Raw genomic sequence first — 114616 nt, 5'->3', positions numbered from 1 at the left:
ACCATCCGAGGAGAGGTTGCGGAGGCAAGTGAAGAGTGTTGTCCCCTCTGTGGGCGGGGATCAGGGCTTAGCAGACGAAGCCCCCCGACATGCGTCCCGTAGGCCACAGGCGTCGATGCCGGGCAATTCGGAATCCGGCAAGCGAAAGACGGGGGCTCGCTTCTCCCTGCGCAACTGGCGAGTGCGCTCGAAGCTGGTGATCCTGGTGATCATCCCGACCATCGCCGCGCTCGCGCTCGGTGGTCTGCGTGTCACCACCTCGATCGCCACCGCCAACGAGTACGCACAGGTCAACGAGGTCGCCGTACTGGCGCGCCAGTTGACCGAGCTCGCGCACGAGCTGGAGATGGAGCGCGACCTCAGCGCCAAACACGTCGCTCAGGGACGCAGGGGCAGCAATGCTGACGTGAGCGCCCAGTACGACCGCGTAGACAAGCTCGTCACTCAGGTCAGGGGCGGCGTCGAGGCGCTCGTGACCAGCGGTGGCCAGCACGCGGCCGAGGCCCTGCCCATCAAGAACCGCCTCGACGAGCTCCCCACCTCGCGTAAGAACGCGATCGACTCGCAGCTTGACGTCAACTCCGTCATCACGCTGTACGACCGGTCCATCTCGGACCTGCTCTCCCTGAACGACAAGATCGACCGAGGCGCGGTCGACGAGGAGCTGTCGGCGGGCGTCGCCGGCTTCGCCGCCCTGTCCCGCGCCAAGCAGTACGTCTCCACCCAGCGCGCCCTGCTCGTCTCGGCCCTGTCCACCAGGTCCTTCGGCAAGGACGACCTCGACGCCTTCATCGCCGCCCGCGCGCAGAAGAACAGTGAGCTCGCGACCTTCAGATCGCAGGTCTCCCTCTCACTGCGCCAGCTCTACGACGACACCGTCAGCGGCAAGGCCGTCGACCGCGCCGAGATCCTCGCCGCCCGAGCACTGGTCCTGCAGGACGCCGGCCTTCCGCTGGTGGACCGTCAGCTCCAGCTCACGCGCGACGGCGACGCCTGGTACGACGCCATCTCCGAGACCATCGACGGCATGCGCAAGGTGGAGAACCAGGCCGCCGAGGCGATCGTGCTGCGCAGCCGCACCCTGGAGGGCGCGGAGCAGCAGAGCGCCGTCATCGTGGCGGGCGCCATCGTGCTCCTGCTCATCCTGGTGCTGCTGGTCACCGTGATCATGGCCCGTTCGCTGAGCGGCCCGCTGCGCAGGCTGCGCAGGGAGGCCCTGTTCATCGCCGGCCGCCGTCTGCCGGACACCGTCCGCCAGTTGCGCGAGTCGGAGGCGTCCAGCGAAGGCGTCGAGGTCGAGCCCATCGGAGTCGCGTCCAACGACGAGATCGGTGAAGTGGCGCGGGCGTTCGACGAGGTGCACCGCGAAGCGGTCCGCCTGGCCGGCGAGGAAGCCCGCCTGCGCAGCAACGTCAACGCGATGTTCGTGAACCTGTCACGGCGCAGCCAGACGCTGGTCGAGCGGCAGATCACCCTGATCGACGGCCTGGAGCAGGGCGAGCAGGACGAGCAGCGGCTCGGCAACCTGTTCAAGCTGGACCACCTGGCCACCCGCATGCGGCGCAACAGCGAGAACCTCCTGGTCCTCGCCGGTCAGGAACCGCCGCGCCGCTGGAGCAAGCCGGTCAAGCTGGTCGACGTCGCCCGCGCCTCGCTGTCCGAGGTCGAGAACTACGAGCGCGTCGTGCTCCAGGTGCCCGACGGCGTCGCCGTGGCCGGACAGGCCGTCAACGACGTCATCCACCTGATCGCCGAGCTGGTCGAGAACGCGCTGTCGTTCTCGCCCCGCGACACCCGGGTCACGGTCTCCGGCAGCCGGATCGACGGCGGCGGTGTGATGCTGTCCATCAGCGACTCCGGCATCGGCATGACCGCCGACGAACTGATCCAGGCCAACGAACGCCTCATCGACGCGCCCAGCGTGGACGTGTCGGTGTCGCGCCGCATGGGCCTGTTCGTGGTCGCCAGGCTGGCGCACCGCCACGGCATCCGGGTGCAACTGCGCCCGCACGGCACCGGCGGTCTGACCGCCATGGTCCTGATGCCGGAATCCCTCCTGGGAGCGCAGGCCCCGGCCTACGCCATGCCGGGCAACGGCATGCCCGGCAACGGCATGAACCCCATGAACCCCATGGACATGATGCGGCACGACGACGGCTTCGCCAGTCAGCCGTCCATGCCGCCGCCGCCCATGCCCCAGTGGGGCGGAACAGGCGGGGAGTACCGTCCGGGGCCCGGGCATCCGTCCTTCCCCTCGGGGCCGAGCATGGACACGGGCTGGCCGTCCGACCCGCGCAGCAACAGCGGCGTCGGGGGTGGCGGCTACGACACCTCCGACGTCTGGGTCCCCTCGCGCAACCCGTCGGGCGCACCGTCCAACACCTGGACTGCCAACAACCCCCTGCCCCAGCGCCCCACCGGCGGCGACCGCCCCGACATGGGCTGGGCAGAGACGGACATGAGGCGGTCGCGATTCGACCTGCCCGAGACGGAGTCGGCGGCGACGGGCCCGATCCCCGTGGTCAAGCCGGCTTCCGCCGGAGACGAGTATCTGCCGATCTTCGCCTCCGTCGAATCCGCCTGGTTCGAGCACGGCAACGAGGGCGAGGCCACGTGGGGCTCGTCGAAGGCCGACGCCGGCTGGAGTGCGGCGCAGGCCGTGGTGGAGCCGGTGCGCGACGGTTCGACGGCGGCCGGGCTGCCCAAGCGGGTGCCCAAGGCCAACCTGGTGCCCGGATCGGCGGACACCGTCTCGGCACCGAAGGGAGTCGCACCCATGCCGGCGGTCTCGCCGGATCGGGTACGCAGTCGTCTCTCGAGCTTCCAGCAGGGATTCCGGGCAGCACGAGACGACATCAGTGAGGGAAGAACGTATCCCTCCGGTCCGAGAAGTGTTGAGAGCAGGGATGAGCGCGCATGAACGACCTGAGCCAATCGGCACGTGGGGTGGATTGGTTAATCACCGACTTCGTCAGCACGGTCCCAGGTGTGGCGCACGCGGTCGTGGTCTCGTCCGACGGGCTGCCGCTGGCGGCTTCGTCGGGCTTCCCGGCGGACCGGGCTGACCAGCTCGCCGCGATCGCGTCGGGCCTGGTGAGCCTGACGCAGGGCGCGGCCAGGGTGTTCGAGGGCGGCGCGGTCAACCAGACCATCGTGGAGATGCAGCGCGGGCTGATGCTGATCATGTCGATCAGCGACGGCTCGTGCCTCGCGGTGCTGGCGGCCCCCGACTGCGACATGGGTCTGGTGGCCTACCAGATGACCTTGATGGTCGATCGCGCCGGTCAGGTGCTGACTCCGGCTGTGCGCGCGGAACTACGCGCCAGCCAGACCAGGTGATATAGGTGACAGACCCCAGATGGAACAGCGGCGGGTGGAATAGTGGTGGCTGGGAGCCGCCGCCACCCCCGCCCTCCAGCTCTGACCCCGCCTCGCCGGTGCGGCCCTACGCCGTGACCGGCGGGCGGACCGCGCCCAAGGTCAAGCTGGCGATGGAGGCCCTGGTGTCCTCGGCGACGGCCGAGCACCGGGAGTTCTCCCACATCACACCCGAGTACAAGGCGATCAGCCAGCTCTGCCTGCAGGTCAGGTCGGTGGCCGAGGTGTCGGCCCTGCTGCGGATCCCGCTCGGTGTGGTGCGTGTTCTGATCGCGGACATGGCGGCCGAGGGCCTGGTTCGGGTACATCAGCCGCAGTTGGATGCGGGTAGACCGGACGTCAACCTGCTGGAAAGGGTGCTCAGTGGACTTCGCAGGCTCTAGCCCCGGTTTGACCTCGACGAAGATCGTGGTCGCCGGTGGGTTCGGGGTGGGCAAGACGACGTTCGTCGGCGCGGTGTCGGAGATCATGCCGTTGACCACGGAGGCCGTCATGACCGACGCCTCCGCCGGCATCGACGATCTGGGCATGACGCCGCTGAAGTCGACCACGACCGTCGCCATGGACTTCGGCCGCGTGTCCCTCGACCGCGACCTGATCCTCTACCTGTTCGGCACCCCCGGGCAGCACCGGTTCTGGTTCATGTGGGACGACCTGGTGCGCGGCGCCATCGGCGCGGTCGTCCTCGTGGACACCCGCCGCCTGGCCGACAGCTTCCCCGCCATCGACTACTTCGAAGAGGCCCAGCTCCCGTTCATCGTGGGGGTGAACGGGTGGGACGGTTCGTACGCCCACAGCGATGCCGAAGTACGCGACGCGCTCACTCTCGCGCCGCACATCCCGATGGTGCGCCTGGACGCCAGGTCGAAGGACTCGGTCAAGAGCGCGCTGATCAACCTCGTCGAGCACGCGCTCACGGTCCGGATGGCCGTGCCAGGCTGGAGCGGCTAGCGGAGCGGATAGGCTGGAGTCTTAGACGACGACGTACATTCGCTTCGAGGACTGGCCAACCACGTGTTCGAGACGCTATCCGACCGGTTGACATCGGTCTTCTCCTCCCTCCGTTCCAAAGGGCGGCTGTCCGATGCCGACATCGACGCCACCACCCGTGAGATCCGCATCGCCCTGCTCGAGGCCGATGTCGCGCTGCCGGTGGTCAAGGCCTTCGTCGCCCAGGTCAAGGAGCGCGCCCGCGGCGCCGAGGTCTCCCAGGCGCTGAACCCGGCGCAGCAGGTCGTCAAGATCGTCAATGACGAGCTGATCGGCATCCTCGGCGGCGAGACCCGCAGGCTCCGCCTCGCCAAGACGCCGCCGACCGTCATCATGCTCGCGGGCCTCCAGGGCGCCGGCAAGACGACGCTGGCGGGCAAGCTGGCCAGGTGGCTGCGCGAGCAGGGCCACGCGCCCGTGCTGGTCGCCGCCGACCTGCAGCGGCCCAACGCCGTCCAGCAGCTCCAGGTCGTGGGCGAGCGCGCCCAGGTCGCGGTCTACGCGCCCGAGCCGGGCAACGGCGTCGGCGACCCGGTCGAGGTCGCCCGCCGCTCGATCGACGAGGCCAAGCGCCTGCAGCACGACATCGTCATCATCGACACCGCCGGCCGCCTGGGCATCGACCAGGAGATGATGAAGCAGGCCGCCGACATCCGCGACGCGGTCTCGCCCGACGAGGTCCTGTTCGTGGTCGACGCCATGATCGGCCAGGACGCCGTCACGACGGCGCAGGCGTTCATGGAGGGCGTCGGCTTCGACGGCGTCGTGCTGACCAAGCTCGACGGCGACGCCCGGGGCGGCGCGGCCCTGTCGGTCAGGCACATCACCGGCCGGCCGATCATGTTCGCCTCCACGGGCGAGAAGCTGGAAGACTTCGACGCCTTCCACCCCGACCGGATGGCCTCCCGCATCCTCGACATGGGTGACATCCTCACCCTGATCGAGCAGGCCCAGAAGACGTTCGACGAAGACCAGGCCGCCAAGATGGCCGGCAAGCTCACGTCGGGCGAGAACTTCACGCTCGAGGACTTCCTCGAGCAGATGATGATGGTCCAGAAGATGGGCCCCATCAAGAACCTGCTCGGCATGATGCCCGGCATGGGCCAGATGCGCGACCAGCTCAACGCCATCGACGACCGCGACCTCGACCGCATCGCGGCCATCATCCGCTCGATGACCCCGGGCGAGCGCCAGGACCCGAAGATCATCAATGGCTCCCGCCGCGCCCGCATCGCCGCGGGTTCCGGCGTCACGGTCAGCGCCGTGAGCAACCTGGTGACCCGGTTCTACGAGGCCCAGAAGATGATGAAGCGGGTCGCGGGCGGCATGGGCATCCCCGGCATGCCGGGGGGCCGGGGCAAGGCCGGCAAGGCCCAGAAGAAGGCGAAGAAGGGGCGGCGCGTCAGCGGCGACCCGCGCAAGGCGGCCCTGGGCAAGCCGCCCGCCGAGACCCCGGAGGAGCCGAAGCAGCAGGGTGGTGTGCTGGGCAACCTCGGTGGCAAGCTGCCGCCCGGCCTTGAGCTGCCGCCCGGCTTCGACCCGTCCAAGCTGCGGCTTCCCGGTCAGAAGTGACCTCACGCCGCCGGGCGCTCCCCGGCGGCGTTCGCCGTTTTCGGCCCTTGTGTCAAGAGCGTTTGTGGCATCCGTAAAATACGTGGCTTAAACGTACGGATGTGACATGAGGTGCTTGACGTGACAACGGTGCTCTCCCGCAGGAGCCTGCTCAAAGCCGGCGCGATCGCGGTGCCGGCCGCCACTCTGGCCGGAACGCGTCCCGCGCAGGCGATCGCGCCCGCGCCGGTGGTGCAGACCTCGGGCACCGCACCCGCCTCGCTGGCCGGGTTCGACAACGTGGTGAAGAACTTCGTGAAGGCCCGCAAGATCACCGCCGCGCAGCTCGCCATCATGAAGAACGGCAAGATCGTGCTCGCCCGCGGCTACCGCTACTACGACTACTCCCGGGCGCTGCCGACGGTCTCGCCGACCTCGCTGTTCCGGATCGCCAGCCTCAGCAAGAACATCACCTCGGCCGCGATCATGCGCCTGGTGCAGGACGGCAAGCTCAGCCTGTCGGCCAAGGTCACCCAGCTCCTGGGGCTCACCCCTGCCGACACCCGCATGGAGCAGGTGACGGTGCTCAGGCTCATGCAGCACCTGGGCGGCTGGGACCGCGACGCCTCCAAGGACCAGCTCTGGCTGGACCACACGATCTCGGCCGCGCTCGACGTGCCGCTGCCGATCAGCCACGCCGACATCATCCGGTACGCCACCGCCCGCCCGCTCGACTTCGCCCCGGGCACGAAGATGGTCTACAGCAACTACGGCTACATGCTGCTCGGCCGGATCATCGAACGGGTCTCCGGCATGTCGTACGAGTCCTACATCCAGACCAAGCTGTTCAAGCCGCTCGGCATCACCCGGATGCGGCTCGGCGAGAGCCTCAAGAGCCAGGCGGCCCCCGGCGAGATCGGCTACGACTCGCAGTACACGAACAAGTCGGTGGTGGACACCTCAGGCACCACGGTCCCGTACCCGTACGGCGGCTTCAACATGCCCAACCAGGACGCCAACGGCGGCTGGCTCGCCTCCGCCGTGGACCTGGTCCGCTGGACCCTCGCCTTCGACCGGCCGGGCACGGTGCTGAGCACGGCCTCGATCGCCAAGCTGGTCGCCAAGCCGGAGATCGGCGTCAACGAGTTCGGCTCCTGGTACGGCGGCGGCTGGTGGGTCCGCCAGGTCACCGGCCACCTCAACACCTGGCACAACGGCTCCATGCCGGGCACGTTCTCCTACCTGGCCCGGCTGCAGAACGGCTTCAGCTACGCCCTGGTGTTCAACCAGCGCGAGGAGGCGGGTTCGCTCGACTACGACGCCATCGACGACGACATGAACAAGGTCTCCGTGTCCTCCTGGCCGACCACGGACCTGACCTCGAAATACTTCTGACGGGCGGGCCGCTCGACGCTTCCGGGACAGAGCCTTTACACGGCACTGCCGCGACCGGTCGTGGGCAGTGCCGTCCATCTGGCACAATGACATGTTGGAACACCGTGACCAGGTGGGTGCCCTCTCATCTCCCGCCGGACGCGCCTGTCCCTGGAGCGTCGTCCCGTCGTGCCCCACTCGGCGAGATGCCGTTCACCCACGCTCGAATGCAGGAGAGACCACACCCGTGGCAGTCAAGATCAAGCTCAAGCGGCTCGGCATGATCCGCAACGCGCAGTACCGCATCGTCGTCGCCGACAGCCGCACCAAGCGTGACGGCCGGGCGATCGAAGAGATCGGCCTGTACCACCCGAAGAACGACCCTTCGCGCATCGAGATCGACGCCGAGCGCGCGGCCTACTGGCTCGGTGTCGGCGCGCAGCCGACCGAGCCGGTGCTCAAGCTGCTCAAGCTCACCGGTGACTGGCAGAAGTTCAAGGGCGAGCCCGCCCCTGCGCCTCTGAAGGTCGCCGAGCCCGCGCCCGACCGTCACGCCCTCTACGAGGCCGCGGCCAAGGAGACGCTGTCCGGTGGCGACACCGGCACGGCGGCCACCACGCCGAAGAAGGCCAAGAAGAAGGAAGAGACCGAGGCCGCCGCCCCCGCCGAGACCCAGTCCGAGGGCGAGGCCTGACGTGCTCGAGGAGGCTCTCGAGCACCTCGTTAGAGGCATCGTCGAACATCCCGACGATGTCCGGGTCCGCGCACGCCGCATTCGCAGCGGGCGCGTCCTGGAGGTCCGGGTGCACCCCGAGGACCTGGGCAAGGTCATCGGACGCGGCGGGCGCACCGCCAAGGCGCTGCGCACGGTCGTGAACGCCCTGGCCGACGGGAAGTACGTGCGAGTCGACCTGCTCGACCTGCACGAAGCGGTCCGTTAGCGTCAGGTTTTTTGCGCGCCCTCATCGGTTCTTCCGATGGGGGCGCTCCGCGTTGAGAAAGGGCAGGTTCAGGTGCAGCTGGTCGTCGGCCGGATAGGCCGTCCGCACGGGGTACGCGGCGACGTGACCGTGGAGGTGCGCACCGACTATCCCGACCTGCGCTTCCCCCCCGGCGCGACGATCGCGACCGACCCCGCGAACAAGGGGCCGCTCGTCATCGCGGGCCGCCGCTGGCACAAGGGCATGCTGCTGGTGACCTTCGAGGGGGTCCACGACCGCGACGCGGCCGAGGAACTGCGCGGCACCATGCTGGTCATCGACTCGTCCGAGGTGACGCCGTCCGACGACCCCGACGAGTTCCACGACCACCAGCTCATCGGCCTGGCCGTGGAGACCGTGTCAGGCGAGCCGGTCGGCGAGGTGCAGGACGTCCTCCACCACGGCCAGGACCTGCTCGTGGTGCGCCGCAAGGGACAGGACGACGCGCTCATCCCGTTCGTGAAGGTCCTGGTGCCCGAGGTGGACCTGGAGGCGGGCAGGCTGGTCGTCGACCCGCCGGAGGGGCTGCTCTGATGCGGCTCGACATCGTCTCGATCTTTCCCGAGTACTTCGCGCCGCTCGACGTCTCGCTGATCGGCAAGGCGCGGGAGCGCGGCACGCTCGACGTACGCGTGCACCAGTTGCGCGACTGGGCCCACGACGTGCACAGGACCGTGGACGACACCCCCTACGGCGGGGGGCCGGGCATGGTCATGAAGCCCGAGGTGTGGGGCGAGGCCATCGACACGGTCTGCGGCACGGCTGTTGGCGCTGTTGCCGGCACGGCTGCCGGAGGTGGGTCGCCGCGGATGATCGTGCCGACGCCGAGTGGGCGGCCGTTCTCGCAGGAGCTCGCGCAGGAGTTGGCCGAGGAGCCGTGGCTGCTGTTCGCGTGCGGGCGTTACGAGGGCATCGACTCGCGGGTCATGGAGGAATACTCCTCCCGGCTGCGCGTCGACGAGGTCAGCATCGGCGACTACGTGCTGGCCGGCGGCGAGGTGGCGGTGCTGGTCATGGTGGAGGCCATCGGCCGGCTGCTGCCCGGCGTGCTGGGCAACGCCCAGTCGGCCGTCGACGACTCGTTCGCGCCCGGGTCCATGCGGAACCTGGTGGAGGGCCCGGTGTACACCAAGCCGCCCGTATGGCGGGGTCACGAGGTGCCCGCCGTGCTGCTGTCCGGACATCACGGAAATGTGGCCAGATGGCGGCGGGACGAGGCGATCCGGCGTACCGTACGGAATCGGCCGGAATTGGCGGCGGAGCTCGATCCTGAGACGCTCGACAAGCGCGACAGGAAGCTGCTCGAAGAGCTGTCGTTTCGCGTCGGTCAGAAAGATGTGGCAAACTGAATCGCTACCGACCATCAAGCGGTCGGTGTTGCGTGCCCGGGGCCAAGTGACCCGGGGGCCCAAGAGACAGCAGGCGTGTCCACTTCTGCTGCCGTGCTCGCCTTTGAGCGCGGCCGGGTGGACCTCCGCGTGCCCGCGAAGACTTTGAGGAAAAGACTCTCATGCACACGAAGATCCAGGAGCTCGAGAAAGCGACCCTGCGCAGCGACGTGCCGGACTTCCGTCCCGGTGACACGCTCGAGGTTCACGTCCGAGTCGTCGAAGGCAGCCGCTCCCGCATCCAGGTCTTCAAGGGCTTCGTGCTGCGCAGGCAGGGCAGCGGGGCCCGCGAGACCTTCACGGTCCGCAAGGTCAGCTACGGCGTGGGCGTGGAGCGTACGTTCCCGGTGCACAGCCCGGTCATCGAGAAGATCGTGCTCGTGACCCGCGGCGACGTGCGTCGCGCCAAGCTCTACTACATGCGCGACCTGCGCGGCAAGGCCGCCCGTATCCGTGAGAAGCGCGAGACCACGGTCGCCAAGTAACCGTGTTTTCGAATGGCCCGCGCCCTGCGCGGGCCATTCGGCTTTACAGGGCCGTTTCCTTTATGTGGAGCGACTCGTGCACGGTGTAACGTCGGTCGAGGCTTGTCGAGCCGTTCCATCATCTAGGCTCGTCAGCGATGACTAGCGAGAGCCAGGAGCACGGCGCGGCGCGCCGCCCTGTCGAGGACGAGGTGGAAGTGGTCGCCGAAGAGACTCAGAAGCCGGCCAAGGGCGAAAAACAGGAGAAGAAGGGGTCGTTCTGGAAAGAACTTCCCGTTCTTGTCGTCGTAGCCTTGGTGCTGGCCCTGATCATCAAGACGTTCGTTGTCCAGGCCTTCTACATTCCGTCGGAGTCGATGGAGAACACCCTGCTGAAAAACGACAGGGTCCTGGTCAACAAGCTCGTCTACCACACCCGTGACATCGAGCGCGGCGACGTGGTGGTGTTCTCGGGCGTCGACTCCTGGGACGGCGGCGAGTTCCAGTTGGAGGAGCCGTCCAACCCGGTGGCGGGGTTCTTCCGGTGGGTCGGCACGGCGTTCGGGATCGTGCCCGGTGAGAAGGACTACATCAAGCGGGTCATCGGCGTCGGCGGCGACCACGTGAAGTGCTGCGACTCCAAGAACCGCATCACCGTCAACGGCACGCCCATCGACGAGGAGAGTTACCTCTATCCGGGCAACGTGCCGTCCGACAAGTTCTTCGACATCACGGTGCCGCCCGGGCGGCTGTGGGTGATGGGCGACCATCGCTCGGTCTCGCTGGACTCCCGTTCCCACACCGGCGACGCGGGCGGCGGCTCCATTCCCGAAGGTCAGGTCATCGGGCGGGCCTTCGTGATCGTGTGGCCGTTCAACCGATTCTCATCCATAGACATCCCCGACACGTTCGCGCAGCCCGCGCTCCAGGCGCTGGGTGGGTCGGTGCCGCTGGTCGCCGGCTTCGCGTTCGCCGTACCCTTGGTGCTGGTCCGTCGACGCTGGCTGCTGCGTAGGAGGCGTTGATGGCCGTCACCAAGAAGGCGGAGGGCGTGGGGAAAGAGAAGAAGAAGGGCGGGTTCCGCGAAACCGTCCTGCTGCTCGTCATGGGCGTCGGCATCGCACTGCTGCTGCAGGCGTTCGTGGTCGGCTCGTTCTACATCCCGTCCGTGTCGATGGAGAACACGCTGCTGGTCAACGACCGCGTGTTCGTCAACAAGCTCGCGGGCAAGCCGGAGCGCGGCGACATCATCGTGTTCAAGGGCTGGAACGGCGAGGACACCATCAAGCGGGTCATCGGCGTCGGCGGCGACAAGGTGGTGTGCTGCGACTCCAAGAAGCGCATCACGGTCAACGGCACGCCGCTGGAGGAGAAGTCCTACCTCTACCCCGGCGATTTCCCCTCCGGTGACAAGTTCGACGTCACGGTGCCCGCCGGGAAGTTGTGGCTGATGGGCGACCATCGCAGCGCCTCGGCCGACTCCAGGGCCCACCAGGAGGAGCCGGGCGCCGGCTTCATCGCCGAGGACGCGGTGGTCGGCAAGGCCGTGGTCCGCTACTGGCCGCTGTCGCGGGGCTATCTTTTCTCGCGTCCCGACACTTTCGACAAGGTCAAGTAGAGGGGGCTTTCGGTCGCGGTTTGCGGCGAATGGGGCGTACGCTGCCTGTGTCATGACAGTTGCGTTCCGCCCTCGACCGAGCGTAGTCCGGCGTGATTCCGGGCTCTATGCCTATGAGCGGGCGCTGGCCCGCCGCGGCCTCACCCCCATCGCGGGCGTCGACGAGGCCGGACGTGGCGCGTGCGCCGGGCCGCTGGTGGTCGCGGCCGTCATCCTGCGCAAGCAGATCGACGGCCTGGGCGACTCGAAGCTCCTGTCCCCGCTGGTGCGCGAACGCCTCTACGACCAGATCATGAACATCTCCCATGTGGGCATAGTGATCATCCCACCTGGGGAGATCGACGCCAAAGGTCTTCACAAGTGCAATGTTTCAGGAATGCGGCGAGCTGTCGCACAGTTGCCCTGTGACCCGGAGTACATCCTGACGGACGGTTTCCCGGTGCCGGGCCTGCCGGCGCCGTCGCTGGCGGTATGGAAGGGGGACCAGGTGGCCGCATGCGTGGCGGCCGCGTCGATCGTGGCCAAGGTGACCAGGGACCGCCTGATGGTCGCGCTGGACGCACGCTTCCCGCAGTACGGCTTCGCCGAACACAAGGGGTATGTCACACCAGGACACCGGCTGGCGCTGGAAACGCACGGGCCGTGTCCTGATCACCGTTTCTCGTTCGTCACGGTGGCGAGGGAGATGGGTGAAAATGAAATGGGGGCCGGGGTTGCCTGACCAGGCGAACCGGGGGACCGGTACGACAGGAGGACCGCGATGAGCGCAGAGGATCTCGAAAAGTACGAAACCGAGATGGAGCTGCAGCTTTACCGCGAATACCGTGATGTCGTCGGGTTGTTCACGTACGTGGTGGAGACTGAGCGGCGCTTCTATCTGACCAACTCGGTGGATCTCGACGTCCGTACCGCGGAGAACGGTGACGTCTTCTTCGATGTGAAGATGCAGGACGCCTGGGTGTGGGACATGTATCGGCCGGCGCGGTTCGTGAAGAACGTGCGGGTCGTGACGTTCAAAGACGTGAACGTGGAAGAACTGGCCAAGGCGGACCTGGAGATGCCGAAGGAAGGGTTCTCGGGGTAGGGGCTGGGGCGCCTTGGGGGCTTGGGCTGGGGTGGGTTGTCTGGGCTCTGGGGCGTCGGTTTCTGCGGGTGACATGGGGTCTGCGTGCGTCGTGGGGCCGGGGTGGGTGGCTGCCTGGTGAGCCGTACTTCGTCGCTGTATGCAAGTAACCGGCGGCACCGACGTTCGGGTGCGGATGACTTCACCAGCCAATTCAGACGCCTGTGCAGCCATCCCACCCCACCTGCCTGCCTAACCGCCCACCTCCATGCCTCTCACCCACACCACTTTTGCTCCAGGCCGCTCACGCGGACCATCCCGCCGCCATGCTGGCCGCCCATGCCCGCCTCCATGTCCGCGCGCCCTCACCGCGCGGCCACCCACAGCGCGACGCATAGCCGCGTATCACCCTCCCGGACCGTCTCCCGCGCCACGATCCCGCGCCACGATCCCGCGCCACGATCCCGCGCCACGATCCCGCGCCACGATCCCGCGCCACGATCCCGCCACAGCCGCCAGTTCCCGAGCGCATAGGCATCGGGAGTCGCATGCGCCGCATGAGGCACGTAAACCACGTGAGCCACCCCGCGGCGTGACCACACCGCTCGCCCTCGCACAAGTCACACCTCACACAAGTCACGTCGGTCGCGCCTCCACAGGCCAGCACCCACACATCCACCAAGGCGTGTCAGCCAGCGGTCACCGGCCGACGAGCACATAACCTCAAACCCGCCCCGTCGGCGCCATGTGCTTTATCCACAACCTCCGACCACCCGCCACCCGTCATCCCCAGAATCACGTTCGGCCGCCCCCGTCCCATCCCGCATCCGCGAAGGTCAGGCACAACCCGACCGGACGGAGATGGCACATGGCCACAAAGAGCAAGAACAGGCTCGAACTAGGTAAACAAGGCGAGCAGATAGCCGTGACCTACCTAGAGGCCGAGGGCATGCGGGTGATCGACCGCAACTGGCGCTGTCGTCACGGCGAGATCGACGTCATCGCCGAAGACGGCCCCACCCTGGTCGTCGTCGAGGTCAAGACCCGCTCGGGCAGATCCCACGGCACAGCACTGGAGTCCGTACGCCCCGCCAAGCTGGCCAGGCTCCGAATGCTCGCCGCCAAATGGCTGTCCACCCAGCCCCGTACGTTCGAGGCCGTAAGAGTCGACGTGATCGCTCTGGAACGCTTCGCCGGCGACTTCGCGCTGAGCCACGTACGGGGGGCGATCTAGATGGCCGTGGCCCGCACCCGCAGCGTGGCCCTCGTCGGGGTGACAGGCCGCACTGTCGAGGTCGAGGCCGACGTGGGCAACGGCCTGGCGGGAATCCACCTGATCGGCCTCCCCGACACAGCACTCAGCGAGGCCCGCGACCGCGTCCGGTCCGCGACGGTCAACAGCAGCTACCCCTGGCCCGACGCCCGCATCATCGTCAGCCTCTTCCCCGCAAGCCTCCCCAAAAGGGGCTCGCAATTTGACCTCGCCATCGCCGTGGCGATTCTGGGCGCGGCCGGGGTGGTTCCCGCCGAACGCATCGCGGAGCTCTTCTTCCTGGGAGAACTCGGGCTCGACGGCCGCATCAGACCCGTACGCGGCATCCTCCCCTCCGTCCTGGGCGCGGCCAAGACCGGCGACGTCACAGTGGTCGTCCCGGCGGGAAACTCGGCCGAGGCAATCCTCGTACCCGATGTGAAAGTCGTCCCGATGGCGCACCTACGCCAGCTCGTCGAGTGGCTGCGCAAGGGAGACGACCCGCCTGAGCCGGAGATCGAGGAGGTCGTGGAACCCCCCAAATCCACCGCCACCCCAGACGTCGACCTGGCGGACGTCGTAGGCCAGCCGGTAGCCCGCCGAGCCTTGGAAGTGTGCGCGGCAGGCGGCCACAACCTCTGGATGCTCGGCCCACCAGGCACCGGCAAGACTTTGCTTGCCGAACGCCTCCCCACTCTCCTGCCAGCCCTGGACCTCGACCATGCTCTGGAGGTCACGGCCATCCACTCGGTCGCCGGCGTCCTTCCGCCCAGCGCCCCCATGATGAGCAGACCTCCGTTCGTCAGCCCACACCACACGGCGACGTCCGCCGCGATCATCGGTGGCGGCAGCACGATCGTCCGGCCCGGAGCCGTCTCCCTGGCGCACAGAGGCGTCCTGTTCATGGACGAGGCCCCAGAGTTCCCCCGCCATGTCCTGGACGCGCTGCGACAGCCACTGGAGTCGGGCCGCGTGACCGTATCCAGATCAGCGGGCTCGGTCACCTTCCCCGCCAGGTTCATGCTCATCCTGGCCGCCAACCCCTGCCCCTGCGCCCAGCCGGAGGAACTGAACGACACCTGCAAATGCTCTCCCACCGTCAGGCGCCGCTACCTGGGAAGACTCTCGGGCCCGCTCCTCGACCGTGTGGACATGAAGGTCACCGTGGTCCGCTCGACCAGGCGTGAGCTCCTGGCCGACCGCCAGTTCGTGGAGACCAGCAAGACGGTGGCCGAACGCGTCCTCATAGCCCGCGAACGGGCCGCCAAGCGCCTGGCAGGCACTCCCTGGCGTACGAACGCCGAAATCCCCGCCTCCGTCCTCAACACCGACTACCGCCCCTCGTCCGCCGCCATGCAACCCATGACGTCCTGCCTGGACTCAGGCACCCTCACAGCCCGCGGCCTCGACCGCGTCGTCCGAGTCGCCTGGACCCTCGCCGACCTGGCCAACAAGGACAGCCCAGAACAAGACGAAACCAACGCGGCCCTCAGCTTCTGGCTAGGAGTGAAGTCGTAATGCCCAGAAGCCAAACAAGCCACGCAACCCCCCTCGCCTCCCGCCGCCTGCATCACCCCCGGGACCCCACCCCGCACATGCGTCCTACGCCGCCCCCAGCCCGGGGATCCCACACACAGCGCTCTACGGGCACATGCGCGGCCACCAACAGCTCCCATGCTCCAGTACGCCGCCCGCACCGCCGACGGGCTCTCCGCACGTGTCGTGCGCTCTAGGGGAGTAGTTGTGCCCAATCCGCCCATCCGAGCCCCCAAGCATGGAGGACACCACCGTGTCCCACCCGTGCCCGAACATCCGTCACACCGCACTCGTACCTGAGAGGTCACCGTGAGCAGCACAACCTCACAACCAGCCGCACCCCATGCCGGCAGGACCCCCGCAGACCCTCACGCCATCAGCCGTGCCCCAACGGAGCCAGAACCCGCGCCTTGGACCACAGCTGTTACTGGTAGGGGAGCCACAATCGGAGCAGGAACCGCAACAGGCGGCGAACCTGCACCCACAACCGGTCCCGCTACCGGCCCCAGTCCCAGCCCAAGCCTTGCTCCCAACCCTGCTCCCGGCTCCAACCCCAACCCCGGCCTCGGCCCCGCTACCGGTGCCGGCCCTTGCCCCGAACTCGGTCCCACCACCGGTCCCCGACCCGGTCCCACCACCGGGCCCGGACCCGGCCCCAACATCGGCCCCGGACCCGGCCCCACGACCGGCCCCACCACCCGTCCCGGTCCCGGCGGAACAACTGGGTTGACTGAGGTTGAGGCCAGAGCCGCCCTCATGCGAGCCACAGACGTAGGCGACCCGATCATGGGCCGCCTCGTCACGCAGTACGGCGTGTTGAACGCAGTGCAAGCAATCCGAACCCGCACCCTGCCACCAGAGTTCATAACCACGGAGACCACCCAGCGAGATCGCCCACCGGACCTGACCGCCCGCCTGAACGCCTGGTACGCCCGCCTGGCAGCGGCCAACCCAGCAGCCGACCTGGAAGCAGGCGAAAGATCCGGAGCAAGGCTGATCACCCCCGGCACCCCAGAATGGCCCACCCAACTGGACCAACTAGGCTCCAGCCGCCCCCTGGCACTGTGGGTACACGGCACCGCGGACCTCCGCTTCTCCTGCCTCAAGTCCGTGGCGGTGGTAGGTGCTCGAGCCGCCACCTCATACGGCACGCACATCGCGGCAGAGTTCGGCGTGGGGCTCAGCGAGGCAGGCTGGACCGTCGTGTCAGGCGGCGCTTTCGGCATCGATGGGGCAGCTCACAGGGGAGCCCTGTCCGCCGATTCGCCAACAGTGGTGGTGCTGGCCTGCGGCGTGGACATCTGCTACCCGAGCAACCACGACACCTTGTTCGCCGCCGTCAGAAGGCAGGGGGTCGTGATCAGTGAGTGCCCGCCCGGCGTACATCCCACCCGGGCACGCTTCCTCATCAGGAATCGCCTGATCGCCGCCCTGTCGAGAGGCACGGTCGTGGTGGAGGCAGCCGTACGCAGCGGCGCACTCAACACAGCCACCCACGCCATGTCCCTCAACAGGCACCTTGGAGCAGTACCAGGCCCGATCACCTCAAGCATGTCGGCCGGCTGCCACCGACTCCTCCGAGAACGCAAAGCCGTCTGCATCACCTCTCCCGAGGAGATGATCGACCTCGTAGGCGTCATAGGCGACGACCTGGCCTCGCAATCCCGAGCCCCCGCCGTTCCCCGAGACAGGCTCAACGAGCCCACCAAGAGAGTCCTGGACGCGATCCCCACCCGAGGCGGCGCAGGCCCGGCATCCATAGCGGTGGCGGCGGGAATGAGCCTCGACGCGACCTTGAGCGCTCTGGGCGGCCTGGCAGCCGCAGGCTACATAGAGCGAACCGCCAGCGGCTGGCGGCTCCGCAAGCAGACGACCTCCTACCGCAAAGCACCAGATTCCGCCGCCCTAGAACCTCCACCCACCCCACAACATGCCCCAACGGACCATCCACCGTTCCCAGATCCAGAACAGGACTCCCCAGAGGCCACGTAACTGACTCACCGCGAAACAGCGTGACGGCACCCGCCTGAATACGGTAAGCAGCTCCCTAACGCCTTCGGCCCCCTATCCATGCTCAACAAGCTTGTCGTAGATCGCCCCGTACAGCGCGGCACCAGTTCTCACACGGACCACCACCCCATTCGCGTTCTCCAACTTGGACCGCCACAAAGTAGGGGTCACCGGTGGCGGATCCACTTCGCCAGCGATCGCTCAGACGCCAGACTGTGTCTGCGGCCATCGTTCTGCTCTCCTTCGGTCTCAACGAGACCCTCCAAGGATCAAGCGGTGGCCGTCACCATGCCCCCAGCCCCGCGCTCGCCGTCGGTGCCGGAACCCGAGTATGTCCAGGTAAGGGCGTCTCTCGATCGCGATCGATCTTCGAGGGCCGTCGATCGGGCTGTTCGCCTGCGAGAAGGTCGGCGAGGCCGTGCGGCCGTCGAAAGCGCTGGCGGAGACGTTGAGTGCAACCTTCCTCGGGCACTCCCGCGTCAGCGGCTCCTCGCACCAGTCGGACTATGTCCCGTGACGAGATGTGGCTCCAGCACGGGCTCGTTGCGTCCCGTGGAGCGGCATGGCTAAGCATTCGTCTGCTAGCTGCTCGCGTGGTCGTGGCGTTTGGACCGTCCCTGCCCGCCGATCGGGCGGTGTTACAGGCTGCTGAACAGAGCAACAAGCGCCGTCGCTAGGCGTACGGTGCGGGTAACCGGTTGGGCAGTGAGCCATCGAACTGAGGCCGATAAGGACTGGGCGTCAGTGTGGGCCCTGACGGTGGTAGAGGTACCTGACGGCGCTAGAGGTAGATGTGTGCGTGCGGCCGCGTGTGGCGGTAGAGGCGGTGTCTGCGTGTGACTGAGTGCGCCGATGGAAGAGGAGGTAAGTGTGAGGCCGCGTTTGGAGGCGGAGGTGAGCGTATGTGCGTGACTGAGTTCGCAGGTGGAAGTGGGCGTGAGCATGAGGCTGTGTGGCGGTGGACGTGGACATGAGCGCGAGGTCGCGTACGGCGGTAGGAGTTGGGTGTGAGCGGAAGTTCGGGAGATGCCGGCGGGAGCGTGGGTGTGAGTAGGGAGGAGGTCGTTGCCGAGTTCGGGCGGTATCTGCGGTTCGAGCGCGATCTTTCTCCGCATACCGTTCGGGCTTATCTGGGCGACGTCAACTCTCTGCTTGACCACTTGGGCGGGCGGATCGAGGTGCTTGATATCGCGACGCTCAGGGAGTGGCTGGCTGAGCAGCATGGCGAGGGCAAGGCGAGGGCCACGCTGGCGCGTCGGACCGCCTGTGCTCGTACCTTCACCGCGTACTGCCATCGGCGGGGGTGGTTGGCGGTTGATCCCGGATTGCTCCTGGGGAGTGCCAAGGCGCCGCGGCCGTTGCCGGCCGTACTCGACCATCGGCAGGCAGAGGCGGTTCTTGAGGCGGGGGCGACCGTGGAGCCGAAGGAGCTGCGGGATCAGGCGCTTCTGGAGTTGCTGTACGCCACCGGTGTGCGGGTGAGCGAGCTTTGCGGGCTGGATGTCGATGATGTGGACCGCGAGCGGCACATCATCAGGGTGCTGGGCAAAGGGCGCAAGGAGCGGTCTGTGCCGTTCGGGCTGCCCGCTCTTCGAGCTTTGGACCGATGGTGCATTCATGGGCGGTCATTGTGGGTGAGGGCGGGGTCGGGGCCGGCGCTCTTTCTCGGGGTACGCGGAGGGCGCATCGACGCCGGGACCGTACGACGAGTGGTGCATGCGCGGCTGGCGCAGGTGGAAGGGGCGCCGGATATGGGGCCGCATGGATTGCGGCACACTGCGGCGACTCATCTGCTTGAGGGTGGGGCGGATCTACGGAGCGTTCAGGAACTGCTGGGCCATGCGTCGTTGAACACCACACAGATCTATACGCATGTCTCGATTGAGCGTTTGCGGGCGGCATATCGGCAGGCGCATCCGAGGGCATGAGGGCGCATTCGTGGGGCGGTGCGCGCTCTCCGCTGGGCGATAGTGGGTGTTTCCGCTGAATATCTGCGTGCGCGGAGATGAGTATGGCAGAAGTCGGTGCGTTCACGACTGCTGGTGAGGGGATGATCCGCTGAACGCGGGCGACGTGATTCAGGCTAATGGGATGTGACGTCGAGGGTTTCGGGCTTGGCGTCGGTCTGAGCATCTGTCGTCGCTAAGTTTTTTGGCCTCTGCTTGGCTTCGTCGTTCAGCGAGGTTCGTCTTCCGCCAAGAGCTTTGTCTTGTCCCCACCTCTGTGTTCGCCTTCTTGTGAGCTCTGGCGTGTGTTAGTTTCCGCCTTCGCGTCTGTGTCTGACTGGGCCTCGGCGTCTGCCCTTGCCTCTGCCTTTGCGGTGTTGGCCTCTGGGTGGGTTGTATCGGGTCGTCGTTCGGGGATGGTCGCTTCGGCGCCTGCGGCGTAGGGCGATCAGCAGGAGAATCGCGCCCAGAAGTGTCCCCAGGCCGATGATGGCGGTGGTGGTGGTTGAGGTCGACGCTGAGCGTGTCAGGAGCCGGATCGCCTGGGTGGGGCTTGAGGGTTGCTCTGGTGATGCGGTTGTGGTGGTGAGGATTTCCGTTTCTGCGGACATTGCTGGGGGTGCGGCTTCGCGTCCCGTTTCTGACAGCGCGTTGGTTGTGGGGGTGGCGGCCCATTCTGGTGGGGTCGTGGTGTGGGGTGTGAATTCGGGCTGTGTCGGACCGAAGCCTGGGGTTGGAAAGTGGAACGCATGGGTTGCTGAATCGGGTGCTTCTGGTGGGCCTGCTTGAGCCGGTGTGTTGGGTCGTGCTGGGGTGATGCTCTTGGGGGTGAGGGCGGTTGTGGGTGAGGGCCAGAAGGGGAGTAGGCGGGTGGGGGCTTGGCCTAGGAGTAGGAGTGGGTTCAGGTAGCGGGTGTCGCGAATGAGGCCCCAATGTAGGCAGGACTCTTGGCAATGGGGTTTCGTCGCTTCTATGACGCCTAGTTTGGCTCCCAGCGTGACGGATTCGCCTCGGCGGACCGAGGGCGTCACCGGGAGGTATGTCGTGCGCAGGCCGTTCGCGTGATCGATGGTGATCACGCCCTTTCCTGCCACGGGGCCGGCGAAGCGGACTGTGCCTGGGCCTGCTGCTCTGACTGGGGTGGCCTTTGGAGCGGCCAGGTCTATGCCGCGGTGACCGGCGAGCCAGGGTTCGGGGGGTGGGGTGAAACGGCGCAGGATCCGGGGAGTGCCGTCCAAGGGCCAGCGCCAGGTAGGGGGAGAGGTGGCCCGAGCTGGGAGGGCGGGGATTGAGAGGGCTATGGCTGCGGAGAGAATCGCTGTCAGGACGGCTGTTCTGAGGGGCGTGGCTCTTGGAGCCGTTCTCTGGGGTGAGATGTTGCGGAGGTGGCGCTCGGGTGGGGGTGGGGTTGGGCTTGAGGCGTAGAGGTGGTGCTTCTGCGGGGTTGGTGTGCCGCCGGATGTGCATAGGCGGGAGTGTTTCGCTGGGGCTGGGGCTGGGCTCGGCGCGCGTGGGTGGCATGGGGGTGGGGGTGGGACTCGGCCTTGTGTGCATGAGTGGTCAGGCGCTGGGCGTGGTGCTTGAAATGTGGAGTGAGGAGTGGGTGGCAATGCAGCGCTTGGTCGGATTTTCGGGACGGAGGGGTGGAACTGGTGGGTAGCTGGAGTGTGGGTTACGTCGTGCGTGGGTGTGGTGGGTGTGGTCTGGTTGCTGGAGGTGCTGGAGGTGCTGGAGGTGCTGGAGGTGCTGGAGGTGCTGGAGGTGCTGGAGGTGCTGGAGGTGCTGGAGGTGCTGGAGGTGCTGGAAACGGTGGAGTCGACGTTCATGGGCGGAGTTTGGCGGTGGGTGCCTTGGTAGGGGGAAGCGAACGTCGTTCTGTGGATAGTGAGAGCTGGGTGTGGGTGGGGTGTGGATGAAGCGGCGGAGTGGTGGTGGGGAAGCGGGATGATGGGAGCGGCTTCGGCGTACTGCGAGGGGTGGCTTCGGGCGTAGCGCAAATGGTCGGTTGTTGGTGGTGGTTGGGAACCGGCCAGGTTGAGTGTCTGGCGGTGGGTTCTGTGCTTCTTGGCGGGTCTTGTGGGGTGGTGCCGCTGCGCTTTGGTGCGGTCGTGGGTGTGTGTGGGGCTGGTCAGGAGTGGCGTTTGGTGGGGATCAAGGTGTCCAGGGATTCTGGGATTCGCGGAAGCTGGGGTGGCGTTCTCGGGGTGCGGGGCTTGGGGCGGTGGGGGCGTAGAGGTGACGTCCAGATCCAGATGGAGCTCAGGGCCATTCCTGCGGCGCAGATGAGGATGACCGGGCGCAGGCCCAGGAATTCGGCCAGGATGCCTCCGGCCAGGCCACCCAGGGCCAGGACGCCCTGTACGGCGAAGGTCATGGTGGCGTTCACGCGGCCCCGGAGTTCGGGGGAGGTTTCGCGGAGGGTGATGGCGCCCATGCAGGTGGCGAAGGCTACGACTGTGCCGCCGATGAGCGTGCCGGTGAGTGAGAGGAGCGCGAGTTTCCACCACAGAGGGCCCTCGAGCAGGCCTACCGCGAGGATGTCAATGGGGAAGAAGAGCACTGCGATGAGCAGGATGCGGTTTTCGCCGTAGCGCTTGGACAGGCGGGCTGTCAGCCAGGCGCCGAGGAGGCCGCCGGCGCCGCTCAGGGCGATGAGTACGCCGATCAGGGCTTTGGGGATGTGCAGGGTGTTCAGCATGTAGAGCATGTAGACGGCTGTGTACGCCATGGCGAAGAAGTTGATCGTGACGCCTGCGCCCAGGAGCGCGCGAAGTACTGGGTGGGTGACGCTGGCTTTCAGGCCTTCTACGACGTCGCGCCACATGCCTCGGGATTTCGCGGGGGTGGTGTTCTCCGGCGTGCGGATCGAGCGGAGTAGCAGGGCTGAGGCCAAGAACGACAGCGCTTCGGCGAGTACGGCGAGGGGTGCTGTGAGGAGTTGTACCAAGAGGCCGGCGAGGCCGGGGCCGCTCACCGAGGCGACCGAGTAGGAGGCGTGGAAGCCGGCCATTGCCTCGGTTCGCTGCTCCGGGGAGACAACCGCTGCGACGTGGGGGAAGTTCGCGGCTCGGAAGAGCACTCCGGCCGAGCCGATCACGAGGGCTACGACGATCAGCCAGGTGACGTTCATGATGCCGAGGAGCCAGGCGATGGGGATCGTGGCGGCGGCCGCGCAGGAGACGAGTTCGCAGGCAATCATCAGGGGGCGGTGGCGGGTGAGCCGGTCGGCTATGGCGCCTGATTGGAGGCCGAACAGGAGCGCGGGTATGGAGGCTGCGGCGGTCAGTATGCCCATTTGGGCGGGGGAAGCGGTTAGCAAGGTGATCGCGGTCAGGGGGATGGCCAGCTTGGAGACCTCTGAGCCGGTGACCGAGATGGTTCGGGCTGTCCAGAGCAGGCGGTAGTCGCGCTGCTTTCGGAGGGGGACGGGGGGAGGGGATGGCTCTGCGTCATTGATTGCTGTGGTCGATGTCGATGTCGATGTCGATGTCGTGGTGCCGGTGCCCGTCGTCTGAGCTTTCGTGGCGTTGGTGTGAGTGGTCTCTGTGCTCACGATGCCAGTGCTACCGGTGTCGTCTGTGGTGCCGCTGTCGTCTGTGGTGCCGGTGGTGCCTGTAGTGCGGGGAGTGCCTGTGGTGCGGGGAGTGCCTGTGGTGCTCATGATGTTCGTGCCGGAGGCGGCCACGGCCCTCGTATCGGTGGTGCCCGCGTTCGTGCCGATGGCGCCCATGATGTTCTTGCTAGTGGTGCCCACAGCGCTCGTGCCGGTGGTGCCAGCGCTCGTGTTGGTGGCACCAGCGCCGGTGGCTCCTGTGCCTGTGCTGGGGGCGCAAGCGTCGGTGGCGCCTACGCCTGTGCCGGTGGTGTCTATGCCGGGGGTGCCCGTGCCCGTGATGTTCGTGCCCGTCGCGGTGCCGGTGTGGGCGGTTGGGTCGTGGGTGTCGGTGTTTGCGGGCTTTGGGGTGTTGGGCTGTGTGGGCTGGATGGAGTGGGTCGTGTGGAGGTTCGGTGGTGGTTGGCGGGAGGTTTGGCAAGAGTGAGGGGGTTCGAAGGTGGTGGTCGGCGTGAAGGCTTGCGGGGTGACGTTGGTGGGTGAGGAGGCTGGGTGGTTGTGAAGGGAATGCTTCATAGTAGATATGAAGATAATCCTTCATAGATGTGAAAGCAACACTTCAGATCTGAAGATGGGTACCTTTGGCGCATGACGCGGGACAGTGAAGGGCTCAGCGATCCCAAGGCGATGCGGGCGCTGGCTCATCCGGCCAGATTGTTGATCTTGAACAGGCTTGGCGTTGAGGGCAGTGCGACTGCTACCGAAGTGGCGGAGATCGCGGGGATCACGCCCAGTGCCGCCAGCTATCACCTGCGGATGTTGGCCAAGTACGGGTTCGTGGAGGATGCGCCGCCTCGAGGGGATGGCAGGGAGCGGCTTTGGAAGGCGGTGGGCGGGCGGCTCAGCGTCGGAGTTCTGCCTGAGGATCAGCCGGAGGTTCGGGCGGCCAAGGTCACGTTGATGACTGCGTTTCGGCGGGAGGCCAACGAAGAGGCGGACCGGGCCTTGTCCAGGGTCGATCAGGAGTCTGAGGAGTGGCGGGATGCGACCGTCTTCAGCCGCACTCGGCTCAGGGTGAGCGCTCAAGAGTTGGTTCGGGTGTATGAGGAGATCGAGAAGCTGATCGAGCCGTATGAGGCTCAGCGTCGGAGTGAGCAGGATGCGCCGGAGGGGGCGCGGGTCGCGGAAGTGCAGGTCAATTTGTTCCCGGTCGCGAAGAGGGTTGTGCCGGGGCTGCCCACGGAGGATCACGACGCGGTCTGAGCTTGGTAGTGGTCTGGGTCGGTGGAGAGTGCTCAAGGCTGAAGGGCGCCCGGGCTGAAGGGCGCTCAGGGCGAAGGATGCTCAGGGGGCGCGTGGTAAGGGATGCTCAGGGGGTGCGTGGTGAGGGTGCGCATGGTGGGGGGTGTGGGCTGCGCGCGGTGAGGGGTGGATGTGGGGGTAGGGCGTCGTGGTTGGACGATGTTGGGTGCGGGGTGCGGGCGGGTGCTGCAGGTTCCGGGGTTGGTGTGGGAAACGGTGGTGAGGGATTTCTTTGCGGGGGAGGGCTTCGTTGTAGGAGGGGCTCGTTGTGGAGGACGTGGCGGGGGCATGGTTGGGGCTGCGTTGTTGGCGGGTTCGTGGGGGTTCGTCCGCAAGATCTCATTGCTCGCGGAGTGCAGCGTGGGGCGGATCCGCTGTTAGACGGCCCCCTGTGGGACGGGTTCGCTGCTTGACGACTCGCTGCTGGGCATCCCGCTAGCTGGTTCTCCTCGGGCAAATCCTTGCCAAGTGGAATCGCTGGCGTGCTGTGGAGATCGTTGGTCTAAAGGTCGGACGCATCGGTAGTGGGTGGGGTCGTGGTTCGAGGGGCTTGTTGTTGGGATGGTGCGTTGTTGGGTGGGTTTGCGGGTGGTTGGTGTGGCGGGTTGGGCGGGTTTTTTGTTGGGCGGAGTTGCTGTCGCTGGGCTTCTCGTCGAAGGGGTTGGGGCTGGGTGGGTTTGCTTTGGGGGGTGGTGTGGAGGTGGTTGGTGGTGAGGGGCTCGGCGTTGAGGCTGGGGTTGGGTGGGCAGGGTGGGTTTGGGGAGGTCATCGGGGGTTTGTGTGGTTTGGGTGGGGTTTGGTGGGGCGGAGGGGTGGGATGTCCCTTTGACCGCAGACGGTCAGGCTGGGGCGGTGTGGGAGGTAGACTTTTCGGTGGCCTGTGACCACAGGCCGACTTCGCATGCCCCATTGCGGACCGCGCCATCGGTCCGGGCCAAGTGCCCGGCGGGAGCGGGTTCGGGGCATCAGGGCGGCAGACACCGTGCTGTCGCGGCACAACCGAGAACCGCGCCCATCCGCAGGGCGCCAAGACCTGGAGGACCAGCACATGGCCCCCGTCGTCACCATGCGACAGCTGCTCGAGAGCGGCGTTCACTTCGGTCACCAGACCCGGCGCTGGAACCCGAAGATGAAGCGCTTCATCTTCACCGAGCGCAATGGCATTTACATCATCGACCTTCAGAAGTCTCTGTCGTACATCGACCGTGCCTACGACTTCGTGAAGGAGACCGTCGCCCACGGCGGCACGATCCTGTTCATCGGCACCAAGAAGCAGGCTCAGGAGGCCATCTCCGAGCAGGCCGCTCGGGTCGGCATGCCGTACGTCAACCAGCGTTGGCTGGGTGGCATGCTCACCAACTTCTCCACCGTGCACAAGAGGCTTCAGCGTCTGAAGGAGCTCGAGGAGCTCGACTTCGACAACGTCGCCGGCTCGGGGCTCACCAAGAAGGAGCTCCTCATGCGCCGTCGTGAGAAGGACAAGCTCGAGCGTACGCTCGGCGGCATCCGTGACATGGGCCGCGTGCCCAGCGCGGTGTGGGTCGTCGACACCAAGAAGGAGCACATCGCGATCAGCGAGGCCAAGAAGCTTGGCATCCCGGTCGTCGCGATCCTCGACACCAACTGCGACCCCGACGAGGTCGACTACCCGATTCCGGGCAACGACGACGCCATCCGCGCCGTCGGCCTGCTGACCCGGGTCGTCGCCGACGGTGTCGCGGCCGGTCTGATGGCTCGCTCCGGCGCCGCTCGCGGTGACGAGAAGCCGGCCGCCGCCGAGCCGCTGGCCGAGTGGGAGCGCGAGCTCATCGAGCAGGGCACCGGTGAGCGTGCGGCCGACGAGGCTCCGGCTGCTCCCGAGGCCGCTGCCGAGGAGAGCGCCGCCGCTGAGGTCGCCGCTCCGGCTGAGGCTCCGGCCGAGGCCCCCGCTGAGGTCGAGGCTGAGGTTGAGGCTCCGGCCGAGGCGCCGGCCGCCGCTGCCGAGGTCGAGGTCGAGGCCGAGGTCGAGACCGAGAAGCAGGCCTAGGCTTCTAGATCTGCCGCCTGGCGCCTCGCTCTGGTGCTGCTCTGCTGGTATGTCTCCTCGCCGTGGTCATCGTCACGTCAACGTGTTGATGGTGGCCGCGGTGAGGGGCACACGGTAGAGGGCCGGGTGTCTCTGGTGAGGGAGTTGCGTCGCTCCAGAAGTTGGGGTGAGCGACTGCTGGGACAGGGGTGCCGGCGAGGCAAGGGCCGGTTACGGCGGGCTCAGGCGAACAAGGCATGGGCTTGCCAGGCGAAGCAGGGCAATGCGAGGCGCGCTGTTAGCGGAGCGGAGCGGTGTGGAGTTACACCGGCAACGGTGGAAGCTCCGCACGGCAGTGAAGCGGCGGAGCGTCGTGAGGCCGGGCTGAGACTAGGCAAGCGCTCAGGGACTACTGCGCAGAACAGCAGCGCGGCAACGTTACAGCTGAATAGGGCAAGCCACCGGTGGCCGAAGGGTCCGGGTGGTCGGTCAGGCAAGGTGTGTGTTCTGGCTCGGCAAATGGCTGAGCTGGTACGGCATGCCGGGTCGGGTCGATCCGGGCTCAGACGGTAAGCCAGGCCAAGGCGTGACGAGGGCGGCGGCCGTGAGTGCACAAAGGCGTGCAGTGCATGGGCGTGGCCGCTTCTCGGGCGACTTCGCTTGAGTGTTCGGGCCATGGTTCGAACACCGGGTGAGGGAGTGACCTGGCCCGCGACGGCATCGGCGCACTGGTCGCGGCCGGCGGTCGCTTAGCCGGCTGATGCCGAGTGAGGCTGATGTCGAGTGAGGCGGGTGCCGGGCTGAGAGACGCCGGACTGAGGGTGATGCCTCGGGTTCCGGGCGCTGATGTGGTCGGATCTGGCTGCGGAGGTGGTCGGGTGCCGGGCGCTGATGTGGTCGGTGCGCGGCAAAGCCGGTGCTGCGGCGGGTGACGGCCTCGAAGGTCTGTGCACGCTGTAGCGAGCGGCGGTCCTGAAGGTCGGCGCAAGCTGTAGCGTGCGGTGGCCCTGAAAGGTCGGCGCAAGCTGTGGCGGGTGGCGGTCCTGAGGGTCGGCGCAGGCTGCGGCGGGCGGTGGCCCTGAGGGTCGGCGGGAGCTGAGCCGGGTGGTGGTGTCTGCGGTTGGCGGAAGCTGAGCCGGGGCCTGTGGCTTCGCGGTGAGGTGGATGTCTGGCCGATGGTGGTAGCCCTCCGGTGCGGCGGATGCTGAGCTGGGGTTGCCGGGCTGAGACGAGCTGGTGGCAGGTCCTGGGTTGTGCGTGGCAGGGCCGGTGGCGTGAGCTGACGTTAGGCGGTGCTGAGCTGAGGTGATAGGCCGAAGCGAGGCTGGGCAGTATGCCGAGCGAGGCAGCAGCAAAGCCGGGCTGAGCCGGGCCCGAGTACGACAACGCTTCTCGTACGGCGCGAGCCGCCGTACGAACAAAGGGTGGACGGCCGGATATCGGCGGCCACCCCATCCACGATGACGACGACGAAATCCCACAAGGAATAAGAGCAATGGCTTCCGTGAACATGGCCGACGTCAAGCGGCTTCGCGAGATCACCGCTGCCGGCATGATGGACTGCAAGAAGGCGCTTGAGGAGTCCGACGGCGACTTCGACCGCGCCATCGAGCTGCTGCGCCTCAAGGGCGCCAAGGACGTGGGCAAGCGCGAGACCCGCACCGCCTCCAACGGCCTCGTCGCGCTCAAGCAGGACGGCGACTCCTCTGCCGCGCTGCTCGAGATCAACTGCGAGACCGACTTCGTGGCCAAGGGCGAGCGCTTCCAGGAGCTGGCCGCCCAGGTCGTCGCGCACATCCTCGAGAGCAAGCCGGCCGACGTGGCGGCGCTGCTCGAGTCCTCCATCGACGGCAAGAGCGTCAAGGAGCACCTCGACACCGCCAACGCCGCGCTCGGCGAGAAGATCGAGATCCGTCGGTTCGCGGTGCTGGAGGGCGGCTACATCGGCGCCTACATGCACAAGACCGACCCCGCGCTGCCGCCCGCGGTCGGCGTGCTGGTGCAGCTCGACAAGCCGAACGCCGATGTCGCCAAGGACATCGCGCAGCACGCTGCCGCGATGGCCCCGCAGTACCTCAAGCCGGACTCCGTGCCCGCCGAGGTCGTCGAGAAGGAGCGCAAGCTCTTCGAGGAGATGACCCGCGAGGAGGGCAAGCCCGAGGCCGCCATCGGCAAGATCGTCGAGGGTCGCGTGAACGGCTGGTACAAGGACTTCACGCTGGTGCAGCAGGCTTTCGTGAAGGACAACAAGAAGAGCGTGGGCAAGTACGCCGACGAGAACGGCGTCGAGGTCCTTGGCTTTGTCCGCTTCAAGGTTGGTCAGGCTTAGGCTTAGGCAAGCTGCCAGCTCAACGATCCGCCGAATGAAGGAGGCCGCCGCCGTGCAGGACCACCGGGAGTCAGCCCACGAATCCACACGGACGGCGGCTTCCTCATCGCAAAATCCGCAAAACCCGCAAGGGCCACTCCGGTGGAAGCGGGTGATGCTGAAGCTGTCAGGGGAGGCGTTCGCCGGCGGCGAGCCGCTGGGCATCGATCCGGTGATCGTCGATCACCTGGCCGATTCGATCGCTGAGGCGGTCAAGGAGGGCGTGCAGGTCGCGGTCGTGGTCGGCGGCGGCAACATGTTCCGCGGCGCCACCCTGTCGCAAGGAGGCATCGACCGGGCCAGGGCCGACTACATGGGCATGCTCGGCACGGTCATCAACTGCCTGGCGCTGCAGGACTTCCTCGAGCGGCGGGGCGTGGAGACGCGCGTACAGACCGCCATCACCATGCAGCAGGTGGCCGAGCCGTTCCTGCCGCGACGCGCGATCAGGCACCTGGAGAAGGGGCGCGTGGTGATCTTCGGCGCCGGGCTCGGTTCGCCGTACTTCTCCACCGACACCGCGGCGTCCCAGCGCGCTCTGGAGATCGGCGCGGAAGCGCTGCTCAAGGGCACGCAGGTGGACGGGATCTACGACTCCGATCCCCGGAAGAATCCGGATGCGGTCAGGTTCGACCACCTGGACTACGGCGAGGTGCTGCTCCGCGACCTCGCGGTCATGGACGCTACCGCGATCAGCCTGTGCAAGGACAACGATCTGCCGATTGTGGTCTTCGACCTGATGGGCGAGGGCAACATCCTGCGAGCGGTACGCGGTGAGAAAATCGGCACGCTGGTGAGTCCCGCAGGCAAATGAGCGAGCGAGCCCGACACCGCCAGCTAGAAGACGACAGGGAGCCGCTGTGATCGACGAAACCCTCCTCGAAGCAGAGGAAAAGATGGACAAGGCCGTCTCGGTCGCGAAGGAGGACTTCGCGAGCATCCGTACGGGTCGTGTCACACCCTCGATGTTCAACAAGATCAACGCCGAGTACTACGGCACGCCGACGCCGATCCAGCAACTGGCGTCGTTCCACGTGCCCGAGGCGCGCATGATCCTCATCCAGCCCTACGACAAGAGCTCGATGGCCGCGATCGAGAAGGCCATCCGCGACTCCGACCTCGGCGTGAACCCGACCGATGACGGCCAGGTGATCCGCGTGACGTTCCCGGAGCTGTCCGAGGAGCGCCGCAAGGAGTACATCAAGGTCGCCAAGAACAAGGGCGAGCAGGCCAAGGTGTCGGTGCGGAACATCCGCCGCACGGCCAAGGAGACGCTCGACAAGATGATCAAGGACGGCGACGCGGGCGAGGACGAGGTCAGGCGGGCTGAGAAGGAGCTCGACGACCTCACTCAGAAGCACGTCGCGAAGATCGACGAGCTGCTCAAGCACAAGGAGAACGAGCTGCTCGAGGTCTGAGTGGCGGCCGTCGGCCTGACGGCCGAGCCGCTCGAGGAGGCTCGGGTGGCTCGGACAGCTCGGGTGGCTTGGGTGGCTTGAACGGCTCAGGTTGCTTGGGTGGTTTGAACGGCTCGGGCGGCTTGGACGGTTCGGATGGCTGAGGTGCTCCGGTTCTGAGTGGTTCGGTGACTCCTCAGGCGCGCGAGGCTTTTGCGCACGATATGTGCGCAGGTCAGGGCGCGAGTCCAGAGCACGGGTCCTGGGTGGTTCAGCCCGCCGGGAGGTCTCTGAGAGGCCCGGGTCGTGAGCGGTTCGGGCCTGGTAAAGGTTTGGGCGGTGCGCCGCGTGTGGGCGCGCCGTCAGGCGGCTCGTTTTAGGCGGGTCGCCGCAGGTAGTGGGTTTGGACCTGGCGGCCCTCGTCCCGGTGGCGGGGGCCGTGGTTCTCAGGTTCCGACCCGATGGTGGTGGCCGTGGCCGGCCGATCCGAGGGGCGCGGTGGCCGGGGTTGTGGCACGATCGCGATGGTCGCGCCGCGGCTCGTGGTTCCCGTGCCGGAGGTCGTGGCCCGTGGCCTCTGTGAGATGGGGGCGTGGCTCGTGGCCCCGTGAGAGGGGCCGTGGTTCCTGGCCTTGATGGCCGGGGGTCGTGGCTCTTGGAGAAATCTGTGGAAGAACGTACGGCTGGCACCAGCTCGAGCGGCGGCAGCCGTACCGGAAGGAACCTGCCGGCCGCGATCGCGGTCGGCGTGGTGCTGGGCGCGCTGGTCATCGGCAGCCTTTACACGATCAAGGAGTTGTTCCTCCTGGTGCTCGTGGGGGCGGTCGGCGTCGGCGTGCTGGAGCTGATCAAGGCCTTCGCCACCCGTGACATCAAGGTGCCGGCGGTGCCGGTGCTGGGGGCCCTCGCGGCGATGCAGGTGGGGGCGTACTGGGGCGGGCCGATGTGGCTGCTGGCCACGTTCGCTCTGTCCGCGCTCGTGCTGCTGGTCTGGCGGATGTTCAGCGACGGCACGGACGGCTACGTACGTGACGCCTCGGCGTCGGTGTTCACGCTGTTCTACCCCGCGATGCTGAGCGCGTTCGCGGCCCTGTTGCTGAAGGCGGACGACGGCGATCACCGGGTGGTGATCTTCATCGCGGTGACCGTGGCGAGCGACATCGGCGGATACATCGCGGGCGTGCTGTTCGGCAGGCACCGGATGACGGCGATCAGCCCGAAGAAGACCTGGGAGGGGTTCGCCGGGTCGTTCCTCGCGTGCACGGCGGTCGGCGGCTGGCTGGTCGTCTGGCTGCTCGGCGGCGAGATCTGGCAGGGGGCGCTGATCGGCGGGCTGGCGGCGCTGCTGGCGACCGTCGGGGACCTGATCGAGTCGATGATCAAGCGGGATCTCGGCATCAAGGATCTGGGGACGATCCTGCCGGGCCACGGCGGGCTGATGGATCGGCTCGACTCTCTGGTGACGACGCTGGTGCCGGCGTGGTTGCTGATGACGCTGTTCTTCTAGTGCTGCTGGGGCCCTAGCGTCTTCTAGTGGTGCTGGGACTCCAGCGCCTGCGTGGTGATCGGGGAGAGCCAGAGCCACCGTACGGCCTCCCCGCCGAACGCGAATCCTGACATGTCAGGCATGTGGGGTGGGTTGGCCTGCATCAGGACCCCCGAATACTGCGGTCCCAGCGGGAACGTCGACGGCTCGTGATACCACTTGGCCGTGTGCCCGTGGCCGAGCCACGTCACCGAGTGCCACGGATACTGCGAGAGCCACACCAGCAGCAGCGCCGCGTCCCGCGGATCCTCCCGGGTGGCCACGGCCAGCTCGATCCTGGCGTACGCCCCCGGCTTGTCGATCCACTGCTCCACCGTTGGCATGCGCTGGCAGCTCATCCCCACCGTGGACAGCACGGTGAAGCCGCGATCGGGCTGCGGCGGGCGCTCGGTGATGCCGACGGTCGGCAGCCGCTCGCCGCTGGCGTCCCAGTATCTCCCGGCCGGCCCCAGCACCCGGTCCAGGTGGCCCATCACGAACTCCTGGAACGACGGCCACGACCCTTCGCCGTGCCGCCAGCGCCAGTAGGATCTGGCGTTCGAGATACGGGGCCGCAGCCCCTCCAGCGCCTCCGACAGCGCCCACGCGAACGGTGACTCGCCCACCGCGTCACGCGCGTATCCGGGCATGCCCCTGCTCATGTCGGCCCAGCCGGGGATGACCGCGAGCAGGTCGTCGTCCTCGTAGAGGGCCACGCCGTCGCCCTCCTCGAACCACAGCGGGCTGAGCTGGCCGAGCGGACGGCGGCCGTCGGGGTTGAGCGTGTTGGGCCTGGGCATCAGCGGAGGCAGGCCGGCGTTGATGCGGGCGAGGTCGACCACGGGAGGGGCGGGGCGATGGTTGGCCAGCCACACGGCACCGTGGACCGTGCCGTCAGGCGAGCACAGGTAAGCTACCGAGGAGTCCTCGTCCCGCTCGACCACGAGCGTTCGGCTGCCGTACGGGTTACCGGCGGCGAGAACGACCTCGGTGCCACCCTCGCCAGATGCCGACCGAAAAATCGCCATACGAGATGACTGTAGATCCGGTGGAGACCAGGACGCGAGCCGTAGGAAGACCAGGAATGCCACCTCCGATCCGAACGTTCACTACCCTGGTCGACAACCCCTCAAGCAAAGGCAGCAACGTGTCCCAGCCAGCAGGTCAGCTCACCTTCGTCGCGCCCCGGCGGGCCAAGCCCGCCCGGCACCTGGCCGACCTGTCGATGGCCGACCGGCGGACGGCGGTCACCGAGCTGGGCGAGAAGGCCTTCCGCGCCGACCAGCTCTCGCGCCACTACTTCGAACGCCTCACCACCGACGTGAGCGCGATGACCGACCTGCCCGCGGCGGCCAGGGAGAAGCTGTCCGCGCTGCTGCCCAGCCTGCTCACGCCGGTCAGGGAGCAGAGCACCGACGGCGGCACCACGCGTAAGACGCTGTGGCGGCTGTTCGACGGGGCGCTGGTCGAGTCGGTGCTCATGCGTTATCCCGACCGGGTGACGATGTGCGTGTCGTCGCAGGCCGGCTGCGGCATGAACTGCCCGTTCTGTGCCACGGGCCAGGCCGGTCTCACCCGCAACATGTCGACCGCCGAGATCGTTGAGCAGGTCGTGTCCGGGGCCAGGGCGCTGGCCGCCGGAGATGTGCCTGGCGGGGTGGCGCGGGTCAGCAACGTGGTGTTCATGGGCATGGGCGAGCCGCTGGCCAACTACAAGCAGGTGATCGGCGCGGTGCGCCGCCTGGTCGAGCCCGCCCCCCACGGGCTGGGGATCTCGGCGCGCGGCGTCACGGTCTCCACCGTCGGCCTGGTGCCGGCCATCGGCAAGCTCGCCGACGAGGGCCTGCCGGTCACGCTCGCGCTGTCCCTGCACGCGCCCGACGACGAGCTGCGCGACACGCTGGTGCCGATCAACACGCGGTGGAAGGTGGCCGAGGTGCTCGACGCGGCGTGGGCGTACGCGGCGAAGACCAAGCGGCGGATCTCGATCGAATACGCGCTGATCAAGGACATCAACGACCAGGAGTGGCGCGCCGACCTGCTCGGCAAGCTGATCAAGAACAAGCTGGTGCACGTCAACCTGATCCCCCTCAACCCGACGCCCGGGTCCAAGTGGACGGCCTCCCGGCCGGAGGACGAGCGGGCGTTCGTCCGGCGGCTGGAGTTCCATGGTGTGCCCGTGACGGTGCGCGACACGCGGGGCCGCGAGATCGACGGCGCCTGCGGGCAGCTCGCCGCCGCCGAGTGAGCTACCTGCCGCGCCTGAGCCACACATAGGCGACCAGGCCCGCCACACACCAGGCCAGGGAGATCGCCGCGAGTTGCGGCGCCTGGCCGAGGAGCTCGCCGGCGTTCGCGGCCTTCATCCAGGCGATGAGCGGGACCGTGAGCCAGTAGAGCGGCGAGGCGCTGATCAGCAGCATGGCCAGGAAGCCGAGCAGCAGGAGCATGATCGAGACGGCCGGCGACGGCAGGATGACGCGGCTGGTGAGGGCGCCCAGCGCGGTGCCGGCCAGGGCGGCCAGCACGTGCAGGACGAGTGCCGCGCCCAGCACTCCGGACGGTGGCGTACCGGTCACGCCGAGGAGCAGGGCCAAGGCCAGGCCCAGCCCCGAGAACGCGGCACACGCCGCGAACGCCGCCAGCAGCCCCGCCGCCACCTCCCTGGCCCGGCCGCCGACCTGGATCGCCGACATCTCGCGCTGCCGGTCGGGCTCGGTGTCCAGCAGGCTCCGGGCGGCCCAGGCCAGGATGGGGATGAGCAGGATGGCGCCGTCGGTGAGTACGGAGGCCTCCGCGCCTCTCGGGGCCCGGTTGCCGTGGATGATCGCGAGCATGGCCAGAGCCAGCAGGAACGCCTGGTAGACGCGGTGGGAGCGGACGTAGGCCGCCAGGCGGAACGTGGCCAGGGCGATCATCCGGTCTCCTCGATCTCGGCGGCCGGGTAGCCTTCGCCGCGCATCCTGGCCAGGAAGTCCGGGAGCTCGTCGGCGGGCACGGTCACGGCCACCGTCACGGTCTGGGGGGCAGGGGTTTCCGCCGGGTTCCGCAGTGCGGGCCGGGTCGTGCTCTCCTTCAGGTGGCCGTCGAGCACCGTCCAGTGGCGCAGGCCCGACAGGTCGCGTAAGCCGCCCTGGTGGTCGCTGGCGATGACGATGCCGCCCTTGGCCGCCACCTCCGTCGCGATCGACGGCAGCGTCGCCCGGGTGTCGGTGTCCAGGCCGGCGAACGGCTCGTCCAGGATCAGCAGCCCAGGGTCGGCCATGAGCGCCTGGACCAGGCCCACCTTGTGCGCGCTGCCCTTCGACAGGTCGCTCAGCGGGGTGTTGAGGAGGTGTCCCATGTTCAGGCGCTCGGCCCAGGGTTCCCAGCGGGCCTGGCCGCGTACACGGGACATGTGGCGCAGGTACGCCGTGACCGTGAACGGCTGGTCGGCGGGGAAGCGGTCGGGCGCGAACCCGACGATCGCCGGGCGGTCGTCTATGGTGCCCGTGGTCGGGCTGGAGAGACCGGCGAGGAGACGGAGGAGGGTGGACTTGCCTGCTCCGTTGACGCCGGTCAGCTCGATCACGTCGCCGGGGGCGAGGTGGGCGTCGGCGTCTTCGATGACGAAAGGATCACGTCTTCGGTAGCGGAAAGAGACATTGGTCAGGCGCATGGTGCTGTAACGGTATATGTCGGGTCGCATGGTCGTGATAAAGCTCCGACAATGGAGTGTGAACCCCCAGCACATCTCAAGAGGAGTGAGGCTTGAACCGCTTTCCACGCGTCATGGGCATGCGTTCAGGCTATGACCCCGTAGAAGTCGACGCCCTGATCGGGCGGATCGAATCGACTCTGGGCAGAGGCACGCACACCCTCGAACCCGTCAGCGCGGACGAGGTGCGCCGCGCCACGTTCCGCGCCAAGCGCGGCGGCTACCAGGAGACCGCCGTGGACTTCGCGCTCGAAGCCTTCGTGGTGGCGTTGGAGACGCAGGCCAGGCGGCCCATCCGGCTGGCCATGCACGAGCCCACCGGCGAGATGCTGCGCGAGGAGTGGTTCGAGACCCAGGCCGCCCGGGTGGAACGGGTGGCCTTCCGCCCCGGCCGCATGGGCACCGGCTACAACGAGGACGAGATCGACGCCTTCCTCGACCGCATCGTGGCCACCCTGCGCGGGACGACCGACTACCCCGTCACGGCCAAGGAGGTGCGGGACGCGAAGTTCTCGACCGTCATGTTCAGGTCCGGCTACCTGATCGCCGACGTGGACTCCTTCCTGGCGGGCATCGCCGACGTGCTGGAACAGCGAGCCTGAGCGGTGGTGCGGGCCTGGGCGGTGGAGCGGGCCTGAGTGGTGGTGCGGGCCTGGGCGGTGGTGCGGGTCTGAGTGGTGGTGCGGGCCTGGGCGGTGGTGCGGGTCTGGGTGGTCAGGCCGCCTCGACCGCGCGCAGCAGGCCGCGCAGGTCGGGCAGGACCTGCTGGACGACCGTCTCGTCGGCCGGGTGCTCGCCCTGCCGGTTGATCCACACCCGCGGCAGGTCCAGCCGCCGCGCGGGCAGCATGTCGTGGAAGTAGCTCTGCGCCGCGTGCACCCACACCTCCGGCTCGTACGAGCTCCGGAACAGCTCGAAGTGCGCCTCCGCCGGCTTGTACGCCCCCGCGTCCTCAGACGTCACCACCGCGTCGAACGGCACCGGCAGCCGCCGCCGCGTCTCGGCGATGAGGTCGCGGTCGCAGTTCGTCAGCAGCGCCAGCCGCCACCCGGCCCCCCGCAGCGCTGACAGCTCGGCCCCCACCTCGGGGAACACCGGCCAGTACGGCAGCGTCGTCGCCAGCACCGAGGCGTCGTCCGCGCCCAGCTCCACCTTCTCCTCCGCGCACGCCCGGCGCAGCGCCTCGGCCAGCACGAGCCGGTAGCGCATCCCCGGCGACTCGGCCTGCACGTCGGCCTCGTGCCTGTTGTACGTCTCCAGCAGCCGCGCCCCCTGCCCCGGGGCGACCAGCTCGGCGCTGGTCCGGATGCCGTGCCGCCAGTCGACCAAGGTTCCGAAACAGTCGAACGTTACCCATCGCATAGGTCTCATAATGACCCCATGGCGATCTCGGTGCGCCCCATTGGGCCGGACGACCTGCCGGACGTCACCCGCGTGCTCACCGGGAGCTGGGGCGGCTCCACCGTGGTGGCCCTGGGCCGGGGTGAGCTGGTGGACGCGGCCGAGCTGCCCGGCTTCATCGCCGAGTCCGGTGACGAGGTGGCGGGGCTGGTGACGTACGCGGTGGGCGAAGGAGCCGTCGAGATCATCACCATCGACGCCGTGCTTCCCGGGAAGGGGGTCGGCAGGGCCCTGCTCGACGCGGTGCGGACGGTCGCCGCCGAGCGCGGCGTGACCCGGCTCTCTCTTCTCACCACCAACGACAACACCCACGCCCTGCGCTTCTACCAGCGCTACGGGTTCGACCTGGTCGCCCTGCACCGGAACGCCGTGGACCGCGCGCGGGCGCTCAAGCCCGGCATCCCGGCCGAGTCCGACGGCATCCCGATCAGGCATGAGCTGGAGCTCGAGCTGCTGCTGGAAGAGCGCTGACCGGCCACCGCAGCCGGTCAATGATCAAGCGGGCGCGGGCGGTGGATGATCAAGCGGGCGCGGGCGGTGGAGAAGGGCGACGATGACCGAGGTCACCGGGGCGGCCAGGAAGGCGCCGGCGATGCCCGCGATCAAGCTGCCCACCGCGATCGCCACCAGGATGACCGCGCTGGGCAGATCCAGCGCCCTGCCGTAGATCTGCGGCGCCAGCACGTGCCCCTCGATCTGCTGGACGGCCACCGTCACCGCCACCACGATCAGCGCCACCAGCACGCCCTTCGACACGAGCGCCACCACCGCCGCCAGCAGCCCGGCCATGAACGCCCCCACCACCGGCAGGAACGCCCCCACGAACGTCAGCACCGCCAGCGGCAGCGCGAGCGGCACCCCGAGGATCCACAGCGCGATCCCGATGAAGAACCCGTCCACCACGCCCACGATCGCGATGCCGCGAATGTAGCGGCCGATCACCGAGAACACCAGTTGGCCGCCCTCCGACAGCCGCGTCCTGGCATCGGCGGGCGCGAGCTGGACCAGCCACCGGAAGAGCCGGTCGCCGCCGTGCACGAAGTACACCGACAGGATGACCGCCAGCACGGCCCCGATGATGATCTCGCCCACGGTCCTGACCCCGGCCAGGGCTCCGGTGGTGAGCTGCCGGCCCTGCCCGGTCAGATATTCCCGGGCCCGCGCGATCAGCTCCTGGTCGTCGAGGCCGAACCGGGCCGTCAGCTCGTGCAGGTCGTCGAGCACCTTGCCGATGCTGTCGCTCAACTGCGTCACGCTGTCGATGGTGGGCTGCACCAGCAGCGCCACGAACGCCCCCGCCAGCAGGAGCCCGCCGACGAAGACGATGGCGGTGGCGAGAGCGCGGCCCAGCCCGCGTGACCTGAGCCAGCGGGCCGGGGGCAGCAGCAGCGCGGTGAGAAAGAGGCCGATGACGATCGACATCGCCACCGTCCGTACGTGGTAGAGGCAGAAGCCGGCCACCGCGACGAGCGCGATCCACCCCAGCAGCCGCCACGGCCTCATCTTGTCGCCCCCCTGTCGAGCCTGGTCAGAGGCGTTCCCCAGGGTGATCACGGGCAACCCTGATCAGGCGGGCGGGGTCAGGCAGGGCGGGGTCAGGCGGGTGGGGTCAGGTGCGGGCGTTGGGAGCGCTTGCTCAGCTCGTACGTCCCCCGCGCCGCGTACGTGGCGCTCGTCGTCCCCACCTCCGCCACGGGCACGTCCCACCACGCCTCCGAGGACGGCGCGTCGTCGGCCATGGGGTCGGTGCGGACGTAGATCACCGTGGTCTCCGTCGCCGAGCGCGCCGTGTCGAGCGCCTTGCGCAGGTCGGCGACCGACTCGGGGCGCAGCACGGTGGCGCCGAGGCTGGCCGCGTTCGCCGCCAGGTCCACCGGCAGCGGGCCGCCGTCGCGGCGCTTGTAGGAGGTGCCGAGCCGCTCCGCGCCCACGCTCTCCGACAGGCGGCCGATGGAGGCGAACCCGGCGTTGTCCACCAGGATCACGACCAGCTTGACGCCCTCCGAGATCGCCGTGACGAGCTCCTGGGCCATCATCAGGTACGAGCCGTCGCCCACCAGCACGAACACCTCGCGCTCCGGGACCGCCATCTTCACGCCCAGCCCGCCGGCGATCTCGTAGCCCATGCAGGAGTAGCCGTACTCGACGTGGTAGCTGCCGGGGCCGCTGGGACGCCAGAGCTTGTGCAGGTCGCCGGGCATCGACCCGGCCGCGCACACCACCACGCCGTCGTCGCCGGCCGCCGTGTTGACCGCGCCGATCACCGCTGACTGGGGCAGGGGCGTGCCCTCCAGCCCGTACGCCGCGTCCACGGCCACGTCCCAGGCCCGTGTGAGGTCGGCGGCCCGCTCGCGCTGGCCGGCCGGGGCGCTCCAGCCCGCGCACGCCTCGGTCAGGTCGGCCAGCCCCTCGCGGGCGTCGGCGACCAGTTGCAGACCGGAGAGCTTGGCCGCGTCGAAGCCGGTGACGTTGAGGTTCACGAAGCGGGCGTCGGGGGCGAAGATCGTGCGCGAGGCCGTGGTGAAGTCGCTGTAGCGGGTGCCCACGCCGATGATCAGGTCGGCCTCGCGGGCCAGCGCGTTGGCGGCTGTGGTGCCCGTGGCGCCGATCGCGCCGACGGCCAGCGGGTGACCGTAGGGAAGCGCGCCCTTGCCCGCCTGTGTCTCGGCCACCGGGATCCCGTACGTCTCGGCGAAGGCGCGCAACTGGGCGGTGGCCTCGCTGTAGATCGTCCCGCCACCGGCCACGATCAGCGGGCGCTCGGCCGACGTGATGAGGTCGGCGGCCCGCGCGAGGGCCGCGCGTTCGGGGCGCGGCCTGGGGATGTGCCAGACGCGGTCGGCGAACAGCTCGTCCGGCCAGTCGAACGCCTCGGCCTGCACGTCCTGCGGCAGCGCCAGCGTCACCGCGCCGGTCTCGGCCGGGTCGGTGAGCACGCGCATGGCGGCCAGCAGCGCGGACGGGAGCTGCTCGGGGCGGTTGATCCGGTCCCAGAAGCGGGAGACGGGCTTGAAGCAGTCGTTGACCGAGATGTCGTAGGAGCGCTGGTCCTCCAGCTCCTGCAGCACCGGGCCCGCGACGCGGGTGGAGAAGATGTCGCCGGGCAGCAGCAGCACGGGGAGCCGGTTGATCGTCGCGCCGGCCGCACCGGTGATCATGTTGGTGGCGCCGGGGCCGATCGAGGTGGTGCAGGCCAGTGTGGCCAACCGGTTGCTCGCCCGCGCGTAGGCGGCGGCCGTGTGGACCATCGCCTGCTCGTTGCGGCTCAGGTGGTAGGGCAGGTCCTCGGTGGAGGTGGCCAGCGCCTGGCCGAGCCCGGCGACGTTGCCGTGGCCGAAGATGCCTGCGCAGCCGCCGAAGAACCGGTGCCGCACGCCGTCGCGCTCGCTCCACTGGTGGGCCAGGAAGCGCACGATGGCCTGGGCGACGGTCAGACGGGTCATGGGGTCCTCCCGAACGGCAGTCTGGGGTCGAGGGGCTGGGCCTGCCACGAGGAGCGGATCCAGGCGTGACGGGGATCGTCGCAGAACGCCATCGAACGCTGCTCGGCGGGGCCCGCCAGGACGTTCAGGTAGTACAGGTCGTAGCCCGGGGCGGCCATGGAGGGGCCGTGGTAGCCGTACGGGACCAGGACCACGTCGCCGGAGGAGACCTCGGCGAGGGTGTCGATGTGGCCGCGCTCGGAGGAGTAGACGCGCTGGTAGCCGATGCCCTGGTCGGCGACCTCGAAGTAGTAGATCTCCTCCAGCACGGCCTCGTCCGGGCCCTGGGTGTCGTGCTTGTGCGGCGGGTAGGAGGACCAGTTGCCGTCCGGGGTGAGGACCTCCACGGCCACGAGCTTGTCGCAGTCGAACGCGTCGGGGGAGCAGAAGTTGTTCACCTGGCGGGTGGCCTGGCCCGCGCCCCTGATCTCGACCGAGACCTCGGCGGCGGCGACGTAGCGGGGGGCCAGCGCGCGGGTGGCGCGGGCCGAGGGCAGGGCGATCCGGCCGGCGCCCTGCAAGGTCACTTCCGTAGAAATCGGGATATAGGCGAAATCGGAGGGGCCGTCGAACACCGACGCCCGCCCGGTCAGCACGAACTCGTCGCCGGGGATGGCGACCGTGCAGGAGCCGGCCAGGGGCAGGACCAGCAGCTCCTCCTCGCCCGTCGAGAACGTCACCGGCGCGTCGGTCAGGTCCGCGACGCGCAGGCCCGAGTACGTCCAGCCCGCCAGGGACGGGGTGATCTCCACCGACCAGGGGCCGCCCGCGGCCTCGCCGTAGGGGAGGTGGGTCATGCGGGGACCTCTCGCACCAGCGCCGCGGCACCGTCGACCGCCGCCGCCACGTCGTCGTCCGGCGGATAGAGCAGGGCACGCCCGACGACGAGACCCCGCACCCCGGGCAGGCTCAGGGCGCGGTGCCAGTCGGCGTACGCGGCGTCGATGTCGGGCGGGTCGCCCCCGAGGAGCAGGGCGGGCAGCGTGGTGGCGGCCATCACGCGCTCCATCTCGGCCACCGCGGGGATCTTCAGCCAGGTGTAGGCCGACGTCACGCCGAGGGCCTGGGCAACGCTGATCGCGCGGATCACGGCATCGGGCGACAGGTCGTTGCGCAGGACGCCCGACTCCGTGCGCAGCGACCAGAACGGCTCGACCATGGCCACCAGCCGCCGCCTGGCCAGGTCGGTGACCGCACGGGCGCACGACTCGAGCGTGGTCACGGTCGCGTGGTCGGTCGGGTCGATGCGGCAGAGCATCTTGCCGCCGTCGAGCCGCATCGTGTCGATCGAGGCGGCGTCGAAGCCGGTGAAGCGGTCGTCCAGCTCGAAGACCGAGCCCTGCAGGCCGCCCCGGTTCATGGAGCCGAAGGCCAGCTTGCCCTCCAGCGCCCCGAGCAGGAGCAGGTCCTCCAGGACGTCGGGGGAGGCCAGGATGCCGTCCACGCCCGGCCTGGACAGCGCGAGCCGCAGGCGGTCGAGCAGGTCGACGCGGCTGGCCATGGCCAGCGGCCGGTCGCGCACCCCCAGCGCGCCGCGGGCCGCGTGGTCGGCGGCGATGATCAGCAGCCGCTCGCCCTCGGCGGGCAGCCCGCGCCGCTCCCGGCGGGCCGCGGCCTCGGCGATCTCCTCCGGCCGGGTGGCGCGGATGTGGGTGAGCCGCCCGTAGTCGGCGGTCCTGGGCAGCGTGATGTCGCTCAAGGACGCACCCCGTTCAGCAGCTCCTCCACCTCGGCGGTGGTCGGCATGGCATCGGCACAGGCCAGGCGGGCGGCCACGAAGGCCCCGGCGGCGTTGGCGAAGCGCAGCGTGCGCTCCAGCGGCCAGCCGCGCAGCAGCCCGACACAGACGGCGCCGCCGAACGCGTCGCCCGCGCCGATTCCGTTGACCACCTTCACCTCCATGGGCTCCACCAAAGCGCTCTCCTCAGAGGTACGCGCGAAAACCCCTTCAGGGCCCATTTTCACGATCGCGACCCGTACGCCGGCGTCCAGCAGGGCCTGGGCGGCGGCCTCCGGATCGCGTACGCCGACCGCGACCTCCACCTCCTCCAGGTTGCCGACCGCCACGTTGGCCCGAGGCAGCGCCCGCTGGGCGGCCTCGTGGGCCGCCTCCCGCGACTCCCAGAGCGAGGCCCGGTAGTCCAGGTCGAAGACCGTCCATCCGGAGGAACGCTCCGACAGGGCGGCGGTGTGGGCGGCGGCGCTCGGCTCCTGGCTCAGCCCGGTCAGCGAGAACCAGAACAGGTCCGTCTCGCGAATCGCGTTCAGATCGAGCATCGAGGGGGAGATCTGCAGATCTGGCGGATGCTCGCCGCGGTAGAAGTAGATCGGGAAGTGATCGGGTGGGAAGATCTCGCAGAACGTCACGGGCGTGGGCCGGCCCTCGATCGTGCTCACGAAGGCGTCGTCCACGCCGAAGTCGCGGATCGCCCGGCGTACGTAGTCTCCGAACGGGTCGGCCCCCACACCGGTGATCACGGCGGGGCGCAACCCGTGACGGGCGGCGGCGACGGCGACGTTGGTGGGGCTACCGCCGAGGAACTTCCCGAAGGTCTCGACGTCGGCCAGGCCGACACCGGTCTGCAGCGGATAGACGTCGACGCCGGAGCGGCCGATCGTGATCAGGTCGTACAACGCACCTCCTGAGGCCGAGCTTACTCGCGGACACTATGGCATATTGTCATGACATTCGGATGTCCGCTATGTTGCCGAACGTCCCCAGACCCTGGGGATTATGGCCAGGTCTTTACGTCATATGCATGTCATGACATATTGGCCAATGGTCTCCTCCCTTTAGGACACGTCGGAGGGTTTGCATGGCATTGCGGAAACGGTCGATGGGTGTGGTCGCGGTCATCACCGCGGCCGGTCTGGGGCTCGCCGCCTGCGGCCAGTCGTCCGGCGGAGGCGGGGACACCATCGAGCTGACGATCGCCCAGAACGCCATCGCCGGTGGGAAGAACGCGGCGGCGGCGAAGTTCATCGCGGACTGGGTCATCCCCAAGTTCGAGGCGGCCCAGAAGGCCAAGGGCAAGGACGTCACGGTCAAGTTCGTTCCCAGCGGCGTCGACGACGAGCAGTACAAGACCAAGCTCTCCCTCGACCTCAAGTCCGGCAAGGGCGCGGACGTGATCGACATCGACGGCATCTGGGCCGGCGAGTTCGCCGAGGCGGGCTACATCAAGCCGCTGTCCGAGCTGGTCGGGGCCGAGGCCGAGAGCTGGGACGGCTGGTCGCAGATCCCCGAGGCCGTCCAGGGGATGGCCGAGTTCAACGGCAAGAAGTACGCCCTGCCGGTCGGCACCGACGGCCGGGTGCTCTACTTCAACAAGACGCTCTTCGCCAAGGCGGGACTGCCCGCCGACTGGCAGCCCAAGAGCTGGCAGGAGGTCCTCGACGCCGGGGCCAAGCTGAAGTCGTCCGGCGTGCCCGTGCCGATCCAGATCAACGCCGGCACCGCGATGGGCGAGGCCACCTCGATGCAGGGCGTGCTGCCGCTGCTCGCGGGCGCGGGCGGCGAGGTGCAGAAGGACGGCAAGTGGACCGGCGCCGGCCAGCCGCTCAAGGACGCGCTCGGCCTCTACCAGAAGATCTACGGCGGCGGCCTCGGCGATCCGAAGCTCCAGCAGGAGGCCAAGGGGCGCGACAAGTCGTTCCAGCAGTTCGCCCAGGGCAAGATCGGCATCCTGCTGGAGGGCGACTACTTCTGGCGCGGCGTGGTCAACCCCAAGGACGGCGTGGCCAAGATGGCGGACCGCGACCAGGTGGTCGGGTACGCCATGATCCCCGCCATCGAGCCCGGCAAGGGCCTGCGCGGCCAGGACTTCGTCAGCATGTCCGGCGGCGCGCTGCGCACGGTCAACCCCGGCAGCAAGCACCCCAAGGAGGCGTTCGAGCTGCTGGCTTTCACGCTCTCGCCGGAGGCGCTGAAGGAGGAGACCAAGGACGGCAACGTCCGCACCACGCCGCGCACGGACGTCAACAAGGAGATCCTGGCCGGTGAGCCGCTCCTGACGTTCATCTCGGAGAAGGTGCTGCCGCTGACCGCCTACCGTCCGCCGGTGGCCGTCTATCCGCAGGTGTCGGTGGCGCTGCAGGAGGCCACCGCCGCGGTCGTGGGCGGGACCGCGCCCGACCAGGCGGCGGCCGACTACCAGAAGAAGCTCGAAGGAATCGTCGGTGGCGCAGGCAACATCGCCTCCTGAGGTACGCACAGAGGAACAGGCCCCCCGCTACAGCTCGGACGCGGCGGGCCTGGGACGGGCGCGGGCCGGGGCCTTCGTGGCCCCCGCCCTGCTGCTCATCGCCGTCTTCCTCGTCTTCCCCGCGCTCTGGGTGCTCTACCTCGGGCTCACCAACTACCGCCTGACCGGGGCCGCCGCGGCCGCGCCGCAGTTCGTCGGGCTGGGCAACCTCCTCGACGCGGTCGCCAACCCCACGTTCTGGAACTCCACCTGGCTGACCACGCAGTTCGTGCTGGGCTCGGCCGTCATCGGGCAGGTCGGGCTGGGCTTCACCATCGCCTGGCTGCTGCGCGACCGGCGCGGCCCGCTCAAGCGGCTGGTCGAGGGCCTGGTCATCCTGGCCTGGATCCTGCCGAGCGCGATCGTGTCGTTCCTGTGGGTGGCGCTGCTCGACCGTGACGGCGGCACCCTCAACGCGCTGCTCGGCATCCCCGGGTTCGCCTGGCTGCTCGACCATCCGATGCTGTCGATCATCGTGTTCAACACGTGGCGCGGCACGGCGTTCTCGATGATGCTGTACGGCGCCGCCCTCGGAAACGTGCCCCCCTCGCACCTGGAGAGCGCCCGCCTGGCCGGCGCCTCCGGCTGGCAGCAGCTCAGGGACGTGGTGTTCCCGCACATCCGCGGCCACATCCTGACGAACCTGCTGCTGATCAGCCTGTGGACGTTCAACGACTTCACCCCGTTCCTGCTCACCGCGGGCGGGCCCGACGGCAAGTCCGAGGTGCTGGCCGTGCACGTCTACAAGGTCGCCCTGCAGAGCGGCGAACTCGGTTACGGCGCCGCCGTCTCCACGATCATCCTGCTGATCAACCTGGTCGTGGCGGTGTTCTACCTGCGGCTGCTGCGGAGCAAGAAATGACGCGTTTCGTCCTGGGTCGGATCGGGTTCTGCACGCTGATCGCGGTGCTGCTGGCCTTCTTCACGATCCCGCTGCTGTGGCTGGTGACGGCGCCGTTCACCTCGGACCCCACGTACGAGGTCGTGGTGCCCGACTTCACCCTCGACAACTTCCGGGCGGTGCTGGAGCACCCGTACGCGCTGCCGTCGCTGTGGAACTCGGTCGTCCTGTCGGCCGGGACCGCCGTGCTGGTCGTGATCCTGGCGGCGCTGGCCGCGTACGCGCTGAGCCGGGTGCGGCTGCCCGGCCGGGACGCGCTGCTGTACGCGTTGCTGCTGCTGTCGTCGATCATCACGGGGACGGCGGCGATGGTGCCGTTGTTCCAGCTCGCGGTCGAGCTGAACCTCATCGACTCGCAGCTCGGGCTCATCCTCATCCTGACCGGCGGCCTGCTGCCCGCGGCGATCTTCATGCTGAAGGACTTCATGGACTCCACGCCGAAGTCCTACGAGGAGTCGGCGCGGGTGTTCGGGGCCTCGCCCCTGCAGATCGTGCGGCACGTGGTGGTCCCGCTGGTCCGGCCGGGGCTGGCGACCATCGGGGTCTGGGCCGTGGCCAACGTGTGGGGGAACTTCCTGATGCCGTACCTGTTGCTGAGCGATGTGGACAAGCAGCCGGCGGCGGTGATCACGTACACGCTGTACACCGAGGGCGGACAGGCCAACCTCAGCATGCTGTCCACGTTCGGGCTGCTGTACTCGATCCCCGTGGTCCTCATGTATCTGTTCGTCAGCAAGAAGTACGGCTTCCGCTTCCACGGAGGGATCAAGCGTTAATGGCCGCCATCGAACTACGCGGGCTGACCAAGGTCTATCCCGGCGGGGTGAAAGCCCTCGACGCGCTCGACCTGGCCGTCCCCGACGGCGAGTTCTTCGCCCTGCTCGGGCCCTCCGGCTGCGGCAAGACCACGCTGCTGCGCACGATCGCCGGGCTGGAGACCGCGACCGGCGGCGCCGTCCTCATCGGCGGGCGGGACGTGACCGGCGTGCAGCCGGGCGGCCGGGACGTGGCGATGGTCTTCCAGGACTACGCGTTGTTCCCGCACATGGACGTCTCCGACAACATCGCCTACCCGCTGCGGATCAAGAAGGTCGCGCGCGGGGCACGGCGTGAGAAGGCCGCCGAGGTGGGGGCGCGGCTCGGGCTCGAACAACTGATGGACCGGCGGCCGGGGCAGCTCTCCGGCGGGCAGCAGCAGCGGGTGGCGCTGGCCCGGGTGATGGCGACGCAGGCGCAGGCGTACCTGTTCGACGAGCCGCTGTCCAACCTGGACGCCCGGCTGCGGCTGGAGGCCCGCACGTTCCTCAAGAAGCTCCAGCGCGAGCTGGGCGTCACCACCGTGTTCGTCACCCACGACCAGGCCGAGGCGCTGGCCATGGCCGACCGGATGGCGGTCATGGAGGCCGGGCACATCCGGCAGATCGGTACGCCGGCCGAGGTGTTCCAGCGGCCGGCCAACACCTTCGTGGCCGGCTTCATCGGCTCGACGCCCATGAACCTGCTGGACGGCGCCGTACGAGGTGACACGCTGGAGGTGGCAGGCTGCAAGGTGGCGGTCCCGGCGGCGGGACTGTCCGACGGCGAGCAGATCGTGTACGGCGTGCGGCCCGAGTACATGTCCTACTCGGCCGAGCCCGTGGAGGGCGCGCTGGGTGGAAAGGTGGTCATCGTGGAGAACCTCGGTGCCTCCCACCTGGTGACCCTCGACGTCAACGACGTGACCGTGCAGGCCGTCGTGCCCGAAGGGAGTGAGCCCGCCGTCGGTGACGAGGGCCACGCCCTGCCCCGGCGCGATCGGGCCCTGGTCTACCGGGACGGAGAACTCGTGTGAGAGGCCACTGGACGCTGGACGACCGGCTGGAGCGGATCCTGCGGGAGGTGCCCTTCGAGGTGCCCGCCGGGGCCGCCGCCGTCACCGTGCGGCTCTCCTACGACCGGTCACAAGGGGTGATCGACCTCGGGTGCGGCTCGCCGGACGGCTTCCGCGGCTGGTCGGGTGGCGCGCGGGACGAGTACACGATCACCCCGGGCTGGGCCACCCCCGGCTACCTGCCGGGCGAGCCGGAGACCGGGACGTGGCACGTGTGGCTGCGGCTGCACCGGATCCCGCCCCAGGGGCTCGACTACACCCTGGACATCTCGGTCGAGACCGTCGCGCCCCCCGAGCCTCCGGCCGAGGAGCCGCCGCACGGGGAGCGCCCGCCTCGGCGGGACATCCCCGACGTCGGCGGGCTGCGGTGGTTCGCGGGCGACTTCCACGCCCACACCCTGCACAGCGACGGCGCCCTGACCATCGCCGAGCTGGCCGAGCTCGCCTACGGGCGCGGCCTCGACTTCCTGGCCGTCACCGACCACAACACCGTCAGCCACCACCCCTGGCTGGGCAAGATCGACCGGGACATCACGCTCATCCCCGGCCAGGAGGTCACCACCGACCGGGGCCACGCGAACGTGTTCGGCGACGTCGGCTGGGTGGACTTCCGGCGGCCGGCCGACTCCTGGGTCGAGCACGCCGAGCGCGCGGGCGGGCTGATCTCGATCAACCACCCGCTCGGCGGCGACTGCGCCTGGCTGCTGCCGATCAGCCGCCGCCCACGCGTCGCGGAGGTGTGGAGCTCCGGCTGGTGGGACCGCCGCTGGGGCGCGCCGCTGACCTGGGCGGAGGCCTGGCGCGACGACGTGATCGCGATCGGCGGCAGCGACTTCCACCGCCACGGCTCCGACGGCCTGCCCGGCGGACCCACCACCTGGGTGCTGGCCGAGGACACCACGACGGTGCTCGACGGCGTGCGCGCGGGCCGTACCGCCGTGTCCACGGGACCCGACGGGCCGCTGCTGGTCAGACTGGGCGACGAACTGCTCGCCCTGGACGCCGACGGCCTGGTGCTGGTCCGCCCCGACGGCACCCGGCAGGTGGTCCGCGGCGAGCGCGTGCTGCTGCGGGCGATCGACGGGCCGCACCGGTTGGAAACCTATGAGAACGAGGTGATCGCCCTATGCGCGTGAGGAAAGTCGCCAACGCCCCTGTGAGCTTCGGCGTGTTCGAGCTGAGCGACGCTCCGCCGCCGCTGACCGCCGACGAGATGGTCCGCGCGCTGTCCGAGGCGGGCTACGAGGGCATCGACTCCGGGCCCATCGGCTATCTCGGCACCGGCACCGAGCTGGCCGACCGGCTGAGCTCGAACGGGCTGCTGCTGGCGGGCGGCTGGGTGGACCTGCGGTACGGCGACGCGGACGCCTACGCCCAGGGGCTCCCGGCCCTGGAGGCCGCGCTGGACGTGTTCGCCGCCGCGCCCGCGGGGGACCTGGCGCCCCGGCCCACGCTGGCCTGCTCGGGCTCGCCCGAACGGTTCGCCCGTCCCGGCGGGAGCGTTCCAGGGCTGGCGTCGCCGGAGTGGCCCGCGTACGCCGCCCGCGTCCAGGAGGCCACCGACCGCTGCCGCGAGCGCGGATTCGAGCCCGTCTTCCACCACCACCTCGGCACCTACGTCGAGACCCCCGACGACGTCGAACGGCTGCTGGAGCTGACCGACGTGCAGCTCTGCCTCGACACCGGCCACCTGCTGCTGGCCGGGGGCGACCCGGTGACGGCGCTGCGCGCCTGGGCCGGGCGGGTCGGGCACGTGCACATCAAGGACGGCGACACCAAGATCCTCGAGCAGGCCCTGAGCGACGGCGTGGACCTGCGCGAGCTCATGGGGCGCGGCGGGTTCGCGCAGCTCGGTGAGGGCGAGCTGGACCTGCCCGGCGTGGTCGCGACACTGGACGAGATCGGTTACGAGGGCTGGATCGTCATCGAGCAGGACACGCTGCCCGGGCGGCGCACGGTCGCCCAGAACGTCGCCGACCAGGCGGCCAACCGACGGAAGCTGAAGGACTTGGGACTTTGAGAATCGCGCTTGTGGGTTGCGGGGCCGTCACCCAGGCGGTCTACGTGCCGCTGCTGTCGAGGCGGCGGGACCTGTTCGAGGTGGTCGCCGTCTGCGACCTGTCGAAGACCCTCGCCGACGCCGTGGGCGACCGGCTGGGGGCCGAGCGGCGGTACACGTCGGTGGCCGACCTGCTCGCCGCCGGCGGCTTCGAGGCGGTCGTCGTGCTGGCTTCCGGCTCCCACGGCGAGACCGTGCGCCAGGCGCTCGAGGCCGGCCACGCGGTGCTGTGCGAGAAGCCGCTCGCGCTGACCAGGGCCGAGGTGGCCGCGCTGCCCGAGGGGCGGCTGATGGTGGGCTACATGAAGCAGTACGACCCGGCCGTGCGCCGGGCCGAGGAGCTGCTGGCCTCGCTGGGCGGCCCCGGGATCATCCGGTCGGTCGAGGTGAGCGTGCTGCATCCCAGCGGGGAGTCGCAGCTCGCGTTCGCCAACCTGACGCAGGCCCGGGACGTGGACGCCGGGCTGCTGGCCTCGCTGCGGGCCGCCGAGCACGAACTGGTGTCGCGGGCGCTGGGGGAGTCGGCGCCGGAGGCGGTCAGGAACCTGTACGGAGTGGCGCTGGGGTCGATCTGCCATGACTTGTCGCTCTTGAGGCGCTTTACCGGCTCTCCTGCTGAAATTTCGTACGTCGAAGCCTGGGGTCCCGCGCCCGGCTCCATCGAGATCTCCGGACCGCTGCCCGTCCAGGGCCGGTTCGCCATCCGGTGGCACTACCTGGAGGACTATCCCGCCTACCGGGAGACCGTGGCCATCCATCACGACAAGGGCTCGATCGAGCTCGTCTTCCCCTCGCCGTACCTGATGAACGCCCCGACCACGCTCACCGTGGTGTCCGGTGGTGAAAGCCGGACGGAGTGGCGCGAGGTGACTGAGGCGTTCGAGGTACAGCTCGCCGCTTTCCATGCTTTCGTGAACGATGGCAAGCCGCCGCTCACCGACGTGGGCGGCGCGCTCGAGGACATCGTGACGGCTCAGCGGATCGCGGCCCGCTACGCCGTACGGCATGAACTGCCCATGGGAGGGGAGGCAGCGTGAGCACGGAGATCGTCGTCGTACCGCACACACACTGGGACAGGGAGTGGTACGAGCCCTTCCAGCGCTTCAGGCTGCGCCTGGTGGCGCTGCTCGACGAGGTGCTCGACACGATGGAACGCGAGCCCGCCTACCATTTCACCCTCGACGGGCAGCTCGCCTGCGTGGACGACTACCTCGAGGTGCGCCCGGAGAACCGTGACCGCATCGCGGCGCTGGTCGAGGCCGGGCGGCTGGCGGTCGGGCCGTGGCAGATCCTGCTCGACGAGTTCCTGTGCTCGGGCGAGAACATCATCCGCAACCTCGAGCTGGGCATGAGCCGGTCGGACAAGCTCGGCGGGTCGATGCCGGTGGGCTACCTGCCGGACATGTTCGGGCACACGGCCCAGATGCCGCAGATCCTGCGCAAGGCCGGGCTGCTACACGCGTGCGTTTATCGCGGCGTGCCGTCCGCCGTCACCACCGACGCCTTCGCCTGGGTGGCGCCCGACGGCACGGCGTTGCGCACCCAGTACCTGCCGGCCGGCGGCTACGGGAACGGGGCGCACCTGTTCTCCGACACCGACGGGCTGACCGGGCGAGCGCAGGCGTTCGTGAAGACCATGCGCGAGTGGCGCGGGCCCGAGGGGGCGCTACTGGCCATGTACGGCACCGACCACTCCGCGCCCGTGCGCGGGCTGCCGGAGATGGTCGCGGCGATCGGTGCCCGCATGGACACCTTGTCCGGATATATCGGGGCATTCTCTGGCGACGTCGCTGGGCTGCCCCGCGTCCACGGCGAGCTGCGCTCCCACGCCCGCGCCAACATCCTGCCCGGCGTCATCTCGGTCCGCGCCCACGTCAAGCAGGCCATGGGCCGCGCCGAGCGGATGGTCGAACGCTACGCCGAGCCGCTGGCCACGCTCTGGGGCGCCGAATGGCCGGGACGCTTCCTGGACATGGCGTGGTGGCGGCTGGTGGACGCCAGCGGGCACGACTCGGTGACCGGCTGCGGCGTGGACGACACCGCCCAGCAGGTGGCCGCGCGCATCGCGGAGGCCGAACACCTCGGGCAGGCCGTCCGCGACATGGTGACCGCCCGCCTGGCCGCGTTCGTACCGGTCGACGGGGTGCTGATCGTCAACCCCACGCCCGCTCCCCGGCGCGGCGTCGTGATCGTGGACATGGCGGGCACCGACCCGCTGGTGGACGCGACGGGCCGGCCGGTGCCCACCCAGCCGCTGGAATACGCCGCCACGCTGCTGCTCGACGACGAGGTCGACCCGGCCACGGCCCTGACCTTCATCCACGGGACCGAGCTCTACGGCCAGCACGTCACCTCCTGGGCGGTCGAGGGCGAGACGCTGACGTTCACGGTGGCGCGCGAGAGCACGGTGCCCTTCGACGTGGACGACCTGCGCGGCGCCCTCGACGGCGTCACCCACCTGCGCATCCTCGCCGAGCCCCGGCGCACGGTGGCGGCCCTGGTGGAGGCGCCGCCCCTGGGCCACACGAGCGTCCGCCCGGCGCCACGCGACCAGGTCTACGGCCCCGGCACCGCCGGGCGCCTGCCCGGCGAGCACCACCCGTCGTGCTGGCTCAGCTCCGACTCGGCACCCCTGCCGGTGCGCGGGGACGAGCAGGTGCTGGACAACGGTCTGCTGCGGGTCACGATCGGCTCCGACGGCACGCTGACCCTGGTCGGCCAGGACGGGACCACGGTCACGGGCGCGGGCCGCATCGTGGACGGCGGCGACGTGGGCGACACCTACAACCACGCGCCCCCGCCGGTGGACGTGGTGGTGTCCGAGCCGGAGTCGGTGGCGGTCGAGGTGGTCTGCACGGGGCCGCTGCTGGCGATCGTCGACGTGCGGCGCACGTACCGGTGGCCGGCCTCCGGCGAGTCGATCGAGGGCGCCCCCGAGGTGCCCGCCGGGACCCGCGCGCACCGCATGGAGCGGGCCACCGTCATGACGCGCGTCGAGCTGCGGGCGGGCGAGCCGTTCGTACGGCTGGACGTCGAGTTCGACAACCGCTGCGCCGACCACCGGGTGCGCCTGCACGTGCCGCTGCCGACGCCGGACGCCTCCGAGTCGCACGCGGAGGGCCAGTTCGCGGTCGTCACCCGGGGACTGACCGCCGAGGGCGGCTGCGGCGAGACCCCGCTGCCCACGTTCCCGGCCTCGTCGTGGGTGGCGGCGGGCGGCGTGGCGGCGCTGCTCGAGCACGTGACCGAGTACGAGGTGGTGGAGGGCGAGCTGGCCCTGACGCTGCTCCGCTCGGTCGGCTACCTCTCGCGCAACCGCAACGGCCTGCGCCCCGAACCGGCCGGCCCCCAGTTGCCCACTCCCGCCGCGCAGTCGCGCGGGGTGCGGAAGGTGAGCTTGGCGCTGATGCCGTACCAGGGGGCGTGGGGCGAGGTGGTCCCGCAGGCGGAGGCCTTCCGGCACGACCTGCTCGTGGTGCCCGGCACGGCGGAGAGCGCCCTGCCGCTCCCCTCCCCGGCCGCCGGGCTGTCGGTGACCGGCGAGGGCGTTGTGATGACCTCACTCCGGGACCGGGACGGCTGGTGCGAACTCCGCGTCGTGGCCCTCACCCCGGACCCGACGGAAGCCGTGATCTCCGGCTCTCTCACAGAAGCCCGGCACGCCGACCTGCGTGGGCGTCCGGGAGAGTCTGTGCAGGTCAGCGATGGAGTGGTGCGCTTGCCCCTGGGTGGCTGGGAAATCGCCACCATCCAGTTCCGTCAACTCTAGGTAATGAATCGAACGCACGTAGTAATGTCCCCGCATGGTCACGGCACAGCACGAAGGTCTCAACAAGATTGCGACCTTCAATGTCGAGTACACGAGAGACATGTTGCGGGCGCTGTTCGATCTGCCGATTCCGAAGTCGGGCGAGGCGTGCCTCGCTTCACCCGACCTGTCGGAGGCGGATCCCGGCGTCTGCCGGGCGGACGCCGCGATCCTGTACGGGAAGGGGAAGGAGAAGTTCGGGGTCATCGTCGAGACGCAGCGCGCGCCGGATGATGACAAGCTGTATTCGTGGCTGGAGTACATCGCGAACTTCCGGGCCCGCGAGCACTGCCCGGCCTGCCTGATCGTCATCTGCCCCAATCGCGAGGTGGCCCGATGGGCGGAGCAGGAGATCTTCACCGGCCATCCAGGGCTGACCCTGAAGGTCCTGATCATTCACGAGGGGAACACGCCGGTCATCACGGATGTCCCTCAGGCCACGGAGAACATCGGGCTGGCGGTCATCTCGGCCATCACGCAGAGCCGGCATCCGCGCTTCGCGGACATCGCGGCCACGGTGCAGCAGGCGCTGGATCATATCGATAGCGACCAGGCTTGGCGGTACGCTCGATATATCAATCTGTCACTGGAAGGCGACGCACAGCGAGAGTGGGAGCGGGGCATGAGCACGATGACCTATCCATACCAGGGCGAATACGCCGAGGGCCTACTGGCGCAAGGTGAGGCGCGGGGCGAGGCGCGGGGTGAGGCTCGGGGTGAGGCGAAGTCCGTGCTGAAGATCCTGGAAGGGCGTGGGGTCGTCGTGTCCGATGCGGTGCGGAGTCGGGTGATGGAGTGTGAGGATCAGATCACCTTGGATGGGTGGCTGATGCGGGCGATCAAGGTCGAGGCGGCGGAGGAGCTTTTCGACTGAGTCGCCCCGGGCTACGGTCCGAGGAGGCCGAGTTGGCGGGCGGCGCGGACGGCGAGCCAGACCTCCGCGAACGCCGCGCTTGACGACAGGTCGCGCCCGGTGAGGGCGGAGAAGCGGCGCAGCCGGTAGGAGAGCGTGTTCGGGTGGATGTGGAGGGCGGCCGCGGCGTCCTCCACGTGCCGGTTGCGTTCCATCCAGACCCGCACGGACGTCAGCAACTGCGAGCCGTGCCCCTCGTCGTAGGCCAGCACCTCGCCCAGGACATGATCCACCAGGGCCGTCAGCGTCGCCGGGTCGTCGGGGAGCCAGCGGCCCGTGGTGTCCTCGCCGTAGTGGACCAGCGGCTTGCCGGCCTCACCCGCGTGCGAGGCCGCCCACACCGCCTCCCGCTGGGCCACCGTCAGTGACTCCCCGGGCGGGAACGGGCGGCTCATCCCGGCCGCCGCGCCCGGCAGGGCGGCCACGGCCGGGCCGAGGGAGGTCGGGCCCAGGACGTGGTGGTCGTCGCCGCGTCTCAGCATGAGGTGGGGCAGGTCGTCCAGGGCCCTGCGGAGGGCGTCGTCCGGGACGCCGCGCACCACCAGCAGCACCGTGTCCGCGTCCATGGGCAGGCCGAACCGGGCCAGGCGGCGGCGGGCGGCGGGTGGGTCGAGGATGTTCTGGAGGAGCTCGGCCAGGGTCTCCGCGCCCTCTCTGCGCAGCGTCTCCCGCTCGTGGCGGGCCATCGCCACCTGGAGGGCCGCCACCGTGGCGATGTGCTGGACCACCGCCAGGCCCGCCGGCCGGGCGCCCTCGCGCTCGAAGGCCACCAGATAGCCCGCGGGGCCGCCGGGCGCCGAGACCGGCAGGACGAAGCCGCCCGGGATCGTGGGCGGGGCGTCGGGCTCGGCCGGGAGGACGTCCAGGGAGGGCACCGGGACGCCCGGCAGCAGGGGGCGGCCGTGACGGGTGGAGAGGTAGACGTCGTAGCCCGACAGGCGTTCCAGGCGTTTGAAGAGGGTCGGGGTGTCCAGGTCCTCCGAGGCCAGCCAGCGCAGGGCGCCGAACACCTGGAGCTGGGCCCCCAGACGGTGGCTGGCGTCCTCGCGCAGGGCCGCCGCCACCTCCTGGGAGATCGCGATGAACGGGACCGCCAGCGGGACCTCCAGCACCGGCATGCCCCGCGCCCGCGCGGTCTCGAAGAAGATCGGGTGCAGGGGCGGCACGTGGAGCTGGGCCGACAGGGCCAGGGCCGAGACGCCGGCGTCGTCGAGGCGTTCCAGGTAGGCGCGCTGCCTGGCCGCCGCACGGGGGACGCCGATGCCGGTGGTCATGATGACCTCCGCCCCGAGCAGCCAGGGCGTGGGGTCGTCGAGTTCGCTCACGTGCGCCCACGAGACCGAGCGCGACAGGCCGGACTCGCCGGCCAGGACACGGAGCTGGAGGGCGGGGGAGCGGAGCAGGTCTTCGACCGTGAGCTTGTGGTCAACCACAACACACACCGTAATAGATTGTGATGACCACAATTGTCGCAGGTCAGAAGCATGACGAACACTTGCCGCATGAACACAGGCCCCGTCGACTCCACCAGGGTCCCCCGTTTCGCCGGGCCCGCCACCTTCGCCCGCCTGCCCAGGATCGATCAGGTCGAGCGGGCGGACGTGGCGGTCGTCGGGGTGCCCTTCGACACCGGCGTGTCCTACCGGCCGGGCGCGCGGTTCGGGCCTTCGGCGGTGCGGGAGGCGTCCCGGTTGCTGCGGCCGTACCATCCGGGGCTGGACGTCTCGCCGTTCGAGCGGGTGCAGGTCGCCGACGCGGGGGACATCGCGGTCAATCCCTTCGACATCGGGCAGGCCATCGAGACCATCGAGGCGGCGGCCGGCGAGATGGACGCCCGGCTCGTCACCATCGGCGGGGACCACACGATCGCGCTGCCGCTGCTGCGGGCGGCGGCCAGGAAGCACGGGCCCGTGGCGCTGGTGCACTTCGACGCGCACCTCGACACCTGGGACACCTACTTCGGGGCCGCGTACACGCACGGCACCCCGTTCCGGCGGGCCGTGGAGGAGGGCATTCTCGACACCGAGGCGCTCAGCCACGTCGGCATCCGCGGGTCCCTGTACGGCAAGAAGGATCTGGCGGAGGACCGGCGGCTCGGGTTCGGCATCATCACCGCCGCCGACGTGCTGCGGCGCGGGCTGGATGAGGTCATCGACCGGCTGCGGCAGCGGGTCGGCGACCGGCCGCTCTACGTCTCCGTCGACATCGACGTGCTCGACCCCGCCCACGCCCCGGGCACCGGAACCCCGGAGGCGGGCGGGCTCACCAGCCGGGAACTGCTCGAGATCCTGCGCGGCCTGGCCGGCCGCAACCTGATCGGGGCCGACGTGGTCGAGGTGGCCCCGGCCTACGACCACGCGGAGATCACCTCGATCGCCGCCTCCCACGTGGCCTACGACCTCGTCAGCCTGCTGGCGATCCAGGAGAAGACATGAGCTCCCTCACCGAGATCGAGACCTACGGGGTCGAGCGGATCCCCGACGCCGACCGTACCGCGCGGCCCGTCGATCTGTTCCGGGTGGCGTTCGGCGGCGCCAACACCTTCGCGACCTGCGTCCTCGGCGCCTTCCCCATCCTGTTCGGGCTGTCGTTCTGGCAGGGGCTGGCCGCCACCGTGCTGGGGCTGGTGGTCGGGGCGCTGATCCTGGCGCCGCTGTCGCTGTTCGGGCCGCTCAACGGCACCAACAACGCCGTCTCCTCCTCGGCGCACCTGGGCGTGCACGGCCGGGTCGTGGGGTCCTTCCTGTCGCTGCTCACCGCCATCGCGTTCTTCTCGATCTCGGTGTGGTCGTCGGGGGACGCGCTCGTGGGCGGCGCGCACCGGCTGATCGGGCTGCCCGACACCGACCTGTCGTACGGCGTCGCCTACGCCCTGTTCGCCGTGCTCGTGCTCATCGTCTGCGTGTACGGCTTCCGCTTCATGCTCTTCGTCAACAAGATCGCGGTCGCGGCGGCGTCCCTGCTGTTCGTCCTGGGTGTGTTCGCCTTCGCCGGCGACTTCGACCCGTCCTACCCCGGCGCGCTGGCCCCGGGCGACCCGCTGTTCTGGCCGTCGTTCATCGGCGCGGCCCTGATCGTGCTGTCGAACCCGGTCTCGTTCGGCGCCTTCCTGGGCGACTGGTCCCGCTACATCCCGGCCGCCACGCCGAAGTCGCGGGTGATGGCCGCGGCGTTCCTGTCGCAGATCGCGACCATCCTGCCGTTCTTCTTCGGCCTGTCCACCGCCTCGATCATCGCCGCCAAGGCCGCCGAGTACGTGGACCCGGCCGCGCCCAACTACGTCGGCGGCCTGCTGGCCGTCTCACCCGGCTGGTATTTCGTGCCCGTCTGCCTGATCGCCCTGATCGGCGGCATGTCCACCGGCACCACCTCCCTGTACGGCACCGGCCTCGACTTCTCCAGCGTCTTCCCGCGCTTCTCCCGGGTGCAGGCCACGGTGTTCATCGGCACGCTGTCGATCGTCTTCATCTTCGTCGGGCGTTTCGCGGCCAACCTCACGCAGAGCATCTCGACGTTCGCCACACTGATCATCACGTGCACGGCGCCCTGGATGGTGATCATGATGCTCGGCTACGTGACGCGGCGCGGCTGGTACGACCCCGAGGCGCTCCAGGTGTTCAACCGCCGCCAGCGTGGCGGACGCTACTGGTTCGCGCACGGCTGGAACTGGCGCGGGCTGAGCGCCTGGCTGCTCTCCGCCGGGCTGGCGCTGCTGTTCGTGAACCTGCCGGGGCAGTTCGTCGGCCCGCTGGGCCATCTGGCGAGCGAGGTGGACATCTCGCTCCCCGTCGGGCTGGCCGTGGCCGCGCTGCTGTACCTGGCGCTGCTGGCCGTCTTCCCCGAGCCGCGCGAGGTCTACGGTCCCCGCGGGCCGCGCCTGGTCCGCTCGGCCGACACCCCGATCGTGCCCATCGTCGACGCCGCCGCCGAGCCGGTCGCGTGATGACGCTCATCGACCTGTCGGTGCCGGTCGAGACCGGGATGCCCGTCTATCCGGGCGACCCGGAGGTCTCGATCGGCCCGGCGCTCACCGTGGCCCACGACGGCGTGAACGTGCTGGGCCTGCACCTGGGCTCCCACTCGGGCACCCACGTGGACGCCCCGAGCCACCTCGACGACTCGCTGCCCACGCTGGACGACCTGCCGCTGGAGCGCTTCGCCGGGCCCGCCGCCGTCGTGGACGTCCGGGGGCTGGCGCCGCGCGCGCCGATCGGGCCCGAGGCGTTCATGGAGGTGCGGGCGGGGACGATCGTGCTGGTCGCCACCGGCTGGTCCGCGCACTGGGGGACCGACGGCTACCGGGCGCATCCGTTCCTCACGGAGGAGGCCGCGACACTGCTGGTGGAGCGGGGGGTGCGTACGGTGGGGATCGACGCGCTGAGCGTGGACCCCACGCCCGCCGACGACTTTCCCGCGCACCGGGTGCTCTGCGGCGCGCACGCCGTCATCGCCGAGAACCTGACCGGCCTCGGCCGCCTGCTGGAGGCGCGCGGCCCGATCGAGGTGTCGATGTTCCCGATCAGGCTGGCGGGCGCGGACGGCGCGCCCGTCCGGCCCGTGGCGAGGGTGGGTTAGCGGGTGCCCCAGGAGTATGTCTGCTTACGCAGCTTCAGGTACACGAACGACTCGGTCGCGCGTACGGCCGGGATGGCGCGGATCTTGCTGAGGATCTCCAGCAGGTGGCCGTCGCCCTCGCAGACCACCTCCACGATCACGTCGAAGGAGCCCGCCGTGAGCACCACATAGTCGATCTCCTCGATGGCCGCCAGTTCGTCGGCCACCGACTCCAGGTCGCCCTCGCAGTTGACGCCGATCATGGCCTGCCGGGGGAAGCCGAGTGTGAGGGGGTCGGTGACGGCGACGATCTGCATGACGCCGGCGTCCTGGAGGCGCTGGACGCGCTGACGCACCGCGGCCTCCGAGAGGCCGACCGCCTTCCCGATCGCCGCGTACGGCATCCGCCCGTCGTTCTGGAGCTGCTCGATGATCTGTTTCGACAGATCGTCGAGGACCACCGGACCGGCGCTCGAATTGTTCCGGCGTACGCGGGGCGGTGTCGTCATAGAGAGGATTCCTCCTACCCGTCCGGCGTTACGGGGGCGTTCCCCCTGGATTGCCGTCCTGGTGCGACATGTTGTCAGTTCTCGGCGGTCTGTCAAGCGAATTCGTAGCAATTTGATATCTTCACCACGAAATCCCTTGTCCAGATGCTGTTGCTCTGTCAGAGTCGCGGCATCTCAGACACCTCATCAGGAGGTCACCTTGACGACCCGTCTGCAGAACTTCATCAACGGTGAGTTCGTGGACGCCAAGAGCGGCCGATTCTCCGACATCATCGATCCGTGCACGGGTGAGGCCTATGTCCAGGCTCCCGTCTCGGGCCCCGATGACGTCGAAGCCGCCTTCGCCGCCGCGGCCGCCGCCTTCGAGTCGTGGGGCAGGACCACCCCGGGTGAGCGGGCGAACCTGCTGCTCAAGGTGGCGGACGCGATCGACGCGCGCGCCGACGAGATCAACGAGGCCGAGTGCCTCAACACCGGCAAGCCGCGCGCCCGCATGGCCGAGGACGAGACGCCGGTCGCCGCCGACCACTTCCGCTTCTTCGCGGGCGCGGCGCGCACGCTCGAGGGCCCCACGGCCGGTGAGTTCCTCGCCGAGCACACCAGCGTCATCAGGCACGAGCCGATCGGCGTGATCGGCCAGGTCACGCCGTGGAACTACCCGATGATGATGGCGGTCTGGAAGATCGCCCCCGCGCTGGCGGCGGGCAACACGATCGTGCTCAAGCCGTCCGACACCACCCCGGTCTCCACGCTCAAGCTCGCCGAGATCCTCGGCGACGTGCTGCCGGCGGGTGTCTTCAACGTCGTCACCGGCGACCGCGAGACCGGCGCCCTGGTCGTGGGTCACCCGACCGCCGCGATGGTGGCCATCACGGGCTCGGTCGGCGCGGGCATGTCGGTCGCCAAGACCGCCGCCGACGACCTCAAGCGCGTGCACCTCGAGCTCGGCGGCAAGGCGCCGGTCGTGGTCTTCGAGGACGTCAAGGACCTGGGCAGGGCCGCCGCCGACATCGCCACCGCCGGTCTCTACAACGCCGGCCAGGACTGCACCGCGGCCTGCCGGGTGCTGGTGCACGAGAGCGTGCACGACGAGTTCGTGGCCGCGCTCACCGAGGCCGCCGCCGGCACGGTCACCGGCGACCTCGGCAACGAGGACGCCCTGTACGGGCCGCTCAACAACGCGAACCAGCTCGCCCGCGTCCAGGGCTTCATCGAGCGCGTCCCCGCCCACGCCAAGGTCCTCACCGGCGGGCAGCGCGTCGGCGACAAGGGCTACTTCTTCGCTCCCACCATCGTGGACGGCCTCAGGCAGGACGACGAGATGGTGCAGAACGAGGTCTTCGGCCCCGTGATCACCGTCCAGACGTTCACCGACGAGGCCGACGCGCTGGCCAAGGCCAACGACGTCCGGTACGGCCTCAGCGGCTCGGTCTGGACCTCCGACCACGGCCGCGCGATGCGCATGTCGAACCGGCTCGACTTCGGTGTGGTCTGGGTCAACACGCACATCCCGTTCGTATCGGAGATGCCGCACGGCGGCTTCAAGCACTCCGGGTACGGCAAGGACCTGTCGGTGTTCGGTCTGCACGACTACACCAGGGTCAAGCACGTCATGCACTACATCGGCGAATAGCTAAGGAAAAATCCTGGATATGACCGGGCTGAGTGCGATTGAGCTTGAAGACGTCGTCAAGGAGTATCTCTCGCATGGCGAGGTCGTCCAGGCGGTCAGGGGCGTGACGCTGGACATCGGCGAGGGGGAGTTCTTCTCCCTCCTCGGCCCGTCCGGCTGCGGCAAGACCACCACCATGCGGATGGTCGCGGGCTTCGAGGCGCCCACGAAGGGCGTGGTGAAGCTGCGCGGCCAGGACGTCACGAACGTCCCGCCGAACAAGCGCGACGTCAACATGGTCTTCCAGTCCTACGCGCTCTTCCCGCACATGAGCGTCTGGGACAACGTGGCGTTCGGGCTGAAGCAGCGCAGGACGCCGCAGGAGGAGATCAAGCGGCGGGTCGGCGAGATGCTGGAGATCGTCGACCTCACCGGCAGGGAGAAGCGCAGGCCGCGCGAGATGTCCGGCGGCCAGCAGCAGCGTGTGGCCCTCGCCAGGGCCCTGGTCAACCGGCCGCGCGCGCTCCTGCTGGACGAGCCGCTGGGCGCGCTCGACCTCAAGCTGCGCCAGGCCATGCAGATCGAGCTCAAGCGCATCCAGCGCGAGGTCGGCATCACGTTCGTGTACGTGACGCACGACCAGAACGAGGCGCTGACCATGAGCGACCGGATCGCGGTCATGAACGACGGCCGGGTGGAGCAGCTCGCCGGGCCGCGCGAGATCTACGAGCGGCCGGCGACGGCGTTCGTGGCCGGCTTCATCGGCACCTCCAACCTGCTCGCCGGCGCCGCGACCGGCGGCGAGATGGAGGTCGGCGGGGGCCGGGTGCTGGTGCCGGGCCACGACGGCGACGTGACCGTGACCGTCCGGCCGGAGAAGATCACCATCGACACCGGGGAACCCGAGCAGGGCCGCAGCGCCGTCCGCGGCACGGTCTCGGAGGTCGTCTACCTAGGCACCTACAACAGTTACGCGGTGAGTCTCGCCGACGGGGCCGAGATCACGGTGTTCCAGCAGAACGCGCACGACGCCACGGCCACCGCGGAGCGGGGCGACTCCGTGTGGCTGTCCTGGCAGGCGCAGCATTCGTATGTGATTGGAAGTTGATAGCACCCCATGAACCCTCGCCTTCACCTGCCTCGTCGTGAGGCGTTCAGGATCGCCGGCCTCTCCGCCGCCGGGCTCGCCCTCGCCGCCTGCGGCGTGCAGGGGCAGAAGGCGGCGCCCCCGAAGGCCGACGCGGTCGCCGACTTCTGGTCCAAGCAGACCAAGCACGGCAAGCTCGTGTTCGCCAACTGGCCGGAGTACATGCCGGAGGACAAGGGCCCGCTCGAGAAGTTCAAGTCCGACACCGGCATCGCGTACGAGTACAAAGAGGTCATCCAGGAGAACGCCGAGTTCTTCGGCAAGGCCGACCCCGTGCTGCGCGCCGGGCAGTCGCTGGGCTACGACATCGTGGTCATGACCAACGGCATCCAGCTCCAGCACATGATCGAACTCGGTTACGCGGTGCCGCTCGACCACTCCAAGCTGCCGAACTTCCAGGCCAACGCCGGGCAGAAGTACAAGGAGCGGGCGTACGACCCCGGTAACAAGTACACGATTCCCTACACCTCCGGGGTGACCGGGATCGCGTACAACACCGATCACGTCAAGGACGACATCACCAGCATCGAGTCGCTGTTCGATCCCAAGTACAAGGGGCGGGTCGGCATGATGGCCGACGCCCAGGAGATCGCGAACTTCGGCATGATCGCGCTGGGCATCGACCCCGAGAAGTCGACCGAGGCCGACTGGAAGAAGGCCGGGGAGAAGCTGAAGGCGCAGCGCGACGCCGGACTTGTGCGGAAATATTATGATCAAGGGTATATCGACGCTGTCTCCAAGGGCGACGTCTGGCTGACCATGGCCTGGTCGGGCGACGTGTTCCAGCGGCAGCTCGCCGGCGAGCCGGTCAAGTTCGTGGTGCCGGAAGAGGGCGGCACGATCTGGACCGACAACATGCTCATCCCCAAGGGCGCCGCCAACCCGGTGGACGCGCTCATGCTGATGGACTACCTCTACCAGCCGGCCGTGGCCGCCGAGCTGGATGAGTTCATCCAGTTCGTGACGCCGGTCCCCGCCGTGCAGGACCTGCTGCGGGAGAAGGCCAAGACCGCCAAGGGCGAGGACAAGAAGGCCCTCGAGGAGATGGCCGACAGCCCGCTCATGTTCCCGGGCGAGGCCGACTACGCCAAGCTGCGCAGCTACACGCCCCTGAACAACAAGCAGCAGCAGGTGTTCAACCCGATCTTCCAGTCCATCACCCAGGCGTAGCGATGAGGCGGCTCACCCCCTACCTGCTGGCGCTGCCGAGCTGGATGTGGCTGGCGATCTTCCTGGTCGTGCCCATGGTCGCCATGGCTTCGGTGTCGTTGCAGACCGGCAACGCGATCGACGGCTTCGCGATGACGTTCAGCGTCTCCAACTACAGCGACGCGCTCGGCAGGTACAGCACCCAGCTCGTCCGCTCGCTGCTCTACGGCGGGCTGGCGACGGTGGCCATGCTGCTGATCGGGTATCCGGTGGCGTACTGGATCGCCTTCAAGGGCGGCAGGCGCAAGTCCATGTACCTGTTCCTGCTGCTGCTGCCGTTCTTCGTGTCGTTCGTGCTGCGGACGATCTCGTGGAACTTCCTGCTGTCGGACAACGGCATCCTGTTCGGCACGCTGAAGGACTGGGGGCTGCTGCCGGCCGACTTCCACGTCCTGGCCACGACGTTCGCGGTGGTGGGCGGGCTGACGTACAACTTCCTGCCGTTCATGATCCTGCCGATCTACGTGGCGCTCGAACGGGTGGACCCGCGCGTGGTGGAGGCGGCCCAGGACCTGTACGCCACCCGCGCCGCGGCCTTCCGCAGGGTCGTGCTGCCGCTGTCGCTGCCCGGGGTGTTCGCCGGCGTGCTGATGACGTTCGTGCCCACCACGGCCGACCCGATCAACGCCCAGATCCTCGGCGGCACGGGCAACACGATGATCGGCAACATCATCCAGACCGAATACCTGACCAACCTCAACTACCCGACCGCCTCGGCCCTGTCGTTCACGCTCATGGCGGTGCTGCTGGTCGGGATCTTCATCTACGCGCGGGCTCTCGGGACCGAGAACGTGCTCGAGGCGGCGGCCCGATGAGAGGGATCCGGACCGGCGACCGGCTGCTGCACATCTACACGTGGATCGTCATCGTCTGGCTGTCGTCGCCGATCGCCGTGATGATCCTTTTCGGGTTCAACGACAAGAAGAGCAAGTCCAACACCACCTGGCAGGGCTTCACCCTCCGCTGGTACACCGAGCTCTTCGACATCCCCGACCTGACCGTGGCCCTGCGCAACTCCCTGGTGATCGCCCTGGTCACCACCGTGATCACGGTGGTGATCGGCACCATGCTGGGCCTGGCGCTGGGCCGGCACCGCTTCCGCGGCAAGGGGGCCACGAACTTCCTGGTCTTCGCCGCCATCTCCACGCCCGAGCTGGTCATGGGCGCGTCGCTGCTGTCGCTGTTCGTCTCCGGCAACGTGCCGCGCGACGCGAACACGATCATCGTCGCGCACGTGCTGTTCTCGCTCTCCTTCGTGGTCGTGACGGTACGGGCCCGGATCGTCACCCTGGACCCGTCGCTCGAGGAGGCGGCCAAGGACCTGGGGGCGACGGCCTGGGGGACGTTCCGCCAGGTGACGCTGCCGTCGATCATGCCCGGTGTGATGGCGGGGGCGATGCTGTCGTTCGCGCTGTCCGTGGACGACTACGTGGTCACCAGCTTCGTCAACGGCTCGACCGTCACGTTCCCGCTGTGGATCGTCGGCGCGGTGAAGACCGGCATCCCACCGCAGGTCAACGTCATGGGTACGCTGATCTTCGGCATCGGGGTGCTGATCGCGATCGCCAACGCGGTCGCGGCGCGGCGCCGTACCTGAAAGCATGCATCCGGCTTCCCCTCCGCACACCCGCGGAGGGGTTCGGTCTCTTACGGCAAAGAACAGGGAGGCGAGATCGGATTCCGGCGGGGGGAACCCGCGCGTGATCACCTCATGGGGTCCCGCAATTCGATGACGAACACTTTGACTCTCGTAGGGAAGTGGGATTTGTGGATCCGCTGAAGGCGCTGGCTGACGCGGAGCGCAAGCCGTACTGGCTGGACAGCCCGGCCAGACCCGAGCCGCGACCGCGGCTCTTCGGACATACCACCGCCGACCTGGCCGTGGTCGGTGGAGGCTTCTCGGGGCTGTGGACGGCCCTGATGGCCAAGGAACGTGACCCTTCGCTGGACGTCGTCCTGCTCGAGGGCCGCAGGATCGGCTGGGCGGCCACCGGCCGCAACGGCGGGTTCTGCATGGCGACCCTCACCCACGGCCTGGCCAACGGGCTGGAGCGGTGGCCGGAGGAGATCGACCGGCTCGAACGCATGGGGGTCGAGAACCTCGACGAGATCGAGCGCACACTGGAGCGCTACGGCGTCGACTGCTCGTTCGAGCGCACCGGCGAACTGCACGTCGCCACCGAGCCGTGGCAGCTCGAAGGGCTGAACGAGCACCTCGACCTGATCGCCGACCTCGGGCTCGACTACCTGCCGCTGGACCAGGAGCAGGTGCGGGCCGAGGTGAACTCGCCCACCTACCTGGGCGGGCTCTGGGAGCGCAGCGGCTGCGCCATGGTCGACCCGGCGCGGCTGGCCTGGGGGCTGCGGGAGGCGTGCCTGCGGGCCGGCGTACGCGTCCACGAGCGCAGCCCGGTCCGCTCGATGGACGACGACGGCACGACGCTGACCCTGCGCACCCCGCACGGCACGGTCGGCGCGCGCCAGGTGGCGCTGGGCACCGGCGTGTTCCCGCCGCTGCTGCGGCGGCTCAGGCACTTCGTCGTCCCCGTGTACGACTACGTGCTCATGACGGAGCCGCTCACGCCGGCGCAGCTCGACGAGGTGGGCTGGCGCAACCGGCAGGGCGTGGGCGACTCCGGCAACCAGTTCCACTACTACCGGCTGAGCGACGACAACCGGATCCTGTGGGGCGGCTACGACGCCGTCTACTACAACGGGGGCCTGGTCAAGCCGGAGTACGACCAGCGCGACGAGACGTTCGTCAAGCTCGCGGAGCACTTCTACGACACGTTCCCGCAGCTCGACGGGGTGCGGTTCACCCACAGGTGGGGTGGCGTGATCGACACCTGCAGCCGGTTCAGCGCCTTCTACGGCCAGGCGCACGGCGGGCGGCTCGTCTATGCCACCGGCTACACCGGCATGGGCGTCGGGGCCACCAGGTTCGGCGCGAACGTCATGTTGGACCTGCTGTCGGGCGAGCCGACCGAGCGGACCGAGCTGCGGATGGTGAAGGAGAAGCCGGTCCCCTTTCCTCCCGAGCCGGTGCGCTCCGGGGTGATCCAGGTCACCCGCTGGTCGATCGCCCAGGCCGACCAGCACCAGGGCAAGCGCAACCTGTGGCTGCGGGTGCTCGACCGGATGGGACTGGGGTTCGATTCTTAGCGCACACTTGGGCGTATGAGAGTTGAGTTCGTCGTGGACGGCCTCACGCTGGCCGGGGACCTGCGGGTGCCCTCCGGTGTGGGGCCGTGGCCGGGGCTGGTGTTCACGGGGCCGTTCACCGGGGTGCGCGACCAGGTCACCGGGCTCTACGCGGCCCGCCTCGCGGAGCGCGGATACGTCACGCTGGCCTTCGACCACCGCAACTGGGGCGAGTCGGACGGCCTGCCGCGGCGGCACGAGGACCCGCAGGGCAAGCTGCACGACCTGCGGGCGGCGGTGTCGTTCCTGCGCTCGCGGCCCGAGGTGGAGCCGTCGCGGATCGGGGCGGTCGGGGTCTGTCTCGGCGGCGGATACGCGCTGCGGTTCGCGGCCTTCGACCCTCGGGTACGGGCGTTCGCGGGGATCGCGGGGGCCTACAACAACCCCTACGCGATGCGCTCCGCCATGGACTACCAGGCCGCGCTGGGCTCCTTCGCCGAGGTGCTGGAGCGGCAGGACCTGGGCGGCCCGGTCGAATACCTGCCCGCCGTGGCCGCGTCGGGCGAGGCCGCGATGCCGGGCGACGAGCCGCTGACCTACTACGGCAGCGAGCGCGGGGCCTCGCCGCACTGGTCGAACGAGGTGACCAGGGCGAGTGTGCGGGAGCTGATCACGATGGACAACATGATGGGCGCGGACTTCCTGTCGCCGAAACCGGCGTTGATCGTGCACGGCGTCGTCGACCGGTTCTGCCCGCCCGAAGGGGCCGAGGAGGCGTTCAAGCGGCTCGACCAGCCGAAGCGGATCGTCTGGGTGGACGCCAAGCAGCACATCGACCTCTACGACCGTGAGCCGTACGTCACGCAGGCCGTCGACGCCACCGCGGACTTCCTGGGCGAGCATCTCTGAGGCAAGGGTCTGGCCAGGAAAGCGCAGGGCGTGATGGGGCCGGTGGCCGGGCTGGGCAGGATGCGTACGACCCCCGATGAGATCTCGGGGGTTGGGGCGTGCGTGCGAAGTGGACGGCCTGGGTGGCGGGCCTGGCTCTGGTGGTGCCGGGGTGCGGGACCGAGCGGGTGCCGGTGGTGCCGGTCGCGGTGAAGGCGCCGGTGAAGGTGGCGCGGTGCGTACTGAAATTTCCGGATTTGCGCGGCGGTAGAGCCGCCCGCGCCCGCCTCGAACGCGACATCGCCCGCTACGTGGGCGGCCGGCCTGGGCGGATCGTCTACGGCGCGCTGGACCTGGTGACCGGGGTGTCGCTGGGGCGGGGCGAGCACGAGCACGACATGATCACCGCCAGTGGCGCCAAGGTGGACATCCTCGCCGCCCTGCTGCTCGGCCGGGACGGCCGGCTCGGCGAGGGGGAGCGCGACCTGGCGGAACGCATGATCAGGGAGAGCGACAACAGCGCGGCCGACCGTCTGTGGTCGCGGGTCGGGGGCGGCGGCGCCATGAGCGCCTTCTACCGGCGGATCGGGCTGCGCGAGACCACGCCGGGGCCGAGCATTTACTGGGGCGGCACCAGCACCAGCCCCGCTGACCGCATTCGTCTGCTGAAGGTGCTGGTCACCGGGGGGAAGGGGCTGAGCCGCGCCGACCGGGCACTGGTGCTCGGGCTGATGGGGCGGGTGCAGAAGGACCAGGCGTGGGGGGTCAGCGCGGCCGCCAGGCCGGGGGACCGGGTGGCGCTCAAGAACGGGTGGACGCCCCGGCCGTTCATCCAGCACACGTGGGCGGTGACCAGCTACGGGCGGGTGGTGGGGCCGGGGCGGGACCTGCTGCTGTCGGTCCAGACGGACCGGCAGCCGGGGGAGGGGACGGGCATCCAGACCATCGAGGGCATCGCGCGGATGATCGGCACGCGCCTGGACACGTTGTCCCCGACCACCACCCGCCCCTGCCCGACGAACCCCATCGCCTGACACCTTCCGAGGGTCAGGTGACGGCGCCCGTGGTGCCGTCGACCGTGACGATCTGGCCCGTGACGATGCGGTCGGTGGCGTGGGGGACGCCGACCACGGCCGGGATGCCGTACTCGCGGGCCACCACCGCTCCGTGCGAGTTCGGGCCGCCCATCTCCATGACCAGCCCGCCCGCCGTCAGGAACAGCGGTGTCCAGCCGGGGTCGGTGGACGGGCAGACCAGGATCTCGCCCGGCTCCAGCCGCGCCCCGACCGGGTCGAGCACCACCCTGGCCACCCCCGTGACCTGCCCCGGCGAGGCGGGTGAGCCGGTCAGCGCGCCCTCGGCGACCTCTCCCGATGCCACCGCTTCCGGCTCCGTGCCGTCCGACAGCAGCACCCTGGGCAGGTGCCGCCGCCTCAGCTCCCGCTCGTGGAGCTCGCGCCGCCTGGCGACCGTCTCCCGCAGGTCCCGGCCCGCCTTGGCCTCCGCCAGCGTCACGAAGAACACGTCCTCGGCCGCCGCCAGCAGCCCGCGCCCGGCCAGCTCCCGGCCGACGTCCAGCAGTTGCGCCCGCAGTTCGGCGAACACGCGCACGATGATGAACTTCGGCAGCTCCCGCACCCCGATCAGCTCCCTGGCCCGGCCCAGCGCGAAGCGCACCAGCCCGCGGCGCGGGCCGCCGACCCGGCCCGCCAGGTCCTCGATCATGGCCTCGGCCTCGGCGGCGCCCTTGGCGAAGAGCGCGTCGGGGGCCAGGGCGGGGTCCTCGAGACGCAGGTAGTTCGCGATCATGCCGATGACGTGGGTCGGGTCCTCCGACCAGCGGGGCAGCCCGAGGTCGATCTCGGCGACGGCGCGGTGGCCGTACAGGTCGAGGAACTCGCGCACCTCGGCCGGGAGCGGCTCGCGGGCCAGCACCTCGGGCGGCTCGCTCAGGAAGCGCGCGGCCACCTCGGGCTCGCGCCGCAGCCGCTGCGCCAGCGCCCACAGGGCCAGGTCCATCTCGGTGGTCACGTTGCGCGGTACGCCGCGCAGCACGATCTGCAGCTCGTCGGCGCTCGCCCGCCCCTTGAGCAGCCTCGACGCGAGCAGCAGCATGGGGACGGCGCCCATCGCCACGGGGAAGACCCGCGGCGCCAGCGGCACGATGTGCTTGATCAGCGCCGTGGCCACGTGGTCCACCCGCTCGGTCAGGCTCGCGCCCGCCGGCGGGGCGAGCGCGGCCACGTGCCGGTCGGCGTAGCGGCGCAGACGGCGTTCGGCCCCGGCGGGGTCGGCCAGCGCGTGCGCCAGCGTGATCGGGACCCGGTGACGCACCATGATCCGGGCCAGCCGCCCGATCAGCGGCCGCCACGACGTCGTGGTGAGGCTCAGCCTGGGGTCGTCGAACATGCCGCGCAGGATCCGCGCGGACCTGGCCTCCATGAAGTCGAACACGCGCGGCACGATCGTGCGCCCGGCCCGGCTCCGCAGCACGCCCGTGACGTCGATGAACAGCCGCCCGCCCGCCTCGGCGAAGTTCGGCGCGCCGGCCAGCGGCGCGGCCACCGGGGAGCCGAACAGCTCAGCCACGCCGGACGACATGGCCCGCGCCGCCGCCAGGCCCATCGGCGTGAACGGCCGGAAGACGCCCTGGGCCACGCTGAAGCAGAAGTAGACCCGCAGCCCGTCGTGCCGCTCGCCCGGCACCGGGAACAGCGTGGTGATCGGCCTGGCCTGGGTGAGCCAGAGCCGGCCGGAGGCGTCGAAGGCCCACTCGGTGTCCTGCGGGGCGCCGTAGAGGTCCTCGACCCTGGCGCCGAGCGCGGCCAGCTCGGCGAGCTGGGCGTCGGTCAGGCAGGGCTCGCTCATCGCCGTGGTGACGTGCTCGACGCCGCCGCCGGGCAGGGAGCGCACGGCGTGGCGCTTGTCGCCGAGCCGCCGTTCGAGCACCTTGCCGGTCTCCGGGTCCACGGTGAAGTGGTCGGGGTTGACCGCGCCCGACACCACGGCCTCGCCCAGCCCCGGCGCGGCGTCGATGACGGCCTGCCGGCGCCGGCCGGTGACCGGGTTCGCGGTGAACAGCACGCCGGCCGTGGCCGACTGCACCATCTCCTGGACGACGACCGCCAGGCGCACCGAGCCGTGGTCGATGCCGTTGGACTCGCGGTAGGCCACCGCGCGGTCGGTCCAGAGCGAGGCCCAGCAGTGGCGTACGGCGTCGAGCACCGCCTCGGGACCCACCACGTTGAGGTAGGTGTCCTGCTGGCCGACGAAGCTGGCGTACGGCAGGTCCTCGGCGGTGGCCGACGACCGCACCGCGACGGGCCCCGCGGGCAGGGCCTCGACCACGGCGCGGGCGATGTCGTCCGGGATCGGCACGCTGAGAATGTGCTTGCGGGCCATCTCGGGGTCGGACACGTCGCCGAGGTCGGCCGCGATCCTGCGGTACGCCTCCGTGGTGACGCAGAATCCCGGCGGGACCGGCAGCCCCGCCCTGGTGAGCACGCCGAGATTGGCCGCCTTTCCGCCGACCTCGGCGAGCATCGAACCGTCGATTTCAGCAAATTTCAGGATCACATCCATGACCGCCTCCTGAACCCGACGGTAAATCTCAACGCCGTTGAAGTCAACACGAAGTGAATTAAGTCATGCCGTTACGCGTGCGCCTTCGCCAGCACCTCCTCCGGGATGACCTTCGGCACGCCGCGCAGCCCCACCAGAGCCAGCACCGCCACCCCGGCCAGCAGGCCCGCCGTGACGTACGAGGTCAGGTGCACTCCTTCGAGGAAGGCCGCGTGCGCCGCCCGTACGAGCTGGTCCGCCTGGCCGGCGGGCAGCGTCGTGGCCGCGTGCATGGCGCCGGCCAGCGACTCCCGCGCGGCCTCGCCGGCCAGTCCGGCGGGCAGCTCCAGATTGGCCCGGTACGCGCTGGTCAGCACCGTGCCCAGGATCGCGATGCCGAGCGCGCCGCCCAGCTCGAACGCCGTCTCCGACACCGCGGCCGCCGCCCCGGCCCGCTGCGCCGGCGCGGTCGCCAGCACGTTGTCGTTGTTGACCGTGAAGGCGAGCCCGACGCCGGCACCGCCGATGATCATGGCGGGGAGCATGCTGAGATAGTTCAGCTCGGTGCCGAGCGTCGTGTAGTAGAGGAACGAGGCGGCGTTCATGGCCAGGCCCAGCGCGACCACGCCGTTCCTGCCGAGGCGGGGGATCAGCTTGGCGGCCAGCACGCCGCCCACCGCGCCGCTCAGGCCACCGGGCAACTGGGCCAGCCCCGACTGTAGCGGCGACCAGCCGAGCACGAGCTGCAGATACCAGGCGAACATCAGCATCATCGCCGACATCGCGAAGATCGCCAGCAGGTTCGTCAGGATGGACGCGGTGAACGCTCTGCGCGCGAAGAGCCGTACGTCGATCAGCGGCTCGGCCAGCCGCGTCTGCCGCCACACGAACAGCCCCAGGAGCAGCGCCCCGGCCACGCCCGCCGCCAGGACGTCGGCGTGCTCCAGCCCCTTGTGCGCGGCCTCCTTGATCGCGTAGATGACGGTCACGATTCCCACGAAGGACAGGCCCGCGCTGACCAGGTCGATCCGGCCCGCGTGCGGGTTGCGCGACTCGGGCAGCACCAGCATGCCGCCGACCAGCACCAGCGCCATGATCGGCACGTTGATCAGGAAGACCGAGCCCCACCAGAAGTGGTCGAGCAGCAGGCCGCCCACGACCGGCCCGATCGCGAAGCCGGCGGCGCTCATCCCGCTCCAGACGCCGACCGCCACGGTGCGCTCGCCGGGTTCGGTGAACACGTTGCGCACGATCGACAGGGTGGACGGCATGATCGTGGCCCCGGCCACGCCCAGCAGCGCCCGGGCCGCGATCAGCAGCTCGGGGTTGGGCGCGTACGCGGTGATCACGGAGGCGGCGCCGAACGCGGCCGCCCCGATCAGGAGCAGGCGCTTGCGGCCGATGCGGTCACCCAGGTTGCCCATGGTGACGAGCAGGCCGGCCAGCGCGAACCCGTAGATGTCGCCGATCCAGAGCAACTGGGTGGAGCTCGCGCCGAGGTCGCCCACCAGTCCGGGCAGGGCCAGGTGCAGAACGGTGAGGTCGAGGGAGAGCAGCAGGGTGGCCAGGCAGGCGATGGCCAGACAGGACCATTTGTTCTTCATGCCACCCAGTGTCGGGAATGCGGCTGACGGCGGGCCTACCGCTCGCTGACCATCCGGTCGATCTCCGTCAGCGCGGCGTCGATGCGCTGACGCGTCTCCTCGGTGCTGTACCAGTCGGCCGGGCACACCTCCCGCGCCTGGACGAGCAGGGCACGCGCCTCGTCGAGGTCGCCCCGCGACCGCGCCACCTCACCCAGACCCAGGTACGCCCACGACAGGATCTCTATCGAGCCGTTCCGGCGCGACACCTCGGCGGCCAGCGCGTAGTCCTCCCAAGCCCCGGCCCCGTCGGACAGGGCGACCAGGGCGTCACCCCGCCGGCACAGCCCTTCGGCGATCTCCGTCTTCGCGTCCAGCTCCCTGGCGAGCGTGAGCGCCTCGTCGGCCAGCGCGTGGGCGGCGCGGTGGTCGCCGTGCAGATGGCGCAGCGCACCCAGCCCGGACAACACCAGCACGGCGCCCCACCGCTCGCCGATGCTCCGGAAGGCGATCAGGCTCCGGGCGAAGTGGTCCTGCGCCTCGTCCATGCGCCCGAGGACCTGGAACACGAACGCCGCGCCGGCCAGGGACAGCGCCCCCTGCCAGGGCGGGAGGCCGGGCGCCAGCTCCATGATCGCGGCAAGGGCGTGCTCGAAATCAGCGGGCGGCCCCGTGAGCATCGACAGCAGCATCATGAGGAAGTCGAGCCGGACCGGCAGATAGCGCCAGCCCAGCACGTCTCGCACCTCGGCCAGCCGCGCGCGCAGGTCGTCGTCGACCCCGACCCAGGAGGCGATGAGCACGCACATGGCGTATTCCTCCTCCATGCCGGGCAGGCGGTCGTCGCCCATCGCGGCCAGCAGACCGGCCGCCAGACCGGCGCTCGCGACGCGATGCCCCCGCATCCACCAGTAGCAGGCGCTGTTCGCCACCAGCCGCAGGCCCAGCTCCAGCCGGCCGGTCTCGACGGCCCAGCGCGTGGCCGCGGTGAGATCGCCGCTCTCCTCGTCCAGCCGGGCCAGCCACTCCAACTGCTCGGCGGTACGCAGCCGCGGGTCGGCCTCGAGCACCAGATCGAGCTCGTACGCGGCGTGCGCCCCCCGGACCTCCTCGCCCTCGCCCGACTCCGCCAGCCGCTCCGCGCAGAACGCCCTGATCGTCTCGAGCATCCGGAAACGCCCGTCCGCGAACTCCACCAGCGACTTCTCCGCCAGCGAGAACAGCACCTCCTCGGGCAGCCCGCACACCCGCTCGGCCGCCTCGGGCCGCGCCCCGTTCACGAACACGCTCAGCCTGGCGGCCAGCCGCTGCTCGTCGTCGTCCAGCAGGTCCCAGCTCCACGCCACGACCGCGCGCAGCGTCTGGTGCCGGGGCAGCGCCGTACGGCTGCCACGCGTCAGCAGCCGGAACCGGTCGTCCAGCCGCGCCGCGACATCGGGCACCGACAGCGTACGCAGCCGCGCCGCCGCCAGCTCGATGGCCAGCGGCAGCCCGTCGAGCGCCCGGCAGATCCGCACCACCTCGGCGGCGTTGCCCGCGTCCACGGCGAAGCCCGGCCGGACGGCGGCGGCGCGTTCGGCGAACAGCCGCACGGCCGGGTAGTCCATCGGGTCGCCCGCCTCCGGCGGCGGCAGCCGCAGCGGCGCCACGGGCAGGATCGACTCGCCGGTGATGCCGAGGGCCTCGCGCCCGGTCGCCAGCACGCGCAGCCCCGGGCAGGCGGCCAGCAGGTGGTCGGTCAGCTCGGCGGTGGCCGCGACGAGGTGCTCGCAGTTGTCGAGGACCAGCAGCAGCCTGCGTTCGGCGAGCGCGGTGACCAGCCTGGTCAGCGGGGCGAGGGCGGACCGGTCGGCGGAGATCAGGGCGTCGCGGATGTCGAGCGCGGCCAGCACGGCCTGCGGCACACCCGCGCCCTCCGTGACCGGCGCGAGCGGCACGAAGCACACGTCGCCCGGCGCCTGCCCGGCCGCCTCGATGGCCAGCCGCGTCTTGCCGGCCCCGCCCGGGCCGATCAGCGTGACGAGCCTGCTGTCCCGCAACCGGTCGCCCACCTGCGCGAGCTCCTCCGCCCGGCCCACGAAGGTGGTGAGCTGGGCCCGCAGCCCCTGCCGCGACCGCTGCTCGGCGGCGGCGGGGGCGCCGAGCGCCGGGTCGGCCCTGAGCACGGACAGGTGCGCGGCGGCCAGCTCGGCGCCCGGTTCGACGCCCAGCTCCTCGTCCAGCAGCTTCCTGGCCTCGTCGTAGACGGCCAGCGCCTCCGCCTGCCTGCCGCTGCCGTAGAGCGCGCGCATGAGCTGGGCGCGCGGCCTTTCGCGCAGCGGGTGGGCGGTGGTGAGCTGGCTCAGCTCGGCCACCAGCTCGCGGTGGCGCCCCAGGTCGAGGTCCGCCTGCACGCGCTCTTCCGTGGCGGTCAGCCGCAGCTCCTCCAGCGCGGCCCTGGCGGCCTCGGCGTGCGGGGCGTCGGAGAGCGGCGTGCCCCGCCACAGCTCCAGCGCCGCACGCAGCAGCGCGGCGGCCCGCTCCGGGTCGCCGCCGGCCAGCGCCTGCCGGCCGGCCTGGGCCAGCGACTCGAACCTGCGCGCGTCCACGTCCTCCGGGTCGGCGACCAGGCGGTAGCCGGCCGGGTGGAACTCCACCCGGTCCCTGCCCAGCGCCCGGCGCAGCCTGGACACCTGCGACTGCAGCGCGTTGGCGACGCCGTCCGGGGGGTCGGCGCCGTACAGGCCGTGCACGAGCTGCTCCGCGCCGACGATGCGGCCGGCGTGCAGGGCGAGCAGCGTCAGCAGGGCGCGCACACGCGGACCGCCGAGCGGGATCGGCTCGCCGTCCTCGCCCAGCACGTCGGTCGGGCCGAGGATCTGGAAGCGCATGTCTCGATTATCGCGGCAACATGGCGGTGATCTCCGGATATGTGGGTAGATCTGGTGCCGGTTCGCCCCGGATCGCGAGCAGCGCCGCGAGCGCCCCCTGCAGTGAGGCCCGGTAGAGCAGCGACCCGGTGCTGACCCGGGCCACACCGGCCGCGGCGAGATCCGCCAGCGTGGGGCCGCCCGGCTGGTACAGCACGTTGAGCGGCAGCGGCGTGCTCGCGGCCACCCGGGCGATCTCGTCCAGGTCGCTCAGCCCGGGTACGAAGATCCCGTCGGCGTGGCCGTAGGCGCTCACCCGCTCCATCGTGTCGCCGGTACGCAGCCAGCACGTGTCCGTACGGGCGTTGACGAACACGCCGTGGCCCTTGGCGGCCTCGACAACGCGCTGGTGCAGCCCGATCGGCCGCAGCGTGCCGTCGGGGCGGCCGTCCTCCAGGTTGACGCCCGCGACGCCGAGCGTGGCCAGGCCCGCCACCAGGTCGGACACCTCGGCGGGGTCGTCGCTGAACCCGCCCTCGATGTCCACGGTGACCAGGACGTCCAGGTCCTTGAGCGCCTCGGCCAGCTCGATGGTCTCGGCCTTGGTGGCGCCGGCCGCGTCGGGCCTGCCGTACACGGCGGCCACGCCGAGGCTGGTCGTGCCGATCGCCGGGAAGCCCTGGGCGGCCAGGGCGGCGGCGGAGCCGTAGTCCCACGCGTTCGGCAGCAGCAGCGGGTCGCCGGGGCGGTGCAGGTCGTGGAAGCTCATGACAGCAGTCCTTCCAGCACGCCGGCGGCGAGCGCGAGGGCGTGGGCGGGCGCGGGGCAGGGGCGGACGCCGTGCCCGAAGGTCAGGTGCGCGGACGGGCCGCGGGTGAGGTCGAAGCGCTCGGGATGGTCGAAGACGGCGGGATCGCGGTTGGCGCTCACCAGGTCGATCGTCACCTCGTCGCCGGTCCGGGTGTCGAGCCGGCGGGTGGCCTGGAGCGGCGGGTCCTGCCTGAGCGTCTCGTGCAGGAGCGCGTCGATGTCGTCGCCGGGTTCGGCGTGCCGGAGCGCGGCCTCGATCAGGCCCTCCACGGCGGCGTGGCCCTGCAGCAGCAGGGTGATCGCGGGCAGGTCGGCCAGGTCGAGCAGCTCGGCGACGGCGGCGTCGGCTTCGGGGCTCTCCTCACCCGACAGGTAGCCGGCCGCGGCGGCGGGCACGGCGGTGGTGTCCTTCACGCCGAGCGCGGCTCCGAGCACCTCTGTGGGCACGCCTCGCCAGGCGCCGTCCCGGTCCTTCGTCCTGGCCCTGGCCTCGGTGCGCAGGCCGGCGGGGTCCAGCGTGGCCAGCCGCTCGGTCAGCAGGCGGCACCGTGCTGCGTGCGGCTCGCCGGTGCTGAACCGCGACACCTGGGCGCGCAGCCAGGCCAGGGTCCCCTCGGCGCCGTCCTGGCGTACGGGAGGCGGCACGTACCTGGTGTCGGCGAGCACCGCCTCGGCTTCTGCATGACGTGTGATGAGCATGGCTTCACGCTAGGACAGGGTCCTTTCGGCGGCGGTCGAAGTATGTCAGGCGGCGAGTTGTTCCGGCCGCTCCGCCTCGGCCTGGTCGGCCGGGGTCACCGCGGCCCGGACGACCGGCCGTGCCACGAACGCGGCCAGCGCCATGACCGTGAGCAGCGCCATGTCGGCCAGCACCACACCGCGCTCGAGGAGCCCGTAGTAGGCCGCGCCGTCGATCAGCGGCGAGGTGATGGAGGCCGGGTGGGCCGCCAGGTAGATCGCCAGCGTCAGCGCCGACAGCACGCTCATGGCCTTGACCGCGTTCCACCGGGGCGCCGTCTCCCGGCGCCTGGCCAGGGTCCAGCCGGCGACCGGCAGCGCGGTGAACACCACGGCCGCGGACCAGCGGTGGATCTCGCCGGAGAGCGTGCCGATCTGCGACGTGCCGGGGTCGGTGGGGAAGATCGCGCTCATCATGAGCCCGGCCGCTCCCGCCAGCAGCAGCACCCTGGTGGCCGCGGTGCGCGACGGGTCGCCGGCCGCGAGACCGTACGCGAGACTCAGGCACGCCCCCGCGAGTGCCAGCATCCCGACCAGCACGGGCACCAGCCCGCCCGAGACCAGCGCGTAGTCGCTGAGCAGCGGCTGCGTGGGCAACGCGACCTGCGCGTACGCCAGCGCGACCACGGACACCACCGTGCCGATCACGGTGCCCCAGACGCTTTGCCGAGGGGTCATCGAGCCACCTCATCGTAGATCCGCTCGAACCGGGCGAGGGAGAACTGGTCGTCGTGGGTGAGCGCCAGCTCCCGGCTGGTCCTGCCGAGCCTGGCGCGGAGCTCGTCGTCGGTGAGGACGGTCGTCAGGTGCCTGGCCAGCGCGGCCACGTCACCCGTCTGGAACAGGTAGCCGTTGCCGGACACCAGGTGCGGCAGCGCCATCGCGTCGGCGGCGACCACCGGCAGCCCCGAGGCCATGGCCTCCAGCGTGGCGATGCTCTGCAGCTCGGCGATGCCCGGCATGGCGAACACGTCGGCGGTGGCGAACGCCTGGGGCATGTTCTCGTCGGGGACGAAGCCGAGGAAGAAGACCCGCTCGCCCACGCCGATGCGCCTGGCCAGCCGGTCCAGCTCGTGCCGCTGGTTGCCCTTGCCGACGAACGCCACCTGCGCGTCGGTGTCGTTGAGGATGATCGGCAGCGCGCGGACGACCTGGTCCAGGCACTTCTCCTCGTCCAGGCGGCCGACGAACAGGATCGTGGGCCGGTCGGGCAGGTCGAACCTCTTGCGCGCCCACGCCTTGGGCTCGGCGTGCGGGTGGAACCTGGTCAGGTCGATGCCGCAGGAGACCGCCTCCACCTCGAGGTCGAGGCCCTGGTCGGCCAGGAGCTTGGCGGCCAGCGGCGTCGGGGTGGTGATGTGGTCGGCCCGCCTGAAGATCCGGCTGAAGTCGCGCCAGGCGAGCTTGCCGGCCCTGGTCCGCAGCCGCTCGGGGATGTGACCGAACTGGAAGAGGTTGTCGGGCATGAAGTGGTTGGTGGCCACGATCGGCACCCCCGCGCGGCGGGCGGCGGCCATGGCGGCCCGGCCGACCACGAAGTGGCCCTGGGTGTGCAGCACGTCGGGGGCGATGCTCGCCACCAGCCGGTCCAGCCGGGTCGGCACGGTGACGCGCATGGTCGGGTGGACCAGCAGCGGCGCCGAGCGCAGCCGGTGCACGACCACGCCGTCGACCACGTCGGCGCTGGCCGGTCCCGCCTCGGACTGGCAGACCACGTGCACCTCGTTGCCGCGCGCGGCAAGGCCCGTGGCCAGGCGGTGGGTGAAGTAGGCGGCCCCGTTCACATCAGGGGGATAGGTATCGGATGAGATCAGGACGCGCCGTGGCCGCTCGGGAACGGGGACGGGGGCGGCGGCGACATCCGGGACGGTGTGCAGGGGCATGGCCATGAGGGGAACTCCGATTTCACTGTGGCTTGGGGAGAGCCGGGAACAAGGGACAGATGAGGGGAGGTCAATGGGCCTCCAGCGGGCTGGTCCGGGCCAGGGCCACGGTGCCCGCGGCGGTCAGCAGCGCCGCGGCGATCGGCAGGATGCCGGTCGGCAGCGGCTCGCCCAGCAGCAGCGCGCCGAACGCCACCGCGGTCAGCGGGTCGGCGATCTGCAGCGAGGCGAAGGAGACGCCGAAGTGGCCGACGGCGTAGGCCCGCTGGAGCATCATCAGCGCCAGCAGGGCGGGGATCGGCAGCGCCAGCAGGTACCACCAGTTCCAGGCGCCGTCCACCAGCACCCGCATGAGGGTCGCGGTGGCGCCGTACAGCACGCCGGAACTGGTCGCCAGCAGCGCGGCCCGGCCCGCGGGCGAGGCCGCCCTCGAGCCGGCCCACAGCAGCAGTGCCGCGACGCCGGCCACCCCGAGCAGCATGAGCACGCCGTCGGGGGCGAGATGGGTAGGGCCGTCGGACTCGGGGACCAGCAGCACCAGGCCGATGAGCCCGGCCGCCACCACCCCCGCCGCCGCCAGCTCCTTGCGCGAGGGCCGCCGGCCGTGCAGCGCGGCGGCGAGGGGCAGCGCGAAGAGCAGGCTCGCCACCCCCATCGGCTGGACGATGGTCAGCGGGCCCAGCCCGAGCGCGACGATGTGCAGGCCACCACCCGCCAGAATGGACGCGCCGCCGAGCAGCCAGCGTGGCCTGCGCAGCAGCGCGAGCAGCCCCGGCTTGGCGGTGTCGACCGCCTCGAACTGCTGCAGGGCGGCTCCGAGCGCGAAGAACAGCGAACCGACCAGCGCTATTACCGCGGCCAGTACAGTCATTTCGCACTCCTTTCAGACGGATGGTTGCCAGGTAGGGTCAAACGGACGTGTCCGCGGGAAGTCGTTCCGGGGAAACCTGGATGGCGCGTCGCTTCCTGACCCAGCGCACGATCTCGACGACGGCCGTGATCGACAGCGCGATGCCCAGGCCGAGCAGCAGACCCTTGATCGGGTCGTTCTCGAAGGCCATCCCACCGAAGAAGCCGATCAGCCCCGAGTAGATCGCCCACGAGACGGCGGCGATCGAGTCGAAGAAGGTGAAGGAGCGCAGCGGATGCCGCACCGCTCCCATGGTCAGCGTGGTCGCGGTACGCCCACCCGGGATGTACCTGGCCACGACGAGGACGAGCCCGCCCCGCTCCGCCAGGGCGCCGCGCGCCCAGACGAACGCCTTCTTGCCACGCAACCTGCCCGCCGACCTGTTGCCGATCAGGTAGGAGATGTGGTCACCCGCGAACGCTCCGAGTGCCGCGACGACGATGACCAGCCCCAGGTTCGTCTCCCCGGACGCGGCGAACACCCCGGCGGTGATCACCGACGTCTCGGCGGGAACGATCGGGAAGAACCCGTCGAGCAGCGCCAGGCCGAACAGCGCCACGTACAGCCATGGTGAGGACATGACCTGTTCGATCATGTCGAGAATGGCGTGCGACATCAGCGTGTACTCCGATCTTTAGGGCACCCACACAGCGTCTCGGTGCGGGAGGTCCGGGAACATCGGGGATGCCCCGGGTCGAACGCGGTCCTTTCCCCTAGAAGGGTCAGGGCCGGTACCCCATGAAGGTAGAAACTCCGCAGGTCACGGCACATCGGACGATCGGCACGCGCTACCCCCTACTTTCGTCGGGGGCACCGCTGCGACCTCCGGGTGACGCATACGATCAAACCGGTTTCCACGGGCGGAATCAGGAGTGGAGGTAGGCGCTTTCGTGGTGGGGCTAGCCCTACCGTGGCGGTGGGCCGCTCTCCACCCTGACTTTCGTCAGGGGCGCCACCCGACTTCGGACGGGACCCTCGGCCGGACCCGGCCGATAACGTCGGTGCGGTGAAGCACCTGCGCCGCCTCCGCCGGGACAGCCGCCGACAGGTGGTCTACGACCTGCTGCTCTGGGCCGTCCTCGGCGTCTTCATCGCCGCCATGGGGCCCGACCCGGTCCAGGACCCGGCGGCGTTCGCGACCGTGACCCTGCCCAAGATCGGCCTGGCCGCCCTGGCGGTGCTCGTCGGCCGGCCGTACCCGCTGGCGGCTCTGGTGCTGCTCCTGCCGCTCGGGCCGTGGCAGTTCCGCGACGGGTTCGCGACCGTGGACCTGAGCTGGCTGGTGCCCAGGCGGAACGTGAAGATCGTCCCGCTGACGGCCACGTCGCCGTTCATCATCTGGTACGCGTACCTGACCGGGCGGCGCACGGCCAGGGTGTGGCCCGCGCTGGTGGCGTTCTGCCTGGTCAGCCTCGTCGGGGTGGTCGTGGTGCTGGCCGCGGGCGGTGACCTGGCCCTGTGGGTGTCCATGGGCACCGGGCTGGCGGCCACCTACCTGGTGCCGTACCTGCTCGGGCTGCTGCGGCGCAGGCTGCTGTTGCAGCGGCGGCAGGCCAGGCTGTCGGCCGACGAGCAGGCCAGGCTGCGCGAGCGGGCCAGGATCGCGCGCGAGATGCACGACTCGCTCGGCCACGACCTGGCCCTGATCGCGGTCAGGGCTGCGGGGCTGGAGCTGGCTCCCGGGCTCGCTCCCGCGCAGGTCCACGCCGCGGGGGAGCTGCGGGTCGCGGCGGCGGACGCCACGGAGCGGCTGCGCCAGATCATCGGGTTGCTGCGCGAGGACGCCGACGCCGCGCCGCTCGCCCCCGTGGACGAGGACGTGGCCGAGTTGGTCCGGCGGGCCGCCGACTCGGGCATGCCGGTCACCCTGGACCTGGCCCCGGGCCCGGTGCCGGGGCTGGCCCACGCCGTGGTCCAGGAAGGGCTCACGAACGCCGCCAAGCACGCCCCCGGGGCCGCCGTCGAGGTCACGATCGGGCCGGACCGGATCCGCGTACGCAACGGGCCCCCGCGCTCCCGCTCCACCGCGCGCCGCGGCGGGACAGGGCTGGCCGGCCTGCGCGAGCGCGTACGGCTGGCCGGCGGCACCCTGTCGGCCGGCCCGTCGGGCGGCGGGTTCGAGCTGGCCGTGACCATCCCCCGCGAGGGGGAGGAGGATCCCCACCGCTCGGGAGGCGACCGGCACCCCGGCACGCGACGCTCGGAGCATGACTGAGCGCAGAGCCGGGATAGGCCGGCTGACCGCCGCGATCGTCGCGATCGCGGCCATGCTGCCCTACCTGACGCTGAAGGTCCTCTGGCTGACCGGCGGCTCCGCCGGCGTCACGGATCCGGCGCTGATGAGCGACCCGGCGATGGTCGGGCTGAACGCGATGACCTTCGGCATGGACGCCGTGGGCCTGCTGCTCGCGCTGGCCTTCACCATGCGGTGGGGCCTGCGGCTGCCGGCCTGGCTCGTGCTGCTGCCGCTGTGGGTGGGCACGGGGCTGCTGTCGGTGGTGGCCGTCTCGGCGCCGATCGTCGTGGCGGTCGCCGGGCTGGAGGTGTTCGGCGGCGGGGTCATCGAGCCGTGGGTCTACCTGATGGTCTACGGCGGGTTCATCGGGCAGGGCATCGGCCTGATGACGGCCTTCGCGCTCTACTCCCGCGACCGCTGGCCGGCCGTCTTCACCACGCCGGCCGGGCTGGCCTTCCCGAGCCCGACCCGGTCGTTCCAGCGGGTCGTGGCCTGGGGCGCGCTGCCGGTGGCCACGGCGGTCGGCGGCGTGCGGCTCTCACGGGTGTTCGGCGCGGAGGCCGTCTCGGGCGTGCAGGAGGGCTTCAGGGGGCTGCTCGCGATCGCCGGGGCCGCCGCGCTCGTCGCGCTGGTCGGCCGGCTGGGGCGCGGCCCGTTCTGGCGCCCGCTGGTGGTCGCCTGGCTGGGCTCCGGCTCTCTGTTCGGGTGGGGGCTCTACGCGAGCGTCGTCATGTCCGTGGGCGGGCCGCTCACCACGGGGGCCGGCACGGCCGGCCTGGTGGAGCTGTTCGGCATGCTGACCGGGCTGGTCATGGGGATGTGCGGGGCGTTCCTGCTGACCGAGCGGTCAGGTGTGCGAGACGTGCAGCCGGTGCAGGAGCCGCTTGAAGGCGATGACCGAGAACGTGATCGCCGTGCCGCTGATCACGGCCACCGCTGAGGTCCGCAGCAGCATGAACGTGCCCAGCGAGCCGGCCAGCGACTCGTAGACCGCGAGGAAGATGCTCAGCGTCGAGTTCATCAGCAGCACGAACGCCCACAGCAGCGTGATCCTGGCGAAGAACCGGCGCACCCGCTCGTGCTTGAGCACCGCCGACGGCAGGTGGATGTAGTCGAGCGTGAGCTTCTGCACCAGCGGCTTGTTCAGCCGGACGGAGGCGAGGAAGGCCATGCTGATGCAGATCGTGCCCATCTCGGGCTGGATGAAGAACCACATCCAGTGGCCGGTCCAGAAGGCCACGATGGCCCTGATGGTGATGGCGAACGCGGCCAGGTACATCGTCGCCGGCACCTTGATCCGTCTGACCAGCCGCCACGCCACACCGAGATAGACCCAGGCCACGGTCAGGGCGAGCGCCCACTTGAAGCCGAGGACGACCATGGCGAGATAGAAGACCGCCAGGGGCGCGACCACGGCTTCGAGCAACCTGGGGGTCGCCTGCCGGGCGAGCGCGGTGAGGCGGGGAAGGGTGACCGGGGAGTGGTTCAAGGCTGCTCCGCAGATAGGCCGACGATCAGCGTCTACCCGGGCTTCGGGGGTCCAGGCTTTTCCAGATGGATCGCTGGTTGTAACCACAACGCAATCACCGATGTCCCGGGAAGCACGCCGGTGGCCTACCGTACCCGAGGCGGGGTGGTGCGACTGCCTCTTTTGACGCGTTCCATCTGTATCCACCAAAACAGCTCTGCCTTGAATGCTCCTTTCATCCGAGTGAAGCCGTGGCGAGTTTCGCGCCGAACGCCAGGAAGACGGCGCCGACACCCGAGGTGAGGCCGGCGCTGAGCCGCCGGTGCCGGCGGAACCGGTTCGCCAGGAAAGTTCCGCCGAAGATCAGCGCGGTCAGGTAGAGAAGACTGAAGACCTGGATGACCGCGCCCAGGATCAGAAAGGACAGCGCGGGGGTGGCGTAGCCCGGGTCCACGAACTGGACGAAGAACGAGACGAAGAACAGGATCGCCTTCGGGTTCAGCAGGCTGATCGTCAGGGCCTTGCGGAACGGGCGGGGCTGGGGTTCCACCTCGGCGGTGACCGCCTCGGTGGTGTCCGGGCCGGTGCGCCAGGCCCGCCAGGCGCCGCGGATCATCTGGAAGCCGATCCAGGCCAGGTAGGCGGCGCCCACGTACTTGACGACGGTGAACAGCAGCAGGTTGGAGCGCAGGAGCGACGCCGCGCCGGCGGCGGCCAGGAACATGAGCACGGTGTCGCCGACGAAGACGCCGGCCGCCGCGCGGTAGCCCTGGCGGACGCCGTGCCGGGCGGCGAAGCTGAGGACGTAGAGAGAGTTGGGGCCGGGCAGCAGGATGATCAGGAAGGCGCCGATCACGTAGGCCCACAGATCCGTGATACCGAAGAACATGCCGCTTGCTCCTGGGGAAAGACTGGTGACATATCACGGTATCTCGTGATTAATCCCCCGATGCGTGCCAGATCCCGCCGTAGACCTGCCGATGGCCGAGCGCCCGGTACGTCGCGTCCACCATCGCCTGACCCCGCGCATTGATGCCGAGCCCCGGCCCCTGCTTGTTCATCGTGTACCCGAACGCCAGCCGCGCCGCCGGATCGCAGAACCCGACCGACCCGCCCATCCCGGCGTGCCCGAACGCGGTCTCCGACATCAGCGCCCCCTCGCTGTCGGCCGGCGGCAGATACCGGTTGTCGACCGACTTCATGAAGCCCAGCCCGAACCTGGTGGGCGCGAGCAGCACCGCGTCGGTGCCGGCCGAGGCGGTCAGCGCCATGAGCGACATGTGCTCCCGGGTGACCAGCCCGCTCCCGCCCAGCGACAGGGGACGATACAGGCCAGCCAGCCCCCGGGCGTTGGTGATCGCGCCGATGGCCCCGAGCTCGGCGGAGTGGGCCGCCCGGCTGTCGGACTCGCCGAGCGCCATGTAACCGCCCTCGTGCGCGAGCACCAGCGCGGGCAGCGAGGTGGGGTCGGTGAACGCCTTGATGTAGAAGGCGGGCGGATCCTCCGGCGGGTCGGCGGGGATCGTCGGCGCGACCCTGCCCTCCTGCTCCTCCGGCAGCCCGATCCAGAACTCCAGCCCGAGCGGCTCGGCCACCTCCTCGCGGAAGAACGTCCCCAAGGAGCGCCCGCTCACCCGGCGGATCACCTCCCCGATCAGGAAGCCGAACGTCAGCGCGTGGTAGCCGTGCCGGGTGCCCGGCTCCCAGAACGGCTGCTCGGCCGCGAGCCGGTCGGCCATCAGCTTCCAGTCGTAGAAGGCGCCGGTCGGCGGCGGCTCGCGCAGCGTGGGCAGCCCGGCCTGGTGGGCCAGCAGGTGCCGGACGAGCGTGCCGCCCTTGCCGTGGGCGCCGTACTCGGGCCAGTAGCGGATGACGGGCGCGTCGAGGTCGAGCTCGCCGCGCGAGGCGAGCACGTGCGCGCAGAGCGCGGTCGCGCCCTTGGTGCACGACCACACGTGCCCGATCGTGTCGCTCGACCAAGGGACGCCGGGCGCGGCCTGGCCGCCCCACAGGTCGGCGACGACCTCGCCGCCGACGATCACACACACCGAGGCGCCCACCTCGCCGCGCCGTTCGAGGTTGGCCTCGAACTCCTCCGCGACCTGCGAGAACCGGGGATCACAAGTGCCGTGCACGGTCATGGCCCGAATGCATCACGAATGGCGCCGTCTGTAAACCGATTACCTATTGACCGAATAGGGAATCGGTCTATATCTGGAGAGATGACCCTCTGGACTCCGGATCCCACGTTCTATCCATCTCCCAGAGACGCCGCCGACGCTCCCGCCGAGAAGCTGGCGTACGTCGCCGCGTTCGACCGCTCCGCCGAACGGCCCGACGCGCTGGCCGTCATCGACACGGACCCGTCCTCCCCCGGCTACGGCGGCGTCGCCGGCTGGACGGACCTGCCCAACACGGGCGACGAGCTGCACCACTTCGGCTGGAACGCCTGCAGCAGCGCCCTGTGCCCCAACGCCCCGCACCCGCACGTCGAGCGCCGCTACCTCGTCGTGCCCGGGCTGCGCTCCTCCCGCATCCACATCTACGACACCAAGGACCGGGTCAGCCCCGAACTGGTCAAGGTCATCGAGCCGGAGACCCTGGCCAGGCGCGCCGGCTACTCCCGCCCGCACACCGTCCACTGCGGCCCCGAGGGCCTGTACGTGTCCGCCCTCGGCGGAGCCGACGGCAAGGACGGGCCAGGGGGGATCGCGGTGCTCGACCACACCTCGTTCGAGGTGCTCGGGCAGTGGGAGCTGGACCGGGGACCGCAGTACCTGGCCTACGATTTCTGGTGGCACATCAACCAGGACGTGCTGATCTCCTCCGAGTGGGGCACGCCGTCGATGGTCGAGGACGGGGTGGTCGGCGAACTGCTGCTCGGCCGCAAGTACGGTCACAAGCTGCACTTCTGGGACCTGCGCAAGCGCACCCACGTCCAGGAGGTGGACCTCGGCGACGAGTACCAGATGCCGCTGGAGCTGCGCCCCGCCCACGACCCGACCCGCCTGTACGGCTTCGTCGGCGTCGTCACCAGCGTCGAGGACCTGTCGGCGTCCGTGTGGCTCTGGTTCCACGAGGGCGGTAGCTGGCAGGTGCGCAAGGTCATCTCCATCCCCGCGCGACCGGCCGCCGCCGACCGCCTGCCGCCCGTGCTCCAGCCGTTCGGCGCGGTGCCGCCGCTGGTGACCGACATCGCGCTGTCGGTGGACGACCAGCGCCTGTACGTCTCGTGCTGGGGCATCGGGGAGATCAAGCAGTACGACGTCTCGGATCCGTACAAGCCGGTGGAGCTGGCGTCGCTGCACGTCGGCGGCATCGCCCAGGAGACCCCGCACCCCGCCGAGCCCGGACTCCCGCTGCGCGGCGGCCCGCAGATGGTCGAGGTCAGCCGCGACGGCAGCCGCCTCTACCTCACCAACTCCCTGTACGGCTCCTGGGACGACCAGTTCTTCCCCGAGGGCGTGGGCGCCTGGATGGCCAAGATCGACACGGAGTCGTTCACCTTCGACACCCGTTTCTTCCCCCACGGGGACGACTTCCGCGGCCTGCGCCCCCACCAGGTGCGCCTCCAAGGCGGCGACGCCTCCTCCGACTCCTACTGCTACCCGTGACCCTTACCGCCGTGCTCCTGCTGGGCGCCTTCCACGGCCTGAACCCCGCCATGGGCTGGCTCTTCGCCGTGGCCCGGGGCCTGCAGGAGCGCTCGCTCGATCGGCTGCTCCAGTCGATCCCCATGATCGCCCTGGGCCACCTCGCCTCGGTGGCCCTGGTGGCGCTCGTGGTGTCCGCGACCGGCTCCCTGGTCACCGGGACCGTGCTGGCGGTGGCCGGCGGGGTGGTGCTGGTGGCGTTCGGACTGTGGCGGCTGCTGTCGGACCGGCACTTTCGCTGGGTGGGCATGCGGCTGTCATTGTGGCAGTTGGCCGGCTGGTCGTTCCTGATGTCGTCGGCGCACGGGGCCGGTCTCATGCTCCTGCCGATCTTCACCGGACTGCACGTGGAGGGCGGCGGGCACGCCGGGCATGCCGTCTCGGGAGGGCTGGCCGTCGCGGCGTACCACACGCTGGCCATGTTCCTGGTGGCCACGACGATCGCGGTGATCGTCTACAAGGTGGCCGGGCTGACCGTGCTCAGGAAGGCGTGGTTCAACGTGGACCGCATGTGGGCGGCGGCCCTCGTGGTGGCGGGCGTCCTCACGCTTGCGCAGGCTTGACCGCTCTGGTCAAATTTGGGTCTTGTCCTCTGACAGATATGCGACCTAAGCTCCGTTCTGCTCGTTAGTAAGGTTTCCTAATGAACGAGTAAGGAGCTCATCCCTTCATGCACCGACTCAAGCGGCTCGCCGTCATCGGCGCGATCGTCGCCGCCGCCTTACCCGCCCTGCCCGCCCACGCGGCCGTCACCCCCGTCCAGGCCAACGGCCAACTCAAGGTGTGCGGCCTGCGCCTGTGCAACGCGCAGGGCAAGCAGATCCAGTTGCGCGGCATGAGCTCACACGGCATCCAGTGGTACTCCCAGTGTCTCAACACCGCCTCCCTGGACGCGCTGGCCGGCGACTGGCAGGCCGACGTCCTGCGCATCTCCATGTACATCCAGGAGGACGGTTACGAGACCAACCCCCGCCTGTTCACCGACCGAGTCCACAACCTGATCGAACAGGCCACCGCCAGAGGCATGTACGCCATCGTCGACTGGCACATGCTGACCCCCGGCGACCCGATGTACAACCTGTCGCGCGCCAAGACCTTCTTCACCGAGATCGCCCAGCGCCACAACGGCAAGAACAACGTGCTGTACGAGATCGCCAACGAGCCCAACGGCGTCTCCTGGCCCACCGTCAAGAGCTACGCCGAGCAGCTCATCCCCGTCGTCAGGCAGCACGACCCCGACGCCCCGATCCTGGTCGGGACCCGCGCCTGGTCCTCGCTGGGCGTCTCCGACGGCGCCTCGGAGACCGAGGTCGTCAACAACCCGGTCAACGCGGCCAACATCATGTACACGTTCCACTTCTACGCCGCCTCGCACGGGACGTCGTATCTGAACGCGCTGTCCAGGGCCGCCGACAAGCTGCCGATGTTCGTCACGGAATTCGGCACCCAGACCTCCTCCGGGGACGGGGGCAACGACTTCACCCGGTCGCAGCAGTACATCGACCTGATGGCGCAGAAGAAGATCAGTTGGGTCAACTGGAACTACTCGGACGACGAGCGCTCGGGCGCCGTCTTCACCCAGGGCACCTGCCCGGGCGGCCCCTTCGCGGGCACCTCCCGCCTGAAGCCGGCGGGCGTCTGGATCAGGGATCGCATCCGCACCCCTGACGACTTCTGACCGCACCGTCTGACCGCACCGTCCGGCCGGGCCCGGAGACGACGGATCCGGCCGGGACGCTGTGGTCAGTGGCAGGACGAGCAGGGCACATGGCAGGGCAGGATGAGACATGTGCGGATAAACCTTCTCGGGCCATTGGAGGTCGAGGGCGACGCCGGGCCGATCGCGGTCGGCGGGGTGCGGCTGCGGGCGTTGCTGGCTCTGCTGGCCCTTGAGGCCGGGCGTACGGTGACGGCCGAGCGGCTGATCGACGCGCTCTGGCCGGACGCGCCGCCCGCCAACGGGCCCAACGCGCTGCAGACGCTGGTCAAGCGGCTGCGGGCGGCGCTGCGGCCGTACGAGGTGGTGGAGAGCAGACCCGGCGGGTACGCGCTGGCCGTCACCGAGGAGGACGTGGACGCGCTGCGGTTCCGGCGGGTGGCCCATCGGGGCGGCGGGCTGGAGTGGTGGCGGGGGGCCGCGCTGGGGGACCTCGTGTCCGTGCCGCGGCTGGCCAACGTGGCGCTGGCGCTGGAGCAGGAGCGGTTGTCCGCCGTCGAGGCACGGGCGCAGGCCCGGCTGGCGGCCGGGACGCCGGTGGATCTGACCGCCGAGGTGGCCGCGCATCCGCTGCGGGAGCGCCTCTGCGCGCTGGCCATGCGGTCTCTGGCCGCGTCGGGGCGGCAGGCGGAGGCGCTCGAACTGTTCGAGCGCACCCGGCGGACGCTCGCCGACGAGCTCGGCGTGGATCCGGGGGAGGAACTGCGGGCCGCTCACCTGGCCGTGGTGTCGGGAGCGGCACCGGCACGGCGGCCGGCCTCCCGCCACAAGGGCAACGTCCGGGCGCCGCGCAGCAGCTTCATCGGGCGGGAGGCGGAGCTGGAGCAGCTTGCCGGGCTGCTCGGGCGGGCCAGGCTCGTCACCCTGGCCGGGCCGGGCGGGGCCGGCAAGACCCGGCTGGCCACCGAGGCCGCCCTCCGGCTCGGCGGCGAGGAGACCTGGATGGTGGAGCTGGCCTCCGTCAGCGAGCCGGGGGAGGTCGCCGGCGCCGTGCTGGACACGCTCGGGCTGCGCGAGGAACACCCGGTGTACCGGCCGGACGGGCTGGGCGGCGAGGGGACGCAGTCCCGGCCGGACGGGCTGGGCGGCGAAGGGACGCAGTATCGGCCCGACGGGCCGGGTGGCCGGGGGACGGCGTATCGGCCCGACGGGGATCGAGGGGTCGCGGTCCTGGCGGAGGAGCTGGCCGGGCGGCGGATGCTGCTGGTGCTGGACAACTGCGAGCACCTGCTCGACGCCGCCGCCACGCTCGCCGAACGGCTGCTCACCGAATGCCCGGGCCTGCGGATCCTGGCCACCAGCCGGGAGCCGCTGAACCTTCCGGGCGAGCACCTGGCCCCCGTGCCGCCGCTCGAACCGCCGCCCGTCGGCGCGGACCCGGCGAAGGCCCGGCGGTACCCGTCGGTCAGGCTGCTGCTCGACCGGGCCACCGCCGCCAGGCCGTCGTTCACCCTCGACGGCGGGAACGTCGAAGCCGTCGTGGCGCTGTGCCGCAGGCTGGACGGCATGCCGCTGGCCATCGAGCTGGCTGCGGCCCGCCTGCGCACCATGGCCCCGAGACAGCTCGCCGACCGCCTCGACGACCGGTTCAAGCTGCTCACCGGCGGCAGCAGGACCGCGCTGCCGCGCCAGCAGACGCTCAGGGCCGTGGTCGAGTGGAGCTGGGACCTGCTGGAGGACGAGGAGCGCGTGCTGGCCAGGCGGCTGGGCGTGTTCGCGGGCGGCGCCACGCTGGAGGCCGTCGAGGCGGTGTGCGGGGCAGCGGCGGACGTGCTGGGCGCGCTGGCCGACAAGTCCCTGGTCCAGGTCTCGCCCGAGGGCCGCTACTCGATGCTGGAGACCATCCGCGCCTACGCCCTGGAACGCCTGGAGGAGGCCGGCGAGGTCACCGCGTACCGGCGGCGGCACGCGGCCCACCTGCTGGAGCTGGCCGAGCGGGCGGTGCCCGAGCTGCGGACGAGCGCGCAGACCGGCTGGATCGAGCGGCTGACCGCCGAACGCGACGACTTCGCCGCGGCGCTGCGCTGGGTGCTCGACGAGCGCGACACCGAGTCGGCCCTGCGGTTGTGCGCGGCGCTGAACTGGTACTGGTGGATGCGCGGCTACCGGCAGGAGAGCGCGGCCTGGGCCACGCAAGTGCTCGCCCTGGCGGGCGACACGCCGCCGCCCGGCCTCGCGGGTGCGTATGGGGCCTGCCTGTTCGCGTACGGCGTCGACAAGTTCGGCTCGATCATCAACGACCAGGCCGCCATGCGGGCACTGGCGGAGCGCGTCGAACGGCTGGTCGAGGCGGCCGAGCGCGAAGGGCCCGTGCACCCGCTGGTGCTGCTGAGCAGGGCCGTCATGGCCGCCGCCGCCGGGCTCGACGACCGCGCCGCCGAACTGCTCGACTCGTACGCCGCCGGCGACGACCTCTGGCTCTCCAGCGCCGCCCTCATGATCGGCGGCCCGCACCGTACGGAGGAGAAGCTGGAGCGGGCGGTGGCCGGGTTCAGGGAGGTCGGCGACCGGTGGGGGCTGAGCGAGGCGCTGCTCGGGCTGGCCTCCATGCGCGCCGCGCGAGGCGCCCCCACCGACGACCTGATCGCCGAGACCTGGTCGCTCACCAGCGACTGGGTCAGCGCCGACGAGGCCATCTCCACGCTGATCCGGCTGGCCGAGCTGCGTACCAAGGCCGGCGACCTGGACGGCGCGGGCGAGGATCTGGCCAGGGCCAGAGCGGGGGTGGACGAGGAGGCGACCCCGTTCACGCTGCTGCAGCTCGGGCAGGCCGAGGCCGCGTACGCCTGCCGACGCGGCGACCTGGACCGGGCGCTGGCGATCTACCGGAGCCTGTTCGGCGTGCTGGCGGAGGTCCAGCCGCTCACGCAGCTCACCGTCGCGCTCAGGACCGGCTACGGCCGGGCGCTGATGTGGAGCGGCGACCTGGACGCGGCGCTGGAGCAGCACCGCCTGGCCCTGGAGGAGCTCGGCGACGTCAGCCCGGACCGGCCGCTGCTGTCGGTGGTGCTGGCCGGGTTCGCGCTGGCCGCCCAGACGGCGGGTGACCAGGAGCGGGCTGCCGCGCTGTTCGGGGCGTCGTCGGCCGTCGAGCCGCACGACACCTCGCCCGAGACGCTCGAAGGCGTCCGCGCGGCCAGGGCCGCCCTGGGCGAGGAGCGCTTCGGCGCGTGTTTCGCCGAGGGCGAGAGGCTGCCCTGGCGGGAGGTCCTGGCCGTGGGCGATCACCGGACTTTCCTGGTGTAGGCCCGCAGGGCGAGCGGCGCGAACAGGGCGAGCAGCCCGGCGGTCCAGCCGAGCGTGATCCACACGTCGGCCGCCCGCAGGCCGCCGCCCAGGAGCCCGCGCAGCGCCGCGGCCAGGTGGGAGACGGGGTTGAGGTCCATCCACCAGACCAGCCAGCCGGGCATGTCGGTGGCGGGCACGAACGCGCTGCTGCCGAACGTGAGCGGCAGCAGCACGGCCGTGGCCATGCCCTGCATCGACGAGACCGACTTGGCCACCAGCCCGATCCAGGCCGAGCCCCAGCTCAGCGCCATGGCCATGAGCAGCACCAGGCCGACCCCGGCGAGCACGCCCAGGGGGCCGGTCGTGACGCGGAAGCCGACGGCGTACCCGACGGCCAGCGACACCGCGACGGTGATCACCAGCGTGAGCAGGTCCGCGAGGATGCGGCCCATCAGGGGCGCGGACCTGGCGATCGGCAGGGTCCTGAACCGGTCGAACACGCCGTTGCCGATGTCGGTGGCCAGGTTCATGCCGGTGGTGATCGTGGCCATCAGCGCCACCTGGACGAGCACGCCGGGCAGCATGTACGCCACCGCCCCCGCCCGGTCGCCCCCCGCGGCCCCGCCGAACAGGTACACGAAGATGACGATCATGAAAACCGGCTGGAAGAGCAGACCGGCGAGCTGGCCGGGGCTGTTCCGCAACGGGATCAGGCTGCGCCAGGCGAGCGTGAGCCCTTGGGACAGTGCGGTGGTCATCGGGGTGGTGGTGAGAGAGGCGGTGGTGCGAGGGGCGGTGGCGACAGGGGTGGTGGTCATCGAGTGTCTCCGGTGAGGGTGAGGAAGACGTCGTCCAGGGAGGGCAGGCGCAGGGCGTGCTCGGCGAGCACGACGCCCGCGTCGTCCAGCCTCCGCAGCACGGCGGGCGGCATGGCCAGGTCGTGCACCGGCACGGTCAGCGTCCCGTCGGTGGCCTTGACGCCCAGGATGGCCTCGGCCTTCTCCACGTCGGCGGCGTGCAGGGGCCTGACGTCGAGCCGGTGCCCGCCCGCCAGCGCCTTCAGCTCGCCCGGCGTACCGGCCGCCGCGACCCTGCCGCGGTCGATGACCAGCAGGTCGTCGGCCAGTCGGTCGGCCTCTTGCAGGTACTGGGTGGTCAGCAGCACGGTCACGCCGTCGGCGGTCAGCTCTTTGACCACGTCCCACAGCTCGCCGCGGGCGTGCGGGTCCAGGCCGGTGGTCGGCTCGTCGAGGAACAGGATCCGCGGCCGGCCGGCCAGGCTGACCGCCAGGTCGAGGCGGCGGCGCATGCCGCCCGAATAGCCGGCGGCCGCCCGCCCCGCCGCCTCCTCCAGGCCGAACCGGGCCAGCAGCTCAGCGGCCCTGGCCCGGGCGGCCGTCCTGGACAGGCCGAGCAGGCGGCCGATCAGCACGAGGTTCTGGGTGCCGGTGAGCTTCTCGTCCACGGAGGCGTACTGGCCGGTCAGGCCGATCAGCTCGCGGACCCGGGCGGGGTGACGGGTAACGTCGTGCCCGCCGACCAGGGCCCGGCCCGCGTCGGGGGCGGCGAGCGTGGCGAGGATCCGGACCGCGGTGGTCTTGCCGGCGCCGTTGGGGCCGAGGACGCCGAGCACCGCGCCGGTCCTGGCCCTCAGGTCGACGCCGTCGAGCGCGGCCTTGTCGCCGTACCGCTTGACGAGTCCTTCGGCTTCGATCGCGTACTTCATGCCTCCCACGGTGTCCGGCCGTCCTGGCACGCGCCTGGCAGCGATCTGTCAGCCGGCGCTGGCACGCGAGGGCGGGTGGTGTCAGATCCGCCGGCGACGCCGAGACTTCGGGGCTCATGGAGCACCGGCACCCGTTCGTTCCCCACACCCAGGAACGCCACGGACCCGAGGAGATGGTCGGGCGCGGCGAGGAGTTCCACCGGCTGGTGGACCGGCGGCGCAGTGTGCGGGCGTTCAGCCCGGAGCCGGTGCCGTACCGGTGCGTCGAGCCGACCGTGCGCGCCGCGGGCACCGCGCCGTCGGGGGCGCGCCAGCACTGCGCTGCACGTCCTGGGCCTGCCCACGCTCGCCCACACGCCGAACCCGATGGCGTTCCTCAGCGAGATCTGCCGCGGCCCGGCCAGTGAGCGGCCCTCCATCCTGTTCCCCGTCGGATATGCGGCGGAGGCGACGGAGGTGCCCGACCTCACGCGGAAGCCGCTGGAGGAAACCCTGATCCTCATGTCCTGAAATTTGGGCCTTTCCTAGGACATCCAACCTCATCACTCTCGGTTCAGGCGCCGGTTGACTACCCGAGCCCGAGCGCCTGAGGAGGACGAGGTGAAACGCCGTTTAGTCATCCTGCTGGCAGCCCTCAGCCTGATCAGCCTGACCGGCATGACCGGGGCGGGTGCCTCCGCCGAACCGCCGGCGAACAAGCAGTATCGCGTGGCGGGCCCGGCGAACGCGCAGCAGCGCAGTGCGGTGGCGGCCACCGGGGCCGCCATCGAGGAGGTGGCCACGGACTCGGTCCTGGTCACGGCCACGGAAGCCGAGGTCTCCGCCATCAAGCGGCTCGGTTACCGGGTCTCGGAGGTGCCCCGCCCGACACCCCCGTCCGTCGACGCCTTTGACTTCCCGCCGGCGGACTCCGGGTATCACAACTACGCGGAGATGAACGCGGAGATCAACTCCATCGTCGCGGCCCATCCGAACATCGTCAGCCAGAGCAACTTCGGCACGTCGTACGAGGGCAGGCAACTGCGCCTGATCAAGATCAGCGACAACGTGGGGACGGACGAGAGCGAGCCCGAGGTCCTGTTCACCGCGCACCAGCACGCCCGCGAGCACCTCACGGTCGAGATGGCGCTCTACATCATGCGCCTGCTGTCCGACAACTACGGCACCGACTCCCGGATCACCAACCTGGTGAACTCCCGAGAGATCTGGATCATGCCAGACATGAACCCGGACGGTGGCGAGTACGACATCGCCACCGGCAGCTACCGTTCCTGGCGCAAGAACCGCCAGCCGAACTCGGGCTCCTCGGCGGTCGGCACCGACATGAACCGCAACTGGGCCTACAACTGGGGCTGCTGCGGCGGCTCCTCCGGCTCGACCTCCAGCGAGACCTACCGCGGCGCGAGCGCCGAGTCGACGCCCGAGGTCAGGGCGGCGGCCAACTGGGTGCGCAGCCGCGTGGTCGGCGGCGTCCAGCAGATCAGGTCGCACATCGACTGGCACACCTACAGCGAGCTCATCCTGTGGCCCTACGGCTACACCTTCAACGACACGGCGCCCGGCCTGACCGTGGACGACCGCAACGCGCACGCCACCCTGGGCCAGAACATGGCCTCGACCAACGGCTACACGCCCGAGCAGGCCAGCGACCTCTACATCACGGACGGCACCATCGACGACTGGATGTGGGGCGTCTACAAGATCTTCAGCTTCACGTTCGAGATGTACCCGACCGGCTCCAGCCCCGGCTTCTACCCGCCGGACGAGCAGATCGTCCCCCAGACCACCCGGAACAGGGAGGCGGTGCTGCGCTTCCTGGAGTACTCGGACTGCGTCTACCGGATCATCGGCAAGGAGGCCGAGTACTGCGGCACCGGCAACCCGCCGGTGACCGTCTACTCCGACACGTTCGAGACGGCCACGGGCTGGACGGTCAACCCGGGCGCCACCGACACCGCCACCACGGGCACGTGGGAACGCGGTGACCCGGAGGCCACCACCTCCAGCGGCGCCAAGCAGCTCGGCACCACGGTCAGCGGCACGAACGACCTGGTGACGGGCCGTCTGGCGGGCGCGGCCGCCGGTGACTTCGACATCGACGGCGGCATCACCTCGATCCAGTCGCCGCCCATCACGCTCCCCTCGACGGGCGCGCTGAACCTGTCGCTCTCCTGGTACCTGGCCCACGGCTCGAACGCCTCGACCGCGGACTACTTCCGGGTCCGTGTGGTCGGCAACACCACGACCACCGTGCTCAACCAGGCGGGCGCGGCCTCGAACCGGAACGGCTCCTGGGCCACGGCCTCCGCGAGCCTGAACGCGTTCGCCGGTCAGACGGTGCGGATCCTCGTGGACGCGGCCGACGCCTCCGGGGCCTCTCTGGTGGAGGCGGGCGTCGACGACGTCAGGATCACCCAGCAACCGTAACGCTCGGCAACCGCTCCGCCGTACGGGATTTCGGTCTTGTGCGGCGGAGTCTTTTTGGGTCTTGTAAGGATCCGGTGTCAAGGCTACGATCGCGGCAATCCTTAGGAAAGTTTCCTAAAAGATTGATCCAACACCGGCCCGCGTTCACCTCCGCGGGCCGTGCCGTACGGTCCGTGCTCTCACCCCCCGGTGCGGGCCGTACGGCACGTCACCCCCCATAAGGACGAACCCGTGAGACCTCGCGCGATCCTCCTGGCCCTCGTCACCATCGCCCTCAGCCTGTACGCCCTGCCCGCCCAGGCGGCCTCCGCCACCGCGACCTTCGTGAAGGTCTCCGACTGGGGCTCGGGCTTCGAGGGCAAGGTCACCGTCACCAACGGCACCACCACCTCCATGACCGGCTGGAACGTCCAGTTCGACGTCCCGGCCGGCTTCTCGATCCCGTCCGCGTGGGACGCGGTCATGTCGAGGAGCGGCCAGCACTACACGTTCACCAACCCGAGCTGGGCGTCCCCGCTGGCGCCCGGAGCCAGCGCGAGCTTCGGCTTCAACGGCAGCCCCGGCAACTTCCCCGGCATCACCGGCTGCACCCTCAACGGCGCCTCCTGCGGCGGCGGTTCGAACCCGGGCGTTCCCGGCCAGCCGGGCGCGGTGACCACCTCGGTCACCGCCTCCAGCATCGCGTTGAGCTGGGGTGCCGCCAGCGGCACGGTGACCGGCTACCGCGTCTACGAGGGCGCCGCTGTCAAGGCCACGGTCACGGGCACCTCGGCCACCCTCTCCGGCCTGGCCGCCTGCGAGACCCACACCTACACGGTCAGGGCGTACAACGCCCAGGGCGAGTCGCCCGGCCGGGACGCCACCGCCACCACCAGCGGCTGCACGGGCGGCGGGACGCTGCCCAGGCACTTCCTCACCGGCTACTGGCACAACTTCGTCAACCCGGCCGTCGAGCTCAAGCTGTCGGCCGTCCCCGCCGAGTACGACCTGGTGGCGATCGCCTTCGGCGAGGCTACGGCCACGGCGGGCGAGGTCGTGTTCGGGGTCGACGCCGGGCTGGCCGCCGCGGTCGGCGGCTACACCGACGCCCAGTTCAAGGCCGACGTTCAGGCCCTGCACCAGCGCGGCAAGAAGGTCATCCTGTCCGTGGGCGGCGAGGCGGGCCGCGTACAGGTGGCGAGCGCCGCGGCGGCGACGAGATTCGCCGACTCGGTGTACGCGCTCATGCAGAGCCACGGCTTCGACGGCGTGGACATCGACCTGGAGAACGGCCTCAACGCCACCTACATGGCCCAGGCCCTCCGGTCGCTGCGCGCCAAGGCCGGCTCCGGGCTGATCATCACCATGGCCCCGCAGACCATCGACATGCAGTCGACCGGGATGGAGTATTTCAAGCTCGCCCTGTCGATCAAGGACATCCTCACGGTCGTCCACACCCAGTTCTACAACTCCGGCTCCATGCTCGGTTGCGACCAGGCCCAGGCGTACGCGCAAGGCACGGTCAACTTCATGACCGCGCTGGCCTGCATCCAGCTCGAGAACGGCCTGCGCCCCGACCAGGTGGCGCTGGGCCTGCCCGCCGGGCCGGGCGCCGCGGGCGGGGGCGTCGTCGCGCCCTCCCTCGTCAACCAGGCGCTCGACTGCCTGGCCAAGCGGACCGGCTGCGGGACCTTCGTGCCACCGCGCGCCTACCCGGACATCAGGGGCGCGATGACCTGGTCCATCAACTGGGACGCCAGCAACAACTGGTCGTTCTCCAAGACCGTCAAGCCCCACCTCCAGGGAATGCCATGAGATTTCGCAGCAGACTCACCGCCTTGGCGGCCGGCCTGGTCCTCACCCTGACCGGCGCCGGGCTCGCCACCGGCGTGCCCTCGGCGTACGGCGCCGTCCAGCAGATGGCCGCCGCGTGGGCGCCGTGGACCGCGTACGCCACCGGCGCGGTCGTCACCTACAACGGCGTCGACTACGTATGTCTCCAGGCGCACACCTCCCAGCCCGACTGGGAGCCGCCGAACGTGCCCGCCCTCTGGAAGCAGTCCACGGGCGGCGGCACCGACACCACCGCGCCGTCGGTGCCCGGCGACCTCCGCTCGACCGGCGTCACCTCCAGCAGCGTCGCCCTTGCCTGGAACGCCTCCACCGACAACGTGGGCGTCACCGGCTACAACGTCTACCGCGGCGGCACCCTCGTCACGACGGCGACGGGCACCACCTACACCGACACGGGCCGGGCGGCGAACACCAGCTACACCTACACCGTCCGGGCCCGCGACGCGGCCGGCAACCTGTCCGGCGTGAGCAACTCCGTCACGGCCACCACCTCCGGCGGCACCGGCGCCCCCGGCCAGCCGGGCTCGGTGACCACCTCGGTCACCGCCTCCAGCATCGCACTGAGCTGGGGCGCCTCCAGCGGCACGGTGACCGGCTACCGCGTGTACGAGGGGTCGGCGCAGCGGGCCCAGGTCACCGGCACCAGCGCGACGATCTCGGGGCTGGGCGCGTGCACGACGCACACGTACACGGTGCGGGCCTACAACTCGGCGGGCGAGTCGGCCGGCCGGGACGCCACCGCCACCACCTCGGGCTGCACCAACCCCGGCAAGATGGCCGGCGCGCCCTACCTCTACATGGGCTGGGGCAACCCGCCCAACCCGGGCACGGTCATGGACGCGACCGGCGTCAGGTCGTTCACGATGGCGTTCATTCTGTCCAGCGGCGGCTGCACCCCGGCCTGGGACGGCAACCGCGCGCTGACCGGCGGCGCCGACCAGCAGGCGATCAACACGATCAAGTCCAAGGGCGGCAACGTCCAGATCTCCTTCGGCGGCTGGTCCGGCAACAAGCTCGGCCCCAACTGCTCCACGCCGCAGGCTTTCGCGGGCGCGGTGCAGCAGGTCATCAACGCCGTCGGCCCCGCCGTGGTGGACTTCGACATCGAGAACACCGACGAGTTCGAGAACTACACCGTCCAGGACCGCATCCTGAACGGCCTCAAGATCGTCAAGCAGAACAACCCGAACGTCAAGGTCGTCGTCACCTTCGGCACCACCCGTACCGGCCCGAACGCCCACGGCATCCGGCTCATCAACCAGTCCAGGGCGCTCGGCGTGCCGATCGACAACTACACGATCATGCCGTTCGACTTCGGCAGCCCGAACATCTACCAGGACACGGTCAACGCCTCCGAGGGCCTCAAGAACGCCCTCAAGAGCGCCTTCGGCTGGACGGACGCCCAGGCGTACGCCCGCATGGGCATCTCGGGCATGAACGGACTGTCGGACCAGCAGGAGCTGACCACGCCGGCCACCTGGACCCAGATCCGCGACTGGGCCCGGGCCAGGGGCCTGACCAGGTTCGCGTACTGGGCCGTCAACCGCGACCGCCCCTGCCCGGGCGGCGGCGTCGTCTCCAACTGCAGCGGCATCGCCCAGGGCGACTGGGAGTTCACCCGCATCACCGCCGGTTTCTGACCCACTGAGCGGCCCGCCTCCCACCAGGGGGCGGGCCCTCTTCCATAGGAGCGTGAGGAACCCATGAACCTCCGAGGACCGGCGGTCCTACTCACCGCGGCCCTGATCGCCCTCCACGCCACCCCCGCTATGGCGGCAAATATCCTCACCAATCCGGGCTTCGAGTCCGGTCTGTCGGGCTGGAGTTGTACCGGTGGGCAGGTGGTCTCGTCTCCGGTGCATGGTGGTTCTCGTGCGTTGCAGGCGACTCCGCAGGGCAGTGACTACGCTCGTTGTCAGCAGGTCGTGACGGTGCGGCCGAACACGACGTATCAGTTGTCGGCGTGGGTGCAGGGCGACTATGTCTTCCTGGGCGCGACCGGCACGGGGGTGAACGCCAGCACGTGGGGTGCTCCGGGTGGTGCGTGGGGTCAGCTCAGGACGTCGTTCACCACGGGTGCTTCGACCACGTCGGTGTCGGTTCATGTCAACGGCTGGTACGGCCAGGGCGCTTATCACGCCGATGACGTGGTGCTCGACGGCCCGGGTGGGACTCCTGACACGCAGGCTCCGTCCGTGCCCGGCGGTCTGTCGGCCGGTGGTGCCACGTCCTCGTCGCTCACGCTGAGCTGGTCGGCCTCGACCGACAACGTCGGCGTCGCCCACTACGAGCTCTCCCGCGACAACGGCGCCCCCGTGACCGTCACCGGGACGAGTCACCAGGCGACCGGGCTGGCCGCGTCCACCACGTACCGCTTCAAGGTCCGCGCCTGCGACGCCGCCGGCAACTGCTCGGCCTACACCCCCGAAGCGAGCGGCACCACGACCGGGGGAGGGGGCGGGCCGTCGAAGCGGCTCATGGTGGGCTACCTGCACGCCTCGTTCGCCAACGGGTCCGGATATATCAGGATGAGCGATGTGCCCGGCGAGTGGGACATCATCAACCTCGCCTTCGGCGAACCCACCTCGGTCACCTCCGGCGACATCAGGTTCCGCCAGTGCCCGGCCGCCGAATGCCCGAACGTCGAGCCCGAGGCCGACTTCATCGCCGCCATCAGGGCCAAGCAGGCCCAGGGCAAGAAGGTGCTGATCTCGATCGGCGGCCAGAACGGCCAGGTGCAGCTCACCACCCCGGCCGCCCGCGACAAGTTCGTCGAGTCGGTCGCCGCCATCATCGACCGCTACGGCCTCGACGGCCTCGACATCGACTTCGAGGGCCACTCCCTCTACCTCAACCCCGGCGACACCAGCCTGGCCAACCCGGCCACCCCGGTCATCGTCAACCTCATCGCGGCCCTGAAGTCGCTCAAGAGCCGCTACGGCGCCGCGTTCACGCTCACCATGGCCCCCGAGACGTTCTTCGTCCAGCTCGGCTACCAGTTCTACGGCCCGGGGCCGAACGGCGCGGCCGACAGCAGGAGCGCCTCCTACCTGCCCGTCATCCACGCCATGCGCAACGACCTGACCCTGCTCCACGTGCAGGACTACAACTCGGGGCCGATCAAGGGCCTCGACGACCAGTACCACACGATGGGCGGGCACGACTTCCACGTGGCCATGACGGACATGCTGCTGGCCGGTTTCCCGATCATGGGCAACCCGGCCAACGTGTTCCCGCCGCTGCGGCAGGACCAGGTGGCCATCGGGCTGCCCGCCTCGGTGAACGCGGGCAACGGGTTCACGACCGTCGCCGAGGTGCAGAAGGCGTTCGACTGCCTGGCCAAGGGGACCAACTGCGGGACGTACCGGCCGCGCGGTGTCTATCCGGGGCTGCGGGGACTGATGGCCTGGTCGATCAACTGGGACAGGTACAACGGGTACGAGTTCTCCCGGAGCCACCGGGCGTACCTGAACGCCCTCAACTGAAGCGGACGAGCTGGGTGGGCTTGAGCGGGATGCCCAGGCCGGGCGGGCGGTAGGTGGGCAGGGCCTCGCCGTACTCGTGCATCCAGGCGTGGTCCACCAGCAGCCGCATCCGCTCGGCCGCCCGCACCCCGCCCGGTGCGGCCGGGGTCAGGCCACCGGTCAGCCTGGCCATGGCCGCGGCCACCAGCTCCGGGTCGGGCGGCGACAGGTCGCAGTGGTCGTCGGGCCCGATGAGCAGGTCCACGTCCGGCGGCAGCGGGTAGATCGGCCGCGGCAGGGCCAGCACGCGCGGCGGCGGCGCCATCGGCCAGCCGTCGCGCACCGCCTCCAGCAGCACCGAGCGCGACGTCCTGCGCGCGAACAACCCCTCCGCCAGCGCCCAGCTCAGCGCCCCCACGTCGGCGAGGTCCTCACCACAGGCGTGCAGGCACAGGTACGGCACCAGCGGGATCCCCGCCCCGCCCGCCTGCGCCCACCCGCCGCCGCACCCGGTCAGCACCAGCAGGGCCAGCATCGCCCGGTACGCGGTGTCGGCATGCGGCGTCTCCAGCCGCCCCGGCACGATCACGCACCGCCCGCCGGTCTTCTCGGCCGTCACCCCCAGCTCCCGCGCCGTCTTGAGCGCCCGCGACCCGGCCACCCCGGTGTAGACCTCCTGCCAGGCCGGCGTGTACGGCTCCGCCCGGTCGTCGTACCCGGACGGCCAGACCCCCGGCAGCCCTGGCCGCGCCACACCATAGGCCGCCAGCAACAGGTCGAACACGGTCGTCACCAGCTCGTCGCCGTCGCGCAGCACCGGCACACCGCGCCGCAGCACCCCCGGCCCGTCGTCGAAGCGCGGCAGCAGCACCTCCACCGCCTCCCCGCCGTACACGCTGAGCCGCCCGAACGCCCCGCCCGTCAGCCCGCCCGGCACGTACGCCTCCTCACGCTCCCGCAGCCGCACCAGGAACGGCAGGTCCGTGCGCTCCATGGCGTGCCCGTCGAACGGCGTCCGGTCCAGGAAGAACTCCTTGAGCAGCACGTGCCCCATGGCCATGGCCAGCGCGCCGTCCGTGCCGGGGCGCACCACCAGCGTCTCGTCCGACAGCCGCGTCGGGTGCGTGCCGATCGCGACCACCTTCTGGCCCTTGTAGCGCCCGGCGATCACCCAGGGCGTGTCCGCCGTGCGTACCAGCCGGTTGTTCTCCCCCCACAGCAGCACGTACGCCGCCCGCGCCCAGTCGTCGGCCCCGGGACCGGTGAAGCGCGGCCCCAGCACCTGCTCGGGCGCGCAGGGGTGCTCGGTCAGCACCGCGCCCCCGAGCCCGCCCACCAGCCCCGCCAGCGGCGAGGTGGCCAGCGCCGCCACCCGCTCGGCGCCGTGGCGGCCGGCGGTGTGCACGATCGCCGCCGCCGCCAGCTCCGCCGCCGTGCCGTCGTCCAGGGGCACCCGGCGCTCGCCCCGGGCCTGACGATATTGCTGTGAGTTCCCTGTGAGTTTCGCCCAGGCCTCGACCGGGTCGCGCCACCCCTCTCTCACCTCGAAGTAGAGCCTGACCAGTGCCTGGTTGACCTGCGATCCCCCCATGGAAAAAGTTCAACACAGACGGTGATGTCGTATGCGGATACGTGTCGGCATGTCGGGGATAAGAATTGGAAGCCCAGGTGGCGGCAGTCTCCAGCTTGCGGCAGGCTAGAGGCCGCCATGGATTACGCAGTCATCACGGGGATCGTCCTCGTCGCCGGTGTCGTACTCGCCCTCATCGCCCAGTGGCGTGACTGGCGGCCCCCACTCGTGGTCGCCATTCTCGTGGGCATCGTCGTGCGCGTGCTCATCATGTACCTGTCGGCGATCGACTCCTGGCAGCCCGTCGACTTCATGGAGAGCTTCAAGCCCGCGGGCGAGGCCGTGCTGCGGGGCGAGGACCCGGTGCTGGCCAGCGAGGGCGGCTGGCACTTCCTGCCGACCATCCCCTACGTCTACGGCATCCTGCTGTGGCTCGGCATCCCCTGGGAATACGCCGGCCGCCTGGTCACCGTGGTCGCCGACATCGTGCTCATCCCGCTGGTCGCCAAGCTGGCCGGCGGCCCCAAGGCGTCGCTGCGCGCCCTGCAGTACGCGTTCAACCCGCTCGCCGTGCTCATCGCCTCCGTCCATGGCCAGGTGGAGCCCGTCGCGCTGGTGTTCGGCGTGGCCGCGTTCGTGGTCGCCCGCGGCCCCGGCGACCCCGACCGCCCCGGCATGCTCACCGACGTGGTCGGCAAGGTGCGCAACGGCGTGGCGGCCTACGGCGTCCGCGCCTCGGTCCCGCGCGTGATCGGCCGCGGCGGAATGCTGCACCGCGCCCTGATGCCCGCCGACAACGACCGGGCCGACCTCAGGCGCGGCGCGCTGGCCGGGCTGCTCATGGGCCTGGCGCTGTGCGCGAAGAGCTGGCCGATCTGGCTGATCCCCGGCCTGCTGCTGCTCCTGCCCAACCTGCGCTCCCGGGTCGTCGCCCTGTTCACCACCGGGCTGGTGCCGATCTTCTTCCTGGTGACGCTGCCGATCTTCGCCGGCACCAGGCTCGACCAGATCCCGGCGGTCATCGACACGATCCGCGACATCCGGCCGATCGTGGGCGAGTGGGGCTACACGCCCTGGTTCACCGGGGGCGACTGGGCCCTGCGTCCCGACCTGGCCTCGTTCGGCACCAACCTCATCTACCTCAGCGTCATCGGCGTCGTCCTCTACTGGCGGCGCGCCGACCCGATCGACATGACCACGGCCATCCTGCTGGTGTTCATGGTCATGACGCCCCGGCTCGGCGCCCAATACCTGCTGTGGTTCATGCCGTTCCTGGTCGCCCGGCCCACCAGGTTCGCCTGGCCGGCGATCGTGGGCGTCTCGCTCTGGTCCGGCTACGGCTATCTCTACATGACGCAGTTCGACGTCAACACGTGGTGGGCGCTGCACCAGGACTGGTCGCGAGCCTCGATCGTGCTGCTGCCGATCCTGGCGCTGGCCATGCCGTGGGGCCGCCGCATCGCGACGGCGGCCCCCGCACTGGCCACCCCGGTCAAGCCCGCCGGCCAGGCCAAGATCACCTCACCGGCATAGGCGCTCCCACAACACGACCCACTGCTCGGGGTGGACGTGGCCCACGACGGTGTCGCGGGCCACGTCGGCGGCCGCCAGCGCGGCGTCGACGCCCGGGTAGTGGGTCTTCAGCGAAGCCCGCACCGAGCCGCCGATCCCGGCGAAGCCCACCTCGACCAGTTCCTGGTAGGAGCGGCGGTCGTGGACGAGCGGCTCGGGCCTGCGCTCGACGCGCAGGATCGCCGAGTCCACCGACGGGACGGGGCGGAAGCTCTCCCTGCCCACCATGTCGCCGAGCCGCCAGCCGAACCACGGCCACGACTCGACCGTGACCAGCGTCCACCGGCCGTAGTCGCCGGCGCGCTTGCGGGCGTACTCCCGCTGCGTGAGCAGCGTCGCCGAGGTCAGGGCCGGCGCCCGCAGGCACCAGTCCACGATTCTCGACGTGATCGCGTAAGGGATGTTCCCCACGACCGCGAACGGCTCGCGCGGCGCTCGTACGGTGGTGAAGTCGGCCCTCACCACCTCGATCCGGTCGTCGCCCCGCGTCCGCGAGGCCAGCCGGCCGGCCAGCCTCGGATCGACCTCGTAGGCGACGACCCGCGCGCCCGCCTCGGCCAGCGCGAAGGTGAGCGGCCCCTCACCGGGTCCCGGCTCCAGCACGAGCCCCTCGGGAGCGGCGGCCTTCACCATCAGGTCGATGGCATGCCTGTCGACCAGGAAGTTCTGCGAAAGCGTGCGCCGTGCCCGATCCGCGGGCGTACGGCCGCCACCACCGCCGTTCCTGGCCTTCTTCTGGGTGTGTGAATAGTTTCCGTGTGCGAAATTCTGCGCCACAGCACTGCCCTTCCGGGTCTTCGAGAGTGAACGGTTCTCGAAGGGCCCTGGGCACGCGTGCGGACGCGGCGCCTCAGGTCATCGCGTCCGCTAGCGGGCCAGAGCCCGGCCGTGGCGGATGCGAATGAAAACCTGGCAGCTGAACATGGAAGACATGCCGGTCACTCTAGGCCGGGCCTGGTCAGGCGGGCAAAGGATTAAACCGGATGCGGCTCGACTCGCTGGGCCTCGCATGCGTGACGCTGCTCGGCACCCAGCTCGCCCCCGAAGACCTGATCGGCCTGCCCGAGCGGGAGCACGCCTTCCTGATCCCCCAGGGCGCCTCCCTGCCGTTCCGGCCGGGCGGCCCGGTGTTCCACCTGAAATGAGGCTTTGAGCCGGCATTGAGGTGGCTTGGGTAGACCTTGGAGCATGGACCGACCGGCCAGGGTGCTCGTCGTGGACGACGAGCCGAACATCCGCGCCCTGCTCTCCCAGACCCTGCGACTGGTCTCGTTCGAGGTCAGGACGGCGGAGACCGGCGCCGAGGCGGTGACCGCCGCCAGGGAGTTCAACCCCGACATCGTGGTGCTCGACGTGATGCTGGAGGACTTCGACGGGTTCGAGGTCGCCAGGCGGCTCGGCGAGCGCGTCCCCGTGCTGTTCCTGACGGCCCGCGACCGCGTCGAGGACCGCGTACAGGGGCTCACGCTGGGCGCCGACGACTACGTGGCCAAGCCGTTCAGCCTGGAGGAGGTCGTGCTGCGCATCCGCGCCATCCTGCGGCGCAGCCTCAAGGCCCCCGAGCACGGCATCCTGCGCCACGCCGACCTGGAGCTGGATCCCCACGCCCACGAGGTACGCCGGGCCGGGGTGCCCGTGGACCTGTCGCCCACCGAGTTCAACCTGCTCGAATACCTGCTCACGAACGCCGGCCGGGTGGTGAGCAAGGCGCAGATCCTCGACAGCGTCTGGCGCTACGACTTCGACGGCGACTCCAGCATCGTCGAGTCGTACGTCTACTACCTGCGCAAGAAGATCGACAAGTTCGACCCGCAGCTCATCCACACCGTACGCGGTGTCGGCTACACGCTGAGGACCCCCCGGTGAGGCCCGCCGCGTGGACCCTGCGCACCCGCCTGGTCATGGCCGTGCTGGGCCTGGCCGCCGTCGGGCTCCTGCTGTCCAACGTCGTCGGCGTCATGCTGCTGCGCGACAACCTGATGTCCCGCGTGGACGGGCAGCTCCAGCAGATCTCCAAGATCGCCTCCGTCAAGGGCGTCCAGGCGCTCACGCCGCTGCCGATCGGGGCGAACGACGTCTACGACGTGCTCACCAAGCGCATCGCCGCCATCCAGCAGATCATGATCTACAGCCCCGACGGCACCCTCCAGTTCCGCAGCAACGCCGACCGCAGCCAGCCCGCCCCCGTCATCGACGAGCTCGTCACCGGCGTCTCCTACACGGTGCCGGGCACCACGGGCGCCTCCTGGCGGATCCGCGCCACCGAGCTGCCCAACGGCAACCGCTGGGTGTTCGCGCAGTCCCTCGCCGAGCTGGAGCAGACCCAGACCTCGGCCGTCGCCATCGCCGCCGCCGTGAGCGTGTTCGTGCTGCTCCTGATCGGGCTGGCCGCCAACGCCGTCGTACGCCTCGGCCTGCGCCCCCTCACCCGGATGGAGTCCACGGCCGGCCACATCGCCCGGGGCGACTTCGCCCGCCGCGTCCACGCCCACGACCCGCACACCGAGCCCGGCCGCCTGGCCACGGCCATGAACGTCATGCTCGACCGCCTCCAGTCCGAGATCGCCGCCAGGACCGACTCCGAGACCCGCATGCGGCGCTTCCTCGCCGACGCCTCCCACGAGCTGCGCACCCCGCTCACCTCCGTACGCGGCTTCGCCGAGCTGCACCGCAGGGGCGGCGGCGACGCCGACGAGGCGATGCGCAGGATCGAGGACGCGGCCGCCCGGATGGGCGTGCTGGTCAACGACCTGCTCACGCTGGCCCAGCTCGACGAGGAACGTCCGCTCGACCTGGGCCGCGTGGACCTGCTCGAGGTGGCCGCCGACACGATCCGCGACGCCCGCGTCCGCGTACCGGACCGGCAGGTCAGGCTGGCCGGGGTCGGCGACCGGCTCGCCCCGGTCTCGGTCGTGGGCGACGAGGCGCGCCTGCGCCAGGTGGCGGTCAACCTCGTCGGCAACGCGCTCTGCCACACGCCGCCCGACGCCACCGTCACGGTCAGGGTGGGCCGGCGGGGCGGCTCGGCCGTGCTGGAGGTGGCCGACACGGGGCCCGGGGTGCCGGCCGAGCACGTACCGCGCCTGTTCGACCGCCTCTACCGGGTCAGCGAGGGCAGGTCCAGGGCCGGCGGCGGCGCCGGGCTGGGCCTGGCCATCGTCTCCGCCATCGTCCGCGCCCACGGCGGCCGGGTCGAGCTGGACACCGCGCCCGGCCGGGGCGCCACCTTCCGCGTGCTCCTACCTGACTCCGAGGTGGCTCCCAGCCCACATTGAAGGGCGCTCGGCACATTCGGAGCATGCGAAAGACACTCATCCCCATCGCCCTTCTCGCCGCCCTCACGGCGGGCTGCGGCGGACAGCAGGGCGAGACCGGGGTGGCCTCCGTCGCCGTGGGCGGCACCGCCCAGCCCTCGCCCAGTGCCAGTCCGACCGGCACCGCCGACCCGCAGGAGCAGGGCAGGAAGTTCGCGCAGTGCATGCGCGAGCACGGCATCCCCATGGAGGACCCCGACCCCGACGGGGGCGGCGGCCTCACCGCGATCGGCCAGGGCAGTGACAAGGGCAAGGTCCAGGACGCGCTCGACGCCTGCCGCGCCCACGCGCCCTTCAAGGACCGCAAGGCGCTCGACCCGGAGGACGTCGACCAGCTCCGCGCGTTCGCCCAGTGCATGCGGGACAACGGCGTCGACATGCCCGATCCGAACCCCGATGGCACCCTGAGCGGCGGCGCCGGACGCAACTTCAAGCGCGACGACCCGCAGTTCAAGAAGGCGTTCGAGGTCTGCGGCAAGAAGTTCCCCAAGATGGGAGCGGCCAAGTGACACAGGTCGTCAAGGAGACCGGCAGGGCGGCACGCGTCCTGCCGCCGCGCGGCCGCCGCCCCTTGCGGATCCTGGCCTGGACGGGCGGTGCCGCGCTGCTCGCCGCCGCCGTCGCGGCCGCCGCGATCGGCTTCGGCGGCACCGGCACCGGTACGGCCGTCGCCGGCCGCACACCCCCGGCCACCGCCAAGGTCACCCGCACGACCCTGACCGAGACCAGGACCGTGGACGGCACCCTCGGCTACGGCCGGACCCTCACCGTCACCGGCAAGACCCAGGGCACGATCACCTGGCTCCCCGGCGAGGGCACCACCATCACCCGAGGCCACGGCGTCTACAGCGTGGACGCCGACCGCCGCCCCCTCCTGTACGGCACCATGCCCCTCTACCGCACCCTCGAGGACGGCGTCGAGGGCAAGGACGTCGAACTGCTCGAACGCAACCTGGACCGGCTCGGCTACACCGGTTTCGACGTGGACGACACGTTCACCTGGGCCACCAGGGAGGCGGTCGAGGACTGGCAGGAGGACCTCGGGCTCGACGTCACCGGCCGGGTCCAGCCCGGCGACGTCGTGGTGGCCGACGGCCGCATCCGCGTCGCCGACCTCAAGAAGACCCTCGGCGACAGCGCGAGCGGCCCGGTGCTCACCGCCACCGGCACCACCCGCGAGGTGCTCGTCAACCTCGACGTCGCCGACGAGCACCTGGTCAGGAAGGGCATGAAGGCGACCGTCGAACTCCCGGACGGCGGCACGGTCAATGGCAAGGTGACCGGCGTGGGCAAGGTCGCCACCGAGACCACGACCGGCAACGACAGCACCACCACGGTCGAGGTCACGGTGTCGGTGAGCGGGCTGAAGAAGTCGTTCGACGCCGCGCCCGTGGACGTGACGATCGTCTCCGACCAGCGCGAGGACGTCCTGGCCGTGCCCGTCGGCGCGCTGGTGGCGCTGGCCGAGGGCGGCTACGGCGTACAGGTCGTCGAGGGCTCGTCCACCCGCTACGCCGCGGTCGGGACCGGCATGTTCGCCGACGGCAAGGTCGAGGTCACCGGCCTGGCGGAGGGCATGACCGTGGCGGTGCCCAAGTGATCGCCGAACTGCGCGACGTCAGCAGACGGTACGGCGACGTCGCCGCGCTCAGCGGCGTCTCCCTGGGCATCGAGCAGGGCGAGCTCGTCGGCATCGTGGGGCCGTCCGGGTCGGGCAAGTCGACCATGCTCAACATGATCGGCACCCTCGACCGGCCGTCGGGCGGCACCGTCCGCATCGCCGGGCACGACGTGCTCTCCCTCACCGACCGGAGACTGTCCGCCCTGCGCGCGAACGTCATCGGCTTCGTCTTCCAGCAGTTCCACCTGGCCGCCGGGGTGCCCGCGCTGGACAACGTGGCCGACGGGCTGCTGTACGCGGGGCCGTCGCTGAAGGAGCGGCGGCTGCGGGCGTACGACGCGCTCGAACGGGTGGGGCTCGGCCACCGGCTCGGCCACCGCCCGCACGAGCTGTCCGGCGGCGAGCGGCAGCGCGTGGCCATCGCCCGCGCCGTCGTCGGCGACCCGCGGCTCCTGCTGGCCGACGAGCCGACCGGCAACCTCGACTCCCGCTCGGGGGCCGGGGTGATGGAGCTGCTGCGCGGGCTCCACGCGGGCGGCACCACCGTGGTCGTCATCACCCACGACCGCGACATCGCCGCCTCGCTGCCCCGCCAGGTCGAGATGCTCGACGGCCGCGTCGTGGAAGGAGCACGGACGTGAGCGTCCTCGTACCGGCCCCCGACCTGGAGCTCGTCCCCGTCGACGAGGTGGAAGGAGCACGGACATGACCGTCCTCGTACCCGCCCGGATGCGGCCGCGCGACGTGGTCAGGGTCGGCGGGTCCGGTCTGCGGGCCAGGCCGTTGCGCGTGTTCCTGTCGGCGCTCGGGATCGCCATCGGCATCGCCGCCATGCTCGGCGTCGTCGGCATCTCCGCCTCCAGCCAGGAGGACCTCAACCGGCAACTCGAAGCGCTCGGCACGAACCTGCTCACGGTCGCACCCGGCCAGAGCCTGTTCGGCGAGGCGTCCCACCTGCCCGCCGAGTCGGAGGGCAGGATCGGCCAGATCGCCCCCGTCACCGCGGTCACCGCGACCGGCGGCACGCCCGCCAGGGTCTACCGCAACGACCACATCCCGCCGGCCGAGACGGGCAGCATCTCCGTCACCGCCGCCCGGCTCGACCTGCTCAAGGACGTCGGCGCCGGCGTCGTCAGCGGCGCCTGGCTGAACGAGGCCACCCACCGTCACCCGGCCACCGTGCTCGGCGCGAAGGCCGCCGACCGGCTCGGCGTCGTCCAGGCCGGCCCCGACCAGCGCGTCTGGCTGGGCGGCCAGTGGTTCACGGTCGTGGGCGTGCTCGCCCCCGCCCCGCTGGCCCCCGAGCTCGACACGGCCGCGCTGGTCGGCTGGCCGGTCGCGGAGGAGCGGCTCGGCTTCGACGGCTACGCGACCACCATCTACGCCAGGGCGCGGGAGGCGTACGTCGTCCAGGTACGCGACGTGCTCGCCGCCACCGCGAACCCCGAGAAGCCCAACGAGGTCGAGGTCTCCAGGCCGTCCGACGTGCTGGCCGCCAAGCAGGCCACCGACGCCACCCTGAACGCCCTCCTGCTCGGCCTCGGCGGCGTCGCGCTCCTGGTCGGCGGCGTGGGAGTGGCCAACACGATGGTCATCTCGGTCCTGGAGCGCCGCGCCGAGATCGGCCTGCGCCGCTCCCTGGGGGCCACGCGCGGCCAGATCCGCGTGCAGTTCCTGGCCGAGTCGCTGCTGCTGTCGGCCATCGGCGGCGTGGGCGGCGTGCTGCTCGGGATCGGCGTCACGGCCGCGTACGCGGGGCTGCGGGGCTGGCCCGCCGTCGTCCCCGTCTGGGCCATGCTCGGCGGCGTCGTCGCCACGCTGATCATCGGGGGCATCGCCGGCTTCTACCCGGCGGTACGCGCGGCCCGGATGTCACCCACGGAGGCCCTCGCCACACCGTGAACCCCTCGTGAGGCGTGTCCGATTCTTACAGTGTCCGATTCTTACAAGAGCACCGCGCCACACCGGGGGTAGCGTCACCGTCATCACCGGCTCTCTCCTCTGAACAGGATTTCGTGGACATGGACGTACTCGACCGGTTCGAGACCTACCTGCGGCTCAACGGCAGGCTCATCGACCGGCTGCGCTTCGAGGCGCTGTTCCGGGGCGGCCCCCGCGAACGGGTGCTCGACGTGCTGAGCTGCTACCAGAACGCCGACGGCGGGTTCGGCAACGCGCTCGAACCCGACCTGCGCGGCGCGGGCAGCCAGCCGGAGCCGGTGGAGGTGGCGTTCTGGATCCTGGACGAGCTCGACGCGTTCGACTCGCCGATGGTGCCCGCCGCCTGCGACTACCTGGCCTCGATCAGCACGCCGGAGGGCGGCGTGCCGTTCGTGCTGCCCTCCGTCAGGGACACGCCGCACGCCCCCTGGTGGCAGACGGCCGATGACCCGCCCGCCAACCTCATCCCGACCGCGTCGATCGCCGGGCTGCTGCACAAGCACGGGATCACGCACCCGTGGCTGGCCGGCGCCACCGACTTCTGCTGGTCGCGGATCGCCGCGATGGAGGAACTGGAGGCGTACGAGGCGCTGGCGGTGGTGACGTTCCTGAACCTGGTGCCCGACAGGGGGCGCGCGGAGGCGGAGTTCGGCCGGCTGCGGGAGGCCATCCTGGCCAAGGTCGCCTTCGACCTGGACGCGCCCGGTCACGTGCACTTCCCGCTGGACTTCGCGTCAGCGCCGCTGCGGCTGCCGCTGTTCGGCCAGGACGTGCTGGATCCGCATCTGGACGCGTACCTGGACACGCGGTTCGAGGGGGAGGGCGGCTGGGGCGTCAACTGGTCGATCTGGACGCCGGTGGTCGCCCACGAGTGGGGCGGCCACATCGCGGTGCAGCGACTCAAGACGCTGCGCGCGTACGGACGGCTGCCGGGCTGAGACGGTACTGCCGGGGGCCGCGCAGGACGGACGGTTTCCCGGGGACCGTTCGCGACGGGCGGTCCCCGGCTGAAGCCGTTCTGTCGGAGGGGTCGCGTACGTTGGAGGTATGTACGTCGAACGGCCTCCGGGAGCGGACCTCGCCGACCGCGTCGCCTGCGAATGGCGCCGCGCCGGCGACACGGACCTCACGGCCCTGGTCGTGCCCGACGCCTGCGTCGACCTCATCTGGGGCCCGTCCGGCCCGTTCGTGGCCGGGCCCGACACGGGGCCGATGCCGGTGTCCATGCGGGCGGGCGACACGCTGGTGGGCATCCGCTTCAAGCCCGGCGCGGTCGGCGACTTCTTCGGCGTCCCCCTGACCGACCTCCGCGACGCACGCGTCCCCCTGCGCGACCTCCCCGGCCACGACACCTTCCTGTCCGAGCTCGCCGAACAGGCCGCCGAGCACGCGCCCGCAGCGCAACCCGGACTCACCGAGCGTCCCGACCTCACCGCCCTGCCGGGGCTCACCGAGCACCCCGCGTCCACAGAGGCCCGGTCGCACGCCCTGCGCGCCGCCGTCAGGCGGCGCCTCATGCGCTCGACCGCCACCGACCCCGCCGCCCCCGTCATCGCCTCTGCCCTGCGCAAGGGCGGCACGGTGACCGAGGTGGCCTGGGCCCTCGGCTTCAGCGAACGCCAGCTCCAGCGCCGCAGCCTGACCTCCTTCGGCTACGCGCCCAAGACGCTGCAGCGCATCGTCCGCTTCCAGCGCGCGCTGAAGCTGGCCCGCGCGGGCGTCCCGCTGGCCGAGGTGGCCGCCACGGCCGGCTACACCGACCAGGCCCACCTGGCCAATGACGTCAAGCGGCTGAGCGGCGTGCCCATGCGGCAGCTCATCTGACGCTGCCGGGCATCCGGCCCGACACCAGCGCCTGCACCCAGGTGGCGTCCGGATCGCTGTCGATGAGCAATGCCCGCGTCAGCAGACTCAGCGGAATGGCGAGAATCGCGCCCAGCGCGCCGAGCACGAAAGTCCAGACGATCAGCGAGATGAACGTCATCGTCGTGGAAAGCCCGACGGCGTCCCCCAGGAATTTCGGCAGAATGAACGACTGGGTCACGACATTGATGACGATATAAGCGGCGACGACGAGCAACATCGTCTGCACGCCGCCGTCGAGCAGGGCGAGCATGGCCGGCGGGAGCAGCGCGATCACGAAACCGATGTTGGGAATGTAGTTGGCGATGAGCGCCAGCACCCCCCACAGCAGCGGCAGCGGCACGTCCAGCAGAGACAGGGCGATCATGTCCAGGACCGCATTGATCAACCCGAACACGGTCGAGACAATGAGATAACGCCGCGTCTTGTGCGCGAACGTGGCCAGCGCCGTCACCAATCCGGGCCGGCCGCCTTCTCCGGTGGTGAGGATTCTCGCGGTGATCGGCGCGTCGAGACACATCGCCAGCACCAGCACCACAATGAGAAAAAGCGCCGAGAGAACCCCGATCAGACTCCCCAGCAGACTTTGCACCAGCCCGAGGATCCTGCCCGGGTCGAACGCCTGCAGCCCCTTGCTGAGCATCTCGTCACTGAGCCCCTGCGCCGTGGCCCACTGCTGGGCCTCGACGAGGAGCTGCTGGAACTGCACGGTGTACGTCGGCAGGAGCGAAGCGAGTTCGGTGGCCGAGATGGTCAGGATGCCGACCATGCCGAGGAGTACGAGCACCACGATGAGGAACGGCACCGCGACCTGGAGCCAGACGGGCGCGCCCCTGCCGTCGAGCCACCCGCGCACGGGGGAGACGGCGATGACGAGCACCAGGGCCAGCACGACGGGACCGGCGATGGAGGCGACCTCGCGTATGCCGAAGAGGACGACCACCGCCGCGGCGACGCCCACCAGGATGACGAGTGTCCGGTGTACGGGTTGATCACGCACGACCCCTACCTACCCCTGGCGGGCGGGCGAACCATCGATTTGACGGTTCCGGGGAGCGTACATAGAGTTCACCAGTCCCGCGAGGACGGTGTTCATCGCCGCTCTCACTCGGGGACGACCTCCAGACACCTTCCGCTTCGGTGAACGTGCGCGTCCACTCGGATCGGCTGGTAAGTTAGAGGGGTTGTCTCCGAAAGGGGACAGAGCTTAATTCCCGCAGAACGAGCAGGGCCGGTCAATTTGACAGGGACTTGAACGGCTGAAAGAATTAAGACACAACGAACGAAACGAAGCGAAAAGCGCCTTCTGGCGGGGATCATGTGAGTGGTTCCGGTTCGGGATGTACGCGTCCGTTTCTTGAGAACTCAACAGTGTGTTAAAAGCCAGTGCATGATGCACAACCCCGTCAAGATGGTTTATTTGGCGGATTCCTTTGGTTGACATTCATGATGTGGATGTTGGCCAGGACGTTTTCCAGACATTGTTTGGAGAGTTTGATCCTGGCTCAGGACGA

At 70.1% G+C, this 114616-nt stretch carries 101 protein-coding genes; 71 read left to right on the top strand and 30 right to left on the bottom strand.

What is annotated here, in order from left to right:
• The first annotated feature begins 181 nt into the window (after nucleotides 1-181).
• From AB0I15_RS02740 to AB0I15_RS02650, 19 genes are all read left to right on the top strand, one after another.
• The gene (locus tag AB0I15_RS02740; protein ID WP_358089048.1) at nucleotides 182-2920 is read left to right on the top strand and encodes a nitrate- and nitrite sensing domain-containing protein; all 2739 of its coding nucleotides are present in this window, start codon (nucleotides 182-184) and stop codon (nucleotides 2918-2920) included.
• A complete protein-coding gene (locus AB0I15_RS02735) occupies nucleotides 2917-3339 on the top strand; it encodes a roadblock/LC7 domain-containing protein (RefSeq protein ID WP_103955821.1) in 423 nt (140 codons plus the stop codon). The genes AB0I15_RS02740 and AB0I15_RS02735 overlap by 4 nt, the downstream gene beginning before the upstream one ends.
• Before the next feature lie 98 nt (nucleotides 3340-3437).
• Nucleotides 3438-3761, top strand: coding sequence for a DUF742 domain-containing protein (locus tag AB0I15_RS02730; protein ID WP_138667107.1), 324 nt, complete (start codon nucleotides 3438-3440; stop codon nucleotides 3759-3761).
• A gap of 7 nt (nucleotides 3762-3768) precedes the next feature.
• Complete coding sequence (locus AB0I15_RS02725) at nucleotides 3769-4329, top strand: ATP/GTP-binding protein (protein WP_358089043.1); 561 nt, start codon at nucleotides 3769-3771, stop codon at nucleotides 4327-4329.
• A gap of 63 nt (nucleotides 4330-4392) precedes the next feature.
• Nucleotides 4393-5940 (top strand): signal recognition particle protein, encoded by a 1548-nt coding sequence (gene ffh, locus AB0I15_RS02720; RefSeq protein WP_358089040.1) that lies wholly within the window; start codon nucleotides 4393-4395, stop codon nucleotides 5938-5940.
• Nucleotides 5941-6060: 120 nt separating this feature from the next.
• Nucleotides 6061-7314 (top strand): serine hydrolase domain-containing protein, encoded by a 1254-nt coding sequence (locus AB0I15_RS02715; protein WP_358089037.1) that lies wholly within the window; start codon nucleotides 6061-6063, stop codon nucleotides 7312-7314.
• A 226-nt stretch (nucleotides 7315-7540) separates the two neighbouring features.
• The gene (rpsP, locus tag AB0I15_RS02710; protein WP_358089034.1) at nucleotides 7541-7987 is read left to right on the top strand and encodes a 30S ribosomal protein S16; all 447 of its coding nucleotides are present in this window, start codon (nucleotides 7541-7543) and stop codon (nucleotides 7985-7987) included.
• Between the two features lies 1 nt (nucleotide 7988).
• The gene (locus tag AB0I15_RS02705; RefSeq protein WP_139627715.1) at nucleotides 7989-8234 is read left to right on the top strand and encodes an RNA-binding protein; all 246 of its coding nucleotides are present in this window, start codon (nucleotides 7989-7991) and stop codon (nucleotides 8232-8234) included.
• Nucleotides 8235-8306: 72 nt separating this feature from the next.
• Entirely contained in the window at nucleotides 8307-8807 is a 501-nt protein-coding gene (rimM, locus tag AB0I15_RS02700; protein ID WP_358089031.1) for a ribosome maturation factor RimM, read from the top strand.
• The gene (gene trmD, locus AB0I15_RS02695) at nucleotides 8807-9622 is read left to right on the top strand and encodes a tRNA (guanosine(37)-N1)-methyltransferase TrmD (RefSeq protein WP_358089028.1); all 816 of its coding nucleotides are present in this window, start codon (nucleotides 8807-8809) and stop codon (nucleotides 9620-9622) included. Before rimM ends, trmD begins: the two co-directional genes overlap by 1 nt.
• A 161-nt stretch (nucleotides 9623-9783) precedes the next feature.
• The gene (gene rplS / locus AB0I15_RS02690; protein ID WP_358089025.1) at nucleotides 9784-10146 is read left to right on the top strand and encodes a 50S ribosomal protein L19; all 363 of its coding nucleotides are present in this window, start codon (nucleotides 9784-9786) and stop codon (nucleotides 10144-10146) included.
• Nucleotides 10147-10283: 137 nt separating this feature from the next.
• Nucleotides 10284-11150 (top strand): signal peptidase I, encoded by an 867-nt coding sequence (lepB, locus tag AB0I15_RS02685; RefSeq protein ID WP_358089022.1) that lies wholly within the window; start codon nucleotides 10284-10286, stop codon nucleotides 11148-11150.
• Nucleotides 11150-11743 carry a signal peptidase I gene (gene lepB, locus AB0I15_RS02680; protein WP_358089019.1) on the top strand — a complete coding sequence of 198 codons (594 nt, stop codon included), beginning with the start codon at nucleotides 11150-11152 and terminating at the stop codon, nucleotides 11741-11743. Before lepB (AB0I15_RS02685) ends, lepB (AB0I15_RS02680) begins: the two co-directional genes overlap by 1 nt.
• A 52-nt stretch (nucleotides 11744-11795) precedes the next feature.
• The gene (locus tag AB0I15_RS02675) at nucleotides 11796-12464 is read left to right on the top strand and encodes a ribonuclease HII (RefSeq protein ID WP_358089016.1); all 669 of its coding nucleotides are present in this window, start codon (nucleotides 11796-11798) and stop codon (nucleotides 12462-12464) included.
• 39 nt (nucleotides 12465-12503) lie between these two features.
• Nucleotides 12504-12827 carry a DUF2469 domain-containing protein gene (locus AB0I15_RS02670; protein WP_026215037.1) on the top strand — a complete coding sequence of 108 codons (324 nt, stop codon included), beginning with the start codon at nucleotides 12504-12506 and terminating at the stop codon, nucleotides 12825-12827.
• An 847-nt stretch (nucleotides 12828-13674) separates the two neighbouring features.
• On the top strand, nucleotides 13675-14040 hold the full coding sequence (locus AB0I15_RS02665) for a YraN family protein (protein WP_358089013.1): 366 nt from the start codon (nucleotides 13675-13677) through the stop codon (nucleotides 14038-14040).
• Nucleotides 14041-15576, top strand: coding sequence for a YifB family Mg chelatase-like AAA ATPase (locus AB0I15_RS02660; RefSeq protein ID WP_358089010.1), 1536 nt, complete (start codon nucleotides 14041-14043; stop codon nucleotides 15574-15576). It abuts the gene before it with no gap.
• Between the two features lie 744 nt (nucleotides 15577-16320).
• Nucleotides 16321-17586 carry a DNA-processing protein DprA gene (gene dprA / locus AB0I15_RS02655; RefSeq protein WP_358089007.1) on the top strand — a complete coding sequence of 422 codons (1266 nt, stop codon included), beginning with the start codon at nucleotides 16321-16323 and terminating at the stop codon, nucleotides 17584-17586.
• 1064 nt (nucleotides 17587-18650) lie between these two features.
• Complete coding sequence (locus tag AB0I15_RS02650) at nucleotides 18651-19532, top strand: tyrosine recombinase XerC (RefSeq protein ID WP_358089004.1); 882 nt, start codon at nucleotides 18651-18653, stop codon at nucleotides 19530-19532.
• A 326-nt stretch (nucleotides 19533-19858) separates the two neighbouring features.
• Here AB0I15_RS02650 and AB0I15_RS02645 read toward each other — a convergent pair whose 3' ends face one another.
• Nucleotides 19859-20788 (bottom strand): peptidoglycan DD-metalloendopeptidase family protein, encoded by a 930-nt coding sequence (locus AB0I15_RS02645; RefSeq protein ID WP_358089001.1) that lies wholly within the window; start codon nucleotides 20786-20788, stop codon nucleotides 19859-19861.
• 460 nt (nucleotides 20789-21248) lie between these two features.
• Between AB0I15_RS02645 and AB0I15_RS02640 the strand changes: the two genes are divergently transcribed.
• Nucleotides 21249-21407, top strand: coding sequence for a hypothetical protein (locus AB0I15_RS02640; protein WP_358088998.1), 159 nt, complete (start codon nucleotides 21249-21251; stop codon nucleotides 21405-21407).
• 271 nt (nucleotides 21408-21678) lie between these two features.
• Here the strand turns inward: AB0I15_RS02640 and AB0I15_RS02635 are convergent, their stop codons facing one another.
• Entirely contained in the window at nucleotides 21679-23103 is a 1425-nt protein-coding gene (locus AB0I15_RS02635; RefSeq protein ID WP_358088995.1) for an MFS transporter, read from the bottom strand.
• Between AB0I15_RS02635 and AB0I15_RS02630 the strand changes: the two genes are divergently transcribed.
• The 7 genes from AB0I15_RS02630 (at nucleotide 23087) to AB0I15_RS02600 (ending at nucleotide 31682) form a co-directional block, all read left to right on the top strand.
• The gene (locus AB0I15_RS02630; protein ID WP_358088992.1) at nucleotides 23087-23590 is read left to right on the top strand and encodes a hypothetical protein; all 504 of its coding nucleotides are present in this window, start codon (nucleotides 23087-23089) and stop codon (nucleotides 23588-23590) included. The genes AB0I15_RS02635 and AB0I15_RS02630 overlap by 17 nt on opposite strands.
• Before the next feature lie 161 nt (nucleotides 23591-23751).
• Nucleotides 23752-24366, top strand: a complete 615-nt coding sequence (locus AB0I15_RS02625; protein WP_358088989.1) for a winged helix-turn-helix domain-containing protein — start codon at nucleotides 23752-23754, stop codon at nucleotides 24364-24366.
• Nucleotides 24367-25453: 1087 nt separating this feature from the next.
• Entirely contained in the window at nucleotides 25454-26431 is a 978-nt protein-coding gene (rpsB, locus tag AB0I15_RS02620; RefSeq protein ID WP_358088986.1) for a 30S ribosomal protein S2, read from the top strand.
• Nucleotides 26432-27905: 1474 nt separating this feature from the next.
• Nucleotides 27906-28739 carry a translation elongation factor Ts gene (tsf, locus tag AB0I15_RS02615; protein WP_358088983.1) on the top strand — a complete coding sequence of 278 codons (834 nt, stop codon included), beginning with the start codon at nucleotides 27906-27908 and terminating at the stop codon, nucleotides 28737-28739.
• 154 nt (nucleotides 28740-28893) lie between these two features.
• Entirely contained in the window at nucleotides 28894-29592 is a 699-nt protein-coding gene (gene pyrH / locus AB0I15_RS02610; RefSeq protein WP_357858112.1) for a UMP kinase, read from the top strand.
• Between the two features lie 46 nt (nucleotides 29593-29638).
• Nucleotides 29639-30196, top strand: coding sequence for a ribosome recycling factor (frr, locus tag AB0I15_RS02605; RefSeq protein ID WP_358088980.1), 558 nt, complete (start codon nucleotides 29639-29641; stop codon nucleotides 30194-30196).
• Nucleotides 30197-30842: 646 nt separating this feature from the next.
• Nucleotides 30843-31682: a phosphatidate cytidylyltransferase gene (locus AB0I15_RS02600; protein ID WP_358088977.1), complete on the top strand. Its 840-nt coding sequence runs from the start codon at nucleotides 30843-30845 to the stop codon at nucleotides 31680-31682.
• 23 nt (nucleotides 31683-31705) lie between these two features.
• Here the strand turns inward: AB0I15_RS02600 and AB0I15_RS02595 are convergent, their stop codons facing one another.
• Complete coding sequence (locus AB0I15_RS02595; RefSeq protein ID WP_358088974.1) at nucleotides 31706-32728, bottom strand: suppressor of fused domain protein; 1023 nt, start codon at nucleotides 32726-32728, stop codon at nucleotides 31706-31708.
• 119 nt (nucleotides 32729-32847) lie between these two features.
• On the opposite strand from AB0I15_RS02595, the gene rlmN reads away from it, so the two are divergent.
• Nucleotides 32848-33948, top strand: a complete 1101-nt coding sequence (gene rlmN, locus AB0I15_RS02590) for a 23S rRNA (adenine(2503)-C(2))-methyltransferase RlmN (protein WP_358088972.1) — start codon at nucleotides 32848-32850, stop codon at nucleotides 33946-33948.
• Nucleotide 33949: 1 nt separating this feature from the next.
• On the opposite strand, the gene AB0I15_RS02585 is transcribed toward rlmN, so the two are convergent.
• Complete coding sequence (locus AB0I15_RS02585) at nucleotides 33950-34618, bottom strand: hypothetical protein (RefSeq protein ID WP_358088969.1); 669 nt, start codon at nucleotides 34616-34618, stop codon at nucleotides 33950-33952.
• Nucleotides 34615-35388 carry an ATP-binding cassette domain-containing protein gene (locus AB0I15_RS02580; RefSeq protein WP_358088966.1) on the bottom strand — a complete coding sequence of 258 codons (774 nt, stop codon included), beginning with the start codon at nucleotides 35386-35388 and terminating at the stop codon, nucleotides 34615-34617. Before AB0I15_RS02580 ends, AB0I15_RS02585 begins: the two co-directional genes overlap by 4 nt.
• A 62-nt stretch (nucleotides 35389-35450) precedes the next feature.
• On the opposite strand from AB0I15_RS02580, the gene AB0I15_RS02575 reads away from it, so the two are divergent.
• Nucleotides 35451-35999: a DivIVA domain-containing protein gene (locus tag AB0I15_RS02575; RefSeq protein WP_358088963.1), complete on the top strand. Its 549-nt coding sequence runs from the start codon at nucleotides 35451-35453 to the stop codon at nucleotides 35997-35999.
• 112 nt (nucleotides 36000-36111) lie between these two features.
• On the opposite strand, the gene AB0I15_RS02570 is transcribed toward AB0I15_RS02575, so the two are convergent.
• Nucleotides 36112-36759 carry an HAD family hydrolase gene (locus tag AB0I15_RS02570; protein ID WP_358088960.1) on the bottom strand — a complete coding sequence of 216 codons (648 nt, stop codon included), beginning with the start codon at nucleotides 36757-36759 and terminating at the stop codon, nucleotides 36112-36114.
• Between the two features lie 18 nt (nucleotides 36760-36777).
• On the opposite strand from AB0I15_RS02570, the gene AB0I15_RS02565 reads away from it, so the two are divergent.
• Nucleotides 36778-37269, top strand: coding sequence for a GNAT family N-acetyltransferase (locus AB0I15_RS02565; RefSeq protein ID WP_358088957.1), 492 nt, complete (start codon nucleotides 36778-36780; stop codon nucleotides 37267-37269).
• 24 nt (nucleotides 37270-37293) lie between these two features.
• Here AB0I15_RS02565 and AB0I15_RS02560 read toward each other — a convergent pair whose 3' ends face one another.
• From AB0I15_RS02560 to iolC, 5 genes are all read right to left on the bottom strand, one after another.
• The gene (locus AB0I15_RS02560; protein ID WP_358088955.1) at nucleotides 37294-38301 is read right to left on the bottom strand and encodes an AI-2E family transporter; all 1008 of its coding nucleotides are present in this window, start codon (nucleotides 38299-38301) and stop codon (nucleotides 37294-37296) included.
• A gap of 92 nt (nucleotides 38302-38393) precedes the next feature.
• Nucleotides 38394-40241 carry a 3D-(3,5/4)-trihydroxycyclohexane-1,2-dione acylhydrolase (decyclizing) gene (gene iolD / locus AB0I15_RS02555; protein WP_358088952.1) on the bottom strand — a complete coding sequence of 616 codons (1848 nt, stop codon included), beginning with the start codon at nucleotides 40239-40241 and terminating at the stop codon, nucleotides 38394-38396.
• Nucleotides 40238-41077, bottom strand: a complete 840-nt coding sequence (iolB, locus tag AB0I15_RS02550) for a 5-deoxy-glucuronate isomerase (RefSeq protein ID WP_358088949.1) — start codon at nucleotides 41075-41077, stop codon at nucleotides 40238-40240. Before iolB ends, iolD begins: the two co-directional genes overlap by 4 nt.
• Nucleotides 41074-41970 carry a deoxyribose-phosphate aldolase gene (locus AB0I15_RS02545; protein ID WP_358089834.1) on the bottom strand — a complete coding sequence of 299 codons (897 nt, stop codon included), beginning with the start codon at nucleotides 41968-41970 and terminating at the stop codon, nucleotides 41074-41076. Before AB0I15_RS02545 ends, iolB begins: the two co-directional genes overlap by 4 nt.
• Before the next feature lie 5 nt (nucleotides 41971-41975).
• Nucleotides 41976-42914, bottom strand: coding sequence for a 5-dehydro-2-deoxygluconokinase (iolC, locus tag AB0I15_RS02540; RefSeq protein ID WP_358088947.1), 939 nt, complete (start codon nucleotides 42912-42914; stop codon nucleotides 41976-41978).
• A gap of 182 nt (nucleotides 42915-43096) precedes the next feature.
• On the opposite strand from iolC, the gene AB0I15_RS02535 reads away from it, so the two are divergent.
• The 9 genes from AB0I15_RS02535 to AB0I15_RS02495 are packed head-to-tail and all read left to right on the top strand — an operon-like array spanning nucleotide 43097 to nucleotide 54036.
• A complete protein-coding gene (locus AB0I15_RS02535) occupies nucleotides 43097-44485 on the top strand; it encodes an extracellular solute-binding protein (RefSeq protein WP_358088944.1) in 1389 nt (462 codons plus the stop codon).
• Nucleotides 44460-45386, top strand: a complete 927-nt coding sequence (locus AB0I15_RS02530) for a sugar ABC transporter permease (protein WP_358088942.1) — start codon at nucleotides 44460-44462, stop codon at nucleotides 45384-45386. The genes AB0I15_RS02535 and AB0I15_RS02530 overlap by 26 nt, the downstream gene beginning before the upstream one ends.
• Nucleotides 45383-46201: a carbohydrate ABC transporter permease gene (locus AB0I15_RS02525; protein ID WP_358088939.1), complete on the top strand. Its 819-nt coding sequence runs from the start codon at nucleotides 45383-45385 to the stop codon at nucleotides 46199-46201. The genes AB0I15_RS02530 and AB0I15_RS02525 overlap by 4 nt, the downstream gene beginning before the upstream one ends.
• Nucleotides 46201-47256, top strand: a complete 1056-nt coding sequence (locus AB0I15_RS02520) for an ABC transporter ATP-binding protein (protein WP_358088936.1) — start codon at nucleotides 46201-46203, stop codon at nucleotides 47254-47256. Before AB0I15_RS02525 ends, AB0I15_RS02520 begins: the two co-directional genes overlap by 1 nt.
• Complete coding sequence (locus AB0I15_RS02515) at nucleotides 47253-48431, top strand: CehA/McbA family metallohydrolase (RefSeq protein ID WP_358088933.1); 1179 nt, start codon at nucleotides 47253-47255, stop codon at nucleotides 48429-48431. The genes AB0I15_RS02520 and AB0I15_RS02515 overlap by 4 nt, the downstream gene beginning before the upstream one ends.
• Complete coding sequence (locus AB0I15_RS02510) at nucleotides 48422-49315, top strand: TIM barrel protein (RefSeq protein WP_358088930.1); 894 nt, start codon at nucleotides 48422-48424, stop codon at nucleotides 49313-49315. Before AB0I15_RS02515 ends, AB0I15_RS02510 begins: the two co-directional genes overlap by 10 nt.
• Nucleotides 49312-50391: a Gfo/Idh/MocA family oxidoreductase gene (locus AB0I15_RS02505; RefSeq protein ID WP_358088927.1), complete on the top strand. Its 1080-nt coding sequence runs from the start codon at nucleotides 49312-49314 to the stop codon at nucleotides 50389-50391. The genes AB0I15_RS02510 and AB0I15_RS02505 overlap by 4 nt, the downstream gene beginning before the upstream one ends.
• Nucleotides 50388-53123, top strand: coding sequence for an alpha-mannosidase (locus AB0I15_RS02500; protein ID WP_358088924.1), 2736 nt, complete (start codon nucleotides 50388-50390; stop codon nucleotides 53121-53123). The genes AB0I15_RS02505 and AB0I15_RS02500 overlap by 4 nt, the downstream gene beginning before the upstream one ends.
• A gap of 34 nt (nucleotides 53124-53157) precedes the next feature.
• A complete protein-coding gene (locus AB0I15_RS02495; protein WP_358088922.1) occupies nucleotides 53158-54036 on the top strand; it encodes a hypothetical protein in 879 nt (292 codons plus the stop codon).
• Nucleotides 54037-54047: 11 nt separating this feature from the next.
• Here AB0I15_RS02495 and AB0I15_RS02490 read toward each other — a convergent pair whose 3' ends face one another.
• Nucleotides 54048-55508: a PucR family transcriptional regulator ligand-binding domain-containing protein gene (locus tag AB0I15_RS02490; RefSeq protein ID WP_358088919.1), complete on the bottom strand. Its 1461-nt coding sequence runs from the start codon at nucleotides 55506-55508 to the stop codon at nucleotides 54048-54050.
• Between the two features lie 69 nt (nucleotides 55509-55577).
• On the opposite strand from AB0I15_RS02490, the gene speB reads away from it, so the two are divergent.
• The 3 genes from speB to AB0I15_RS02475 are packed head-to-tail and all read left to right on the top strand — an operon-like array spanning nucleotide 55578 to nucleotide 58650.
• Nucleotides 55578-56510, top strand: a complete 933-nt coding sequence (gene speB / locus AB0I15_RS02485) for an agmatinase (protein ID WP_358088916.1) — start codon at nucleotides 55578-55580, stop codon at nucleotides 56508-56510.
• Nucleotides 56507-58018 (top strand): cytosine permease, encoded by a 1512-nt coding sequence (locus AB0I15_RS02480; protein WP_358088913.1) that lies wholly within the window; start codon nucleotides 56507-56509, stop codon nucleotides 58016-58018. The genes speB and AB0I15_RS02480 overlap by 4 nt, the downstream gene beginning before the upstream one ends.
• Nucleotides 58018-58650: a cyclase family protein gene (locus AB0I15_RS02475; RefSeq protein WP_358088909.1), complete on the top strand. Its 633-nt coding sequence runs from the start codon at nucleotides 58018-58020 to the stop codon at nucleotides 58648-58650. The genes AB0I15_RS02480 and AB0I15_RS02475 overlap by 1 nt, the downstream gene beginning before the upstream one ends.
• On the opposite strand, the gene AB0I15_RS02470 is transcribed toward AB0I15_RS02475, so the two are convergent.
• Complete coding sequence (locus tag AB0I15_RS02470; RefSeq protein ID WP_358088906.1) at nucleotides 58647-59138, bottom strand: Lrp/AsnC family transcriptional regulator; 492 nt, start codon at nucleotides 59136-59138, stop codon at nucleotides 58647-58649. The two genes, AB0I15_RS02475 and AB0I15_RS02470, sit on opposite strands and share 4 nt — an antisense overlap.
• Nucleotides 59139-59337: 199 nt before the next feature.
• Here AB0I15_RS02470 and AB0I15_RS02465 point away from each other — a divergent pair, with 199 nt between their 5' ends.
• The 8 genes from AB0I15_RS02465 (at nucleotide 59338) to AB0I15_RS02430 (ending at nucleotide 68169) form a co-directional block, all read left to right on the top strand.
• Nucleotides 59338-60771: a gamma-aminobutyraldehyde dehydrogenase gene (locus tag AB0I15_RS02465; protein ID WP_358088903.1), complete on the top strand. Its 1434-nt coding sequence runs from the start codon at nucleotides 59338-59340 to the stop codon at nucleotides 60769-60771.
• A gap of 19 nt (nucleotides 60772-60790) precedes the next feature.
• Complete coding sequence (locus tag AB0I15_RS02460; RefSeq protein WP_358088900.1) at nucleotides 60791-61858, top strand: ABC transporter ATP-binding protein; 1068 nt, start codon at nucleotides 60791-60793, stop codon at nucleotides 61856-61858.
• 9 nt (nucleotides 61859-61867) lie between these two features.
• Nucleotides 61868-63067 carry a spermidine/putrescine ABC transporter substrate-binding protein gene (locus AB0I15_RS02455; RefSeq protein WP_358088897.1) on the top strand — a complete coding sequence of 400 codons (1200 nt, stop codon included), beginning with the start codon at nucleotides 61868-61870 and terminating at the stop codon, nucleotides 63065-63067.
• Nucleotides 63068-63069: 2 nt separating this feature from the next.
• Nucleotides 63070-63921, top strand: coding sequence for an ABC transporter permease (locus tag AB0I15_RS02450; protein ID WP_358088894.1), 852 nt, complete (start codon nucleotides 63070-63072; stop codon nucleotides 63919-63921).
• Nucleotides 63918-64703 carry an ABC transporter permease gene (locus AB0I15_RS02445; protein ID WP_358088891.1) on the top strand — a complete coding sequence of 262 codons (786 nt, stop codon included), beginning with the start codon at nucleotides 63918-63920 and terminating at the stop codon, nucleotides 64701-64703. Before AB0I15_RS02450 ends, AB0I15_RS02445 begins: the two co-directional genes overlap by 4 nt.
• Nucleotides 64704-64873: 170 nt before the next feature.
• Entirely contained in the window at nucleotides 64874-66268 is a 1395-nt protein-coding gene (locus tag AB0I15_RS02440; RefSeq protein ID WP_358088888.1) for an FAD-dependent oxidoreductase, read from the top strand.
• Between the two features lie 15 nt (nucleotides 66269-66283).
• Entirely contained in the window at nucleotides 66284-67156 is an 873-nt protein-coding gene (locus tag AB0I15_RS02435; RefSeq protein ID WP_358088885.1) for an alpha/beta hydrolase, read from the top strand.
• A 98-nt stretch (nucleotides 67157-67254) separates the two neighbouring features.
• Nucleotides 67255-68169 carry a serine hydrolase gene (locus AB0I15_RS02430; RefSeq protein ID WP_358088882.1) on the top strand — a complete coding sequence of 305 codons (915 nt, stop codon included), beginning with the start codon at nucleotides 67255-67257 and terminating at the stop codon, nucleotides 68167-68169.
• A gap of 13 nt (nucleotides 68170-68182) precedes the next feature.
• Here AB0I15_RS02430 and AB0I15_RS02425 read toward each other — a convergent pair whose 3' ends face one another.
• The 9 genes from AB0I15_RS02425 to AB0I15_RS02385 form a co-directional block, all read right to left on the bottom strand.
• Nucleotides 68183-70717 carry a PEP/pyruvate-binding domain-containing protein gene (locus AB0I15_RS02425; RefSeq protein ID WP_358088879.1) on the bottom strand — a complete coding sequence of 845 codons (2535 nt, stop codon included), beginning with the start codon at nucleotides 70715-70717 and terminating at the stop codon, nucleotides 68183-68185.
• A gap of 71 nt (nucleotides 70718-70788) precedes the next feature.
• Nucleotides 70789-72300, bottom strand: coding sequence for a DHA2 family efflux MFS transporter permease subunit (locus AB0I15_RS02420; RefSeq protein ID WP_358088876.1), 1512 nt, complete (start codon nucleotides 72298-72300; stop codon nucleotides 70789-70791).
• A 35-nt stretch (nucleotides 72301-72335) separates the two neighbouring features.
• Nucleotides 72336-75149 carry a BTAD domain-containing putative transcriptional regulator gene (locus AB0I15_RS02415; RefSeq protein ID WP_358088873.1) on the bottom strand — a complete coding sequence of 938 codons (2814 nt, stop codon included), beginning with the start codon at nucleotides 75147-75149 and terminating at the stop codon, nucleotides 72336-72338.
• Between the two features lie 7 nt (nucleotides 75150-75156).
• Nucleotides 75157-75897: an isocitrate lyase/phosphoenolpyruvate mutase family protein gene (locus tag AB0I15_RS02410; protein ID WP_358088870.1), complete on the bottom strand. Its 741-nt coding sequence runs from the start codon at nucleotides 75895-75897 to the stop codon at nucleotides 75157-75159.
• On the bottom strand, nucleotides 75894-76637 hold the full coding sequence (locus AB0I15_RS02405; RefSeq protein ID WP_358088867.1) for a hypothetical protein: 744 nt from the start codon (nucleotides 76635-76637) through the stop codon (nucleotides 75894-75896). The genes AB0I15_RS02410 and AB0I15_RS02405 overlap by 4 nt, the downstream gene beginning before the upstream one ends.
• 45 nt (nucleotides 76638-76682) lie before the next feature.
• Nucleotides 76683-77354, bottom strand: a complete 672-nt coding sequence (locus AB0I15_RS02400; protein WP_358088864.1) for a DUF998 domain-containing protein — start codon at nucleotides 77352-77354, stop codon at nucleotides 76683-76685.
• Nucleotides 77351-78559, bottom strand: a complete 1209-nt coding sequence (locus AB0I15_RS02395; protein WP_358088861.1) for a glycosyltransferase — start codon at nucleotides 78557-78559, stop codon at nucleotides 77351-77353. The genes AB0I15_RS02400 and AB0I15_RS02395 overlap by 4 nt, the downstream gene beginning before the upstream one ends.
• A 70-nt stretch (nucleotides 78560-78629) precedes the next feature.
• Nucleotides 78630-79430, bottom strand: a complete 801-nt coding sequence (locus AB0I15_RS02390) for a DMT family transporter (protein ID WP_358088858.1) — start codon at nucleotides 79428-79430, stop codon at nucleotides 78630-78632.
• Nucleotides 79431-79467: 37 nt separating this feature from the next.
• A complete protein-coding gene (locus tag AB0I15_RS02385) occupies nucleotides 79468-80085 on the bottom strand; it encodes a DedA family protein (RefSeq protein ID WP_358088855.1) in 618 nt (205 codons plus the stop codon).
• A gap of 390 nt (nucleotides 80086-80475) precedes the next feature.
• Between AB0I15_RS02385 and AB0I15_RS02380 the strand changes: the two genes are divergently transcribed.
• Together AB0I15_RS02380 and AB0I15_RS02375 are read left to right on the top strand one after the other, a co-directional pair.
• Nucleotides 80476-81684 carry a histidine kinase gene (locus tag AB0I15_RS02380; protein WP_358088852.1) on the top strand — a complete coding sequence of 403 codons (1209 nt, stop codon included), beginning with the start codon at nucleotides 80476-80478 and terminating at the stop codon, nucleotides 81682-81684.
• Nucleotides 81677-82645: a hypothetical protein gene (locus AB0I15_RS02375; protein WP_358088849.1), complete on the top strand. Its 969-nt coding sequence runs from the start codon at nucleotides 81677-81679 to the stop codon at nucleotides 82643-82645. Before AB0I15_RS02380 ends, AB0I15_RS02375 begins: the two co-directional genes overlap by 8 nt.
• Here AB0I15_RS02375 and AB0I15_RS02370 read toward each other — a convergent pair.
• The 3 genes from AB0I15_RS02370 to AB0I15_RS02360 all read right to left on the bottom strand — a co-directional run bounded on the left by AB0I15_RS02370 (nucleotide 82553) and on the right by AB0I15_RS02360 (nucleotide 85314).
• Nucleotides 82553-83194 carry a VC0807 family protein gene (locus tag AB0I15_RS02370; protein ID WP_358088846.1) on the bottom strand — a complete coding sequence of 214 codons (642 nt, stop codon included), beginning with the start codon at nucleotides 83192-83194 and terminating at the stop codon, nucleotides 82553-82555. The two genes, AB0I15_RS02375 and AB0I15_RS02370, sit on opposite strands and share 93 nt — an antisense overlap.
• A gap of 214 nt (nucleotides 83195-83408) precedes the next feature.
• Nucleotides 83409-84062: a leucine efflux protein LeuE gene (gene leuE, locus AB0I15_RS02365; protein WP_358088842.1), complete on the bottom strand. Its 654-nt coding sequence runs from the start codon at nucleotides 84060-84062 to the stop codon at nucleotides 83409-83411.
• 49 nt (nucleotides 84063-84111) lie between these two features.
• Nucleotides 84112-85314, bottom strand: coding sequence for a serine hydrolase domain-containing protein (locus tag AB0I15_RS02360; RefSeq protein ID WP_358088839.1), 1203 nt, complete (start codon nucleotides 85312-85314; stop codon nucleotides 84112-84114).
• An 81-nt stretch (nucleotides 85315-85395) separates the two neighbouring features.
• On the opposite strand from AB0I15_RS02360, the gene AB0I15_RS02355 reads away from it, so the two are divergent.
• The 4 genes from AB0I15_RS02355 to AB0I15_RS02340 all read left to right on the top strand — a co-directional run bounded on the left by AB0I15_RS02355 (nucleotide 85396) and on the right by AB0I15_RS02340 (nucleotide 91789).
• Entirely contained in the window at nucleotides 85396-86787 is a 1392-nt protein-coding gene (locus AB0I15_RS02355; RefSeq protein WP_358088836.1) for a selenium-binding protein SBP56-related protein, read from the top strand.
• Nucleotides 86784-87389 carry a hypothetical protein gene (locus AB0I15_RS02350; RefSeq protein WP_358088832.1) on the top strand — a complete coding sequence of 202 codons (606 nt, stop codon included), beginning with the start codon at nucleotides 86784-86786 and terminating at the stop codon, nucleotides 87387-87389. Before AB0I15_RS02355 ends, AB0I15_RS02350 begins: the two co-directional genes overlap by 4 nt.
• Nucleotides 87390-87496: 107 nt before the next feature.
• Nucleotides 87497-88504 carry a glycoside hydrolase family 5 protein gene (locus tag AB0I15_RS02345; protein WP_358088829.1) on the top strand — a complete coding sequence of 336 codons (1008 nt, stop codon included), beginning with the start codon at nucleotides 87497-87499 and terminating at the stop codon, nucleotides 88502-88504.
• Nucleotides 88505-88615: 111 nt separating this feature from the next.
• Nucleotides 88616-91789, top strand: a complete 3174-nt coding sequence (locus tag AB0I15_RS02340; RefSeq protein WP_358088826.1) for a BTAD domain-containing putative transcriptional regulator — start codon at nucleotides 88616-88618, stop codon at nucleotides 91787-91789.
• Here AB0I15_RS02340 and AB0I15_RS02335 read toward each other — a convergent pair.
• Both AB0I15_RS02335 and AB0I15_RS02330 read right to left on the bottom strand, forming a co-directional pair.
• The gene (locus AB0I15_RS02335) at nucleotides 91768-92589 is read right to left on the bottom strand and encodes an ABC transporter permease (RefSeq protein ID WP_358088823.1); all 822 of its coding nucleotides are present in this window, start codon (nucleotides 92587-92589) and stop codon (nucleotides 91768-91770) included. The two genes, AB0I15_RS02340 and AB0I15_RS02335, sit on opposite strands and share 22 nt — an antisense overlap.
• Nucleotides 92586-93497 (bottom strand): ATP-binding cassette domain-containing protein, encoded by a 912-nt coding sequence (locus AB0I15_RS02330; RefSeq protein WP_358088820.1) that lies wholly within the window; start codon nucleotides 93495-93497, stop codon nucleotides 92586-92588. The genes AB0I15_RS02335 and AB0I15_RS02330 overlap by 4 nt, the downstream gene beginning before the upstream one ends.
• 366 nt (nucleotides 93498-93863) lie before the next feature.
• Here AB0I15_RS02330 and AB0I15_RS02325 point away from each other — a divergent pair, with 366 nt between their 5' ends.
• The 5 genes from AB0I15_RS02325 to AB0I15_RS02305 all read left to right on the top strand — a co-directional run bounded on the left by AB0I15_RS02325 (nucleotide 93864) and on the right by AB0I15_RS02305 (nucleotide 101242).
• The gene (locus AB0I15_RS02325) at nucleotides 93864-94007 is read left to right on the top strand and encodes a hypothetical protein (RefSeq protein WP_358088817.1); all 144 of its coding nucleotides are present in this window, start codon (nucleotides 93864-93866) and stop codon (nucleotides 94005-94007) included.
• A 90-nt stretch (nucleotides 94008-94097) separates the two neighbouring features.
• Nucleotides 94098-95924, top strand: coding sequence for a M14 family zinc carboxypeptidase (locus AB0I15_RS02320; RefSeq protein ID WP_358088814.1), 1827 nt, complete (start codon nucleotides 94098-94100; stop codon nucleotides 95922-95924).
• 231 nt (nucleotides 95925-96155) lie between these two features.
• A complete protein-coding gene (locus AB0I15_RS02315) occupies nucleotides 96156-97718 on the top strand; it encodes a cellulose binding domain-containing protein (protein WP_358088811.1) in 1563 nt (520 codons plus the stop codon).
• On the top strand, nucleotides 97715-99397 hold the full coding sequence (locus AB0I15_RS02310; RefSeq protein ID WP_358088809.1) for a carbohydrate-binding protein: 1683 nt from the start codon (nucleotides 97715-97717) through the stop codon (nucleotides 99395-99397). Before AB0I15_RS02315 ends, AB0I15_RS02310 begins: the two co-directional genes overlap by 4 nt.
• A 63-nt stretch (nucleotides 99398-99460) precedes the next feature.
• Nucleotides 99461-101242 carry a glycosyl hydrolase family 18 protein gene (locus AB0I15_RS02305; protein ID WP_358088807.1) on the top strand — a complete coding sequence of 594 codons (1782 nt, stop codon included), beginning with the start codon at nucleotides 99461-99463 and terminating at the stop codon, nucleotides 101240-101242.
• Here the strand turns inward: AB0I15_RS02305 and AB0I15_RS02300 are convergent.
• Nucleotides 101235-102812 carry a molybdopterin-dependent oxidoreductase gene (locus tag AB0I15_RS02300; protein WP_358088804.1) on the bottom strand — a complete coding sequence of 526 codons (1578 nt, stop codon included), beginning with the start codon at nucleotides 102810-102812 and terminating at the stop codon, nucleotides 101235-101237. The two genes, AB0I15_RS02305 and AB0I15_RS02300, sit on opposite strands and share 8 nt — an antisense overlap.
• A 117-nt stretch (nucleotides 102813-102929) precedes the next feature.
• On the opposite strand from AB0I15_RS02300, the gene AB0I15_RS02295 reads away from it, so the two are divergent.
• Nucleotides 102930-104324, top strand: a complete 1395-nt coding sequence (locus AB0I15_RS02295; RefSeq protein ID WP_358088801.1) for a hypothetical protein — start codon at nucleotides 102930-102932, stop codon at nucleotides 104322-104324.
• Here AB0I15_RS02295 and erm read toward each other — a convergent pair.
• Complete coding sequence (erm, locus tag AB0I15_RS02290; protein WP_358088799.1) at nucleotides 104313-105140, bottom strand: ErmE/ErmH/ErmO/ErmR family 23S rRNA (adenine(2058)-N(6))-methyltransferase; 828 nt, start codon at nucleotides 105138-105140, stop codon at nucleotides 104313-104315. The two genes, AB0I15_RS02295 and erm, sit on opposite strands and share 12 nt — an antisense overlap.
• A gap of 206 nt (nucleotides 105141-105346) precedes the next feature.
• Between erm and AB0I15_RS02285 the strand changes: the two genes are divergently transcribed.
• The 9 genes from AB0I15_RS02285 (at nucleotide 105347) to AB0I15_RS02245 (ending at nucleotide 113063) form a co-directional block, all read left to right on the top strand.
• Nucleotides 105347-105508 carry a hypothetical protein gene (locus AB0I15_RS02285; protein WP_358088796.1) on the top strand — a complete coding sequence of 54 codons (162 nt, stop codon included), beginning with the start codon at nucleotides 105347-105349 and terminating at the stop codon, nucleotides 105506-105508.
• Nucleotides 105509-105551: 43 nt separating this feature from the next.
• A complete protein-coding gene (locus AB0I15_RS02280; protein ID WP_358088793.1) occupies nucleotides 105552-106229 on the top strand; it encodes a response regulator transcription factor in 678 nt (225 codons plus the stop codon).
• Nucleotides 106226-107638 (top strand): HAMP domain-containing sensor histidine kinase, encoded by a 1413-nt coding sequence (locus AB0I15_RS02275; RefSeq protein ID WP_358088790.1) that lies wholly within the window; start codon nucleotides 106226-106228, stop codon nucleotides 107636-107638. Before AB0I15_RS02280 ends, AB0I15_RS02275 begins: the two co-directional genes overlap by 4 nt.
• A gap of 23 nt (nucleotides 107639-107661) precedes the next feature.
• Nucleotides 107662-108186: a hypothetical protein gene (locus tag AB0I15_RS02270; RefSeq protein WP_358088787.1), complete on the top strand. Its 525-nt coding sequence runs from the start codon at nucleotides 107662-107664 to the stop codon at nucleotides 108184-108186.
• Nucleotides 108183-109277, top strand: a complete 1095-nt coding sequence (locus AB0I15_RS02265) for a peptidoglycan-binding domain-containing protein (RefSeq protein WP_358088784.1) — start codon at nucleotides 108183-108185, stop codon at nucleotides 109275-109277. The genes AB0I15_RS02270 and AB0I15_RS02265 overlap by 4 nt, the downstream gene beginning before the upstream one ends.
• Nucleotides 109277-109939 (top strand): ABC transporter ATP-binding protein, encoded by a 663-nt coding sequence (locus tag AB0I15_RS02260; protein WP_358089832.1) that lies wholly within the window; start codon nucleotides 109277-109279, stop codon nucleotides 109937-109939. The genes AB0I15_RS02265 and AB0I15_RS02260 overlap by 1 nt, the downstream gene beginning before the upstream one ends.
• 64 nt (nucleotides 109940-110003) lie before the next feature.
• Nucleotides 110004-111200 (top strand): ABC transporter permease, encoded by a 1197-nt coding sequence (locus AB0I15_RS02255; protein ID WP_358088781.1) that lies wholly within the window; start codon nucleotides 110004-110006, stop codon nucleotides 111198-111200.
• A gap of 119 nt (nucleotides 111201-111319) precedes the next feature.
• Nucleotides 111320-112177, top strand: a complete 858-nt coding sequence (locus tag AB0I15_RS02250; protein ID WP_358088778.1) for a hypothetical protein — start codon at nucleotides 111320-111322, stop codon at nucleotides 112175-112177.
• A 109-nt stretch (nucleotides 112178-112286) separates the two neighbouring features.
• Nucleotides 112287-113063 (top strand): DUF6597 domain-containing transcriptional factor, encoded by a 777-nt coding sequence (locus tag AB0I15_RS02245; RefSeq protein WP_358088775.1) that lies wholly within the window; start codon nucleotides 112287-112289, stop codon nucleotides 113061-113063.
• On the opposite strand, the gene AB0I15_RS02240 is transcribed toward AB0I15_RS02245, so the two are convergent.
• Nucleotides 113056-114102, bottom strand: coding sequence for an AI-2E family transporter (locus AB0I15_RS02240; protein ID WP_358088773.1), 1047 nt, complete (start codon nucleotides 114100-114102; stop codon nucleotides 113056-113058). The two genes, AB0I15_RS02245 and AB0I15_RS02240, sit on opposite strands and share 8 nt — an antisense overlap.
• Nucleotides 114103-114616 lie beyond the last annotated feature (514 nt).

Source organism: Nonomuraea sp. NPDC050643, assembly GCF_040654715.1.
Classification (GTDB): Bacteria; Actinomycetota; Actinomycetes; order Streptosporangiales; family Streptosporangiaceae; genus Nonomuraea.
The sequence above is the reverse complement of the archived record's forward strand: the minus strand, read 5'-3'. Positions and strand labels throughout refer to the sequence as shown.

Excerpts from the sequence above, each read along its gene's own strand:
- AB0I15_RS02735 (WP_103955821.1), top strand. The coding sequence starts at position 2,917 with ATGAACGACCTGAGCCAATCGGCACGTGGGGTGGATTGGTTAATCACC.
- trmD (WP_358089028.1), top strand. The coding sequence starts at position 8,807 with ATGCGGCTCGACATCGTCTCGATCTTTCCCGAGTACTTCGCGCCGCTC.
- rplS (WP_358089025.1), top strand. The coding sequence starts at position 9,784 with ATGCACACGAAGATCCAGGAGCTCGAGAAAGCGACCCTGCGCAGCGAC.
- lepB (WP_358089022.1), top strand. The coding sequence starts at position 10,284 with ATGACTAGCGAGAGCCAGGAGCACGGCGCGGCGCGCCGCCCTGTCGAG.
- lepB (WP_358089019.1), top strand. The coding sequence starts at position 11,150 with ATGGCCGTCACCAAGAAGGCGGAGGGCGTGGGGAAAGAGAAGAAGAAG.
- AB0I15_RS02675 (WP_358089016.1), top strand. The coding sequence starts at position 11,796 with ATGACAGTTGCGTTCCGCCCTCGACCGAGCGTAGTCCGGCGTGATTCC.
- AB0I15_RS02670 (WP_026215037.1), top strand. The coding sequence starts at position 12,504 with ATGAGCGCAGAGGATCTCGAAAAGTACGAAACCGAGATGGAGCTGCAG.
- AB0I15_RS02665 (WP_358089013.1), top strand. The coding sequence starts at position 13,675 with ATGGCCACAAAGAGCAAGAACAGGCTCGAACTAGGTAAACAAGGCGAG.
- AB0I15_RS02660 (WP_358089010.1), top strand. The coding sequence starts at position 14,041 with ATGGCCGTGGCCCGCACCCGCAGCGTGGCCCTCGTCGGGGTGACAGGC.
- AB0I15_RS02625 (WP_358088989.1), top strand. The coding sequence starts at position 23,752 with ATGACGCGGGACAGTGAAGGGCTCAGCGATCCCAAGGCGATGCGGGCG.
- rpsB (WP_358088986.1), top strand. The coding sequence starts at position 25,454 with ATGGCCCCCGTCGTCACCATGCGACAGCTGCTCGAGAGCGGCGTTCAC.
- tsf (WP_358088983.1), top strand. The coding sequence starts at position 27,906 with ATGGCTTCCGTGAACATGGCCGACGTCAAGCGGCTTCGCGAGATCACC.
- pyrH (WP_357858112.1), top strand. The coding sequence starts at position 28,894 with ATGCTGAAGCTGTCAGGGGAGGCGTTCGCCGGCGGCGAGCCGCTGGGC.
- AB0I15_RS02595 (WP_358088974.1), bottom strand. The coding sequence starts at position 32,728 with ATGGCGATTTTTCGGTCGGCATCTGGCGAGGGTGGCACCGAGGTCGTT.
- AB0I15_RS02585 (WP_358088969.1), bottom strand. The coding sequence starts at position 34,618 with ATGATCGCCCTGGCCACGTTCCGCCTGGCGGCCTACGTCCGCTCCCAC.
- AB0I15_RS02580 (WP_358088966.1), bottom strand. The coding sequence starts at position 35,388 with ATGCGACCCGACATATACCGTTACAGCACCATGCGCCTGACCAATGTC.
- AB0I15_RS02570 (WP_358088960.1), bottom strand. The coding sequence starts at position 36,759 with ATGCGATGGGTAACGTTCGACTGTTTCGGAACCTTGGTCGACTGGCGG.
- AB0I15_RS02565 (WP_358088957.1), top strand. The coding sequence starts at position 36,778 with ATGGCGATCTCGGTGCGCCCCATTGGGCCGGACGACCTGCCGGACGTC.
- AB0I15_RS02560 (WP_358088955.1), bottom strand. The coding sequence starts at position 38,301 with ATGAGGCCGTGGCGGCTGCTGGGGTGGATCGCGCTCGTCGCGGTGGCC.
- iolD (WP_358088952.1), bottom strand. The coding sequence starts at position 40,241 with ATGACCCGTCTGACCGTCGCCCAGGCCATCGTGCGCTTCCTGGCCCAC.
- iolB (WP_358088949.1), bottom strand. The coding sequence starts at position 41,077 with ATGACCCACCTCCCCTACGGCGAGGCCGCGGGCGGCCCCTGGTCGGTG.
- AB0I15_RS02535 (WP_358088944.1), top strand. The coding sequence starts at position 43,097 with ATGGCATTGCGGAAACGGTCGATGGGTGTGGTCGCGGTCATCACCGCG.
- AB0I15_RS02525 (WP_358088939.1), top strand. The coding sequence starts at position 45,383 with ATGACGCGTTTCGTCCTGGGTCGGATCGGGTTCTGCACGCTGATCGCG.
- AB0I15_RS02520 (WP_358088936.1), top strand. The coding sequence starts at position 46,201 with ATGGCCGCCATCGAACTACGCGGGCTGACCAAGGTCTATCCCGGCGGG.
- AB0I15_RS02510 (WP_358088930.1), top strand. The coding sequence starts at position 48,422 with ATGCGCGTGAGGAAAGTCGCCAACGCCCCTGTGAGCTTCGGCGTGTTC.
- AB0I15_RS02495 (WP_358088922.1), top strand. The coding sequence starts at position 53,158 with ATGGTCACGGCACAGCACGAAGGTCTCAACAAGATTGCGACCTTCAAT.
- speB (WP_358088916.1), top strand. The coding sequence starts at position 55,578 with ATGAACACAGGCCCCGTCGACTCCACCAGGGTCCCCCGTTTCGCCGGG.
- AB0I15_RS02480 (WP_358088913.1), top strand. The coding sequence starts at position 56,507 with ATGAGCTCCCTCACCGAGATCGAGACCTACGGGGTCGAGCGGATCCCC.
- AB0I15_RS02475 (WP_358088909.1), top strand. The coding sequence starts at position 58,018 with ATGACGCTCATCGACCTGTCGGTGCCGGTCGAGACCGGGATGCCCGTC.
- AB0I15_RS02470 (WP_358088906.1), bottom strand. The coding sequence starts at position 59,138 with ATGACGACACCGCCCCGCGTACGCCGGAACAATTCGAGCGCCGGTCCG.
- AB0I15_RS02460 (WP_358088900.1), top strand. The coding sequence starts at position 60,791 with ATGACCGGGCTGAGTGCGATTGAGCTTGAAGACGTCGTCAAGGAGTAT.
- AB0I15_RS02455 (WP_358088897.1), top strand. The coding sequence starts at position 61,868 with ATGAACCCTCGCCTTCACCTGCCTCGTCGTGAGGCGTTCAGGATCGCC.
- AB0I15_RS02450 (WP_358088894.1), top strand. The coding sequence starts at position 63,070 with ATGAGGCGGCTCACCCCCTACCTGCTGGCGCTGCCGAGCTGGATGTGG.
- AB0I15_RS02445 (WP_358088891.1), top strand. The coding sequence starts at position 63,918 with ATGAGAGGGATCCGGACCGGCGACCGGCTGCTGCACATCTACACGTGG.
- AB0I15_RS02435 (WP_358088885.1), top strand. The coding sequence starts at position 66,284 with ATGAGAGTTGAGTTCGTCGTGGACGGCCTCACGCTGGCCGGGGACCTG.
- AB0I15_RS02425 (WP_358088879.1), bottom strand. The coding sequence starts at position 70,717 with ATGGATGTGATCCTGAAATTTGCTGAAATCGACGGTTCGATGCTCGCC.
- AB0I15_RS02420 (WP_358088876.1), bottom strand. The coding sequence starts at position 72,300 with ATGAAGAACAAATGGTCCTGTCTGGCCATCGCCTGCCTGGCCACCCTG.
- AB0I15_RS02415 (WP_358088873.1), bottom strand. The coding sequence starts at position 75,149 with ATGCGCTTCCAGATCCTCGGCCCGACCGACGTGCTGGGCGAGGACGGC.
- AB0I15_RS02410 (WP_358088870.1), bottom strand. The coding sequence starts at position 75,897 with ATGAGCTTCCACGACCTGCACCGCCCCGGCGACCCGCTGCTGCTGCCG.
- AB0I15_RS02405 (WP_358088867.1), bottom strand. The coding sequence starts at position 76,637 with ATGCTCATCACACGTCATGCAGAAGCCGAGGCGGTGCTCGCCGACACC.
- AB0I15_RS02400 (WP_358088864.1), bottom strand. The coding sequence starts at position 77,354 with ATGACCCCTCGGCAAAGCGTCTGGGGCACCGTGATCGGCACGGTGGTG.
- AB0I15_RS02395 (WP_358088861.1), bottom strand. The coding sequence starts at position 78,559 with ATGCCCCTGCACACCGTCCCGGATGTCGCCGCCGCCCCCGTCCCCGTT.
- AB0I15_RS02390 (WP_358088858.1), bottom strand. The coding sequence starts at position 79,430 with ATGACTGTACTGGCCGCGGTAATAGCGCTGGTCGGTTCGCTGTTCTTC.
- AB0I15_RS02385 (WP_358088855.1), bottom strand. The coding sequence starts at position 80,085 with ATGTCGCACGCCATTCTCGACATGATCGAACAGGTCATGTCCTCACCA.
- AB0I15_RS02375 (WP_358088849.1), top strand. The coding sequence starts at position 81,677 with ATGACTGAGCGCAGAGCCGGGATAGGCCGGCTGACCGCCGCGATCGTC.
- leuE (WP_358088842.1), bottom strand. The coding sequence starts at position 84,062 with ATGTTCTTCGGTATCACGGATCTGTGGGCCTACGTGATCGGCGCCTTC.
- AB0I15_RS02360 (WP_358088839.1), bottom strand. The coding sequence starts at position 85,314 with ATGACCGTGCACGGCACTTGTGATCCCCGGTTCTCGCAGGTCGCGGAG.
- AB0I15_RS02355 (WP_358088836.1), top strand. The coding sequence starts at position 85,396 with ATGACCCTCTGGACTCCGGATCCCACGTTCTATCCATCTCCCAGAGAC.
- AB0I15_RS02345 (WP_358088829.1), top strand. The coding sequence starts at position 87,497 with ATGCACCGACTCAAGCGGCTCGCCGTCATCGGCGCGATCGTCGCCGCC.
- AB0I15_RS02335 (WP_358088823.1), bottom strand. The coding sequence starts at position 92,589 with ATGACCACCACCCCTGTCGCCACCGCCCCTCGCACCACCGCCTCTCTC.
- AB0I15_RS02330 (WP_358088820.1), bottom strand. The coding sequence starts at position 93,497 with ATGAAGTACGCGATCGAAGCCGAAGGACTCGTCAAGCGGTACGGCGAC.
- AB0I15_RS02325 (WP_358088817.1), top strand. The coding sequence starts at position 93,864 with ATGGCGTTCCTCAGCGAGATCTGCCGCGGCCCGGCCAGTGAGCGGCCC.
- AB0I15_RS02310 (WP_358088809.1), top strand. The coding sequence starts at position 97,715 with ATGAGATTTCGCAGCAGACTCACCGCCTTGGCGGCCGGCCTGGTCCTC.
- AB0I15_RS02305 (WP_358088807.1), top strand. The coding sequence starts at position 99,461 with ATGAACCTCCGAGGACCGGCGGTCCTACTCACCGCGGCCCTGATCGCC.
- AB0I15_RS02300 (WP_358088804.1), bottom strand. The coding sequence starts at position 102,812 with ATGGGGGGATCGCAGGTCAACCAGGCACTGGTCAGGCTCTACTTCGAG.
- AB0I15_RS02295 (WP_358088801.1), top strand. The coding sequence starts at position 102,930 with ATGGATTACGCAGTCATCACGGGGATCGTCCTCGTCGCCGGTGTCGTA.
- AB0I15_RS02285 (WP_358088796.1), top strand. The coding sequence starts at position 105,347 with ATGCGGCTCGACTCGCTGGGCCTCGCATGCGTGACGCTGCTCGGCACC.
- AB0I15_RS02280 (WP_358088793.1), top strand. The coding sequence starts at position 105,552 with ATGGACCGACCGGCCAGGGTGCTCGTCGTGGACGACGAGCCGAACATC.
- AB0I15_RS02270 (WP_358088787.1), top strand. The coding sequence starts at position 107,662 with ATGCGAAAGACACTCATCCCCATCGCCCTTCTCGCCGCCCTCACGGCG.
- AB0I15_RS02255 (WP_358088781.1), top strand. The coding sequence starts at position 110,004 with ATGACCGTCCTCGTACCCGCCCGGATGCGGCCGCGCGACGTGGTCAGG.
- AB0I15_RS02250 (WP_358088778.1), top strand. The coding sequence starts at position 111,320 with ATGGACGTACTCGACCGGTTCGAGACCTACCTGCGGCTCAACGGCAGG.
- AB0I15_RS02245 (WP_358088775.1), top strand. The coding sequence starts at position 112,287 with ATGTACGTCGAACGGCCTCCGGGAGCGGACCTCGCCGACCGCGTCGCC.